Annotated in this window: 115 protein-coding genes and 1 tRNA gene (1 of these 116 only partly in view); 65 read left to right on the top strand and 51 right to left on the bottom strand. The window is 71.4% G+C overall.

Going from position 1 to position 109941, the window contains the following annotated elements; all coding sequences use genetic code 11:
• Positions 1-325: 325 nt before the first annotated feature.
• Together ACIQFU_RS30435 and ACIQFU_RS30440 are read right to left on the bottom strand one after the other, a co-directional pair.
• Positions 326-1072, bottom strand: a complete 747-nt coding sequence (locus ACIQFU_RS30435) for a DUF4157 domain-containing protein (RefSeq protein ID WP_402555750.1) — start codon at positions 1070-1072, stop codon at positions 326-328.
• Positions 1073-1203: 131 nt separating this feature from the next.
• Entirely contained in the window at positions 1204-4092 is a 2889-nt protein-coding gene (locus tag ACIQFU_RS30440; protein ID WP_402555751.1) for a hypothetical protein, read from the bottom strand.
• Between the two features lie 331 nt (positions 4093-4423).
• On the opposite strand from ACIQFU_RS30440, the gene ACIQFU_RS30445 reads away from it, so the two are divergent.
• Genes ACIQFU_RS30445 through ACIQFU_RS30460 form a run of 4 tightly spaced genes read left to right on the top strand, consistent with a single transcriptional unit; the run spans position 4424 to position 7217 of the window.
• Positions 4424-6028 carry a phage tail sheath subtilisin-like domain-containing protein gene (locus ACIQFU_RS30445; RefSeq protein WP_402555753.1) on the top strand — a complete coding sequence of 535 codons (1605 nt, stop codon included), beginning with the start codon at positions 4424-4426 and terminating at the stop codon, positions 6026-6028.
• Between the two features lie 51 nt (positions 6029-6079).
• Positions 6080-6529 carry a phage tail protein gene (locus ACIQFU_RS30450; RefSeq protein WP_007450914.1) on the top strand — a complete coding sequence of 150 codons (450 nt, stop codon included), beginning with the start codon at positions 6080-6082 and terminating at the stop codon, positions 6527-6529.
• Positions 6529-7062 (top strand): hypothetical protein, encoded by a 534-nt coding sequence (locus ACIQFU_RS30455; RefSeq protein WP_402555755.1) that lies wholly within the window; start codon positions 6529-6531, stop codon positions 7060-7062. Before ACIQFU_RS30450 ends, ACIQFU_RS30455 begins: the two co-directional genes overlap by 1 nt.
• Positions 7059-7217 carry a DUF6760 family protein gene (locus ACIQFU_RS30460; protein WP_007450918.1) on the top strand — a complete coding sequence of 53 codons (159 nt, stop codon included), beginning with the start codon at positions 7059-7061 and terminating at the stop codon, positions 7215-7217. Before ACIQFU_RS30455 ends, ACIQFU_RS30460 begins: the two co-directional genes overlap by 4 nt.
• A gap of 377 nt (positions 7218-7594) precedes the next feature.
• Here ACIQFU_RS30460 and ACIQFU_RS30465 read toward each other — a convergent pair whose 3' ends face one another.
• Entirely contained in the window at positions 7595-10348 is a 2754-nt protein-coding gene (locus ACIQFU_RS30465) for a hypothetical protein (RefSeq protein ID WP_402555756.1), read from the bottom strand.
• Here ACIQFU_RS30465 and ACIQFU_RS30470 point away from each other — a divergent pair.
• From ACIQFU_RS30470 to ACIQFU_RS30510, 9 genes are all read left to right on the top strand, one after another.
• Positions 10347-11177 carry a hypothetical protein gene (locus ACIQFU_RS30470; RefSeq protein ID WP_402555758.1) on the top strand — a complete coding sequence of 277 codons (831 nt, stop codon included), beginning with the start codon at positions 10347-10349 and terminating at the stop codon, positions 11175-11177. The two genes, ACIQFU_RS30465 and ACIQFU_RS30470, sit on opposite strands and share 2 nt — an antisense overlap.
• A 90-nt stretch (positions 11178-11267) precedes the next feature.
• Positions 11268-11690 (top strand): phage tail protein, encoded by a 423-nt coding sequence (locus ACIQFU_RS30475; protein WP_402555759.1) that lies wholly within the window; start codon positions 11268-11270, stop codon positions 11688-11690.
• Positions 11691-11718: 28 nt separating this feature from the next.
• A complete protein-coding gene (locus tag ACIQFU_RS30480; RefSeq protein WP_402555761.1) occupies positions 11719-12441 on the top strand; it encodes a LysM peptidoglycan-binding domain-containing protein in 723 nt (240 codons plus the stop codon).
• Positions 12441-14372 (top strand): VgrG-related protein, encoded by a 1932-nt coding sequence (locus ACIQFU_RS30485; RefSeq protein WP_402555762.1) that lies wholly within the window; start codon positions 12441-12443, stop codon positions 14370-14372. The genes ACIQFU_RS30480 and ACIQFU_RS30485 overlap by 1 nt, the downstream gene beginning before the upstream one ends.
• A 34-nt stretch (positions 14373-14406) precedes the next feature.
• Positions 14407-14859 carry a GPW/gp25 family protein gene (locus tag ACIQFU_RS30490; RefSeq protein ID WP_402555763.1) on the top strand — a complete coding sequence of 151 codons (453 nt, stop codon included), beginning with the start codon at positions 14407-14409 and terminating at the stop codon, positions 14857-14859.
• A complete protein-coding gene (locus ACIQFU_RS30495) occupies positions 14859-16817 on the top strand; it encodes a putative baseplate assembly protein (RefSeq protein WP_402555764.1) in 1959 nt (652 codons plus the stop codon). Before ACIQFU_RS30490 ends, ACIQFU_RS30495 begins: the two co-directional genes overlap by 1 nt.
• Before the next feature lie 59 nt (positions 16818-16876).
• Positions 16877-17386 carry a phage tail protein gene (locus ACIQFU_RS30500; protein WP_402555944.1) on the top strand — a complete coding sequence of 170 codons (510 nt, stop codon included), beginning with the start codon at positions 16877-16879 and terminating at the stop codon, positions 17384-17386.
• Positions 17383-18786: an NADase-type glycan-binding domain-containing protein gene (locus tag ACIQFU_RS30505; RefSeq protein WP_402555765.1), complete on the top strand. Its 1404-nt coding sequence runs from the start codon at positions 17383-17385 to the stop codon at positions 18784-18786. The genes ACIQFU_RS30500 and ACIQFU_RS30505 overlap by 4 nt, the downstream gene beginning before the upstream one ends.
• Positions 18787-18921: 135 nt before the next feature.
• Positions 18922-20544, top strand: coding sequence for an alpha/beta hydrolase (locus ACIQFU_RS30510; RefSeq protein WP_402555767.1), 1623 nt, complete (start codon positions 18922-18924; stop codon positions 20542-20544).
• A 64-nt stretch (positions 20545-20608) separates the two neighbouring features.
• On the opposite strand, the gene ACIQFU_RS30515 is transcribed toward ACIQFU_RS30510, so the two are convergent.
• Positions 20609-20682: transfer RNA gene (locus tag ACIQFU_RS30515), tRNA-Thr, on the bottom strand.
• Between the two features lie 219 nt (positions 20683-20901).
• On the opposite strand from ACIQFU_RS30515, the gene msiK reads away from it, so the two are divergent.
• The 3 genes from msiK to ACIQFU_RS30530 all read left to right on the top strand — a co-directional run bounded on the left by msiK (position 20902) and on the right by ACIQFU_RS30530 (position 23527).
• Entirely contained in the window at positions 20902-22038 is a 1137-nt protein-coding gene (gene msiK, locus ACIQFU_RS30520) for a diacetylchitobiose ABC transporter ATP-binding protein MsiK (protein ID WP_402555769.1), read from the top strand.
• A 252-nt stretch (positions 22039-22290) separates the two neighbouring features.
• Positions 22291-22746, top strand: a complete 456-nt coding sequence (locus ACIQFU_RS30525; RefSeq protein ID WP_402555946.1) for a hypothetical protein — start codon at positions 22291-22293, stop codon at positions 22744-22746.
• Positions 22747-22789: 43 nt separating this feature from the next.
• The gene (locus tag ACIQFU_RS30530) at positions 22790-23527 is read left to right on the top strand and encodes an NDP-sugar synthase (RefSeq protein ID WP_402555770.1); all 738 of its coding nucleotides are present in this window, start codon (positions 22790-22792) and stop codon (positions 23525-23527) included.
• An 88-nt stretch (positions 23528-23615) separates the two neighbouring features.
• On the opposite strand, the gene ACIQFU_RS30535 is transcribed toward ACIQFU_RS30530, so the two are convergent.
• The 6 genes from ACIQFU_RS30535 to ACIQFU_RS30560 all read right to left on the bottom strand — a co-directional run bounded on the left by ACIQFU_RS30535 (position 23616) and on the right by ACIQFU_RS30560 (position 30424).
• Positions 23616-25346 carry a DoxX family membrane protein gene (locus ACIQFU_RS30535; RefSeq protein ID WP_402555772.1) on the bottom strand — a complete coding sequence of 577 codons (1731 nt, stop codon included), beginning with the start codon at positions 25344-25346 and terminating at the stop codon, positions 23616-23618.
• A gap of 117 nt (positions 25347-25463) precedes the next feature.
• The gene (gene rlmB, locus ACIQFU_RS30540) at positions 25464-26405 is read right to left on the bottom strand and encodes a 23S rRNA (guanosine(2251)-2'-O)-methyltransferase RlmB (protein ID WP_402555774.1); all 942 of its coding nucleotides are present in this window, start codon (positions 26403-26405) and stop codon (positions 25464-25466) included.
• Positions 26406-26539: 134 nt separating this feature from the next.
• Positions 26540-27940 (bottom strand): cysteine--tRNA ligase, encoded by a 1401-nt coding sequence (gene cysS, locus ACIQFU_RS30545; RefSeq protein ID WP_402555775.1) that lies wholly within the window; start codon positions 27938-27940, stop codon positions 26540-26542.
• Positions 27941-28356: 416 nt separating this feature from the next.
• A complete protein-coding gene (ispF, locus tag ACIQFU_RS30550; RefSeq protein WP_402555777.1) occupies positions 28357-28860 on the bottom strand; it encodes a 2-C-methyl-D-erythritol 2,4-cyclodiphosphate synthase in 504 nt (167 codons plus the stop codon).
• Positions 28850-29626, bottom strand: coding sequence for a 2-C-methyl-D-erythritol 4-phosphate cytidylyltransferase (gene ispD, locus ACIQFU_RS30555; protein WP_402555779.1), 777 nt, complete (start codon positions 29624-29626; stop codon positions 28850-28852). The genes ispF and ispD overlap by 11 nt, the downstream gene beginning before the upstream one ends.
• A 315-nt stretch (positions 29627-29941) precedes the next feature.
• A complete protein-coding gene (locus ACIQFU_RS30560) occupies positions 29942-30424 on the bottom strand; it encodes a CarD family transcriptional regulator (RefSeq protein WP_003953493.1) in 483 nt (160 codons plus the stop codon).
• A gap of 633 nt (positions 30425-31057) precedes the next feature.
• Between ACIQFU_RS30560 and ACIQFU_RS30565 the strand changes: the two genes are divergently transcribed.
• Positions 31058-31771, top strand: coding sequence for a DUF461 domain-containing protein (locus ACIQFU_RS30565; RefSeq protein ID WP_402555781.1), 714 nt, complete (start codon positions 31058-31060; stop codon positions 31769-31771).
• Between the two features lie 119 nt (positions 31772-31890).
• Here ACIQFU_RS30565 and ACIQFU_RS30570 read toward each other — a convergent pair whose 3' ends face one another.
• Both ACIQFU_RS30570 and ACIQFU_RS30575 read right to left on the bottom strand, forming a co-directional pair.
• Positions 31891-32571: a response regulator transcription factor gene (locus tag ACIQFU_RS30570; RefSeq protein WP_003974745.1), complete on the bottom strand. Its 681-nt coding sequence runs from the start codon at positions 32569-32571 to the stop codon at positions 31891-31893.
• Positions 32568-33839, bottom strand: coding sequence for a sensor histidine kinase (locus ACIQFU_RS30575; protein ID WP_402555783.1), 1272 nt, complete (start codon positions 33837-33839; stop codon positions 32568-32570). The genes ACIQFU_RS30570 and ACIQFU_RS30575 overlap by 4 nt, the downstream gene beginning before the upstream one ends.
• Before the next feature lie 213 nt (positions 33840-34052).
• Between ACIQFU_RS30575 and phoU the strand changes: the two genes are divergently transcribed.
• The 5 genes from phoU to ACIQFU_RS30600 all read left to right on the top strand — a co-directional run bounded on the left by phoU (position 34053) and on the right by ACIQFU_RS30600 (position 37874).
• Entirely contained in the window at positions 34053-34742 is a 690-nt protein-coding gene (phoU, locus tag ACIQFU_RS30580) for a phosphate signaling complex protein PhoU (protein ID WP_402555785.1), read from the top strand.
• A gap of 177 nt (positions 34743-34919) precedes the next feature.
• On the top strand, positions 34920-35075 hold the full coding sequence (locus tag ACIQFU_RS30585; RefSeq protein WP_402555786.1) for a hypothetical protein: 156 nt from the start codon (positions 34920-34922) through the stop codon (positions 35073-35075).
• 163 nt (positions 35076-35238) lie between these two features.
• Positions 35239-35601 (top strand): SCO4225 family membrane protein, encoded by a 363-nt coding sequence (locus tag ACIQFU_RS30590; RefSeq protein WP_402555788.1) that lies wholly within the window; start codon positions 35239-35241, stop codon positions 35599-35601.
• Between the two features lie 65 nt (positions 35602-35666).
• Positions 35667-36932, top strand: a complete 1266-nt coding sequence (locus ACIQFU_RS30595) for a lanthionine synthetase LanC family protein (RefSeq protein WP_402555789.1) — start codon at positions 35667-35669, stop codon at positions 36930-36932.
• Positions 36933-37004: 72 nt separating this feature from the next.
• The gene (locus ACIQFU_RS30600; protein WP_402555790.1) at positions 37005-37874 is read left to right on the top strand and encodes a GyrI-like domain-containing protein; all 870 of its coding nucleotides are present in this window, start codon (positions 37005-37007) and stop codon (positions 37872-37874) included.
• A 17-nt stretch (positions 37875-37891) separates the two neighbouring features.
• Here the strand turns inward: ACIQFU_RS30600 and ACIQFU_RS30605 are convergent, their stop codons facing one another.
• Together ACIQFU_RS30605 and ACIQFU_RS30610 are read right to left on the bottom strand one after the other, a co-directional pair.
• Positions 37892-39646, bottom strand: a complete 1755-nt coding sequence (locus ACIQFU_RS30605) for a serine/threonine-protein kinase (RefSeq protein ID WP_402555792.1) — start codon at positions 39644-39646, stop codon at positions 37892-37894.
• A gap of 123 nt (positions 39647-39769) precedes the next feature.
• The gene (locus tag ACIQFU_RS30610) at positions 39770-40150 is read right to left on the bottom strand and encodes a VOC family protein (RefSeq protein ID WP_402555793.1); all 381 of its coding nucleotides are present in this window, start codon (positions 40148-40150) and stop codon (positions 39770-39772) included.
• A 246-nt stretch (positions 40151-40396) separates the two neighbouring features.
• Between ACIQFU_RS30610 and ACIQFU_RS30615 the strand changes: the two genes are divergently transcribed.
• The 4 genes from ACIQFU_RS30615 to ACIQFU_RS30630 all read left to right on the top strand — a co-directional run bounded on the left by ACIQFU_RS30615 (position 40397) and on the right by ACIQFU_RS30630 (position 42282).
• A complete protein-coding gene (locus ACIQFU_RS30615; protein ID WP_402555795.1) occupies positions 40397-40798 on the top strand; it encodes a signal peptidase I in 402 nt (133 codons plus the stop codon).
• A 100-nt stretch (positions 40799-40898) separates the two neighbouring features.
• On the top strand, positions 40899-41390 hold the full coding sequence (locus ACIQFU_RS30620; protein WP_402555796.1) for a hypothetical protein: 492 nt from the start codon (positions 40899-40901) through the stop codon (positions 41388-41390).
• On the top strand, positions 41387-41707 hold the full coding sequence (locus tag ACIQFU_RS30625; protein WP_402555798.1) for a transcriptional regulator: 321 nt from the start codon (positions 41387-41389) through the stop codon (positions 41705-41707). Before ACIQFU_RS30620 ends, ACIQFU_RS30625 begins: the two co-directional genes overlap by 4 nt.
• Positions 41708-41796: 89 nt before the next feature.
• Entirely contained in the window at positions 41797-42282 is a 486-nt protein-coding gene (locus ACIQFU_RS30630) for a hypothetical protein (protein WP_402555799.1), read from the top strand.
• Here ACIQFU_RS30630 and ACIQFU_RS30635 read toward each other — a convergent pair.
• Complete coding sequence (locus ACIQFU_RS30635; protein ID WP_402555801.1) at positions 42263-42463, bottom strand: hypothetical protein; 201 nt, start codon at positions 42461-42463, stop codon at positions 42263-42265. The two genes, ACIQFU_RS30630 and ACIQFU_RS30635, sit on opposite strands and share 20 nt — an antisense overlap.
• A 754-nt stretch (positions 42464-43217) precedes the next feature.
• Between ACIQFU_RS30635 and ACIQFU_RS30640 the strand changes: the two genes are divergently transcribed.
• Positions 43218-44696, top strand: coding sequence for an ATP-binding protein (locus tag ACIQFU_RS30640; RefSeq protein WP_402555802.1), 1479 nt, complete (start codon positions 43218-43220; stop codon positions 44694-44696).
• Positions 44697-44748: 52 nt separating this feature from the next.
• Here ACIQFU_RS30640 and ACIQFU_RS30645 read toward each other — a convergent pair whose 3' ends face one another.
• The gene (locus ACIQFU_RS30645) at positions 44749-45513 is read right to left on the bottom strand and encodes a dienelactone hydrolase family protein (RefSeq protein ID WP_402555804.1); all 765 of its coding nucleotides are present in this window, start codon (positions 45511-45513) and stop codon (positions 44749-44751) included.
• Between the two features lie 201 nt (positions 45514-45714).
• On the bottom strand, positions 45715-45906 hold the full coding sequence (locus tag ACIQFU_RS30650) for a DUF6381 family protein (protein ID WP_402555806.1): 192 nt from the start codon (positions 45904-45906) through the stop codon (positions 45715-45717).
• A 145-nt stretch (positions 45907-46051) separates the two neighbouring features.
• Here ACIQFU_RS30650 and ACIQFU_RS30655 point away from each other — a divergent pair, with 145 nt between their 5' ends.
• From ACIQFU_RS30655 to ACIQFU_RS30665, 3 genes are all read left to right on the top strand, one after another.
• On the top strand, positions 46052-46924 hold the full coding sequence (locus ACIQFU_RS30655) for an MOSC domain-containing protein (RefSeq protein ID WP_402555807.1): 873 nt from the start codon (positions 46052-46054) through the stop codon (positions 46922-46924).
• 67 nt (positions 46925-46991) lie between these two features.
• A complete protein-coding gene (locus tag ACIQFU_RS30660; RefSeq protein WP_402555809.1) occupies positions 46992-47123 on the top strand; it encodes a hypothetical protein in 132 nt (43 codons plus the stop codon).
• 672 nt (positions 47124-47795) lie between these two features.
• Positions 47796-48419 carry a DUF6000 family protein gene (locus tag ACIQFU_RS30665; RefSeq protein ID WP_402555811.1) on the top strand — a complete coding sequence of 208 codons (624 nt, stop codon included), beginning with the start codon at positions 47796-47798 and terminating at the stop codon, positions 48417-48419.
• A gap of 89 nt (positions 48420-48508) precedes the next feature.
• Here ACIQFU_RS30665 and ACIQFU_RS30670 read toward each other — a convergent pair whose 3' ends face one another.
• A complete protein-coding gene (locus ACIQFU_RS30670) occupies positions 48509-48958 on the bottom strand; it encodes a hypothetical protein (RefSeq protein ID WP_402555812.1) in 450 nt (149 codons plus the stop codon).
• Positions 48959-49467: 509 nt separating this feature from the next.
• Here ACIQFU_RS30670 and ACIQFU_RS30675 point away from each other — a divergent pair.
• Together ACIQFU_RS30675 and ACIQFU_RS30680 are read left to right on the top strand one after the other, a co-directional pair.
• Positions 49468-50106, top strand: a complete 639-nt coding sequence (locus ACIQFU_RS30675; protein WP_402555813.1) for a hypothetical protein — start codon at positions 49468-49470, stop codon at positions 50104-50106.
• 103 nt (positions 50107-50209) lie between these two features.
• The gene (locus ACIQFU_RS30680; RefSeq protein ID WP_402555815.1) at positions 50210-50707 is read left to right on the top strand and encodes a DUF5959 family protein; all 498 of its coding nucleotides are present in this window, start codon (positions 50210-50212) and stop codon (positions 50705-50707) included.
• Between the two features lie 258 nt (positions 50708-50965).
• Here ACIQFU_RS30680 and ACIQFU_RS30685 read toward each other — a convergent pair whose 3' ends face one another.
• The 4 genes from ACIQFU_RS30685 to ACIQFU_RS30700 all read right to left on the bottom strand — a co-directional run bounded on the left by ACIQFU_RS30685 (position 50966) and on the right by ACIQFU_RS30700 (position 54219).
• Positions 50966-51199 (bottom strand): YozE family protein, encoded by a 234-nt coding sequence (locus ACIQFU_RS30685; protein ID WP_391909139.1) that lies wholly within the window; start codon positions 51197-51199, stop codon positions 50966-50968.
• Positions 51200-51538: 339 nt separating this feature from the next.
• Positions 51539-51892 (bottom strand): plastocyanin, encoded by a 354-nt coding sequence (gene petE / locus ACIQFU_RS30690; protein WP_402555817.1) that lies wholly within the window; start codon positions 51890-51892, stop codon positions 51539-51541.
• 990 nt (positions 51893-52882) lie between these two features.
• Positions 52883-53443 (bottom strand): GNAT family N-acetyltransferase, encoded by a 561-nt coding sequence (locus ACIQFU_RS30695; protein WP_402555818.1) that lies wholly within the window; start codon positions 53441-53443, stop codon positions 52883-52885.
• On the bottom strand, positions 53440-54219 hold the full coding sequence (locus ACIQFU_RS30700) for a GntR family transcriptional regulator (RefSeq protein WP_356864779.1): 780 nt from the start codon (positions 54217-54219) through the stop codon (positions 53440-53442). The genes ACIQFU_RS30695 and ACIQFU_RS30700 overlap by 4 nt, the downstream gene beginning before the upstream one ends.
• A gap of 306 nt (positions 54220-54525) precedes the next feature.
• Between ACIQFU_RS30700 and ACIQFU_RS30705 the strand changes: the two genes are divergently transcribed.
• From ACIQFU_RS30705 to ACIQFU_RS30725, 5 genes are all read left to right on the top strand, one after another.
• A complete protein-coding gene (locus ACIQFU_RS30705; protein WP_402555820.1) occupies positions 54526-55557 on the top strand; it encodes a GntR family transcriptional regulator in 1032 nt (343 codons plus the stop codon).
• Positions 55558-55661: 104 nt separating this feature from the next.
• Complete coding sequence (locus tag ACIQFU_RS30710; protein ID WP_402555821.1) at positions 55662-56099, top strand: HNH endonuclease; 438 nt, start codon at positions 55662-55664, stop codon at positions 56097-56099.
• Between the two features lie 122 nt (positions 56100-56221).
• Positions 56222-57775, top strand: a complete 1554-nt coding sequence (locus ACIQFU_RS30715) for an ATP-binding protein (RefSeq protein WP_402555823.1) — start codon at positions 56222-56224, stop codon at positions 57773-57775.
• Between the two features lie 259 nt (positions 57776-58034).
• Positions 58035-58274, top strand: coding sequence for a helix-turn-helix transcriptional regulator (locus ACIQFU_RS30720; RefSeq protein WP_402555824.1), 240 nt, complete (start codon positions 58035-58037; stop codon positions 58272-58274).
• 592 nt (positions 58275-58866) lie between these two features.
• Complete coding sequence (locus tag ACIQFU_RS30725; RefSeq protein ID WP_402555825.1) at positions 58867-60102, top strand: tyrosine-type recombinase/integrase; 1236 nt, start codon at positions 58867-58869, stop codon at positions 60100-60102.
• A 78-nt stretch (positions 60103-60180) separates the two neighbouring features.
• On the opposite strand, the gene ACIQFU_RS30730 is transcribed toward ACIQFU_RS30725, so the two are convergent.
• Complete coding sequence (locus ACIQFU_RS30730; RefSeq protein WP_402555827.1) at positions 60181-60942, bottom strand: phosphoglyceromutase; 762 nt, start codon at positions 60940-60942, stop codon at positions 60181-60183.
• 152 nt (positions 60943-61094) lie between these two features.
• Here ACIQFU_RS30730 and ACIQFU_RS30735 point away from each other — a divergent pair, with 152 nt between their 5' ends.
• On the top strand, positions 61095-62369 hold the full coding sequence (locus ACIQFU_RS30735; protein ID WP_402555829.1) for an MDR family MFS transporter: 1275 nt from the start codon (positions 61095-61097) through the stop codon (positions 62367-62369).
• A 53-nt stretch (positions 62370-62422) separates the two neighbouring features.
• Here ACIQFU_RS30735 and ACIQFU_RS30740 read toward each other — a convergent pair whose 3' ends face one another.
• Complete coding sequence (locus ACIQFU_RS30740; protein WP_402555831.1) at positions 62423-62881, bottom strand: DUF2000 family protein; 459 nt, start codon at positions 62879-62881, stop codon at positions 62423-62425.
• 49 nt (positions 62882-62930) lie between these two features.
• Between ACIQFU_RS30740 and ACIQFU_RS30745 the strand changes: the two genes are divergently transcribed.
• Positions 62931-63767: an AraC family transcriptional regulator gene (locus ACIQFU_RS30745; RefSeq protein ID WP_402555833.1), complete on the top strand. Its 837-nt coding sequence runs from the start codon at positions 62931-62933 to the stop codon at positions 63765-63767.
• Between the two features lie 21 nt (positions 63768-63788).
• On the opposite strand, the gene ACIQFU_RS30750 is transcribed toward ACIQFU_RS30745, so the two are convergent.
• Together ACIQFU_RS30750 and mshA are read right to left on the bottom strand one after the other, a co-directional pair.
• Positions 63789-64337 carry a YbjN domain-containing protein gene (locus ACIQFU_RS30750; protein ID WP_402555834.1) on the bottom strand — a complete coding sequence of 183 codons (549 nt, stop codon included), beginning with the start codon at positions 64335-64337 and terminating at the stop codon, positions 63789-63791.
• Positions 64330-65703: a D-inositol-3-phosphate glycosyltransferase gene (gene mshA, locus ACIQFU_RS30755; protein WP_402555836.1), complete on the bottom strand. Its 1374-nt coding sequence runs from the start codon at positions 65701-65703 to the stop codon at positions 64330-64332. Before mshA ends, ACIQFU_RS30750 begins: the two co-directional genes overlap by 8 nt.
• A gap of 248 nt (positions 65704-65951) precedes the next feature.
• Between mshA and ACIQFU_RS30760 the strand changes: the two genes are divergently transcribed.
• The 3 genes from ACIQFU_RS30760 to ACIQFU_RS30770 all read left to right on the top strand — a co-directional run bounded on the left by ACIQFU_RS30760 (position 65952) and on the right by ACIQFU_RS30770 (position 69913).
• Entirely contained in the window at positions 65952-66767 is an 816-nt protein-coding gene (locus ACIQFU_RS30760) for a class I SAM-dependent methyltransferase (RefSeq protein ID WP_402555837.1), read from the top strand.
• Between the two features lie 236 nt (positions 66768-67003).
• A complete protein-coding gene (locus ACIQFU_RS30765; protein WP_402555839.1) occupies positions 67004-68161 on the top strand; it encodes an NlpC/P60 family protein in 1158 nt (385 codons plus the stop codon).
• A 270-nt stretch (positions 68162-68431) separates the two neighbouring features.
• Positions 68432-69913: a PP2C family protein-serine/threonine phosphatase gene (locus ACIQFU_RS30770; RefSeq protein WP_402555840.1), complete on the top strand. Its 1482-nt coding sequence runs from the start codon at positions 68432-68434 to the stop codon at positions 69911-69913.
• Between the two features lie 81 nt (positions 69914-69994).
• Here ACIQFU_RS30770 and ACIQFU_RS30775 read toward each other — a convergent pair whose 3' ends face one another.
• From ACIQFU_RS30775 to ACIQFU_RS30785, 3 genes are all read right to left on the bottom strand, one after another.
• Complete coding sequence (locus tag ACIQFU_RS30775) at positions 69995-70330, bottom strand: DUF2516 family protein (protein ID WP_381666681.1); 336 nt, start codon at positions 70328-70330, stop codon at positions 69995-69997.
• A gap of 113 nt (positions 70331-70443) precedes the next feature.
• Positions 70444-71085 (bottom strand): hypothetical protein, encoded by a 642-nt coding sequence (locus ACIQFU_RS30780; RefSeq protein WP_402555841.1) that lies wholly within the window; start codon positions 71083-71085, stop codon positions 70444-70446.
• Between the two features lie 22 nt (positions 71086-71107).
• A complete protein-coding gene (locus ACIQFU_RS30785) occupies positions 71108-71548 on the bottom strand; it encodes a helix-turn-helix domain-containing protein (protein WP_402555843.1) in 441 nt (146 codons plus the stop codon).
• Between the two features lie 263 nt (positions 71549-71811).
• Here ACIQFU_RS30785 and ACIQFU_RS30790 point away from each other — a divergent pair, with 263 nt between their 5' ends.
• The 3 genes from ACIQFU_RS30790 to ACIQFU_RS30800 are packed head-to-tail and all read left to right on the top strand — an operon-like array spanning position 71812 to position 75693.
• Positions 71812-72588: a TnsA-like heteromeric transposase endonuclease subunit gene (locus tag ACIQFU_RS30790; protein ID WP_402555845.1), complete on the top strand. Its 777-nt coding sequence runs from the start codon at positions 71812-71814 to the stop codon at positions 72586-72588.
• Positions 72554-74677, top strand: coding sequence for a Mu transposase C-terminal domain-containing protein (locus ACIQFU_RS30795; protein ID WP_402555846.1), 2124 nt, complete (start codon positions 72554-72556; stop codon positions 74675-74677). The genes ACIQFU_RS30790 and ACIQFU_RS30795 overlap by 35 nt, the downstream gene beginning before the upstream one ends.
• Positions 74668-75693: a TniB family NTP-binding protein gene (locus ACIQFU_RS30800; protein WP_402555848.1), complete on the top strand. Its 1026-nt coding sequence runs from the start codon at positions 74668-74670 to the stop codon at positions 75691-75693. The genes ACIQFU_RS30795 and ACIQFU_RS30800 overlap by 10 nt, the downstream gene beginning before the upstream one ends.
• A 716-nt stretch (positions 75694-76409) precedes the next feature.
• On the opposite strand, the gene ACIQFU_RS30805 is transcribed toward ACIQFU_RS30800, so the two are convergent.
• Positions 76410-76592 carry a hypothetical protein gene (locus ACIQFU_RS30805; protein WP_392086517.1) on the bottom strand — a complete coding sequence of 61 codons (183 nt, stop codon included), beginning with the start codon at positions 76590-76592 and terminating at the stop codon, positions 76410-76412.
• A gap of 183 nt (positions 76593-76775) precedes the next feature.
• A complete protein-coding gene (locus ACIQFU_RS30810; protein ID WP_402555850.1) occupies positions 76776-77357 on the bottom strand; it encodes a DUF4240 domain-containing protein in 582 nt (193 codons plus the stop codon).
• A gap of 57 nt (positions 77358-77414) precedes the next feature.
• On the opposite strand from ACIQFU_RS30810, the gene ACIQFU_RS30815 reads away from it, so the two are divergent.
• From ACIQFU_RS30815 to ACIQFU_RS30845, 7 genes are all read left to right on the top strand, one after another.
• Complete coding sequence (locus ACIQFU_RS30815; RefSeq protein ID WP_402555851.1) at positions 77415-77684, top strand: hypothetical protein; 270 nt, start codon at positions 77415-77417, stop codon at positions 77682-77684.
• Entirely contained in the window at positions 77681-78079 is a 399-nt protein-coding gene (locus ACIQFU_RS30820) for a hypothetical protein (protein ID WP_402555852.1), read from the top strand. Before ACIQFU_RS30815 ends, ACIQFU_RS30820 begins: the two co-directional genes overlap by 4 nt.
• Positions 78080-78112: 33 nt before the next feature.
• Positions 78113-78568 carry a DUF6228 family protein gene (locus ACIQFU_RS30825; RefSeq protein ID WP_402555853.1) on the top strand — a complete coding sequence of 152 codons (456 nt, stop codon included), beginning with the start codon at positions 78113-78115 and terminating at the stop codon, positions 78566-78568.
• Positions 78565-79038, top strand: a complete 474-nt coding sequence (locus ACIQFU_RS30830; protein ID WP_402555854.1) for a hypothetical protein — start codon at positions 78565-78567, stop codon at positions 79036-79038. Before ACIQFU_RS30825 ends, ACIQFU_RS30830 begins: the two co-directional genes overlap by 4 nt.
• Before the next feature lie 168 nt (positions 79039-79206).
• The gene (locus ACIQFU_RS30835; RefSeq protein WP_402555856.1) at positions 79207-80739 is read left to right on the top strand and encodes an AAA family ATPase; all 1533 of its coding nucleotides are present in this window, start codon (positions 79207-79209) and stop codon (positions 80737-80739) included.
• Entirely contained in the window at positions 80739-81623 is an 885-nt protein-coding gene (locus tag ACIQFU_RS30840) for an HNH endonuclease (protein WP_402555858.1), read from the top strand. Before ACIQFU_RS30835 ends, ACIQFU_RS30840 begins: the two co-directional genes overlap by 1 nt.
• 560 nt (positions 81624-82183) lie before the next feature.
• The gene (locus ACIQFU_RS30845; RefSeq protein ID WP_402555860.1) at positions 82184-82939 is read left to right on the top strand and encodes an HAD family hydrolase; all 756 of its coding nucleotides are present in this window, start codon (positions 82184-82186) and stop codon (positions 82937-82939) included.
• Between the two features lie 30 nt (positions 82940-82969).
• On the opposite strand, the gene ACIQFU_RS30850 is transcribed toward ACIQFU_RS30845, so the two are convergent.
• Entirely contained in the window at positions 82970-83737 is a 768-nt protein-coding gene (locus ACIQFU_RS30850; protein ID WP_402555861.1) for an HAD family hydrolase, read from the bottom strand.
• Positions 83734-84618, bottom strand: coding sequence for a GntR family transcriptional regulator (locus tag ACIQFU_RS30855; RefSeq protein WP_402555863.1), 885 nt, complete (start codon positions 84616-84618; stop codon positions 83734-83736). The genes ACIQFU_RS30850 and ACIQFU_RS30855 overlap by 4 nt, the downstream gene beginning before the upstream one ends.
• A 192-nt stretch (positions 84619-84810) precedes the next feature.
• Between ACIQFU_RS30855 and ACIQFU_RS30860 the strand changes: the two genes are divergently transcribed.
• Together ACIQFU_RS30860 and ACIQFU_RS30865 are read left to right on the top strand one after the other, a co-directional pair.
• The gene (locus ACIQFU_RS30860) at positions 84811-84999 is read left to right on the top strand and encodes a hypothetical protein (RefSeq protein ID WP_402555865.1); all 189 of its coding nucleotides are present in this window, start codon (positions 84811-84813) and stop codon (positions 84997-84999) included.
• 208 nt (positions 85000-85207) lie between these two features.
• Positions 85208-85393 carry a hypothetical protein gene (locus tag ACIQFU_RS30865; RefSeq protein ID WP_030403580.1) on the top strand — a complete coding sequence of 62 codons (186 nt, stop codon included), beginning with the start codon at positions 85208-85210 and terminating at the stop codon, positions 85391-85393.
• A 158-nt stretch (positions 85394-85551) separates the two neighbouring features.
• Here the strand turns inward: ACIQFU_RS30865 and ACIQFU_RS30870 are convergent, their stop codons facing one another.
• The 3 genes from ACIQFU_RS30870 to ACIQFU_RS30880 form a co-directional block, all read right to left on the bottom strand.
• Positions 85552-86808, bottom strand: a complete 1257-nt coding sequence (locus ACIQFU_RS30870; protein WP_402555867.1) for a GNAT family N-acetyltransferase — start codon at positions 86806-86808, stop codon at positions 85552-85554.
• A 60-nt stretch (positions 86809-86868) separates the two neighbouring features.
• The gene (locus tag ACIQFU_RS30875) at positions 86869-87942 is read right to left on the bottom strand and encodes an asparaginase (RefSeq protein ID WP_402555869.1); all 1074 of its coding nucleotides are present in this window, start codon (positions 87940-87942) and stop codon (positions 86869-86871) included.
• A gap of 88 nt (positions 87943-88030) precedes the next feature.
• Positions 88031-88687 carry an aerial mycelium formation protein gene (locus tag ACIQFU_RS30880; protein WP_402555871.1) on the bottom strand — a complete coding sequence of 219 codons (657 nt, stop codon included), beginning with the start codon at positions 88685-88687 and terminating at the stop codon, positions 88031-88033.
• Positions 88688-88866: 179 nt separating this feature from the next.
• Between ACIQFU_RS30880 and dtd the strand changes: the two genes are divergently transcribed.
• Positions 88867-89292, top strand: a complete 426-nt coding sequence (gene dtd / locus ACIQFU_RS30885; protein ID WP_402555873.1) for a D-aminoacyl-tRNA deacylase — start codon at positions 88867-88869, stop codon at positions 89290-89292.
• 5 nt (positions 89293-89297) lie between these two features.
• On the opposite strand, the gene ACIQFU_RS30890 is transcribed toward dtd, so the two are convergent.
• The 5 genes from ACIQFU_RS30890 to ACIQFU_RS30910 form a co-directional block, all read right to left on the bottom strand.
• A complete protein-coding gene (locus tag ACIQFU_RS30890; RefSeq protein WP_402555874.1) occupies positions 89298-90263 on the bottom strand; it encodes a YgfZ/GcvT domain-containing protein in 966 nt (321 codons plus the stop codon).
• 20 nt (positions 90264-90283) lie between these two features.
• Positions 90284-90721, bottom strand: a complete 438-nt coding sequence (locus ACIQFU_RS30895; protein ID WP_381666539.1) for a Fur family transcriptional regulator — start codon at positions 90719-90721, stop codon at positions 90284-90286.
• 16 nt (positions 90722-90737) lie between these two features.
• Positions 90738-91313, bottom strand: coding sequence for an FABP family protein (locus tag ACIQFU_RS30900; RefSeq protein WP_402555876.1), 576 nt, complete (start codon positions 91311-91313; stop codon positions 90738-90740).
• Between the two features lie 169 nt (positions 91314-91482).
• On the bottom strand, positions 91483-91773 hold the full coding sequence (locus ACIQFU_RS30905; RefSeq protein WP_402555877.1) for a DUF397 domain-containing protein: 291 nt from the start codon (positions 91771-91773) through the stop codon (positions 91483-91485).
• Positions 91755-92594 carry a helix-turn-helix domain-containing protein gene (locus ACIQFU_RS30910; RefSeq protein ID WP_402555878.1) on the bottom strand — a complete coding sequence of 280 codons (840 nt, stop codon included), beginning with the start codon at positions 92592-92594 and terminating at the stop codon, positions 91755-91757. The genes ACIQFU_RS30905 and ACIQFU_RS30910 overlap by 19 nt, the downstream gene beginning before the upstream one ends.
• A gap of 170 nt (positions 92595-92764) precedes the next feature.
• Here ACIQFU_RS30910 and ACIQFU_RS30915 point away from each other — a divergent pair, with 170 nt between their 5' ends.
• The 4 genes from ACIQFU_RS30915 to ACIQFU_RS30930 all read left to right on the top strand — a co-directional run bounded on the left by ACIQFU_RS30915 (position 92765) and on the right by ACIQFU_RS30930 (position 94579).
• Complete coding sequence (locus ACIQFU_RS30915) at positions 92765-93157, top strand: hypothetical protein (protein ID WP_402555879.1); 393 nt, start codon at positions 92765-92767, stop codon at positions 93155-93157.
• On the top strand, positions 93154-93408 hold the full coding sequence (locus ACIQFU_RS30920) for a hypothetical protein (RefSeq protein WP_402555881.1): 255 nt from the start codon (positions 93154-93156) through the stop codon (positions 93406-93408). Before ACIQFU_RS30915 ends, ACIQFU_RS30920 begins: the two co-directional genes overlap by 4 nt.
• Positions 93409-93436: 28 nt before the next feature.
• On the top strand, positions 93437-93799 hold the full coding sequence (locus ACIQFU_RS30925) for a DsrE family protein (RefSeq protein ID WP_003974797.1): 363 nt from the start codon (positions 93437-93439) through the stop codon (positions 93797-93799).
• Positions 93800-93907: 108 nt separating this feature from the next.
• Positions 93908-94579, top strand: a complete 672-nt coding sequence (locus ACIQFU_RS30930) for a TetR family transcriptional regulator (protein WP_402555883.1) — start codon at positions 93908-93910, stop codon at positions 94577-94579.
• Between the two features lie 37 nt (positions 94580-94616).
• On the opposite strand, the gene ACIQFU_RS30935 is transcribed toward ACIQFU_RS30930, so the two are convergent.
• From ACIQFU_RS30935 to ACIQFU_RS30965, 7 genes are all read right to left on the bottom strand, one after another.
• A complete protein-coding gene (locus ACIQFU_RS30935; protein WP_402555885.1) occupies positions 94617-94892 on the bottom strand; it encodes a DUF3099 domain-containing protein in 276 nt (91 codons plus the stop codon).
• Positions 94893-95013: 121 nt separating this feature from the next.
• Positions 95014-95301, bottom strand: coding sequence for a DUF1416 domain-containing protein (locus tag ACIQFU_RS30940; RefSeq protein WP_402555886.1), 288 nt, complete (start codon positions 95299-95301; stop codon positions 95014-95016).
• 54 nt (positions 95302-95355) lie between these two features.
• Positions 95356-96201 (bottom strand): sulfurtransferase, encoded by an 846-nt coding sequence (locus ACIQFU_RS30945; protein WP_402555888.1) that lies wholly within the window; start codon positions 96199-96201, stop codon positions 95356-95358.
• Between the two features lie 440 nt (positions 96202-96641).
• Positions 96642-97379 carry a DUF2993 domain-containing protein gene (locus tag ACIQFU_RS30950; RefSeq protein ID WP_402555890.1) on the bottom strand — a complete coding sequence of 246 codons (738 nt, stop codon included), beginning with the start codon at positions 97377-97379 and terminating at the stop codon, positions 96642-96644.
• A 139-nt stretch (positions 97380-97518) separates the two neighbouring features.
• Positions 97519-98709, bottom strand: a complete 1191-nt coding sequence (locus tag ACIQFU_RS30955) for a hypothetical protein (protein WP_402555891.1) — start codon at positions 98707-98709, stop codon at positions 97519-97521.
• 3 nt (positions 98710-98712) lie between these two features.
• A complete protein-coding gene (locus ACIQFU_RS30960; protein WP_402555893.1) occupies positions 98713-98967 on the bottom strand; it encodes a MoaD/ThiS family protein in 255 nt (84 codons plus the stop codon).
• A gap of 36 nt (positions 98968-99003) precedes the next feature.
• Complete coding sequence (locus ACIQFU_RS30965; RefSeq protein WP_402555895.1) at positions 99004-99864, bottom strand: alpha/beta hydrolase; 861 nt, start codon at positions 99862-99864, stop codon at positions 99004-99006.
• Between the two features lie 218 nt (positions 99865-100082).
• On the opposite strand from ACIQFU_RS30965, the gene ACIQFU_RS30970 reads away from it, so the two are divergent.
• The 5 genes from ACIQFU_RS30970 to ACIQFU_RS30990 all read left to right on the top strand — a co-directional run bounded on the left by ACIQFU_RS30970 (position 100083) and on the right by ACIQFU_RS30990 (position 105366).
• Positions 100083-100883 carry a response regulator transcription factor gene (locus ACIQFU_RS30970; RefSeq protein ID WP_402555896.1) on the top strand — a complete coding sequence of 267 codons (801 nt, stop codon included), beginning with the start codon at positions 100083-100085 and terminating at the stop codon, positions 100881-100883.
• 42 nt (positions 100884-100925) lie between these two features.
• Positions 100926-101948, top strand: a complete 1023-nt coding sequence (locus tag ACIQFU_RS30975; protein ID WP_402555897.1) for a LacI family DNA-binding transcriptional regulator — start codon at positions 100926-100928, stop codon at positions 101946-101948.
• A 112-nt stretch (positions 101949-102060) separates the two neighbouring features.
• Positions 102061-103089 (top strand): S1C family serine protease, encoded by a 1029-nt coding sequence (locus ACIQFU_RS30980; protein ID WP_402555899.1) that lies wholly within the window; start codon positions 102061-102063, stop codon positions 103087-103089.
• A gap of 91 nt (positions 103090-103180) precedes the next feature.
• Positions 103181-103921 carry a response regulator transcription factor gene (locus ACIQFU_RS30985; RefSeq protein WP_402555901.1) on the top strand — a complete coding sequence of 247 codons (741 nt, stop codon included), beginning with the start codon at positions 103181-103183 and terminating at the stop codon, positions 103919-103921.
• Complete coding sequence (locus tag ACIQFU_RS30990) at positions 103918-105366, top strand: sensor histidine kinase (RefSeq protein WP_402555903.1); 1449 nt, start codon at positions 103918-103920, stop codon at positions 105364-105366. The genes ACIQFU_RS30985 and ACIQFU_RS30990 overlap by 4 nt, the downstream gene beginning before the upstream one ends.
• A 24-nt stretch (positions 105367-105390) precedes the next feature.
• On the opposite strand, the gene ACIQFU_RS30995 is transcribed toward ACIQFU_RS30990, so the two are convergent.
• Positions 105391-106320, bottom strand: coding sequence for a hypothetical protein (locus ACIQFU_RS30995; protein ID WP_402555905.1), 930 nt, complete (start codon positions 106318-106320; stop codon positions 105391-105393).
• 233 nt (positions 106321-106553) lie between these two features.
• Positions 106554-108392 (bottom strand): bifunctional metallophosphatase/5'-nucleotidase, encoded by a 1839-nt coding sequence (locus tag ACIQFU_RS31000; protein ID WP_402555907.1) that lies wholly within the window; start codon positions 108390-108392, stop codon positions 106554-106556.
• 208 nt (positions 108393-108600) lie between these two features.
• Between ACIQFU_RS31000 and mshD the strand changes: the two genes are divergently transcribed.
• The gene (mshD, locus tag ACIQFU_RS31005) at positions 108601-109530 is read left to right on the top strand and encodes a mycothiol synthase (protein WP_402555908.1); all 930 of its coding nucleotides are present in this window, start codon (positions 108601-108603) and stop codon (positions 109528-109530) included.
• Between the two features lie 43 nt (positions 109531-109573).
• Here the strand turns inward: mshD and ACIQFU_RS31010 are convergent, their stop codons facing one another.
• Positions 109574-109941, bottom strand: partial view of an ABC transporter gene (locus ACIQFU_RS31010; protein ID WP_402555910.1) — the 3' portion only. 289 nt of this gene lie beyond the right edge of the window; only the last 368 of its 657 coding nucleotides appear in the window; the start codon falls outside the window, past its right edge; its stop codon occupies positions 109574-109576.

Below are 109941 nucleotides of genomic sequence, written 5' to 3' on the forward strand. Positions count from 1 at the left end.
GGCTCCACCGTCGTCCAGGGAGCCACCTCCCCCACCGGCTCGAACCGGTACTCGTCGACGACATCACCGGTATTGCGCACCCGCAGGCGCACACGGGTGCTGCTGCCGGGGTCGACGGTGGTGGACGCGGGCTCCAGGGAGGTCCAAAGGCTCACACGCAGACGCTACGCGGAGCCCGGTGGCGACGTCAGGAGTCGCAGGGGCAGAGGCGGTTGCCCTCGCACACGGCGTCGGGCCGCGAGGCGAACGGCTTCCGGCCGGAGCCGGTCGTTCCGCGCGCCGCCGCCCGACGTGCCGCCAGGCGCGGGAGGGACGACCGCCGCGCTCACTGCCCGCTTCCGACCCCGTCGCCCTCGTCCACGTCGTCCGCGACCGCTCGCTGGGCTACGAGGGACGGGGCGACGGTGTCCCCGGCCTTGAAAGCCGCTCCGTCGTTCACGGCCGCGACCTCGGAACTCTGCCCCGGATCCGTGACGGCGGGGCTCCCGCCGCTCCCGCTGCCCGTCTCCGTGATCCCTCTGCTGTTCTTGTCGAGGTGGCTGGCCTCGTGGGCGAGGATCTCCTCGTTGCCGATGGCGGACGGGCCGAGGAACACGTCCATGCCGATCGTCATGGCCTCGGCGCCCATGGCCGCCGTCGCGCGCTGGGCGATCGGGCCCGTGTACATGCGGGCACCGGCGAGGGCGGGGTTCTGGTAGAACGGCACCGCCTTGTCGAGGAAGCCCCCGGGGAGCGAGGAACTGGACGACTCCTTGGCCTCCTTGATGAGCTGGTGCTGCCCCTCCGGACTCCGGTCGTCGATCCCGTCGTGCCCGCAGCCGGCGCCGTGCTGGTGCTCGCCGGCGTCGAAGCGGCGCTGGACGGTGTGCCCGCAGCCGGGGCCGTGCTGGTGTGCGTCCCGGGCGACGACCCGCTGGACGGCGGCGTTCCCGGCGGAGCTCTGCAGCGCCAGGACCGTCGCCGGGGTCATCGCAGGGCCGCCCACTCCCGTGACGGGGGCGGGCGTGGCCCGGTGCGGAGCGCGGCCACCCCGGGCGGCCTGCTGGTCGGCGGCTTCCTCGTGCGCGCGCACCCTGCGCTCCCTTCGACACCGGACGTGTGACCCTCAGCCTTACCGGAGCATCCTCGCCGCCGACAGGTCCACGCGGGCAACGCCGGGGGCAACGGCCCCCGGGGCCGTCCTCCGGTCACGTCACGGGGTGCTCAGAGCGAGGCGAGCTGCTTGGCTATCGCCTCTTCCCAGTCCTTCTGCTGCCCGGGGTCGTTGAGCGACGCCAGCCAGACCTCCTCCGACTGGTTGTGCTTGTCGGGGCCGCACTTGAGGACCTTGAGGAACTCACGTGCCTCGTCCCGGATGTCGTTGGGAACGTCCTTGCCCACCGGAACGGCCGGTCCGGCGGCGACCGCGTAGATCTCCTGTGCCCTGAGCTGCCGCTTCCCCTGCTTGATGGAGTGCGTCACGGTGACCGCCTCCTTCCACGCCTCACGCCTGCTGCCCCGCCTGCTCGTGCCGTCCTTGGACATCCTCGGCGCCTCGGTCTCCTCGGTCTCCTTGGGCTCCTCGGTTCCCTCCTGGGCCAGCGTGGTGCGGGCGTACCGGTCCGGCTGCCGTACCGAGATGTAGCGCTTGTTGGCCTTCTTCACGCCCTTCTTGACGGCGAGGCCGCCCAGGAGCGCCGCGGTCGCACCGCCCGCGATCCCGGGGGCGATTCCGCCGGTGACCGCACCCGTGGCGGCCGCGATCGCCACGGCACCGGCCGCGATACGCGCGGCGTTGCCCGCCAGGTTGGCGAAGCGGTGCCCCAGTTTCCACTTCTTCTTGTGGACCACGTACTCCCGTGCGGCGGCCATGTGCTCCCGCACCTCTGTCCTGAGGTCCTCGACGCGGGTCCGCCGGTCCTCGACGGCGTCCAGGACCGCCGTGTCCGAGCCGTCCGCCGAGTCCCCGAGCCTGGACGACGCCTGGGCCAGGTCGTCGGTGGCCGTCCCCAGGTCGTCCAGTACGTCCTGGAGTTTTCGGTCGCGCTTCGCGGCCACGTCGCGATAGTGATCCTTCAGTTTCTTGCGCTGGGCGTGGGTGTTCTTGATGACCGCGGTGTCGCGGCCGACGTGAATCGCCGAGAAGGAGATGCCGAGGGCACCGCTGGCGTCTGCGAGCGCGGCCACCCCTGCCAGGTCTCCGGCGGCCTTCGTGCCGACGTTGGCGATCTTCACGACGTCGTTGGCGGCCATCTGGGAGCTGGTCGCCAGGCCGAGAGGCTTGCCCACGTAGTTCTTCCGGTGCCCGTGGGAGGCAGGGCCCGATTCGTGGCGCTTGCCGGCCGCGTCCTTGATCGCCGCGATGTCGTTCACGGTTCCGGTCGCGTCACTGATGAAGTTGATCGGGTTCTCGACACTCTGCTGGATCGCGTTGTCGTGCACCGTTCCGCTGTCCCCGTGCTTCGAGGCTTCCGCCGCGTGCGCCGCCGCGGGCGGCGCGCTGCCGCGGAGAACCGCGGTGTCGGGGAGGTCGGCCCACGGCTTGGTCTTGGCGGAGGCCTTCTTGACCCCGTGCCCGACGGCCCCGGCCGCGCGTGCGGCACCGTTGCGCGAGGACTGGGCGGCCGGTTCCCTCTCCTCGGCTGCCTTCTCCTCCGCCGCCTTCTCCTCCGCCGCCTTCTCCTCAGCGGCCTTCTTCTCGGCCTCCTTCGCCGCGGCCAGTTCCGACCTCGCCGTGGTTTCGGCCGTCCCGTCACGCAGTTGCCCCTGCGCCGCGGCCGCCGCCTGCTGCCGGGCGGCGGCCGCCTCCTGCCCAAGGCGTGTCACCTCGGCGAGGGCGGCGTCGTGCTCCGTCTGCTTCTCCCCCGCGGTCTTCGCGTACCCGGCCGCTTCGGTCCGGGCCTTCTTGGCCTCGCCCTGGGCGTCCTGCGCAGTCCTCTCGTGGCCGGCCGCCGCCTGCTCGGCGGTTTCGCGTGCCTCGGTCGCGGCCCTGGCCTCGCGGTCCAGCTTCTTCGCCAGTTCCGCGGATTCCCTCGCGTTCCCGTCGGCCTCGTCCCGGAGCCGGGTGGCCTCCTCCCGGCCTTCCTCCGCCTGCTTCTGCGAGGCACCGGCACCCTCGGCCTCCTCACTTCTCCGCTCTGCCGCTTCCCTGGCCTCCTTCACCTCCTTCAACGCCTCGGCCAGTTCGACGGTCCGCTCCCTCATGGCCGCCGCGAACTGCTCCTCGGACTCCGCCTCGACCTCGGCCTCGGCCGCCTGCTCGTGCGCCTTGTCCTCGACTTGCCCCGCCCTGCGCGCCGTTTCGTCGGCGTCCTTCAGCTTCGCCGCGGCTTCCTCCGCATGGCGCGAGAACCGACGCACCCTTTCCTCGGCTTCCGCCTGACTCCTCCGGGCGCTTTCGATCGTTGCCGAGAGTTCGGCCACCAAGTCCGCGGCGGCCTTCCGTTTCCGCTCGGCGGCCTCGGCCTCCTTCGCGAACACGTCGGCCTGCCTGCGCGCTTCTTCGGCCGCCGCGCTCTTCTCCTTCTCGGTCCTGCCGTGCCTCCCGGCCTCCTCGGCGGAGGTCCGCCGACTCTTCGCCGCCGCGTTCGCCCGGTCCGTGAAGCCTCGCGCCTTTTCGAGCGAAGCCTGCTCTCCCCGCTGCGCGGTCCCGACTTCCTCCTCGATCGCGTCCGCCCTGTCCCGGGCGGCCTTCTCCTTCTTGCGTGCCTCGATCGCCGTCCCGGACAGGTTCCGCACCTCGGCCACGGCGTCGGCCCGGGCCCGTGAGGTGTCCGAGACCTTCGTCTTGTGGTCCGCCACCTCGTCCACGGCCGCCTGCCGCCCGGTGGTCGCCTCCGCCACCCGACGCGTCTCCTCGACCGGCCGCTCGGCCTCCGTCACCGGTGTGATCCGCAGGTCGTCCGGCGTCGACGAGGTCGCCCGTTCCTGTGCCGGGGCCTTGGGGAGCTGCGCCGTACCGGTCGCGCGCTGGATCGCCGAGGCCACGGCCCGGTTGCCCGCGGCGGCCTGCAGCGAGGCCAGCGGAGGCTGCGGGCGCCCCTGGGGGCGGGGGCGCGCCGGAGCGGCCTCGTCCTGGCGGTGTGCCTGCGTGTGGTTCAAGCGGTCCGACACGGACGATCCCCTCCTGACACCCCGTCACCGTCCCCGCCTCACGCGGGGCAGCGCCCCGGTGCGGCGGGACGGCGCGCCCCGGAACGGGGCTTGATCGCAAGATGACATCCTGGCGAACTGACAGTCGACACAAGACGTTGAATCAGAAACGCCCGGCCTCCGCCAGGGGTCTTCGAGGGGAAGTACCGGCAAGCCGCAGGAGTCTGCCCCAACGGGCACGACCGGGGGCAGGGAAGCTGCCCCCGGCCCGGCACCCCGGGACGTTTCGGCGGCGGCCGCGCGCGCGTGAGGCTGAGGGGCGTCCTGTCTCGTACCCCGAGGAGAGCAGAGCATGCCGTCCTACCTGTCGCCCGGCGTCTACGTCGAGGAGGTGGCCAGCGGCTCGCGCCCGATCGAGGGAGTGGGCACGTCGGTGGCGGCCTTCGTCGGTCTCGCCCCGACCGGCCCGCTGAACGAGCCCACGCTGGTGACCAACTGGACGCAGTACGTCGCGGCCTTCGGTGACTTCACCGGCGGGTACTACCTCGCGCACTCCGTCTACGGGTTCTTCAACAACGGCGGATCCGCGGCCTACGTCGTCCGCGTCGGCGGTTCGGCCGAGGACGCCGGCGCCGACGGCGCCGTGAACGGCGCGGCCGCGCCCGCCGCCGTCACCGGCAGCACCGCCAAGGCGCTGCCCGCCGCCGAGCCCAAGCAGCTCGGCACGTTCGCCGTGACGGCCACCGCCGCCGGCCAGAGCGGCCCGCTGACCGTCGAGGTCGCCGACCCCGAGGGCGAGGGCCCCGCCGAGCGCTTCAAGCTGATCGTCAAGGACGGCGACAAGCCGGTCGAGACCTTCGACGTGAGCGCCAAGAAGGGCAACCGCTCCTACGTCGTCACCCAGATCAAGGAGCGCTCCAAGCTCATCACCGTGACGGAGGCCGCGCCGTCGGCGCAGCTGGTCCGCCCGGAGAACCAGACGCTGACGCTGCCCGCGCCGCCGTCCGCCGCGCCCGCCGTTCCGGCCGGCCAGGGCGAGAGCGCGCACCCCGGCCCCGCCCAGTACCTCGGCGACTCCTCGGACCGCACCGGCTTCGGCGGCCTGGAGGCGATCGACGAGATCTCCATGGTCGCGGTGCCCGACCTGATGGCCGCCTACCAGCGTGGCGCGATCGACCTGGAGGCCGTCAAGGCCGTCCAGCTCGGTCTCATAGCCCACTGCGAGCTGATGGGCGACCGCGTCGCCATCATCGACCCGCCGCCGAACCAGAACGCCCGCCAGATCCGCGTCTGGCGCCAGGAGACGGCCGGCTACGACTCCAAGTACGCGGCCCTGTACTACCCCTGGATCAAGTCCTTCGACCCGGCGACCGGCCAGTCCCGCCTGGTCCCGCCGAGCGGTCACGTCGCCGGCATCTGGGCCCGCAACGACTCCGAGCGCGGCGTGCACAAGGCCCCCGCCAACGAGGTCGTCCGCGGCGCCGTGGACCTGGAGCTGCAGATCACCCGGGGCGAGCAGGACCTGCTCAACCCGATCGGCGTCAACTGCATCCGCTCCTTCCCGGGCCGCGGCATCCGCGTCTGGGGTGCCCGCACCCTCTCCTCCGACCCGGCGTGGCGCTACCTGAACATCCGCAGGTACTTCAACTACCTGGAGGAGTCGATCCTGATCGGCACCCAGTGGGTGGTGTTCGAGCCGAACGACCACAACCTCTGGGCCCGCATCCGCCGCAACGTCTCCGCGTTCCTGGTCAACGAGTGGCGCAACGGCGCCCTCTTCGGCCAGAGCCCCGACCAGGCCTACTACGTCAAGTGCGACGAGGAGACCAACCCGCCGGAGTCCGTCGACCTCGGCCGGGTCGTCTGCGAGATCGGCATCGCGCCGGTCAAGCCCGCCGAGTTCGTCATCTTCCGGCTCGCCCAGTTCTCCAGCGGCGGCGGCGAACTGGACGAGTAGGCGGATCACGCCCCGCCCTTGTCCCACATCCTCTAGAAGGACAGCGAACTCATGTCTCTCCCCAAACCAGAAGACGTACTCGTCGCACCGAATTTCGGCATCCAGATCGACGGTGTGATGGTCGAGTACCTCAACTCGGTCTCCAACCTGCAGATCGAGCAGGACGTCATCAAGTACCAGCAGAACCAGGGCACGACCGGACGCAACAACGTCACCCTGATGCCGGGCGTGGCCAAGGACGGCTCGGTCCAGGTCGAACGCGGTATGAGCCAGTCGTCGGTGTTCACCCAGTGGATCAACGACTCCATGGCGGGCCGGATGGCCACCGCCCGCAAGAACGCCACGATCATCGTGATGGACTACGAGGACAACCCGGTCAAGCGCTGGAACCTGCGCAACGCCTGGTGCAGCAAGGTCGTGGCGGGCACCCTGAAGGCGGGTGACACCAACGCGCTCACCGAGACCATCACCATCGTGTTCGAAGAACTGGTCGTCGAGTAATGCGCCGTTCGACCGCCAAGGCACCCGCCGCGGCACCCCAGTCCGCGGCGGCGGGAGCGGACTTCCCCCGTTCGGCTCCCGCCACCGCGCCCACGGAGGCGTCGGCCGGTTCTCCGGCCGGCCCTCCCGCCGGGCCCCCCGTCGACACCGTCCCGAGGCAGCAGATGCAGACCGAGTTCCCCTTCGAGCTGCCGCGCGGGTACGTCGACGAGTCGGGCACGGTGCACCGGGACGGTGTGATGCGCCTGTCGACGGCACGGGACGAACTGATCCCGCTGCGCGACGTGCGGGTGCAGGAGAACCCGGCGTACCTGTCGGTGGTGCTGCTCGGCCGGGTCATCACCCGGCTGGGCACGCTGGCGATGGTGCACGACGGCGTCGTGGAGAACATGTTCGCCTCCGACCTGGCGTTCCTCCAGGACTTCTACCGCCAGATCAACGCGGAGGGGCACACCCGCGCGGCCGTCGAGTGCCCGCACTGCTCCGAGCCCTTCGAGGTGGAACTCGGCGGGAGCCGCCTGGGGGAATCGTGACGTACGCGACCGACCGGCTGCACGAGGAGATCGCGTACGTCGCCTACCACTTCCACTGGAGCCTGGAGGCGATCCTGGACCTGGAACACCAGGACCGCCGCCGGTACACGGACCAGATCGCGTCCCTCGTGACGCGAGGCACGGCGGAGGGCTGATCGGTGGGACTCCTGGACCGGCTGCGGGGCCGTCGCGACGGCGGCGGAGGAAACGGGAACGGGGGCGGGAGCGCGGCATCGGCGGCGGGCCCGTCCACGGAGACGGGTACGCCCGCGGACACCGGCCCGCGTCCGGATCCGGGCGCGGGCGGAAGCGCGGCAGCCGCGCCCACGCCCGTGGCCGTCGCCGCCTGGACGGGCCTGCCGCCGATCCAGCGCGCCACGGGCGCGGACCGTACGGGGGTGGCGGACGCCGCTTTCGGCGGCCGCCTTCCGACCTGGCAGGACCCGTCGTTCACGGGTGCGCCGTCCCCGGCGCTGCTCAACCCGGCGGCCGGTGACAGCCTGCTGTCCGGGGCCTTCGACGCGTCGGCCCGTCAGCCGTCGCCGACACCCCTGGCCCGCCCGGCCGGCACACCGCCCGTGCAGCGGATGCCGGTCGCGCCGCTGCGCGCGATACCAGCGAACGCACCGGCCGCGCCCACGGGTTCCGCCCCGAGGGCGCGCGGTGGTGCGCCGGGCTCGCCGGGTCCCATGCCTGCGGCGGGCCCGGCGGCGACCACGTCGTCGACCGCGCCCGCGGCAGCGCCGGTCCAGCGGGCGCTTTCCGCCGCGCCGGCGTCGTCCACGGCGCCCGCGGGCGCACCGGCCCAGGCCCCCCGCGGGGTCCGGGTGACCCCGGCGCCGCCCGCCGCCCCACGGCCGCGGCAGTCGCTGACCAAGGCCCCGTCCGGGTCGCCGGCCGTGCAGCGCCGGGCGTTGCCGGCGAGCCGCCGGACCACCGGATCGGCCCCGGCGTCCTCCGGCACGGCGTCCTCCGGCACGGCTTCCTCGGGCTCGGCGCCCTCGTCGGCGGACGCCGACCGAGCGGACCCGGGCTCGGCACCGGCCGGGGGCGCCTCCCCGGCGCAGGCTTCCGGCACCCCGATGCCCGCGTCCACCGGTGCGCCCGTCCAGCGGGCGGTGTCCGCGCCCGGGTCCACACCGGCCCCCGACGCGGCCGGCGACGCCGGGGCACCGGCTGCCCCGGTGCGGCGGCCCGGCGGCGGCCCGGCGCCCTCCGCACCGGCGAACAGCGGCTCCGCGTCCGGCACTCCGACGGTCCAGCGCACCGCCGTACGGCCGTCCAGCCCCGCGCCGGACACCCCGGCAGGACGCGGCACCCCCCGGCCCGGCGGCGGCAACCCGGCGACCACCGCACCGGGCGACAGCGGCTCCGCATCCGGCACACCGCCGGTCCAACGGGCCACCGCACGACCGCCCGGCGGCACCCCGACGCCCCCCGCACCGGGCAACAGCGGCTCCGCATCCGGCACACCGCCGGTCCAACGGGCCACCGCACGTCCGCCCGGCGACACCCCCTCGACACCCGCGACGGGCAACAGCGGCTCCGCATCCGGCACTCCGCCGGTCCAGCGCGCCGCCGTACGGCCGTCCAGCCCCACGCCGGCCGATGCTCCGGCACGACGCGGCACCCCGCAGCCCGGCAGCAACACCCCGGCAGCGACCGCACCGGGCAACGACACCGCCCCCGCCGCACCCCCCGTCCAACGGACCACCGCACGACCGACCGGCTCCCCCGCCCAGTCCGGCAGCGGCACCCCGGCAGCCGCACCGGCGGGCGGCGGCGCCGCAGCGGACGCCCCGGTACGTCGAAACCCCGCACCACGCGGCAGCGGCGACCCGGCGGCCACGACGCCGGACCATGACGCCGTGCCCGGCACGCCACCGGTCCAGCGCGCCGCCGCACAACCGGCCGACGGCAGCAACCCGCCGCCCCGCGCAGCGGCCGACAGCGGCACCGCGTCCGGAACTTCGCCGGTCCAGCGCGCCGCCGCCGAACCGGCCGGCCCCACGCCTACCGACGCCCCGGGCAGCGGTCCCGCGTCCGCCGCCCCGGCACGGCGGCCCGCCGTACGACCCGGCGGCAGCCCGGCGTCCGCCGCGGCGGGCAGCGGCGCCGTGCCCCCGACGCCGCCCGTGCAGCGTGCCGTACGCCGCACCGACGGCGGCACGACTCCCCCGGCGGGCAACGCCGCACCCGCCGGCCGACGAGCCGCCCCGCAGTCCGACCGCCCCGCCCCCTCCGGTGACCGCCGGTCCGGTTCGCCGGAGAGCGCGACGCCCGGCACCCCGGTGCAACGAGCCGTGCCGCGGCCCGAGTCGGCTCCCGGCAGCCCCGTGCGGCCGGTCGCGTCCGGGTCCGGCACCACGCCGGACGAGGCGCGGAGCGAGGCCCCGGTGCGCCGGACGGAGCCCCGGCCCGCCGCCGATCCCGCGTCCGGCACCGGCGCCCCGTCCACCGGCGGCGCAGCGGCACCCTCGCCGTCTCCCTCGGCAGCCGCCGGTCCACCGGTCCAGCGAGCCGTGTCACCGGCCGAGAGCCCCACCACCGAGACGCCGACCCGACGGGCCGGGGCCGGGGTCACCCCGGCCCCCGGGCCCGGCGGCGACACGGCGACGCCGTCCACCGCACGCCCCACCGGCACCGGCACCGGCGACGCCACCGGAGGCAGGCGCCCCTCTGCGACCGCACCCGGCGTCCCCGGTGTCCCCGCCACCCCCGCCGACCTGCCCCCCGTCCAGCGCCGGGCGTCGGCCACCCAGCCGTCGCGGCCCGTGCAGTCGTCCACGGCGCAGCCGGGCGGCGCTCCACGGCCGCCGGTCCAGCGGGCGCCGGAGCGGCGGACCGACGGCCCGGTCGCGCCCTCCGCCCCACCCACGGCACCGGCGGAGCCCTCCCCAGCGACCACCGCGCCCGCCTCGCCCACCACGGCCGGCACCCGTAACGCCCCCACCCCCGCCGTACCGCTGTCCCGGCCGGAGACCGGCCCGACGGCCGCCCCGTCGGCGCCCGTGCAGCGCAGCGCCACCGCGCGGCGTCCGGGGCTCGGCGCGCCCACCTCGTCCGGCCCGGTCGCCGCCGCCGCACGTCCGTCCGCGACGCCGGCACCGACGGCGGCACCGACGCAGACGCAGACACAGGGACCGGTGCCGGCACCGGCACCGGCGTCCACCGCAGCCCCGGCGAGGCCGGCCGAGTCGCCCGCGCGCCGTTCCCCGCTCGGCGCGCCCCTCTCCGCGTCCCCGGCCGACACCACGTCGCTCACCACCCGGCCGTCGGCGCCCATGCCCTCTACGGCCGAGGGCCGCACGCCCCCGCCCGTCCAGCGGGCCACCGCCCAGGCCGCCATGTCCGCGGCACCGCCCGTCCAGCGGGCCACCGCCGTCGCACCCGCGGCACCGCCCCTCACGACCACGGCCACCGCCGTGCCCGCGGCACCGCCCTTCGCGGCCCCGGCGACGCCCCCCGCGGCGCCGCCCTCCGCGCCTCCGCCGCTGCCCGGTGGCGGCGGGCCCACGCCCCCCGTCGTCCAGCGCGCGCCCGCCAGGGCCGTACCCCTGCGCAAGCCCGTGTCCCCGGGCGCCGACGGCACCGGAGCCCTGCTGCCGGTGGCCCCGCTCACCCCGCCCCGGCCGTCGGCCGCCCCGCCCGGGCTGCCCGTCGCCGCACAGGCGGCGCCCGCGCCGTCGCCCGCGGACGCCCCGCCGGACGCTCCCGCCCCGTCCAGCACCGCGTCGGGTGCCGCGTCCGGCGACGCGCCGCCGGTGCAGCGGTTCTTCCGCCGTTCCCAGCGCGCCGGACGCACCACCGCGGCCCTGGCCTCCCACACGGCCGCCACCGTGGTCGACAACCTGACCCGGCTGCACGGCCCGTCGTCCCGGCCCGGCCCGGACGGACCGCCGCCGCCGTACGAGGCGGGCGCGGGCGCACGGCCCCCCGGTGAGCCCCCGCCCGCCTACGCGGCGGTCCCCGAGGGCGGGTTCGACCCGCGGGAACTCACCGACTTCCAGCTCGACGAACTGGTGCACCGGATCATCGGCCGCGTCACCCGTCTCGTCCGCACCGAACTGCGTATGGACCGCGAACGGATCGGCAGACTGCGCGACCCGCGCTGACCGGGCCGTACCGGCTCCGCCGGACGCCCGGACCGCCCCGAGGGCGACGCCCGCCCGCCACCGTTCCCCGACAAGAAAGGTCGACCCCCGATGACCCGTGAGGACCCGGGCTCTTCCATCTGGTTCAGCCTCGCCATCGACGGCGAGAGCCTCGGCTACTTCAACGGGTGCGAGGGCCTGTCGACCCAGGTGGAGGTGGAACAGCGCCAGGAGGGCGGCAACAACGGCTTCGTCTGGCAACTGCCCACCCGCGTCACGTACTCCAACATCCGGCTGACCCGCCCCCTCACCAAGGACACGGCGAAGGTCGCCAAGTGGATCTCCTCGGTGCAGACCGGCATCAAGCGGCCCACCGCGCAGATCTCCGCGCTGCGCGCCGACGGGTCGCTGGTCGCCCGCTGGGGGCTGATCGACGTCCTGCCCGTCAGCTGGCAGGGCCCCAGCCTCGACCCCAACAGCGCGTCCGTGGCCAACGAGGTCCTGGAGATCGCCCACCACGGGTTCACGGACTGACGGCGCCGCAGAGCAGAGAGGAAGACCCATGGCCACCAGCAGCAAGGGCGCCGGCAAGAGCCTCGTACGCGCCAACCTCGCCATCCACGAGCCGCCCACCGGCGACTCCACCTCGCCCGGGGCGCTGATCAAGCGGTTCCCGTTCGAGTTCAACCCGGCGCAGCTGTCCATCAGTCAGCGCGCACAGTGGAAGGCGACCCCGACGGCAGCGGTACGCAAGGCCGCGAAGCCGCAGTTCATGGGCGCCGAGCCGCGGGAGATGACCCTGGAGATCTTCCTGGACTCCTCGATGAAGCCCGACGGCAACACCGTGATGAAGAAGGTCGACTCGTTGCTGATCTGCTGCGAGGTCACCGCCAAGAGCCTGGCCGCAGAGCAGCCCTCCCCGCCCTGGGTGATCTTCGAGTGGGGATCGTTCTCCACGGCCCGCTTCAGCGCCTACGTCGCGTCCGTCGAGACCCAGTACACGCTGTTCGGCACCACCGGCGTCCCCATCCGCGCCACCTGCCGGATGGCCCTGGTGGAGATTCCCGGCCCGACCCCGAACCAGAACCCGACCTCCGGCGCCCTCACCGCCCAGCGCGTGCACCGGGTCGTCGCGGGGGACTCGCTCCAGTCGCTGGCCTGGAGCGAGTACGGCAGCGCCAACGCCTGGCGGGTGATCGCCGAGGCCAACGGCATCGACGACCCGTCCCGCCTGCCGACCGGAACCGAACTCATCCTGCCGGCCACCGAGGAGGTGCCTCGCTGATGGTGCGTCCCTCCTTCTCCAGCATCGTCGAGGTGAAGATCGGCGGTGCGAAGCTGCCCGACACCATCGCCCCGATGCTCACCGACGGCTGGGTCGACCAGGGCGTCAACGTGCCGGCGGCCTTCCGCCTCACCTTCCGCGACCCCTACCACCGGCTGCTGGGCAAACTGAACGTGCAGTTCGGCACCAAGGTCGTCATCACGCCGATCGCGGACGGGCACGGCAAGGGCAACCCCCTGCTGACCGGTGAGGTCACCGGCCTGGAGACCGACTACGACGGCACCGGCAGCTTCACCGTCATCCGGGGCTACGACTACGGCCACCGGCTGATGCGCCAGCGCCGCGTGGCCGCGTACCGCAACCAGAAGGCCTCGGACATCGCCCGCAAGCTCGTGGCCATGGACGGCGTCTCCATCGGCCGCATCCAGGCGACCAAGGGCACCTACGGGTTCATCTCCCAGTCCAACGTCACCGACTGGGACTTCCTCGCGCGGCTCGCCGACGAGAACAAGATGATCATGTATCTGGACTCCCAGGGGAAGTTCCGGTTCGTCACGCCGAAGCCGTCGGCCGGCGCGCCCTCGCCGAACACCGACGGCGACAAGAGCACCTTCGTCCTCCAGGCCGGCCACGACATCCTGCGGCTGCGGGCCGCCGTCACCGCCGCCGACCAGATCGGCAAGGTCGAGTCGCGCGGCTGGAACGTCACCACCAAGAAGAAGATCACCGAGACCGCGCCGGCCACCACCGACCCCGGCATCAGCATCAAGTGGACACCCGGCACGGCCGCCGGCAAGTTCAAGCCCGGCAAGCTCGTCGAGACCGCCAACCCGTACGACAAGCAGGACGAGGTGCAGAACGCCGCGAAGGCCCTCGCCTCCGACGTCACCGCCTCCTTCGCCGAGCTGGAGGTCGCCGCCAACGGCCACCCCGACCTGCGGCCCGGCGTCCCCGTCGCCCTCGCCGACGTCGGCACGCCCTTCGAGGGCAAGTACACGGTCACCTCGGTGCGCCACCACTTCGGCGACGGCGTCGCCTACGAGTCCTGGATCACGGTCAGCGGACGCCAGTGGCGCTCCCTGTACGGGCTCGCCTCGGGCGGCAGCGGCGGCACGGACCCGGCGAGCGCCGCCCGGCTGCCCAGCGTCGCCAACGCCATCGTCACCGACGTGCAGGATCCCCTCAAGCAGGGCAGGGTCAAGCTGCAGTTCCCGTGGCTGGACGACACCTACGTCAGCGACTGGGCGCGCAGCGTCCAGATGGGCGGCGTGGCGGGCGGCGGCATCTTCCCCATGGACGTCGGCGACGAGGTGCTGGTCGCCTTCGACCGGGGGGCGCTGGACCACCCGTTCGTGATCGGCGGCCTCTACAACGGCCGGGACGTGCCGGCCAAGAGCGACGTGCCCCTGCACGACGGCCTGAAGAAGAAGGCCGTGCGGCACACCCTGTCCGACCGCCAGGGCAACCGGGTCGACCTGCTCAGCCAGCGCACCGGCGGGCGCAAGCAGGGCGTGCGGATCGCCAGCGGCAACGACAAGCTGACCATCAACCTCGACCGCACCAAGACCGAGATCACCGTCGACAGCAAGGGAGCGGTCAAAATCACCGGCAGCCGTTCGGTGTCGGTGGACGCGGGCACCGACCTCTCGCTCAGCGCCAAGCGCGCCCTCACCATCAAGAGCGGCGGCCCGCTCAGCATCCAGAGCAGCATGATCAACATGCGCAGCGGGGGCGTGATCGGAGTCAACGCGGGAGGCGCCCTGAACCTGGGGGCAGGCGGCGCCGCGACGCTGAGCGCCGGGGCCGCGACGACCATCTCCGGCACCGTCAACGTCCAGATCAACTCCGTCATGACGAGGGTCGTCGGCGCGACCTTCGAGGTCAAGACCCCCATCTTCAAGGTCATAAGTCCTCCCGTGCCGGGCCTGTGACGAAGCGTTTCCGAGGAAGGCAGGTTGCTCTCTGATGGCCGAACAGTTCGTCGGCTCCGGCTGGTCGTTCCCCCTGCGCATCGGACCCACCGGCGGGATCGCCCTCGTCAGCGGCGAGCAGGAGGTGGAGGAGGCCATGCGCCTCATCCTCGCCACCGCGCCCGGCGAGCGGCCGATGCGCCCCGAGTTCGGCTGCGCCATCCACGACCTCGTCTTCGCCCCCGTCAACGAGCAGACGGCCGGCCGCATCCAGCACGAGGTGTATGTCACCCTCGACCGCTGGGAACCACGCATCGAGGTCCACGACGTGGACGTCACCACCGGCGACGAACAGAACGTCCTCTTCATCGACGTCCGTTACTCGATCCGCGGCACCAACAACCCGCGCAGCCTCGTCTTCCCGTTCTACGTCATCCCCTCCCACGACGAGCCCGACCTCCCCGACGCTCCGGCCGGTCTCCCGGGCTCTCCCGAAAGCGACCGCTGATGCCCCTGCCCTCCCCCAACCTCGACGACCGCCGCTTCCAGCAGTTCGTCGACGACGCCAAGCGCTACATCCAGCAACGCGCCCCGGAGTGGACCGACCACAACGTCTCGGACCCCGGTGTCACGCTCGTCGAGACGATGGCCCACATGGCCGACCAGATCGTCTACCGGCTCAACCGGGTCCCCGACAAGAACCACCTCGCCTTCCTGGACCTGGTCGGCATCACACTCTTCCCGCCGTCGGCCGCGCGCACGGACGTCACCTTCTGGCTCTCCGCACCGCAGGAGGACACGATCCTCGTCCCGGTCGGCACCGAGGTCGCCACCCTGCGCACCGAACGCGACGAGGCCGTCGTGTTCGCCACCGAACGGGACCTGCACATCGTCCCGTGCACGATGGACCGCCTGGTGACGCAGGTCCGCGGCGAAGCCGTCAGCGACCGCACCACGGACCTGGACGAGAGCAAGGACGTGATGTGCTTCGCCGAGGCGCCCAACCCCGGCGACTGCATGCTCATCGGCCTCACCGCCGCCGTCCCCGACTGCGCGCTCGCCCTCGAACTCGACAGCCGCGTCGACGGCGTCGGTGTCGACCCGCGCCAGCCGCCGCTGGTCTGGGAGGCCTGGACCGAGGACGGCTGGCAGCCCTGCGAGGTCGACCGCGACGGCACCGGTGGTCTCAACCGCCCCGGCGACGTCGTGCTCCACGTACCCGGCGGGCACGTCCTGTCCCGCAACGGCGGCCACGAGGCCGGCTGGATCCGCTGCCGGGTCACCGAACCGCTGTCCGGCCAGCCCTTCTACACCACCTCGCCGACCATCCGTTCCACCGAGGCCTACACCATCGGCGGCACCACCGGATCGATCCACGCCGAGACCGTCCTCGACGAGCCCCTCGGCGAGTCCACCGGCCTGCCCGGCCAGCGGCTGAGGCTCGAACACGCCCCCGTCGTCGCCGGCGAACCGTCCGTCCTCCTCCAGACCGCCGCCGACGACGGCTGGCAGGACTGGCAGGTCGTGCCGCACTTCTCCGGCTCCCACCCCGACGACCACCACATCACCGTCGACGCCACCACCGGCGAGATCGCCTTCGGCCCCGCCGTCCGCGAGTCCGACGGCACCCTGCGCCAGTACGGCGCCGTCCCGCCCAAGGGCGCCGTCGTCCGCGCCCGCCGCTACCGCACCGGCGGGGGCAGGGCGGGCAACGTGGCCCGCGGCGCCGTACAGGTGCTGCGCACCTCCATCCCGTACGTCTCCGAGGTCGTCAACCGCGAGGCCGCCCTCGGCGGCGTCGACGGCGAGACCATCGAGGAGGCCAAGCTGCGGGCCCCCATCACCCTGCGCGCCCAGGAACGCGCCGTCACACTGCGCGACTACGAGGAACTCGCCCGCCGCGCCGCCCCCGAGACCGCCCGCATCACCTGCCTGGAGGGCGCGGAGAACGAGTACGGCGCCCACGCCGTCCGCGTCCTCGTCGTCCCCCAGGCCGTCCCCGACCCCGGCGGACGCCTGCGCTTCGAGCAACTCGTCCCCGGTGACGCCCTCCTGAACCGCATCACCCGCCACCTCGACGAACGCCGGCTGATCGGCACCCGTCTCGCCGTCGGCCCGCCCTACTACCAGGGCGTCACCGTCGTCGCCACCGTCCACGCCTTCCGCGACGTCGACGCCGACCGCGTACGCCGCCAGACCCACGACGCCCTCTACCGCCACCTCGACCCGCTCACCGGCGGCGCCGACGGCAAGGGCTGGCCCTTCGGACGCCCCGTGCAGACCGGTGAACTCTTCGCCGTGCTCCAGCGCGTCCCCGGCGTCGAACTCGTCGACGAGGTCGTCCTGCACCCCGCCGACCCGCTCACCGGCAAGCGCGGCGACCCCACCGACCGCATCGACCTCGACGCACCCGCCCTGGTCTTCTCCTACGACCACCGGGTCCGCGTGATCGGGGACAGCGCGTGAAGTCCGCCTCGCAACGCGGCTCCGTCGACGGACTCGGCTCGTCGCTGCCCATCGCGTCGATGCTGCCGGCCGTCTTCGCCGACGACGACCTCGCCCTGCGATTCGTCGGCGGACTCGACGACGTCCTCGCACCCATCCTGAACGTCCTGGACTGCCTGGACACCTACTTCGACCCCGCCCTCACCCCGGCGGACTTCGCACGCTGGCTCGGCACCTGGGTCGGCGCGGAGACCGACGGCACCGAGGCCGAACCCATGCTGCGCGCGGCCGTCGCCGCCGCCACCCGGCTGCACCGCGTACGCGGCACCCTGCAAGGCCTGTCCGAGACCGTCCGGCTCGCCTTCGGCGTGGCACCGGAGATCACCGAGAGCGGCGGCGCCGTGTGGAACGCCCGGCCGCTCGGCCCGTTCCCCGGCCGGCCCCGCCCGCAGTTGCACGTCGCCCTCCGGCTGCCCGACCCCAGACCCGTCGACGTCCACCGGCTGGACTCCCTCGTCGCCGCCGCCCGTCCCGCCCACATGCCCTACACGGTCGAAGTGACCGCCTCCGAAAGGACCCCGGAGAGATGACCACGCAGAACTGCGCCGAGTGCGGAACCCGCGCGGAACCGGGCCAGTCCTTCTGCGACGCGTGCGGCGCCGTACTCAGCTGGGAACAGGCCGGCGCCGCCCGCACCGCACAGCCCGCGGCCGCCACGGCCGACAAGAGCCCCGCCTCCGACGCCTTCGGCGGCGCGGGAGTGCCCCCCGCCCGCGCCGGCCGCCCGGCCACGGCCCCCGACGCGGACGGCACCGCCGAACCGGCCGCGGGGACCATCGGGGACAACCCGACGCTGCCCCAGCAACGCCGCACGTCAGGCTCCGCCGGCACCCCGGACACCGACGGCACGGCCGACGGCCCGCAGAACACACCGGACGACGCGGACCGTACGGCGGCCCCCACCGACCCGCCCGGCCGGCCGGGCACCACCGCCGGAGACGGCGAACCCGCCACCGACGACACGGCCCCCACCGCCCCGGTGCCCTCGGCAGCCGCCCCCGCCCCGAACGCCCTCAGCGACACCATGTCCGACCGGGCGCGCTCCCTCCTCGTCCCCGTCGCCGACCCCGAGGCCCCGGCCCCCGCGGCTCCCCCGGCCGTCGCCCCCGTCCTGCCCGGCCGTCCCGACGCGGACCGCCCCCAGGTCCGCGCCCCCGGCCACCAGCCGGACATCGCGGGCGGCCCGCCCTGCCCCTGGTGCTCCACCCCCAACCGCCCCGACCGCCACTACTGCGCCCGCTGCGCCATGCCCCTGGTCGCGAGCGGCGACCAGGCCGCCGTGCGCGCCCCCTGGTGGCGGCGGCTCTTCGGCGGACGGCGCCGGGAGACCCCGTGGGCCGGCGACCGCCCCCGCCTGCGCCGCGTCTTCGACCGCATCGGCACCTGGATCACCGTCGCCGTCGTGGCCACCATCGGCATCCTCGGCTTCGTCTACATCCCCGACGGCGTCCAGAACACCCGCGACCACTTCGCCAAGCGCGCCCCCGTCTCCCCCGACGGCATCAAGGCCTCGCACTCCTACACCGGCCACAAGCCCGAACTGCTCATCGACAAGCTCAGCAACACCTGGTGGGGTCCCGGCATCTCGCAGTCCGGCAAGGGCGAGTGGATCGAGGCCAGCTTCACCGAACCGACCCGCCTGCTGGACGTGATCATCACCCCCGGCGTCTCCTCCCGCGCCGACAAGCTGCAGGAATCCGCCATGCCGCACCGCATCAAGGCGACGATCACCATGAAGGACGGCTCGATCAAGACCCGCGACCTCACCCTCGACCAGGGCGCCGGCGGCCAGCGCCGCCCGTTCCGCGTCGGCGAGGTCACCAAGGTCCGCTTCACCATCGAGTCCGCCCACGCGGCGTCCGCCGACAAGCAGGTCGCCATCGCCGAGATCGAGTTCTTCGGCCCCTCCAGCGCCAACCGCAACTCCTGACCCCCGCCCGGGGCCCCGCCACCGCACGACGTCCCGAAACCGGCGGGGCCCCGCGCCCACCCGAAAGCAGCCACACCGCCACCCGAACGGACGCCACGCCATGCGTCCCCCGCCGGGCCGCCAGAGGCTGAGGCCATGCCCACAGCACGAGCGATATCCACCGCCGTCCTGCTGTCCACGGCCACCCTGCTCGCCTCGTCCCTGACGGCCTGCGCGCCCACGGACCAGGAGCGCGACCGGCAACGCGGCACCGGCGGCACCACCACCGACGCACAGGCCCTGACCAGCCTCCGCAAGCAGTCCCTCGACTGGAAACCCTGCCCCGCCCCCTCACCCCTCCAGGGCGGCGGCGAGGCACCCGCGGCACTCCCCGACGGCACCCGGTGGCAGTGCGCCGCCCTGCGCACGCCGTTGGACTGGAAGAACCCCTCCGGCGAGTCCATGGACCTCGCACTGATCCGGGCCCGCACCAGCGGCGCCCCGGACGAGCGGATCGGCTCCCTGCTCTTCAACTTCGGCGGCCCCGGCGGCTCCGGCGTCGCCACCCTCCCCGGCCTCGCCCCCGACTACGAGAAGCTCCGCACCCGCTACGACCTCGTCAGCTTCGACCCGCGCGGCGTCGGCGACAGCAGCGGCGTCCGCTGCCTCGACACCGGCCTCCCCGACGAGGACGAGATCGACCAGACCCCCGACGACGGCGACGACGAGACCAACGCCCTCGTCGAGTTCAACCGCGAGACGGCGGCCGCCTGCGAGAAGAACTCCGGCGACGTCCTCCCCTACGTCGGCACCACCCTGGCCGCCCAGGACATGGAGCTGACGCGACAGGTCCTCGGCGACGACAAACTCCACTACTTCGGCATCTCCTACGGCACCGAACTCGGCGGCGTCTACGCCCACTTGTTCCCCGGCCGCGTCGGCCGCGCCGTACTCGACGGCGTCGTCGACCCCACCCACGACACCATGGAGGAAGCCCTCGCCCAGGCCGGCGGCTTCCAGCTCGCCTTCGAGCACTTCGCCGCCTGGTGCGCCCGGCAGGGCTGCACGCTCGGCGACGACGCCGAGGACATCGTGGACCTCACCGTCGGCCTCGACGACACCCCGCTCCCCACTTCCGACGGCGGCGAACTCGACGGCGACGCCCTCATCGACGCCATCAGCGGTGCCCTCTACCGCCAGGACTACTGGCCCGCCCTCCGCGTCGGCCTGGAAGCGGCCGCCGACGACGACGGCGACGTCCTGCACGACCTCGCCGAAGCCCTCGGCCAGCGAGGCAGGGGCGGCGACCCGGACGCCGACGACGACAACCAGAGCAACGAGGACGACGCCTTCAGAGCCATCACCTGCGACGACTCCAGCAGCCGCTACACCGTCGCCGACGTGACCTCCCGCCTCCCCGACTTCCTCGAAGTCTCCCCGCTCTTCGGCCCCGGCCTCGCCTGGAGCGCCCTCACCTGCGACGGCTGGCCGGTCCCCGGAGCCGCCCGGCACCCCGAGGTCAGCGCCCCCGGCGCACCCCCCGTCCTCCTCGTCGGCAACACCGGCGACCCCGCCACCCCCTACGAAGGCGCCGCCCGCATGGCGGAACGCCTCGGCGAGAAGGTGGGCGTCGAGCTGACCTACGAGGGCGAGGGCCACGGCGCCTACGACAGCGGCAACACCTGCGTCCAGAACAACGTCAACGCGTACCTGCTCAACGGCAAGCTCCCGAACCCCGGCACGATCTGCAAGGCGGACCCACTCCCGGAGGGCAAGTAACCGGGCACCCACGTCGAACGCCCCCGCGATCCGGGATCGCGGGGGCGTCGTCGTACCCGTACGGAGCCCCCTGTCGGATTCGAACCGACGACCTTCGCTTTACAAGAGCGGCGCTCTGACCAGCTGAGCTAAGGAGGCGCGCGCGCGGCGGGCGCGCGCAGGCTGGTCCACTGTACACAGAGCCGGTGAACGATGTGATTCGAAAATTTCGGCGAAATTCACAGACTCCCGGCTACTGACAGATCAGGTGAACGCCGGGTACCGTCCTGCTCAGCTTCACCCGTGTGGACTACACCACCACCTTCCTACAACGGATCGTCCGGCACGTTCCTGCCGGTAGAAGGGGGCCCTTTCACCATGGCCACAGTTACGTTCGACAAGGCGACCCGTGTGTACCCGGGTTCCACCAAGCCCGCCGTCGACGGTCTCGACATCGACATCGCGGACGGCGAGTTCCTCGTCCTGGTCGGCCCGTCCGGTTGTGGCAAGTCCACCTCGCTCCGGATGCTCGCGGGGCTCGAGGACGTCAACGGCGGCGCCATCCGCATCGGTGACCGCGACGTGACGCACCTGCCGCCGAAGGACCGGGACATCGCCATGGTGTTCCAGAACTACGCGCTGTACCCGCACATGTCGGTCGCCGACAACATGGGCTTCGCGCTCAAGATCGCCGGCGTCAACAAGGCGGAGATCCGGCAGAAGGTCGAGGAGGCCGCGAAGATCCTCGACCTCACCGAGTACCTGGACCGCAAGCCGAAGGCGCTCTCCGGCGGTCAGCGCCAGCGTGTGGCGATGGGCCGCGCGATCGTGCGTGAGCCGCAGGTGTTCCTCATGGACGAGCCGCTGTCCAACCTGGACGCCAAGCTCCGCGTCTCCACCCGTACGCAGATCGCCTCGCTCCAGCGCCGTCTGGGCATCACCACCGTCTACGTCACCCACGACCAGGTCGAGGCCATGACGATGGGCGACCGCGTGGCGGTGCTCAAGGACGGTCTGCTCCAGCAGGTCGACACCCCGCGGAACATGTACGACAAGCCCGCGAACCTGTTCGTCGCCGGCTTCATCGGCTCCCCGGCCATGAACCTGGTCGAGGTCCCGATCACCGACGGCGGCGTGAAGTTCGGCAACAGCGTCGTCCCGGTCAACCGCGACGCTCTGAAGGCCGCCGCCGACAAGGGCGACCGCACGGTCACCGTCGGTGTGCGTCCGGAGCACTTCGACGTGGTGGAGCTGAACGGCGGCGCGGCCAAGACCCTGTCGAAGGACTCGGCGGACGCCCCGGCCGGTCTCGCGGTCTCGGTGAACGTCGTGGAGGAGACCGGCGCCGACGGCTACATCTACGGCACGGTCGAGGTCGGCGACGAGACGAAGGACCTCGTGGTCCGCGTCAGCAGCCGCGCGGTGCCGGAGAAGGGCGCGACCGTCCACGTCGTGCCGCGTCCGGGCGAGACCCACGTGTTCTCGTCGTCCACGGGCGAGCGCCTCACCGACTGAGTGCGCGGACGCGGGGAAACCTCCCGCTGAGAAACCACGCGACCGGGTGATTTCGCCCGCGTTGACGGAAAGAGCCCCGCGGCCTGCTGCGGGGCTCTTTCCGTTGTCGACAAATACCCCGGCGCAAGGGACGTTTCGACCCGTGTTCGTCAACCCCCTACCCCGTTCGCGCCCGCTCTTCATCCCCCGATGGGGTGACTAAATGTCGCCAAATCATTACCGGGCGCTACCCTCACTCGCGTGAAGCACTCCGTGAAGCACTCCACCACCCGACAGACGCGACGCGGCCGGGGCCCCGCCCGCCGGATCGGCCGCTCTCTCGCCTTCGTCCTGCCCGTCGTCCTGGTGCTCTCCGGGACTCTCGCGGTCACCCGCGTCGACTGGTCCGGGGATCCCTCGGACTCGGTGCTCGCCGCGTCGGAGGCCTCGTCCGCCAAGGCCTCCTCGGCTCGCGCCGCCCGCGCCCCGCACGAGGTGCTGCGGGACCGGCTGCTGACCGAACTGCAGGAGGAGGACCCGGGCGTCGCGCTCACCCACCTCCAGCAGGCGGTGAACGAGCGGCCGTCGCTGGCCGACCACTGCGCCACCATCGCCCGCGCGCTGGGCCGCGCCGCCGTGAAGGCGTACGGCCCGACGCGCGCCCAGTCGTACGCCCGCCCCGTCTGCGACACCGCCTTCGCCTCGGGCGTCCTGGCCGCGCACGGCTGAGCGCCCTTCGGGGGAGGTCCGGGGCGCCGCGTACAGTTCGGGCATGACCGATCCGAACGCCGCGTCCCGCCGCCCCGTTCAAGCCGTCGTCCTGGCCGGCGGGCAGGGTTCCCGGCTGCGCCCCTACACCGACGACCGGCCCAAGCCGATGGTCGAGATCCCGGGCACCGGGACTCCGATCATCGGCCATCAGCTCGCCTGGCTCGCCAAGGAGGGCGTCACCGACGTCGTGGTCTCCTGCGGTCATCTGGCCGAGGTGCTGCAGAAGTGGCTGAAGAGCGCCGACCTGCCGCTCTCCGTGACGACCGTCGTGGAGACCGAGCCGCTCGGCCGCGGCGGCGGCCTCAAGTACGCCGCCGCCCACCTCCCGCACCCCGACCGGCCCTGGTACGCCACCAACGGCGACATCTGGACCCGTTTCTCGCTGCGCGACATGGCCGACTTCCACGCCGAGCGGGACGCCGCCGCGACCCTCGCCCTGGCCCGCCCGCGGCTGCCGTGGGGCGCCGTGCAGACGGACGGCTTCGGCCACATCACCGACTTCATCGAGGCACCGCCGTCGACGTTCGAGATCAACGCGGGTGTCTACGTCTTCTCGCCCGAGTTCGCCGCGATGCTCCCGGAGCGCGGCGACCACGAGCGCACCACCTTCCCCCGGCTGGCCCGCGAACGCCGCCTGGCCGGCTTCCCGATCCCGCAGGGCTCCTACTGGCGCGCGATCGACACCGCGAAGGACCTGACGGAGGCGGCCAGGGAACTGGCGGCGCCGGGGGGCCGCTGAGGGCCCCCGCAAGGACGCAGTACGGCAGCAGGGCCCCGCACCGGACGTGCGGGGCCCTGCTGCCGTACTGCGCGGCGTGCCGCTGCCGCTAGCCCAGGAGGCCGCCCACCAGTCGGCCGCCCGGCTCTCCGGTGGACGACGAGTCGCCGCCGTCGTCGCCGCTCCCGGTGGAGCCGGTGGAGCCGCCGGTCGAGGTGCCGCCCGCGGTCGGTCCCGCCGTGGTGCTCGGCGCCCTGCCGGCCGGGGAGGACTGCCGGGGCGGGGCCTGGCCCGTGGTGCCCTGGGTCTGGCTCGGTGCGCCACCGCCGGTGGCGGTGCCGCCGCTGTCGCGGGTCGCTCCCGGGGTGGTCGCGGAGTCCTGGGATGAAGGGGTGGACGCGCCGCCGGTGGCGCCCTGGGTGGGGGAGGCGGAGGCCTCCGGGGACGAGGTCTTCGGCCCCCGCGTGCCGGGCTCCTGCGGGAGCGGCGAGCCGGGCAGTTCGTTGCGCGGGGCCTCGCCGGGCCCGGGGACGACCACACGGTCGGAGTCCCGCACGGCACCGCCGAGGACGGAGCCGACGAGGAGGGTGACACCGGCGACGAGGAAGGTGATGAGGGCGCCGCGGCGCAGTACGTAGCGGCGCAGGTCCCAGATGTCGGAGCGGGGGCCGAGCCGGCGCCAGGCGCTGCTCGCGAGCCTGCCGTCCACGGAGTAGACGGGTGCCCCGGCGATGATCAGCGGGGACCAGGCGGCGAGGTAGATGATGTCGGGCGCGTCGTAGACCGGGACGCTCTTCCAGCTGACGGTGACGAGGAGCGCGGCGGACAGGCCGGCGCCGATGACGGCGGCCACGCGCTGCCAGCAGCCGAGGACGGTCAGGACGCCCACCAGCACCTGGAGGAAGGCGATGACCAGCCCGGCGCCCACGGGGTGGTCCAGGGCGGACTGGCGCAGCGGCTCGGCGACGTCCCAGGGGTGCAGGGTGTTGAGCCACTTGACCATGGAGCCGCGTTCGCCGCCGTCGAAGTAGACGGGGTCGCAGAGCTTGCCCATGCCGGCGTAGATGGAGATGAAGCCGAGGAAGACCCGCAGGGGCAGCAGGACGACGCCGAGGTTCATGCGGCGGCCGGGGAAGTAGGCGTGCCGTGCCGGGTCGTCGGTGCGGCGCCGGCTGCGGGGCTCGCCGCGCTCGGTGTCGTCGTAGCCGTCGGAGCCGTAGCCGTCGGGTCCGTAGCCGGCGTCGCGGTGGCCGTCGGTTCCGGTCCCGAAGTCCTGGGGGCCGTAGGCGGCTTCGTCGTAGGCGGGCTCGTCGTAGGCGCTGCCGACGGTGCGCATCGCGGGCAGCAGCCGGGTGCCCTCGGGGACGGGGCCGCGCTGGGCGCCGACGAGGGGGGACTCGAGCGGCTCGGTGGCGGGGCCGCCGTCGTAGTTCAGGGGGCCGCCGTCGAGGTCGACGCGGGGGATGACCTGAGTGGCCCCGGCGTCGGCGACCGGGTCGTCGGCGTGGTGGCCGGCTCCCGCCCGCACGGCCTGGAGCAGCCGGTGCGCGCCGGTGTCGTCCGGGTCGGACCGCCCGCTCCACACGACGGCACGGCGGCGGCCCGCGGCCGGGGCGGCGGGCATGCGGGCGGTGTTCTGGGTGGCGCTCAGGTGCCGCGCGATCCGCGGGGACTGGGTCCGCCGCGCGGAGCCACCGAACTGCACGCGGAAACTCGCGTGGTTGACGATGACCTGGGCCGGATCGCTCGGCACCTTCACCATGCTCAGCGCGGGAGCGTCGTCGTATCCCGACGAGCGGTCCCCCGTGGGTGTGCGGGGTGTTCTGGTGTCCACACTCATCTAACCGAGTGATGTGTCGTTAGGACACTGCCTTGACCGCCCCGATCTGTCCGGACCGCGTCAAGCATGTCCGGACAGCCTCGAACGCCCCGTTTGGGCTATACGGCGAACACTTGTTCAGGAGCGCCGACGCGCCGCCTCGTACAACACGATTCCCGCCGCCACACCGGCGTTCAGCGACTCGGCGCCACCCGGCATCGGGATCCGGACCCGGAAGTCGCAGGTCTCGCCGACGAGTCGCGACAGGCCCTTGCCCTCGCTGCCGACGACGATGACCACGGGGCCGTCCAGGGCCTCCAGGTCGCCGAGTTCGGCCTCGCCGTCGGCGGCGAGGCCGACGACCGTGACGCCGGCCTTCTGGTACGACTCCAGGGCCCGGGTGAGGTTGGTGGCGCGGGCCACCGGCGTACGGGCGGCCGTGCCGGCGGACGTCTTCCACGCGCCCGCCGTCATGCCGGCCGCGCGCCGCTCGGGCACGACGACGCCGTGGCCGCCGAAGGCGGAGACGGAGCGGACGACGGCGCCGAGGTTGCGCGGGTCGGTCACGCCGTCGAGGGCGACGATCAGCGGGTCCGTGCCCTCGTCGTGGGCGGCGGCGACCAGGTCCTCGGGGTGCGCGTACTCGTACGGCGGCACCTGGAGCACCAGCCCCTGGTGGTTCAGCCCGTTGGTCATCCGGTCCAGCTCGGGACGCGGCGCCTCCATCAGGTTGATCCCGCCGCGGTCCGCGGCGAGCTGCAGCGCCTCGCGCACCCGCTCGTCGTTGTCGATGAACTGCTGGACGTAGAGCGTGGAGGCGGGTACGCCCTCGCGCAGCGCCTCGTAGACCGGGTTGCGGCCGACGACCAGCTCGGACGTGGACCGGCCGCCGCCGCGCCGCTGCTGCGGGCGTCCCGTGGCGCGGCGCGCCTTGGCGTTGGCGGCGCGCTGCTTGGCGTGTCCCTTGCGCATCTCGGCAGGGGGCGTCGGCCCCTTGCCTTCCAGGCCCCGGCGTCGCTTGCCGCCACTGCCGACCTGCGCGCCCTTCTTGCCGGACATGCGGCGGTTGTTCGCGGCCATGAGTACCTGTCTCGCTCTCTTCGACTTCGCGTCTCTACGGGTCTCTGCGGGGGTGTGCGTGGTGCGTGCGTCTTGTGCAGTGTGCCGCCCGGAGGGCCGGGCGGCACAATCGATCTACGAGTGCGGGACTCGGGTCAGCGCGAGCCGAGGCTCCAGCGGGGCCCCTGGGGGCTGTCCTCGATGACCAGTCCGGACTGCCCGAGCCGGTCGCGGATGGCGTCGGCCGTGGCCCAGTCCTTCCGCGACCGCGCACCCTCGCGCTGGTCGAGCACGAGCCGTACGAGGCTGTCGACGACGTGCCGCAGGTCCTCGCCCTGCTCCTGTTCCCCGGCCCACTGGGCGTCCAGCGGGTCGAGGCCGAGCACGCCGAGCATGGCCCGCACCTCGGCGAGCCGCGCCACGGCGGCGTCCTTGTCGTCGGCGGCCAGCGCGCTGTTGCCCTGCCGGACGGTGGTGTGCACGATCGCGAGCGCCTGCGGGACGCCCAGGTCGTCGTCCATCGCCTCGGCGAAGGCGGGCGGCACCTCGGCGGCGGGCTCGACGGTCCGGCCGGCCAGCTCGGTGACGCGCTGCACGAAGCCCTCGATCCGCGCGTACGCCGACTCGGCCTCGCGCAGGGACTCCTCGCTGTACTCGATGGTGGAGCGGTAGTGCGGGGTGCCGAGGTAGTACCGCAGCACGACCGGCCGCCACTTCTTGACCATCTCGCTGACCAGCACGCTGTTGCCGAGCGACTTCGACATCTTCTCGCCGCTCATGGTGACCCAGGCGTTGTGCACCCAGTAGCGGGCGAAGGCGTCGCCGAAGCCCTTGGCCTGGGCGATCTCGTTCTCGTGGTGCGGGAAGATCAGGTCGATCCCGCCCCCGTGGACGTCGAACTCCTCGCCCAGGTACTTGTGCGCCATGGCGGAGCACTCCAGGTGCCAGCCGGGCCGCCCCCGCCCCCACGGCGTCTCCCAGCTCGGCTCCCCGGGCTTGGCCGCCTTCCACATGGCGAAGTCCCGCGGGTCCCGCTTGCCGGTCTCGCCGTCCTCGGAGGGCTGGCGCAGCTCGTCGAGGTCCTGGTTGGACAGGGACAGGTAGCCGGGCAGGGACCGTACGTCGAAGTAGACGTTGCCGTCGGCCTCGTAGGCGTGTCCGCGCTCGATGAGCCCGCGCATCATCTCGACCATCTCGGTGATGTGCCCGGTGGCGCGGGGCTCGTACGTCGGCGGCAGGCAGCCGAGGGCGGCGTAGGCGTCGTTGAACGCCCGCTCGTTCTCGTACCCGATGGACCACCAGGGGCGGTTCTGCTCGGCCGCCTTCCGGATGATCTTGTCGTCGATGTCGGTGACGTTCCGGATGAACGTGACGTCGTAGCCGCGGTACGCGAACCAGCGGCGCATGATGTCGAAGTTCAGCCCGGACCGGACGTGCCCGATGTGCGGGGCGGCCTGCACGGTGGCACCACACAGGTAGATCGAGACGCAGCCCGGCGTGAGGGGGGCGAAGTCACGGATCTGCCGGGCGCTGGTGTCGTACAGCCGAATAGTCACGAGTCCAGGGTAGTAGGCGCCGGGCAGTGCCAAGGGCACACATACACCGTTGTTGCCAGACCGATCCCCACCAAAGCCCCGCCCCCGAGCCAACCCACCGACCCGCCCGCCCCGCTTCTTGCTCCCCCGAGCCAACCCACCGGCCCGCCCGGCCCGCCCCTCGTCCCCCCGAGCCGACACACCGGGGCGTCCGGCCCGCGTCTTGTCCCCCCGAGCCGACACACCGGCGGGTCCGGCCCGCGTCTCGCCCCCCGAGCCGACACGCCGGGGCGTCCGGCCCGCTTCTTGCCCCACCGAGTCGGGTGGTGGGTGGGCATAGGCCGGGGTCCAGGGGCGGAGCCCCTGGCGGGGCGCGGGGCGGAGCCCCCCACGGCAGGGCAACGCGGGGCGCCACCCCCCGCGCTCAAGCCAACCGCTCAAGCCACCCGCACAACCAACGCCGTGGCCACCGCCATCAACCCCTCCCCCCGCCCGGGAAACCCCAGCCCGTCCGTCGTCGCCCCCGACACGGACACCGGCGCCCCCACCGCCGCGGAAAGCACCCCCTCCGCCTCCCCCCGCCGCTTACCGATCTTCGGCCGACCCCCGACCACCTGCACCGCGACGTTCCCGACCCGGAACCCCGCCTCCCGCACGATCCGCGCCGCCTCCGTCAGCAGCGCCACCCCCGACGCCCCGGACCACTCCGGCCGCCCGGTCCCGAAGTGCTGCCCGAGATCCCCGAGCCCCGCCGCCGAGAACAACGCGTTGCACGCCGCGTGCGCGACGACGTCCGCGTCGGAGTGCCCGGCGAGCCCGGCCCCCTCGCCCTCCCACTTCAGCCCGGCGCACCACAGCTCACGCCCGTCCTCGAAGGCATGGATGTCCGTACCGATCCCGACCTGCGGCAGCAGCAGCCGCTCACCCGCCTCAGAACCCATCGTTCAGCCTCCTGCGCGCCAGTACCGCCTCCGCGAGCACCAGATCGAGTGGACGCGTCACCTTGAACGCCTCCTCGTGCCCCGGCACCACCACCACCGCGAGCCCCAGCTGCTCCACCATGCTCGCGTCGTCGGTGACGTCGTCGGTCACCGCCCCGTGGGCCCGCACCAGCGTCGCGCGGTCGAAACCCTGCGGCGTCTGCACCGCCCGCAGCCGCGCCCGCTCCGGCGTGGCCACCACCGGCTCCGGATCGCCCGGCACCGCGGCGGGCTCCACCTGCTTGACGGTGTCGGCGAGCGGCACCGCCGGCACCACGGCGGGCGCACCCTCCCGTACGGCGTCGATCACGGCGTCCACCGTGTCCACCGGCACCAGCGGCCGGGCCGCGTCGTGCACCAGGACGATCCCGTACTCGGACGGCAACACGTCCAGGCCGAGCCGTACGGACTCCTGCCGCGTGTCGCCGCCGGGCACCACGAGGAAGTCCGTCCGGTCGGGCAGCGTGTGCGCGTCCAGGAGGCTCTTGACCTCGCCCGCGCCGTCGGGCGGTGCGACGACCACGACGAGCGAGACCATGCGGGAGGCGGCCATCGCCCGGACCGCGTGGATCAGCATGGGCGTGCCGCCCAGCGCGCGCAGGGCCTTGGGGGCGCCCGGGCCGAGCCGTACACCCCGGCCCGCGGCCGGAATCACGACGGCGGTCGGTGTGTTGGCACGGGTGTGGGGGGCCTGCCGGGTGGGCGAGGGACGCGATTCGTCAGACATCGGTTCCTGTCAGGTTTGTGTGCTCGACCTAGTTGGGTATGGCCTCACCGTGCCGGGCGCGACGCCTTGACCGGACCCTTCCGTGACCCTGGTCGAGCCAGCAGCCCGGGCCCGGCACGCCAGGACCCGGGGAAACCTCCCGGGACGAGCGTACGAGGATCATGGCCATCCGGACGTCCGGATGCCGGAAACCGTGTCCGGGTACGAACATGCCGCAGCGCCCGGCGACAGCAAGGATGTCATCGGGCACCGCGGCATTTCAGTGCGCTGAACCGAGTGGCTGACGGTCTGCGCCTCGCCTCGGATCCAGTCGGATCAGGAGGCGAGCACCTCGTCGAGCAGGGCCTCCGCCTTGTCCTCGTTGGTGTTCTCCGCGAGAGCCAGCTCGCTCACCAGGATCTGGCGGGCCTTGGCGAGCATGCGCTTCTCACCTGCGGAGAGTCCGCGCTCGCGCTCACGGCGCCACAGATCGCGTACGACTTCCGCGACCTTGATGACGTCGCCGGAGGCGAGCTTCTCCAGGTTTGCCTTGTAACGACGCGACCAGTTCGTGGGCTCCTCGGCGTACGGCGCGCGCAGCACCTCGAAGACCCGGTCCAGCCCGTCCTGACCGACCACATCACGCACGCCGACGAACTCCGCATTGTCCGCTGGCACACGTACCGTCAGATCGCCCTGAGCGACCTTCAGCACCAAGTAGGTCTTGTCCACGCCTTTGATCTGGCGAGTTTCGATAGCCTCGATCAGCGCGGCCCCGTGATGGGGATAGACCACGGTGTCGCCAACCTTGAACGTCATGTGACAGGTACCCCTTCCGTGGCTATCCAGGGTAACACGGAAACGGCGTCTACTGAATGGCGTTTTCGCAGGTCAGGGCATATCTCGGGGCTTGACAACAGCAACAGGAACGTGCTGCACCGGGCGAGCGGAAGAAAGTATTCGCAGGTCGGAGCGGCTCTCCGGGCCGGGCGAAACACGCACGTCACACACTCCCGGAGCCCCCGCCACACGCCCGAAGATCCCGATATGTCCGGTTCCACGCGTGCGACTTCCGCTACTCCGTTCGGAGGCCGTGGCGGGGTTCCGGACGAATCCGGAATTGATCACGAGGCGCCCCCGGCCGGCGGCCGGTGATCAATTTCCCGGCCGCCCGCGCATTCCTTCACGGAAATTTCGCGCACCGATCCGCGACCGGTATGGCGGAGGGCTTCATAGCTGAATGTCGGACGAGTACGCGCCGCAAAACGACGCACGGAACGATCCCCGACCGCGCCCGCGCCCTACCGCCTGCCGGGCGAAGCCGGGTGGCTTCGGGGAGGGTCGGGTGCGGCGGCCCGAGAACGGCTCGGTAGCCTAAGGCCGCTGACAGCCACTTAGGGCGGCTTTATCCGTTGCCGCCACCACGCTCGAGTCCAAGGAGTTGCCGCCGCCGTGAGCAGCAGCCTTCGACGCGGTGCCCTCGCCGCCGCCGCCATCGCGTTCTCGATCGCCTCGCTCGCCGCGTGCGGTGCCGGTCACAACGCCCAGACGCTGGAGATCAAGCCGGACCACGCCGCGACGTCCGTCGGCGACATCGAGGTCCAGAACGCGGTCGTCATCACGCAGCCCGATCTGGAGTCGACCGGCCCGGCCGTGGTCGCCGTCACCCTGTTCAACAACGGCACGACGGACCAGACCCTCGAGTCCGTCGCCGTCCCCGGCACCGGCAAGTCCGCCGAGCTGAAGCCCGCCAAGGGCGAGAAGGGCGACCTGACCGTCCCGGCCGGCGGCTCCCTGATCCTCGGCGGCAAGGACAACGCCGCCGCCGTCCTGCCCAGCAGCCGCGAGGCGCTCCAGGACGGCAACGCGCAGAAGATCACCTTCACCTTCAGCAAGACCGGCGAGGTGAGCCTGCGCGCGCTCGTCGTCCCGGCCGAGAGCTACTTCTCCGGATGGGGCCCGAGCGACGTCCCGTCGGCCCCGGGCGCCTCGGCGCAGCCCTCCGGCGAAGCCTCCGCCGACACCTCGGGCGAGCCGTCCGACGGCGAGTCCTCGGGCGCCCCGGCGGACGGCGCTTCCGCCTCCGGCGAGGCGAACGGGTCCGGCACCTCCCAGGAGGACGGCACCGGCACGGGCACGGAGACGGGCACCGAAGCCGGCCACTGAGCCCCGTACGGCACGTACGCACGTACGCCGAAGGGCGGGACCTCTCCACGAGGCCCCGCCCTTCTCCGTGTCCGGCGCCGGCCGCACGCGCCGGCGAGCCGATGGGCCGATGGGCCGGCCTACGGCTCGAACTTGTAGCCCAGCCCGCGGACCGTCACCAGGTACCGCGGCGCGCCCGGGTCGGGCTCGATCTTGGCGCGCAGCCGCTTGACGTGGACGTCGAGGGTCTTGGTGTCACCGACGTAGTCGGCGCCCCAGACCCGGTCGATCAGCTGCATGCGGGTCAGCACGCGGCCGGCGTTGCGCAGCAGCATCTCCAGCAGGTCGAACTCCTTGAGCGGCAGGTCGACCTTGGTGCCGCCGACCGTCACCACGTGCCGGTCCACGTCCATGCGGACGGGCCCGGCCTCCAGGGCGGCCGGTGCGACCTCCTCCGGTTCGCCGCGCCTGCGCAGTACGGCACGGATGCGGGCGACCAGCTCGCGGGAGGAGAAGGGCTTGGTGACGTAGTCGTCGGCCCCTATCTCAAGGCCGACGACCTTGTCGATCTCGCTGTCCTTGGCGGTCACCATGATCACGGGAACGTTCGAGCGGCCGCGCAGCTGGCGGCAGACCTCGGTGCCCGGCAGGCCGGGCAGCATCAGGTCGAGGAGCACGAGGTCGGCGCCGTTGCGCTCGAACTCGTCGAGTCCGTCGGGGCCGGTGGTCGCGATGGCGACCTCGAAGCCCTCCTTGCGGAGCATGTACGACAGGGCGTCGGAGAAGGACTCCTCGTCCTCGACGACGAGCACACGGGTCACGGAAGGACCTCCGGGGCGGGAAACGTTTCGTACGGGGATGTATGGGGGGATGAAGACGACCGCTCGGTCTCGTCGCTGAGCCCGGAGCGGTCGGACCGCTGCTGCGCGCGGTCGCGGGCGAGGCCCGCCTCCGGCAGTCGCAGGGTGAAGGTGGAGCCCTGGCCTTCGGCGCTCCACACCGTGACCTCCCCGCCGTGCGAGGCGACCACGTGCTTGACGATCGCGAGACCCAGGCCGGTGCCTCCGGTGGCCCGGGAGCGGGCCGGGTCGACGCGGTAGAAGCGCTCGAAGACGCGCTCCTTGTCCTTCTCCGAGATGCCGATGCCCTGGTCGGTCACGGCGATCTCGATCAGGTCGCCGCCGGTGGCGGCGACGCGGCGGGCGGCTATGCCGACACGGGTGCGGGCCGGCGAGTAGTTGACGGCGTTCTCGACGAGATTGCCGAGGGCGGCGGCGAGCTGGCCGCGGTTGCCGCGTACGTGCAGATCCGCCGTTCCTCCGGCGGCCATGGTGATCTGCTTGGTGCCGGCCGCGTGCCGGCAGCGGTCGATGGCCTCGGCGACCAGCTCGTCCACCCGGACTGGCTCGGCGTCGTCGAGGGGGTCGTCGTTCTGGACCCGGGAGAGGTCGATGAGCTCCTGCACCAGGTTCGTCAGCCGGGTCGCCTCGATCTGCATTCGCCCGGCGAACCGCTCCACGGCCTCCGGGTCGTCCGCGGCGTCCATGACGGCCTCGGACAGCAGCGACAGCGCGCCCACCGGTGTCTTCAGCTCGTGGCTCACATTGGCGACGAAGTCGCGCCGTACGGCCTCGATGCGACGGGCCTCGGTGAGGTCCTCGACCAGCAGCAGCACCAGCCGCGACCCGAGGGGCGCGACGCGCGCCGAGACGGCCAGTGCCTCCCCGCGCCCGTTGCCCCGCCGCGGCAGGTCCAGCTCGACCTGCCGTATCTCCCCGTCGCGCCGGGTGTCCCTGGCCATCTGCAGCATCGGCTCGACGGCGAGCTTGCCGCCCCGGACCAGGCCGAGGGCGTAAGCCGCCGAGCTGGCCTTGACCACCGCGTCGGCCTCGTCGAGGACGACGGCGGAGGAGCGCAGTACGGACAGGACGGTGTCGACGCCGGGCGGCAGCACGGGGTCGGTGTGGAGCGAGGTGCGGGTGGGGCGCTTCTGCTCACGCTCGCTCCAGCGGAACGCCAGCACGGCGATGACGCCGGTGAGTACTCCGGCGATCGCCGCCAGTGCGGCGACCGCCGCGTTCACGTCCATGTCTCCAGGTTAGGCACGGCGAACCGTCCCGCCCCAGCCATCGGGGTGCGACCTCGAACACTCGTCGCCCAGAGTTCACCTTGGAGCCAGGGACGGTTCATTTGGGGTGCCGGAAACGGACGCGTACAGGACGGAACGTGTAAGCGTGGGGGCACGGCGAGGCCGCGAGGGCGTCTTCGAGCCCCTTAAACGGACGTACGAGAGGGAATCCTGATGCGGGACGCGTACCACGAGGAACTTGATTCGATCGGTGACGGTCTGGTGGAGATGGCCCGGCTGGTCGGGTCGGCCATCGGACGCGCCACGACCGCGATCCTCGACTCCGACCTGAAGCTGGCCGAGGCCGTCATCGAGGCCGACCAGAAGGTCGACGACCTCCAGCACGAGCTGGAGGCGCGGGCGATAACCCTGCTGGCCCGGCAGCAGCCGGTGGCGACGGACCTGCGCATCGTCGTCACCTCGCTGCGGATGTCGGCCGACCTGGAGCGTTCGGGCGACCTGGCCCAGCACGTGGCCAAGCTGGCCCGGCTGCGCTACCCGGAGCGCGCGGTGCCGCACGACCTGCACGCGACCATCCTGGAGATGGGCCAGCTCGCGCAGCGCCTGATGGCGAAGGCCGCCGAGGTGATCATCACCAAGGACGTCGACCTGGCCCTCCAGCTGGAGCAGGACGACGACGCGATGGACCTCCTGCACCGCACCCTCTTCCAGCACCTGATGGACGACCGCTGGAAGCACGGCATCGAGACGGCGGTCGACGTCACCCTCCTGGGCCGCTACTACGAGCGCTACGCCGACCACGCCGTCGCGGTCGCCAAGCGGGTGGTCTACCTGGTCACCGGCGAGCACGCGGACGACCGCCAGTCGGACATCCAGCCGGCGACGCAGGTCGAGGGAGCCTGAACGCACCCGCGCGTCAAGGGCGCACTGGGGTGAACGCGCGCCCCAGTGCGCCGTTGATGCGACGGCAGTTCGGGGCGTGCAATGGACGCGGAGACCCGGAGACCCGGAGACCCGGAGATCCAGGTACCCGGAGATCCAGCGTCCCCGGGCCCCAGGCACCCGCTTCCAGGAGGAACCATGGCCGATTCCCCCAGCACGAAGCCCGACCCCGCACAGGAACGCCCCACCGAGCAGCCCGCCGAGATCCGCAGCCTCCCGCTGGTCGCCGCCTGCGGCTGCGGCTCGGGCTGCGGCTGCGGCTGCCAGTCGGGCAGCCCCTGCCAGTGCGGCTGACGCGGCAGCGGTACGGCGGCGGCCGGCACCCCGGGCGCCGCACGACTGCCGTACGACGGACTTACCACTTGAGTACGGGTACTCAGGCCCCCGGACCCGCTCTCGCCCGACCCTGGAAACAGGAAGCCGGACGAAGACGACGACCACGGGGAGCCCGATCCCGATGACGAAGAGCACGATCACCACCCGGATGCGCACCCTGACCCGCCTGACCGTCGCCAACCGCGCCTCGGCGGCCTATCTGGCCCTGGTGGGCGGCGCGATGGCGGTCGCCGCGGCGGAGCCCCTGTTCGGGGCCGGCCCCGACGCGTCCCTCATCTGGGTCTGGCCGGCCCTGTTCACCTTCCCGGCCTTCGGTTTCGTGGCCTGGCTCGGCGAGGCGGGCTGGGGCGGCGACGCCCCGGCGTGGTTCTTCGTCGGCGGCATCGTCCTCTCGGCGCTCGTCCAGTCGCTGGCCCTGGGCGCGGTGTGGCGGACGCTGCGCGGGCGCCGGGGCAACCGCCGGCACCTGACGACGGCGAGCTGACTCCGGCCCCCGGGGCACCCGGTCTGGACCTGGCCCGGGGCGCACCACGGTGCGAGAGTGACCGCATGACGGCACCAGGAGCCACGGTCGTGGCGGTCGACGAGGTCGAGGGCATCGCGGTGGACGGGCTGCGGTGGCTGACGAGGACGGCACGGGAGACCCCCGAGGGCGGCCTCGCCTGGCCGGCCGCACCGTCGGACGACGCCGTCGAACCGATGCTCTACAACGGCACGGCCGGCAACATCCCCACGCTCCTGGAGGCGTGGCGCCACTTCGGCGACGACGCGTACGCCGACACCGCCCTGCGCGCGGCCCGCGCCCTCGCGGGGCCGGTCGACGACATGGACGACGACTCGCTGTACTTCGGCCGCACCGGCCTGGCCCTGGTCCTGCGCGCCGTCCACACCGCGCTGGACGACAGTGCCTCGGGCGAGGCCGCCGACCGTGCCCTGCGCCTGGTCCGCTCCCGCTTCGACGGCACCCGCTGGGGCGAGCTCTTCGAGCTGATGGGCGGTAACGCGGGCATCGGCCTGGGCGCCCTGCTGGCCGGCGACCCCGACCTGGCCGTCCTGGCCGTGGAGCCGTACCTGCGCACGGCGGAGCGGACGGCCAACGGCGTCCACTGGCCCCACCGCACCGGCGTCACCTCCCGCCTGCACCACGTCTCGCACGGCACCCTCGGCATCGCCCTGGCCCTGGCCCGCGTCGGCGGCGCCACCGGCCGCGGCGACCTGCTCGACCTGGCGCTGTCCGCCACGGCCGACGTCGTGGCCCGCGACACGGCGGGCCCCGAGGGCTTCCTGGCCCCGCACTCCACCCCGCAGTTCCACCCCGAGGTGATCGAGCCCTTCAGCTACGGCTGGTGCCACGGCCCGGCCGGCGACGCCCAGCTCTTCCGCACCCTGCGCGACGTCACGTCCGACCCCGCCTGGACGGCCCTGGCCGACCGCTGCTGGCACACGGTCATTTACTCCGGCCTCCCCCGGCGGCTGCGCCCCGGCTTCTGGGACAACAACGGCCGCTGCTGCGGCACGGCGGGCGTCCTGGCCCTGGCCTGCGACCGGATCGCCGAGCGGCGGGACGCGTACGGCTTCGCCGAGGTCCTGGTCGCCGACCTGGCCGCCCGCGCGACCCGGGACCGCGAGGGCGCCCGCTGGTCGAACTTCGACTTCCGGTCCGCCCCGGGCGACCTCGAACCGCAGCCCGGCTGGGCCATGGGCACCGCGGGCATCGTCCGCGAACTGCTCCGCTACGTACGCCTGGCCCGCGGGGACGCCCCCGGGTACGCCTTCACGTGGCCGGACCAGCCCCCGGTGTCGCCGCCCGCCTGACCGAAGCGAACCGCGGCGATCGGGCTCCGCCGGTGTGCCCCCTGCCACGGTGGACGCCGAAGGGAGGCCCACGTGATCTCGGCACTCAACGACCTGACCGACCTGGTCGAGGACCGCCTCGGCGCGGAACCGGACGTACCCGCGCTGGCCGCGGCACTCGGCACCACGGAGTACCACCTGCGCCGGATGTTCTCGTCGCTGGCGGGCATGCCGCTGTCGGAGTACGTCCGCCGGCGCCGCATGACGGTGGCCGCCGCCGATGTCGTACGGGGCGAGGACGACCTGCTGGGCATCGCCGTCCGGTACGGATACGGCTCCACGGAGGCGTTCGGACGCGCGTTCCGGTCGGTGCACGGCGCCGCCCCGCGCGACGTACGCCGCGACGGAGGCCCCCTTCGGACACAGCCGCAGCTCAGGTTCCGCCTGACCGTCGAAGGGAGCACCCCGATGGACACCCGTTTCACCGACCGCCCCGCGTTCCGCCTGCTCGGCCACGCGACCCGCGTCCCGCTCATCCACGAGGGGGTCAACCCGCACATCCAGGAGCACGTCGCCGCGCTGCCCCCGGAGGCCCACGTCCGCCTGAGGTCCCTGGGCGACACGGACCCGGCGGGCCTGCTCCAGGTCTGCGACGACGTGGCCCAGGACAGCGCGGAGGGCACCGAACTGACCTACCTCCACGGCGTGGCCGTCTCCGCCGGCACCCCGGCCCCCGACGACCTCGACGCCATCGAGGTCCCGGCCGGCACCTGGGCGGTCTTCCGCAGCTCGGGCCCCTTCCCGGACGCCCTCCAGACCACCTGGGCGGCCACCGCATCCGAGTGGTTTCCCTCCAACCCCTGGCGCCTGCGCCCCGGCCCGTCGATCGTCACCGTCCTGGACCGCGCGGAGGACTTCACGACGGCGACGACGGAACTGTGGCTGCCGGTGGAACCGGCCTGAGCCGGCCCCGCCCGTTCTCAGCCGCTCACCGGAGGGCGCTTCCACGCGCTGACGTACCCCTTGAAGGTCGGCAGCCCCGTCCCGCCCTCCCCGGGGACGATGTCGGTGATCTCCGCCTCCGCCACGCTGTCGTTGCTGGTGATGGAGCACAGGATGGTGCCGACCTTGACCTGCCGGCCCAGGCGCAGTTCGGCGGCGGGCAGCGGGTGGGACAGGACGGCCGTCTGCTGCTCCTCCGTGCAGACGGTCCTCCGTTCCCCGACGACGACGAGGATGCTGCCCAGCCAGCCGTCGGAGTTGTACACGAGCTCCGCCGGTCCCGGGAGCGCGGCGCGTTCCATGTACGTGGCCCGGGGAATGTCGAGGTCGAGGTGGTTGGCCTGGTCGTTCCGGGAGGGCGGGGCGAAGGTGAAGGGCTTGTTGGCGAAGAGCAGCCGGTAGCCCTCGGGGGCGTAGGGCACCTGGCGCTGTCCGCCGCTCCCGGCCGGCTGCTGCGACGGCGTACCGGCGCCGGTGCCGGTGCCGGTCGGCCCCCCGGGGTTCGGCTTCCCGGACGCCTGCTTCCCGTCGTTCCTCGTCTGCCACACCACGGCGGCGGTGACGGTCAGGGCCACGGCCGTGAAGGCGGCGACACCGGCGGTCAGCGCCCGTGGGTGCCGCCGTCCGGGCGGCGACGGACGGCGACGGACGAGCACCGTGGGCATGGGGGGCGGCGGCCCGAACCCGGCGGCCGGCGGTACGGCCGGGACCAGTGATGCCGATGATGCCGGTGGTGCCGGTGGTGCCGGTGGTGCCGCTGAAGGGGGGCCAGAGACGGACGCGCTGCCTCCGACGGCGGTGACCGCCTCCTCCATCCCGGCAACGACGGAGGCGACCGGTCCGGGCAGCCACTCGTCGAAATCGGCCAGGGAGCGCCCCGCCGCCTCCTCGCACAGAGCCGCCAGAGAGGCCGCGTCGGGCCGCTCGTCCGGCGCCGCGGCCAGCGCGGCCCGCAGGATGTGCCGCAGGGGCTCCGGATAGTCGTCGAGCACGGGCGGATGGCTGCCCGTACCGGCGATCAGCGCGGCGACGGCCACGTCACCGGCGTCGCCGTAGGGATGACGCCCGGTCGCCGCGACCGCGGCCAGCAGGCCGAGGGAGAACACGTCGCTCGGCGGCCCCGGCCGCGCCCCGCGCGCGTGCTCCGGCGACATGTAGCGCAGCGTCCCCACGAGGCCCCCTGCGGTGGTGAGCCGGGTGGCGGCGACGGAGCGCGCGATGCCGAAGTCGATCAGCCAGGGACCCTCCGTGCCGAGCAGGACGTTGCTGGGCTTGACATCCCGGTGCACGTACCCGGCGGTGTGCACGGCGTGCAGGGCCCGCGCCACACACCCCGTCATCTGGAGGGCGGCCGCCATCGGGAGCGGGCCGTGGGCGTCGAGCACGTCGGACAGGGCCGGGCCCGACTGGTAGGCGGACGCGATCCACGGCTGCTCGGCCTCGGTGTCGAAGTCGAGGACGGGGACCAGGTGGTACCCGGCGACCTTCCGCGCCGCCCTCGCCTCCTGCTCGAACCGGAGCCGGTACTGCGGGTCCTCGGCGTACTCCCGGCGGATGACCTTGAGCGCGACAGGCCGGTTCCCCCGGGTGCGCGACAGGTAGACCGTGCCCATGCCGCCCTCGCCGATGCGGGCGTGCACGGGATAGCCGCTGATCTCCACCGGATCACCGGGTCTGAGCCCCTGGAGTCCCCCCGTACTCCCCGTGCCGCCCGTGCCACCGGTCGACCGCATGCCGTCCCCCTGAGCGCCGTGACCACGAAGTGGGCCACAACGTAGCAAGCGCCCGGTCCGGCCACATGAGTACGGGAACTCATTCCGCCGGGAACCGGACGCCAGGGACGGCGCGGGGCCCGGTCAGAGCGGGTTGAGCCGGGCCCTGAGCAGGCAGAACTCGTTGCCCTCGGGGTCGGCGAGCACGTGCCACTGCTCCTCGCCGGTCTGCCCGATGTCAGCGGGCCGCGCCCCGAGCGCAAGCAGGCGCTCCAACTCGGCGTCCTGGTCCCGGTCGGTGGCGTTGACGTCGATGTGCAGCCGGGACTTCCCGGGCTCCGGCTCGTCCCGGCGGCTGAGGATGATCGTCGGCTGCGGCCCGCCGAACCCTTCCCGCGGCCCGATCTCGAAGTACTCGTTGTCCTCACGGTCGAGCACGACGAAGTCGAGCACCTCGCACCAGAACCGCGCCAGCGCCTCGGGGTCGCGGCAACCGAGCACGAGTTCACTGATCCGGCATGCCATGAACGCAACCTGCTCTCACGTGGGAAACACCGGCACGAACGCGCTGGCGACCGTACCCGGCGAGCGGGTCGCGTGCGAAGGATTTTCGCCGCGACACGGACACGCCCCGCTCGTGCCCATCGGCGCAACTCGGTGATCGCCGTCTCATCGGGTCCGCAGGCGGCGAACTACGTGTCGTCGCTCCGGTCAGCACCCGGCAAGCTCGGAGAGCGAGGAAGGCGGCGCCGGCTGCTAGCTTCCGGAGCCATGACGGACAGCGTGTACGTGGGCAACGCGGGCAAGGACGCGGCACTGGACCGGGGGTGGCTGCTGGGGCACTTCAAGGACGCCTCCGACCCCCGGCACAGCGAGGACGTGGAGATCAAGTGGGGCGTCCACCCGAAGGGCGACGAGCGCGCCCACTGGGTCACCGGCGAGGAGCGCACCGCCCTGCAGGTTCTCGTCAGCGGCCGCTTCCGCGTCGAACTCCCCGGCCGCAGCGTCGTACTGGCCCAGCAGGGCGACTACGTCGTGTGGGGCAGGGGCGTCGACCACTCCTGGTACGCGGAGGAGGAGTCCGTGGTGCTGACGGTGCGGTGGCCGTCCGTGCCCGGGTACGCGGTCACCGCCGACGAGGGCACCTCCGGGACGTCGCCCGCCGGAGACTGAGGCCGTCCCCGCGCCTCTCTCCGGCCGGTCACCCCCTCCACTTGCCACACCGGAAAACCGAGACTTTCCACGCCGGAAATAGACTGCTACTGTTTCCATCATGGAAACAAACGAGGCACCCCTCACGCCGGAGCAGGCCCGCGCCGCCCTGGCCGACACCGACCGCGTCCGGGCATCGGCGGCGGCACTGACGGCCACACCATGGCCGACCTGGTTCTTCATCACGCTGACGCTCTACACCGCCGTGCTTCCGATCATCCTCGCGGGCATCATCACCGACCGGGACTGGCTGCTGCCGCGCCCCGCCTGGATGGCCACCATGCTGGCGATCACCGCGCTCTACGCGGCGCTCCTCGCCGTCGCGACGAAGTCGTGGCGCGACAAGACCGGTGTGGCCCTCCGGCTGGACGTACTGCCGAAGCGCGCGACCGTGCCGCTCGTGGTGGGCCTTCCACTCCTCCTGGTCGGGGGCCCGTTCGCCTTCAGCGCCACGGACCAACCGGCGTGGCTGATCGCGTCCTCCCTGCTCGGCGCGGCCGCCTCCGCCGGCTTCCACCTCACCTTCGTCCGCCTGCACCGGAGGACCGCGTGAACGCCGAGGGCGGCGACCCGCTGGAAGGCTTCGACACGACCATCCACGCCCCGCACCGCCTGCGCATCTGCGCCCTCCTCGAGATCGCGGGAGAGGCGGAGTTCGCCCTGATTCAAAAGCAACTCGGCCTATCGGCCTCGGCATTGAGCAAGCACGTCACCGTACTGATGGACGCCGGCTACGTCGAGCAGCGCAAGGCCGTCCGCGAAACCCGCCAACGAGTCTGGCTCCGCCTGACCCGGCAGGGCCGGACGGCGTACCAGGGACACCTGACGGCCCTCCGCGCGATCACGCAACCACCGGACCAGGCTCCCTGACCGGCGTGATCGCGACGCCAGAAGGACCCGGAATACGACGGCCCCCTGCCGCACATCCGGCTGTCGGCGCCGCGTGACACTGTGCCGCCATGACGACAACGACAGAGCTGACCCTCTTCGCCGATTACTTCCAGATACACGTGTGCGACGCGGATGGGCACGGCGATCTGAGCGAGTCGTGGACACAGCAGGCTGTTGCCGATCACCTGGCGGTGGCGCAGGACGCGCTGGGCATCGGCACGACGGTCAACGTCAACGTGTTCGTCACCGTCGCCCTCCTGTCCCAGGAGCCGAGCGACGACAGTCCGGCATTCGATCACGTGGTTGAGGCCGGGCTCGATGTGCCGTCGGGGCGCCTGATGGTCCTGGGCTGCACGGACTACGGCCCCGATGCGGCCACATTCGACGTGGCGTCAGGCTGGAACCGCGTCCGTGTGTCCCAGAGCAACCTGGCCCAGGCCGTCCAGGCCGACGTCGACTCGGACCAGAGCCCCGAGACCACGGAGAAGGTCCGCATCCAGGTGTGGGCCGCCCCGGAGTCCCCGGCAGCGGTCATCAAGCGATGGTCTCGCTGACCGGGCGCGTGCGACGCCGGTAGTTGTGCACGGTGACGACAGCCAACAGTGGCCCCCACACCACGATCGGCACGTAACAGAACGTCATCACCCACTCCCCCCACCGCGTGATCGCCATGTCGGCGTGCAGCGTCGTCCACACGAAGAGCACCCCGTAGACCGTGCAGGCGAGGACGCCCAACGCCGCGGGGATCGTGGCGGCGAGTACGGGGACCCGCCGTCCGCGGAGGCCCGGGACCCACCGCGGCCACACCTGTACTCGGAGTCGGCGAGCCCCAGCGGAACACCGATCACCACAGCGAAACGCCACGGCGCCGGCAGCAGGGACGTCCACAGGGCCGCCTCCGCTGCGCGCCGTGCCCACAGAGGGACGGGTGCGGTCATCAAGGGACGTGCAGGGGTGGACGGCAGCACGCTGGTGACCACGAGGACGACTCCGTTTTCGGGGACCGATTGCGACCTCTTGGAGACTGGCACCCACTCTGGCCCTGCCACATTGGACCCCAGGACGGCCGTGCGTGCTCCCGTCGGCGCATGCGCCCGCGGAAGGGTCCGCAACGAAGCCAGAGATACTCATTCTCCGGTCGGAGCGGCATGACGATCTCCGACCCGACGTCCCCCGGTGCACCCGCCACCGGACGCAGCGCCGTGAACGGCCCCCACCCACCCGCCCGTTGTCAGTGCCGGCCTTTAGGCTTTCGAGCGCGCGGTCGGCTTCCGGGGGTTCCAGCTCTGTGAGGAATGGTTGCATCCCCGGCCTGTCTGGGGGCGGCCCGGAGAATCGTCCGGGACCCAACCGACGGTCGGGCTTCGTCGATGGCCAGCGGATGACCTGCCAGAGCCGACCGCGCGCCTCTTTGTCCGGGAGCTCGTCTGGCAGCACTTTATAGGAGTACAGTTTATAAAAACGTACCCCTACTAGATGGGACGGTCGCGTGGAAAAGCCCCTCGACATGTTCGACCGCGACCACGAGTGGGCGGCTCTTACCCGATTCGTAACCGACGCTCACCCGGGCGCGACCCTGGGGGTCGTCTCCGGAAGGAGGCGCCAAGGCAAGACATTCCTGCTCGAGGCGGTCTGCGAAGCGGCAGGCGGTTTCTACTTCGGCGCGACAGAGGCTACCGACGCCGAGTCCCTGCGCCGACTGAGCACCGCCCTCACCGCACACGACCGTCCCGCCAGCCCGTACCACTTCGCCGACTGGCACGAGGCGGTGGACGCCCTGCTCGCTCTGGGCAGAGAACGACCAGTGCCGGTCGTGATCGACGAATTCCCCTACCTGGCCAAGGCCAACCCGGAACTGCCGTCGATCATTCAGAACGCGCTCCGGCCACTGCGGGAACAGCGCGTCGGCTCCCGCGCCCGATTGCTGCTCTGCGGCTCGGCACTGTCGTTCATGGGCCGCCTGCTGTCCGGAAGCGCTCCACTGCGCGGCCGGGCAGGCCTGGAACTCGTGGTTCGTTCCCTCGACCACCGGCAGGCGGCGCGGTTCTGGGGGATCGACGATCCACGACTGGCCCTGCAGGTGCACGCTGTCGTGGGCGGCACCCCCGCATATCGCCGGGAATTCGCGCGCGGCGACAGCCCGTCCGGGCCGGACGACTTCGACGACTGGGTCATCCGCACCGTACTGAACCCGGAGACCCCACTCTTCCGTGAGGCCCGTTACCTGCTCGCCGAGGAACCCGACCTGCGCGACACCGCGCTCTACCTCTCGGTGCTCGGTGCGGTGGCAGAGGGCAACACCACGCGCGGCGGCATGGCCGGCTACCTGGAACGCAAGGCCACCGACATCGCCCACCCGATCAATGTCCTGGAGGACTCCGGCCTGCTCCGGCGCGAAGCCGACGCCTTCCGCACCAACCGCTCCACGTATCGCATCTCCGAGCCCCTGATCGCCTTCTACCACGCGGTGATGCGACCGGTCTGGCCGCAGCTGGAGCGCCCCGGAAGCGCCGCCCGGGTCTGGCAGGCCAGCCGCCGCCGCTTCGTGGCCAACGTCCTCGGTCCCCACTTCGAACAGGTCTGCCGTGAGTGGACACTGCACCACGCCGACCCCGACCGTCTCGGCGGCCTTCCCGCCCACGTCGGCCAGGGCGTCGTGAGCGATCCGTCGGCGCGCACGTCCCACGAGGTCGACGTCGCCGTCGTCGGAGTCGCCGACGGGGCCAAGGCCCCACTCCTGGCGATCGGCGAGGTCAAGTGGAACGACACGATGGGCATCGCCCACATCGACCGGCTGCGTCACATCCGGGCCATCATCGCCCGAACCTCTCGCTACGACACCAGCCACACCCAGCTCCTCTGCTTCAGCGGCGCCGGCTTCAACGCCAAGGCCCGTCACGCCGCCGCCACCTCACCGGACGTACGTCTGATCGACCTGCACACGCTGTATGCCATGACAGGGCCCTGAGGCTCCCGGCCGAAGAGTCGAACCGAGCCTGTCAGCACCGACCGCGCACCCGTCAACGACGCGAGCGACCGAGATCCCCACCACGACCCAGGGTGCGGCCGAGAAGCGGCAGCAGGCGGTCCCAGTGGAGCCGCAGCGCGGCGGCGTCGAAGGAGTCGGTGTCGGACATGGTGAAGCCGTGGACGGTGCCGGGGTAGATCTCCGATGTGTAGCCGACACCCGCCGTGTCCAAGGCCTGGCCGAGCTCGCCGAGGCCCTCGGGCGTCAAGTCGCTCTCGGCGTGGCCGAAGTGGACCTCGGCGGTGAGCTTGGCGAGGCTGTCGGGTCCGTCGGCTCCCACGGGAGCGTGGAATGCGGCGAGGGCGGCCACCTGGCCCGGGTGGGCCACTGCGGTGCGCGTCGCCAGGAGGCCGCCGATGCAATAGCCGGTCACCGCGACCGGTCCAGGACCGACCTCGGGCTGAGCGGTGAGGAAGGTGAGGTAGGCGTCGGCGTCACGCAGCACCCGCTCCGCGGTGTGCGCCTCGATCAAGGGCATCAGCTGGGCGAACACCGCACCCCGGGCCTCTTCTCCGATGTACTCGGGAAGCTCGATGACCGGCGCCGGGCCGTGCCGGTAGAAGAAGTTGGGCACGAGCACGTAGTACCCGTGCCCGGCCAGTTCGCGGGCCATCTCCCGCAGCGCGGGCCGGATCCCGAAGCCGTCCGCGTACATCAGCACCCCCGGGTGCCGCTCCCCACCGCCGGGGAAGGCGGCGAACGCGTCGGCCTGTCCGTCCGCGGTAGGGATCTGCAGCGACTTGGACCTGGTGGGCATGAACTCTCCTGTCGTGGTTGATGTGTCGAGCTTGTGATCAACACGAAGGAGGCGGAGACCTCGCGGCAGCGCGGGTTCTTCGGTCGGGCAGCGGGCCCGCATCGGCCCGTACGGCACTCAGAAGAGCACCGGGTCACCAATCCGTGTGTGGCGCGAGGCCGTCCCGGTAGTCATGACTCCACACCGTAGCCCACGGCTTCCTCACTCCGAGGGATAGATGTCCCCGGCCCGCATCATGCTTTCCTGTTCACTCTGGCTCTGCAGCCTTTGGGCCTTCTCCTTGAGCCTCTTCCGCTCGTCCGGGTCGTCGGCGCGTTCCGCGGCGGCGTTCAGTTCCTGGGCCTTGTCGCGCATCTGCTGGAGTCGGGCGCGAGCTTCTCCGCCTGCACTCATGTGATCCGTCCTCGCATCGTGAGCGGCAGTTGCGCATACCAGCGAATCACACGCAGATACGCTCCGCATCTGGAGCATTACCCGTGCTGCTGTCGTCCGGCAACGACGTACGTTCTAGTGTGGTCGCGGACCAAGGGGGCGACGCATGACCAACGTCGTGGATCTGATCTGCTATCCCGTCAAGGGATGTGCGGGCACGTCGATGAGCGACGCGCTCCTGACGCCGGCGGGCCTCGCCCACGACCGCAGCTTCATGGTCATCAGTGAGGACGGAACCTTCCGCACACAACGCCGGCATCCCCGCCTCGCCCTGATCCTGCCTGCCGTCAGCACCGACGGCACTCGCCTCACGCTTGCCGCGGCCGACGGTGGGGACGGCACGGGCCGCTTCGGCACGCTGTGCCTCGACGTGACGACCTCCGCACCGCGCCGCGACGTCGATCTGTTCGGCACCGCTTACCAGGGGATCGACCAGGGTGACGAAGCCTCCGCCTGGCTGTCGGAGTTCCTCGGCACCCCCAGCCGCCTGGTCCGCGTACCGCCGGAGCACAACCGGATCACCGAAGGCCTGACCTCCGGCCCGTCCGGCTACGCCGACAGCAGCGCGGTGCACCTCCTGTCCCGCGCCTCCCTCGCCCTCCTCAACCAGCGGCTGGCCGAACGCGGCGCCCCGGCCCTGCCGATGAGCCGCTTCCGCCCGAACATCGTCGTCGACAGCGACTGGGCCGCCCTGCCGCACGCCGAGGACCGCGCACGCCGCATCTCCGTCGGCGGTGCCGAGTTGGGCTATGCCAAGCTCGCGGTGCGCTGTGCCGTCACTCTGGTCGACCAGGAGGCCGGAGCAAGGCGGGGCCCGGAGCCACTGCGCACCCTCGCGACCTACCGGCGCGCGGCAAGCGGCGGCGTGGTGTTCGGCGCCAAGTTCTCCGTGATCACGCCGGGAAAGCTGTCGGTCGGCGACGAGGCGGTCGTCCAGGAGTGGGGCAACGCCGAACCGCAGAAACTCCCGCCGACGTGACCTCCGAGGCGGTTCGCCGGTCAAACCCTGGTGCCCGGTGCACCGCCCAACGGCTTCCATCACGGTCATGACCGATGGCACCACAGTCGACGTCGCCGACGAGCAAATCGTCAGCACCCAAATCATCCTGGGTATCAAGATCCTCCGTGACCACCTGAACTGCGGCCGCGTCGAGTACGGGACCGGCTTCTACTCGTGAGGCCGAGCCTGCCGCCAACACCGCCTGATTTCTCGAAAGCCGCGACGACGCCCCGTACGGCGGGAGTTCCTGGAGTCGTTTCCCCTCGCCTGTGGCCTCGTCCAGGAACAGAGGGGCTGTGAGCCAACGGCAGATGAGAGAACGCCGCTTCAGGAGTCCGGTCTGACCGCCTGCCCACCCGTGCTGCGCGGGGCGGCCGTGGCCGTGTGAGACCGCGCCCCGCCGCGCCGCCGCTGTCCGCTGTCGTTGATGTCGGCCAGGGATGTCACCTCACACCCGGCTGGGGTTACTTGCGCCGCTTGCGTGCCTTCGCCTTGCGTTCGGCTTCCTTGCGCTTCTCGACGGCGTACGACGACCACTCGCCACGGTGCAGGTTGCATCGCGACGCACCGGCCATCGCCAACCGCCGGCACCGAGTGCCCTTCTCCGTAAGCGCTCCACACCTGGACTGCGTACGAGCCATGTCTGCCACCCCCGGTCTCGACCGTCGTCCGGACCCATGCAGGATTGCCGGGCACATGTCCTCTGTGGAAGGCGCACTGCTCCACGCAGTGGTGCACGGTGGCCCAAGGGGGTTGCCAGGGGGCGCACGCATGCCAACTGCGGTGATGGTCCCCGGGCTCTCGGACCGGACTGCTGGTCTGAGAGCTTCGTCAGTACGACGATGCCGGCATGCGCCGCACGGATGAAGAGCAAGAGCAGCACAGGCTGATCCGCCGCTATGTCACGCCCGGCCGTCGGTATCTCAAGCTCGGCGGCGCCCTCCTCGGGATGAGTGAGCGCGACCGGGACACGTTCCTGCGGAAGCTGGGCAGGGCTGCGGGCGAGATCAGTCCTCGTGAACTGGGTGCGCTGCTCGACCGAGGATGGCGCGAGTGCACGGCGGCGGCCTGGCTCATCGCCGTTGGCGGCAGAACCGAGTTCCGGGAACGCCTCGGCGGACTCCTGCTCGCCAGCCAAGGGCCCTTCGTGGGCCAGGCGTACTGCGTCTCCCTGGCCTCCTTCGGCACCTCTGCCGACGCCGACATCCTGAAGGCCTACCTCGACCGCTATCTGCCTCGTCCCGACCTTCACTACGACCAGACAGCCGCCCTCGGTGCGCTCTTGCGGCTCGACGCCAAGCTCGGTGCTGACCACGCGGCCCGGTTCCTCACCCCTGGCGGGCTCTGGCAGCAGTGGGTCGACGGGCCGCCCAGCAAGGACCGCGAGGCTCCTGACGCCTACCGGGCATTCATCGGGCGGCTCTGCGCCTGCGTGGACGTAGCGGCGAAGCACTGCCCCGACAGGCTGACATGAGGCCCCTGCCGAGCAGGCCCACCGCCATCGCTCAGCGCGCGGCGCCCTCGACTCGGGAAGCCACGGCTCGCATCACCGCTGTTCCCCACTCAGGCGCCCGAGTTCTCAGCGACACAGACGTACGTGGGGGGCCGCGCGCCGTCCTCGTTCGGGAAGTCCAGGACGCCCGGGTAGGTGATCCTGGTGCCCGAGTAGGACCCCTCACAGGATTGGGGGCTGTCCGAGAAGACCGAAGTGCCGTCCGCCTGGATCGCCTGTCCATCCGAGCCGACCAGATAGGCGCCACACCGGTATCCGGCCGCGTTCATCAGAAGGGTGGCGTCCCTTCCCGCGCCGTCGCTGCTGCCCGTCCAGGCGAGACAGTAGGTGGACCCGGGGTCGCCACCGGTGGCGGGCTGCGAGATGACGTGAATGGCCTGGAGAGGCGCGGGACCACCGCACAGTCCCTCGATGTCTTCGACGTACCAGGGTGCCCCGGCTGCACAGACATCGGCCTTCGGCTCGCAGCCGGCCGGACCGGCAGGGGTCTTGTAGGTCACCGGGACGCACGACGGCGTCGCAGCCGCTGAGCGGGACGGTGCCGCACTCGACGGCGAAGCCTGCGCCGCCGGTACCGGGGAGGTGTCGCCGGGTCCGCGGCCGGTCTCTGGGGTGCTGCGTGTTGCGCCCGGGAGCGCCTTCCCGTCCCTGGTGCCCGAGCCCGTCTGCTGATGCAGCACCAGGGCCAGGCACACCCCGGCAAGGGCTGCGACGGCTCCCCCGGCGATCGTCGCCTTCCAAGGGAACCTCGCCGGTCGAGGGGGTGCGGCGTCGCGGACGACTGGGATGTTCTCCAGCGTGTCCCCATTGTGGAAGGCAAGCACTTCGTCCGGGCGCGGTGGCCTCTCAGGCGGCGGTGGTGTGCTCACGGTCCCCCCTGCTTGCTACGCGTGACGGCCACCGTAAGCCATCCGTGCGTCACGCGGGGCCGTGTGCGGCGGTGTCGGCGCCGGGTGTACATCGTGGTGGTGGCCTGGGACTCTGGGGCGGGTATGAGGAGTTGATGACGATGCCGGAACACCCTCGATCGCCGTACAGGGGGGACACGAAGCGGGCGGCGCGGATCGCCGAAGAGCAGAAGTACGGCGCCCACCACGCCTCGTACCGCGTGAACCGCGCCCACGACCAGGACATGGCCGTCGGCGTGATGATGCTGCCGGTCGTCGCAGCCGTGTTCCTCACGATGGCGTGGACGGCGACCCCGTGGCACGGCACCTACTCCGACCACTGGGACAGGCTCACCGTCACGGGCGTGCTCGTCTCCGGCGTCTCCGGGCTGGTGTGCCTCGTGCTGACCGTCTGGCTGGCGGTGCCGCTGATCATCGGCCGGTTCCGGGCCAGGGGCGCGTGGGTGCACGTCTACGAGCACGGCGCCATCGCGGAACGCGAGCAGGGCAGCCTCTACGCGTGGCCGCACAAGAACGCGACCGCGCGGTTCGTCTCCTGGGACGAGCCCTGGGACTCGGGTACGCGACGGCGCCCGCAGCTCTGGGTCACGTTCCTCGTGGACGGGGAGACGATCTGCTTCGACGGCCGCACCGGCGAGGATCGTGCGGCCCTGTCCGAACTCACCGTGGCACTCCGCACCGGCGAGGTACCCGAGGAGATAGGGGTCCTGCGGGCCATGGACGCGCCGGTGCCGTTCTAGGCACTGTCCCGGACCCGGGTCCGCGGCGTCTGCGCCCCGAACCGTGAGATCCGCGGACGGTCTGGCAGCATGCTCGGACCTGGTCGCTTCGGGGAGGGAATCCATGGACCCGGCGGATGACGCCATCAATCTGATCCACCTGGCCGACGGGCCCGACACCGGCGGCGGACACAGTGTCTCCGTCCGCATCCTGGGCCGTTGGCAACCCGGAATCCTGACCGGCCACGACTTCCTCGACTGCGAGATCGCCGTCAAGGCGGAATCCGTCAACGGCACCTTCTCGGTGACCCTTCTCCCCGAGGACCTGGAGGACTGGGAGGACACCTTGGCCACCCTGGAGTCCGGCCGGTTTGCCGCGTGGCTCACGTCCGGGCGGACTCCTTCGATGAAGTTCCAGCCCGACGAGAGCGGCGGGCTCCGGGTGTCCGTGCACGACGGTCCGGCGTCAGGAGTCACCGTCACCCTCCCGTTGTTCGCGCCGCCCTCGACGTGGGTCGTCGAACAGCGCGACCTGCTCACCCGAGCCCGCGCGGCCTACCCCCGCGAGGTCGTCGAGACATCCCCCGGCGCCTACGAGTGGCGGCGCGCTCGCACCCCCTGACGGCCCGACCAGGCACCGGACGGCCCGAGAGCGCCCGGCTCCACCAAAAGGCCCCCGCCCTGCCAGGAAACGGCAGGGCGGGGGCTCGCTGGTGTCGGGCTACTTCTTCTTGCCCTGGGTTTCGACCGCCCTCAGTTTGGCCCTGATCAGTGAGGGCTGCACCGCAACTGACCTGCGGCCAGACGGTTGTTAGTGGTCGTCGTCTGTCGTTGCTGGTTGACCTCGGAGGTTCCAGACAGGTTCCGGCTTCCTGGCTGCTCAGGTATCTGCTTGAGCAGCCCGGTACGCCTCGTATTGAGACCAGGCACGTTCGAGCGTCTCGATGGCCGCGTCGATGGCGCCGCGCTCTTCGAGGTAGTCAAGCTGGCCCTGCCTTCCCTTGTGTGAGGGCCAGTCGGGGTCATTGGAGACGTCGCGCGCCAGATCTCCAATGGCAGTGCGGTGATCGGCGTGGGTCTTCAACCATGCAGTGAAGGTCTTGGGCTTGGGCATAGCAGCATCCTTCCGCCGCCGTGTCTGGGCTAACCCGCCCGCTTGTCGCTTGTCGCTTGTCTTGTCGCTTGTCGGCTCGCAGGTCAGAGCGTCAGGCGTGCCCAGTATGTTGCTCTGAGGGCCTGCCGATCGCACGACAAGCGACAAGCGACAAGCGGGCGTGGCTTTGTTCACGAAAACGGACAGCAGATGTTCACGACTTCGGGAGGCACTCGGGTAGACCAGGCATCGAACAAACCCTGACCGCGAGAGCCGAGGGTTTGGCGTTTGCTGTTCGCCTGAAGGCGAAGGACCCGCCGACCGCGTACCGATCAGGCGGGCCCTTCTGCACGAGGAGGTTCAGGTCTCCTCGGTACGGGCCTCAATGATGAGCTTGCCTGCCTCGCCGGCACCGCGGTGGGGCGTGCAGTGGAAGTGGTACTCACCTGCTGGTGCGTCCGCAGGGATCCGTGTGGTGTGCGTCTGGCCCGGGTTCACCAGCAGCGGAGTGCGGCTGAGCATGGAAGCCAGTGCCTTGTCCTGGCCGGGCACATGCGTGGGGTCGAAGACGACGTTGTGCGGGCCCAGCTTGTTGATGACCCACTCGATGGTGTCTCCGGGAGCAGCCGTGATGGTCTTCGGATCGAACGCCAGGAGACCCCTGTCGGTACCGATCTTGACAGTATGCATCCGAGTACCGGCTTCACTGGTCATGCTGGCTCCTTCTGTCCACGATGAGCAGCGTCGCGTGCTCGGGAGGAGCATGCCCTGAAGGAGAAGCCCTCATGATCACCAAGGCGGGTGACAGGAATACGAGGCGTTCGAATAGCTACGCCTTCTTTTGCCTCCCGAAGTCGTGAACATCTGCTGTCCGTTTTCGTGAACAAAGCCACGGGCGTCACGCATCCCCAAGGGTGGCGCCGGAAGCCGTGAGCGACCCGTGGAGCGGATGGCCCCCTGTTCCGGCGGTTCAACACCCCCGACGGGCGCTGAGCCGCTAGAGGCCCCGTAGCGACGCTCCGTGAGGGAAGTTTCCGTCTTCGCGCGCGCACGCGTAGGAGCCTGCGTCGGAAACCGGGAAACCCGGAAACCGCTACTCAACGTGACCGGTGAGCCGGGCGCTTGGGAGAGAAGGGCAAGAAGGAGCGGCCTACGGCCGCGAGTCTCTCGGCTCGCTCCGCTCGCGCGCCGGCCGTCGTGGGAAGTGGGCCTGGTACGCGGCTGCGGCACCTACGACCCGAGGACGGCAATTCAGGGCGGGCGGCATCCACCCCCGCCCCTGGATTGCCGTCCTGAGGGTCTCCCCAGGACAGGGCAGCCCCGCCCCCTGCTGAAGAGCCTCCTTCTCTCCTAGAGAGTTGAGGAAAATAGCGTCCGCAGCGTCCGCCGGGCCTTTCTCGCACCATCTGACCTGCGCTGTTGCTGCGGACGCTAAGCAGTTTGCATAGCGTCCACCAGCGTCCGCAGCGTCCGGCCGCGTTCCGCCACTAAGAGCGCCCTTCCGCAGGTCAGAGCGCCTCTTAGTAGACGGCGGGTTGCGGACGCTGCGGACGCCATCTCTCGGACCGGAGGGCGAGCACAGACAAGAAGAGCACCGGGCGCCCTGCTGCTCTTCTTGTTTGGGCGTGCGCCTGGCACGGCGGCGGATGCGTCAGGGCGCGAGCGTAGCGAGCTGCCAGAGAATGCGCGGCCTACGGCCGCTCGTCATTGGTCGCTCGAACGGTGAGTGAGCGTGCGATCGTCGAAGCCGTGCTGAACGCGGCGGGCAGAGCGCTGGGCGATCCAGCCGGATACCTCGTCGGGATCAGACGTAGTGCGCAGGTGCTCGAAGCCCTGCTGCACGTAGTACTTGTGCAGTTGGGTGTTTGTCGTCCAGGCATCCAGACGCAGCCAACGCGCGCCCTGACGCGCTGCGCGGTCGCCTGCCCAGTCAAGGATTCGGCCCCCTAGATCCTGCCCGGCGTAGCGGCGATCGACGGTGAGTTTGTGCACGTACAGCGCAGGTTCTGCACGTTCCTCAGGGGTCCACAGATCCCAGAGTTCGGGGTCCGTTTTGTGGTCAAGCGTCACCGTGGCTGCTGGCTCAGCTCCCTCAGCCGCTCTGATGAGGAAAACCTCCCCTGCCTGCACACTTGCCGCTATGTGGTCTGCCGGGAAGGGTGTTGACCACTGATCGGTACCGAGGGCGGCCAGCCACTTGGCGGCATCCGAACGAAACCGGAGCAGGTAAGGAAGATCGGCGAGTCTGGCCGGTTCGATGATCACTCGCTGTCCTTCGGCGGCTTGGTTCGTTCGTACACCACGACGTGACGGTCACCAGGAAGGATGCAGGTAGTTACCTGGACCGGACGTCCGTCACGGTCGTGCCCGGTCGTGATCAGTTCAGCGATCGGCGTGCCTGCGGAGAGCCTGAGCCGTTCCACCTCGGCTGGCTTGGGCATCCGCACGTAAAGCTCGTCCAGCGCCTGCACCAGCTCAGCGCCAAGCTCGGCCAGCACCTGATTAGTTCCGCGCTCGACACTGCCCTCGGTCATCCACTCTGAGCCTTCAACTAGCTTCAGGGGGACGTACGAGTCATCGGTGGCGAACGGCTCATCGTTGTCGACGTAGCTGGTACGTCGGCGCACTGCGGCCAACTCCCCTTCATCGAGCTGGAGGCGCCGGCGGATTGCTTCGTCAGGAACCACGGTGGTGACCTCGATGGTCTGACCGCCGTCTCTGCCCTCCGAGGCCAAGAGGTTCTTGAAGATGTCGACCGTCGGAGGCTTGCGACGGAACTCGCTCTGCGGCCGGTAGACGAGCGGCTGCCACGTACGGACGAACACGCCGGCGCCCTGACGCCCCTCGACTACTCCGTCAGCTTTGAGCTGGGAGATCACTCGGGCGATTGCCTGCCCGCTGATGTCGTAGTGCTCGGACAGCATGCGTGTGCTCGGCAACTTGCTGCCCGGAGGGAACTCACCCGCGTCGATACGAAGCCGCAGGTCTGAGGCGATCTCGTGGACCCTCGGTGCGGTGTCAGAGCGGCGCTGATTTGGCATGACCTCAGCTTAGCCGAACTTCTCATGAGAAGAACCGGCGACTTCTCATGAGAAGTGGTTGACGGGCGCCGACGCGGGTGCCTATGGTCAGTGCATCACTTCTCATGAGAAGTGAGTGCGAGACTCCTATGCCCCTGCTCAGGGGCACCGCCATGCCCAAAAGGGCGTGGAAAAACAGCAGGGAGCGGCGCCCTCTACCGCCAAGCAGACGCGCCGCCCCCTGACCCTCGAAGGGGCTCATCCATCATGCCTGGAACCATCACGGAACGGACGGCCGGTCGACGCAAAACGCGTGTGGGCGAGATCGTGCCGTTAACGGCAGAGCAGTCGGAGCGGCTCGGTTCGCTGTACGAGGAGTACGGGGCCCGGCTGGTGCGTTACGCGTACTCGCAGCTCAGGAAGTGGGACCACCTCGGCTCGGACGTGTGGACGCTCGCTGAGGACATCACCCAGGGGACGTGGGTGCAGGTGGCTCGCGAGGGCGCCCGTGGCCTGCTGGGAGAAGCGCAGGTGGAGAACATGGGCGGCCTGCTGTTCTACCGGGTCCGGCAGGAGATCAGCCGCCACTTCCGGCTCTACTCCACCGGCGAGACGGCCGTGGACTTCGAAGACCCGGTGACGTGCAACTGGCTGTGCCCGATGATGCCGAGCGGCTGCGCGCTGGTCGAACTGCCCGCCTACCTGGCCACCATGGTCACGGAACTGCCGGAGCAGGAGCGCGAGGCCCTGCTGCTGATGCTGGACGGTCTGGACCCGCGCACCATGGCCGAGCACCTCGGCTGTGGCGACACGGCGGCCCTGCTGCGGGCGCGGGCAGCCGTTCTGCGCCTCCAGATCGACAACCCGGAGCTCTCGCGGGAGCCGGTCGCTGTGGAGTCGCTGGCCGCGTGGGAGCGCCGGGCGCTCGCGGAGCTGAGCCCGGCACGGCGTGAGGCACTGCTGCGGCTGGAATCTTCGGAGCGCCAAGCGCTGCTGCTCAAGCAGCAGGGGCTGAGCAAGCGGGAGATCAGCGAGCGACTCGGCCTGTCCCACGACACGGTGGCCGTGATCACCCGCTGCGTGTCAACGCCCCGGACCGCAGGCAAGCCCAGGGCCACCGGTCGACGGGCGAACTCGAAGTTCACTCAGGTCGCCGACGAGCTGCGGGAGGACATTAAGGCCATGCGGCCCGGTGATCGCCTGCCGCGCCGAAAGGACCTGATGGAGCGCTTCGGGGTCGGTAGCCGCACGATCGACAACGCGTGGGCCATGCTGCGCGGTGAGGGCCTGATCGAGGCGAACGGCCTGTACGGCTACACCGTGGCCCGCTCCCAGGACGACATGGAGCAGGCGGCATGAGGCGCGGACGCCCGCTCAACTCCTCGCGGCGGCGCATGCGTAAAGAACAGCTCGCGCGTCGGCACGGGCAGCGCTGTGCCTACTGCCGCCGCCCGTTCGCAGACTTGAGTGAGGCCACCCTCGATCACGTCGCGCCGCACTCGCTGTGGCAGTCCTGGTCGGTCACCTCGCTGATGCTGGCCTGCGTCGACTGCAACAAGGCCAAGGCCGACCGGCTGCCGCTCTCGCTCGCGCTGGTGCTGCTGCGGTGGGTCGACCCGACCCGACCGGTCGTCCGCCCGGTCGATCTGCCGCTGCTGGCACGACTCGCGCACGCGCAGGAGACGGCGTTCACCAGCGTGACGGCACGCGTCGCATCCGGCGTCACGCCCCGACGGAGGGCCGTAGGAGCGGCCGAGTCGACCGGCGCACGGTCGACCCCCCATCTGCACGAATCGAGCCCGCACCGCCCCGTGCAGCGGGCTGTACGGCCCGACTGTCTGCACGCGCCCCGGCCGGTGCGTGCGTGTGCGGGCCCGACTGGAGAGGCGGTGTCCGCGTGAACGAGGTGAACACTCAGATGAACGGATCGACCCGACCCATGAACGGCCGGGCGAGGTCCGTGAACGAATCGACCCGATCCGTGAACAGGTCCACCGACGGCGTGAACACCATCGGTGGGACCGTGAACACCCGTCGGCCTGCTGCTCCCGGAGGGGGTGGTGAGGGCGGCAAGCAGCCGCCGGCCGCCGCGCGGATCGTGGCCATGGCGCGCGAGGCGTATCGGTTTGTGATGTCCACCGACGGCCGCCCGTATGCGGTCGCCCTGGACGGGGCGAACGTCGCCGTGCCGCTGCGGGGCAAGGCGGGCCTGAGGCAGCGTCTGGCTCGAAGGTTCGCGGATGCCTACCCCGGGGAGGTGGCCTCACAGTCCGCGCTCGCGGACGCCATGACCGTGCTCGAAGGCATCGCCGAGGACCACGACCCCGTGCCGGTCAACCTGCGCGTAGGGCGGGCCCCGGACGGCGCGATCGTGGTCGACCTCGGCAGCGCCGACGGCCGCGCGGTCGTCGTCTCCGGTCTCGGCTGGCAGGTCGTGGACCGCTCCCCGGTCCTCTTCCGCCGCTCCGGTGCCATGGCCCCGATGCCCGTGCCGGTGCTGGACGGAGACGGCCTGGCCAAGCTCCACGCGCTGCTGAACATGGACGAATCCGCGTTCCACCAGCTCGTCGCGTGGCTGGTCGCCGCGTGGATTCCCGACATCCCGCACCCGGCCATCGTGTGCAAGGGCGAGCAGGGCACGGGTAAGTCCAAGGCCGCCCAGATGTTCATCAACCTGGTGGACCCGTCCCCGGCCGCCAAGCGCAGCCAGCCGCGGGACGAAAAGGCGTGGTCCCGCCAGGCGTTCAGCTCATGGGCGCTGTGCCTGGACAACGTGAGCACGATCCCGCCGTGGCTGTCGGACACCCTGTGCAAGGCGGTGACCGGTGACGGCGTGGTCGACCGCGCCCTCTACACCGACGATGACGTGGTGGTCCTCACCTTCAAGCGGGTGCTCGCCATGACCACGATCGACGCGGGAGCTCTCGCCGGGGACCTGGCCGAACGCGTGCTGCTGCTGGACTTGCAGCTCATCGACTCCCACCACCGCCGTTCCGAGGAAGAGCTGGACGCCACCTTCGAGGCGGTCCGTCCGGCCGTGCTCGGGGCCCTGTTCGATGTGCTGGCCTGCGCGCTCGCCGTGCTCCCGTCGGTGCGGCTGGAGTCCATGCCGCGCATGGCCGACTTCGCCCGCGTGCTCGCGGCCGTCGACCAGACGCAGGGCTGGCGCACGCTGGCTGACTACCTCGCCACCTCGGCGAACGTCGCCACGGACGCGCTGGAAGGCGACCCGTTCGCCATGGCCATCGCCGCCCTGGTCGACCAGGCAGGCACCTGGCAGGGCACGGCCGCCCAGTTGCTCGAAGCGCTGCCCGTGCCGGGCCTGGTCCGGCCGCCGACCTGGCCCAAGGACGCCACCCGCGCCGGCGGACGCGTGAAGCGGCTCGCTCCGCTGCTGCGGTCCATCGGCATCACGGTCGACGACACGCAACGTAGCCGAGACCGGCACCGGCACAAGCTGCTGATCCTCTCCCGCGCACCCGACGACGACCCGTCAGCGTCCGCATCCGACCAAGGCTCTCTGTGGCCGGAGGTGGCCCCCACGGGGCGGGGCAGAACCCTGCCTGACCAGACCTGACGTAGCCGGAACACCGCCGGGCCGGGCCGCACACCAGCGGCCCGGACACGTCCAAGACTGCGGACGCTACAGCCGTCCAGCGTCCGCAGCGTCCGCAGCGTCCGCTCTAGCGTCCACACCCCGCACCCGCTCCGAACTGCCGTAATACAGCCGTGCGGACGCTAGGACGCTGCGGACGCTGAAATACACGAACTCTCTAGGACGGCGACCGGCACCACTCCCACGCACCGCCCGACGGACACGAGGAGTCACCACCGCCATGGCCACCACCGAGCCGAACGACCCCCGCGCCGCCCTGCGCGGCGGCCTCCCGGACCGCTACCTCACCCCCGAAGACCTGGTCACCATGTTCAGCCTCCCCAGCGTCGAAACCGTCTACCAGTGGCGCCGCAAGCGCATCGGACCGGCAGGCTTCCGCGTCGGCAAGCACCTGCGCTACGACCCGGCCGCCGTCCAAGCGTGGGTGACCGAACAGGCCGCCCTCGAAGACGCCGCCTGACCCCTCACCCGGCAGGGAGGCACCGCCCACCCGGCCGGGGAGGCGGGGAAAACTCCCCAACCACCTCCCCGGCCCGAACTCCCCCCACTGAACAGCGCAGAGACCGCTTGGGGGAGGCGGGGAGGCACGGCCGGAGCACCACGAAAAACAGCCCCTGGAAGCATCCCGGAGACCTCGCCGCTACCTCCCCAACCGGCCCCGCCAACCGCCGGGAGCCGCAGGGAGGCACCGCCCGCCGGCCGAGGGAGGCAGGGAGAACTCCCTGACTGCCTCCCTGCCCCGCCTCCCTCTACCTGACCAGCACAGACACCCCCTCAGGGAGGCAGGGAGGCAGGGAGGCACGCCCCCGGCGCCCCTGAAAACCCCCGCAGGAAGCCACCCCGAACACCCTGCCTCTGCCTCCCTGAGACCCCCGCCCGGCTGCTACCGGTAGCAGCCACACCCGCTACCGGTAGCAGCCCCGCTAGCAGCCCAAACCCCCAGTGATCAGGCCCGTAGCAAGTAGCGGGCTTGACCCAGCACACCTCGAAACCGGCCGGACGGGCGCCATCGGCCCCGCCGGGCCCTGCTACCGAGAAGGGACACAGCCCCCATGGCTGGCCACATCTTCGACCGCTGGATCAAGACCACCACCGACGCCGACGGCAAGGCTGTCCGCGTCAAGACCGACCGTTACGGCACTGGGATGCGCTACCAAGCCCGCTACCTCACGCCCGACGGCAAGCGAAAGAACAAGTCCTTCCCCGACGGACAGAAGCGCCTCGCGGAGCAATGGCTGAGCGCCATGCAGGCGGACGTGGCCCGCGGCGACTTCATCGACCCGAACGCGTCCCGTACGACGTTTCAGGAGTTCGCGGAGAAGTGGCTTGCGAGCCAGAGCGGTGACCCCAACACCCGCGCGTCCATGGAGTCTCAGCTCAAGCTGCACGCCTTCCCCCGCATCGGATCGCGTCAGCTCGGGTCGTTCCAGCCGAGCCACATCCGCGAGTTCGTGACGCAGCTCGAAGAAACCGGCATGTCCGGCTCGTACGCCCGCGTCATTTTCTCCAACGTCCGCGCCGTGCTCTCTGCCGCCGTGGAGGACGGATGCCTGCGCCGGAACCCCTGCAACTCGCACACGGTCACCCCGCCGGCCATCGGTGCCCGCCGTGTCGTCCCCTGGGAACCTGAGCGCGTCTTTGCCATGCGTGCCGCCATGGTCGAGCGATTCCGGCCCATGGTCGACGTAGGTGCAGGGTGCGGCCTGCGGCAAGGCGAGATCCTCGGCCTGTCCGTCGATGACATCGACTTCGACAACGGCACCGTGCACGTGGTGCAGCAGCTCAAGCTGAGCCTGAGCAAGGCCGTGTTCGCGCCCCCGAAGGGCGGCAAGCTCCGTGACGTTCCGCTGCCCGACCCCGTGGCAGAGGCGCTACAGGAGCACATCAAGCGGTTCCCGCCTGTAGAGATCAGGCTCCCCTGGATGCGAGCGAACGGCCAGCCGGTGACGCGGCGGCTCATCTTCACAGGCCCCAACGGCGGGCACGTCTGGCGCACGTCGCTGAACGAAGACCACTGGAAGCCCGCGCTCGCCAAGGCCGGTGTCATCCCCAAGGCCAAGAGCCGCGAGCACGCCGCCGCGCGCGAACACGGCATGCACGCCCTCCGGCACTTCTACGCGTCCGTGCTCTTGGACGCAGGGGAGAGCATCAAGGCGCTTGCCGAGTACCTCGGGCACTCCGATCCGGGGCTGACGCTCAAGGTCTACGCGCACCTCATGCCGAGCAGTCGGGACCGAGCCCGGAAGGCACTCGGCAAGGCACTCCGGCCCCAAGATCACACGGACTGAGGTTCCAGGGAGGTTCCAGGGCACGAAAATGCCTCCCATCCGCGCCGTTTGCGCAGGTGGGAGGCATGATCACCAACTCTACTTCTTCTTGCCCTGGTTCTTCACGGCCTCGATCGCCGCCGCGGCCGCGCCCGGGTCCAGGTACGTGCCGCCCGGGTTCAGCGGCTTGAACTCGGCGTCGAGTTCGTACGTCAGCGGGATGCCCGTCGGGATGTTCAGGCCCGCGATGTCGGCGTCGGAGATGCCGTCGAGGTGCTTGACGAGGGCGCGCAGGGAGTTGCCGTGGGCGGCGACCAGGACCGTGCGGCCGGTCAGGAGGTCGGGGACGATGCTGTCGAACCAGTACGGCAGCATGCGGCCGACGACGTCCTTGAGGCACTCCGTCTGCGGGCGCAGCTCCGGCGGGAGCATCGCGTAGCGGGCGTCGTTGAACTGGGAGTACTCGGCGTCGCGGTCCAGCGGGGGCGGCGGGGTGTCGTAGGAGCGGCGCCACAGCATGAACTGCTCCTCGCCGAACTCCGCGAGGGTCTGCGCCTTGTCCTTGCCCTGGAGGGCGCCGTAGTGGCGCTCGTTGAGGCGCCAGTGGCGGTGGACCGGGATCCAGTGGCGGTCGGCGGCCTCCAGCGCGAGCTGGGCCGTGCGGATCGCGCGCTTCTGGACGGACGTGTGGACCACGTCGGGCAGCAGGCCGGCGTCCTTGAGCAGCTCGCCGCCGCGCGTCGCCTCCTTCTCGCCCTTCGGGGTGAGGTTGACGTCCACCCAGCCGGTGAACAGGTTCTTCTCGTTCCACTCGCTCTCGCCGTGGCGGAGGAGGATCAGCTTGTACGGTGCGTCGGCCATGCTCCCGAGCGTAATCCAAGGCTCCGATCCCCCGCGCGTGCGCCCGGTGGGCGGACGGTTGACGGGAAGTGTTAATTGGATGGCTTCCCCGAGAGAGCCGTTTGTAAGTTGTGCTCACCGGATCAGCCGCTTACAGCCACCTCGGGGGACCCATGTCAGTCGCCGGACTCAGGCGTGCCGCACGCGAGACCGTCTCCGGGCTCCCCCGCGAGTTCTGGTGGCTGTGGACCAGCACCCTGGTCAACCGGCTCGGTGCCTTCGTCGCCACCTTCATGGCGCTGTACCTGACCATCGACCGCGGCTACTCCGCCTCGTACGCCGGTCTGGTCGCCGCCCTGCACGGGCTCGGCGGGGTCGTGTCCTCGCTGGGTGCCGGGGTGATGACCGACCGGATGGGGCGGCGGCCGACGCTGCTCGTCGCGCAGACCTCCACCGCGCTGTCGGTCGCGCTGCTCGGCTTCATGCGCGACCCGGTGGCCATCGCCGCCGTCGCCTTCCTGGTCGGCATGGCGAGCAACGCCTCCCGGCCGGCGGTGCAGGCGATGATGGCGGACATCGTGCGGCCCGAGGACCGGGTCCGGGCGTTCTCGCTCAACTACTGGGCGATCAACCTCGGCTTCGCGGTCTCCTCCATGGCGGCCGGGTTCATCGCCGAGGTCAGCTACCTCGCCGGGTTCATGATCGAGGCCGGGATGACGCTCGTCTGCGCCGTGCTCGTCTTCGTGAAGCTGCCCGAGTCCCGGCCGCAGCGGGCGGGGACCGCCGCCGCAGGCGACAAGGACGCGGCCGTGTCCCTGCGGACCGTGCTGCGCGACGGGCGGTACATGAGCGTCGTCGGGCTGTCGTTCCTGGTCGCCCTGATCTTTCAGCAGGCCTACGTCGGGCTGCCCGTCGCCATGGGCGAGGCCGGGTTCACGCCCGCGGACTTCGGGGTCGCGATCGCCGTCAACGGCGTCCTGATCGTCGTCCTGCAGATCCCCGTCACGCGGTTCATCGTGCACCGCGATCCGCGGCTGCTGCTCATCGCCTCCTCCCTGCTGGCCGGGTACGGCTTCGGGCTCACCGCCTTCGCCGGGTCGGTCGCGGTCTTCGCCCTCACCGTGTGCGTGTGGACGCTGGCCGAGATCGTCAACGCGCCGACCCAGACCGGGCTCGTCGTCCGGCTGTCGCCCGTGCACGGGCGCGGGCGGTACCAGGGGATGTACACCATGTCCTGGGCGGTCGCCGCCCTCGTCGCCCCGCTGATGTCCGGGTTCGTCATCGACCACTGGGGCGCCGAGTGGCTGTGGGGCGTCTGCGCCGTCGTCGGGACGGTGGCGGCGGCCGGGTACTGGGGGCTCATGCGGGGCCTGCCGGAGCACGGGACACCGGTGCCCCGGGAAACGTCCGTCGCCCCCGCACCCCGGGTCGACACCGGCGCCGTCTGATCTCGACCGGCCCCGCCCGATCCCGACCGGCCCCGCCCGATCCCGCCGCCCGCTCACGCGTGCATCCGCGCCCCCTTCAGCACCTTGTCCACCGCGTTCTTCGGGCCGTACACCGCGAGGCCCACCAGGTCCAGGTCCGCCGTCGCGACGGACCGTACCGCCGCCCGGTTGTCGCGGTCGTTGCCCGTGGTGAAGAGGTCGGACGTGAAGAGGGCGCGGGGCAGGGCGCGCGACAGCACGCGCGCGTGGGCCGTCGTCAGGGTCTCCTTCGTGCCCTCGAAGACCAGGACCGGCTGGCGGAACATCGGCAGGTAGCCGACCGCGTCGGCGTCCTCGTACGGCTCCCCGACGACCTCGGGGAACTGGCTGCCCAGGCCGCTGACCAGGAAGGCCGTGACGTTGAGGCGCTGCCAGGTCGCCAGGTCCTCGCGCAGCAGTACGGCGATCTTGGTGTCGAAGCGGACGGGGGTCTCGGGGCCGGCGGTCTGCGGGGCTGCGTCGTGCGTGCTCATACGGTGAGACTGCCGACCCGCGCCCCGCCCGGTCTTGTACGTTTTTTGCATGGCCCGCCAGCGCAACGACCAGCGGAGGGACCGGCGCGGCGACCAGCGGAACGTCACCGCGTGGCGTCCCCGCGTCCCGGGCGTCGTCGAGGTCTTCCACGCGCACTACACCGAGTACGCCTACCCGATGCACGTCCACGACGCCTGGACGCTGCTCATCGTCGACGACGGCGCCGTACGGTACGACCTGGACCGGCACGAGCACGGCACCCCGCACGACACGGTGTCGCTGCTGCCGCCGCACGTGCCGCACAACGGCTCCCCGGCGACCCCGGACGGCTTCCGCAAGCGCGTCCTGTACCTGGACGCCTCCCGGCTGGGCGACGAGCTGATCGGCCCGGCCGTGGACGCCCCCGACCTGCGTGATCCGGTGCTGCGGCGGCGGGTCGGGCAGCTGCACGCCGCGCTCGCCCGGCCCGGGGACGAGCTGGAGGCGGAGAGCCGGCTGACGCTGGTCGGCGAGCGGCTGCGCATCCATCTGCGCCCCAGGGCAGGCACGGGCCTCGCCGGCCGCCGGGATCCCGTGCTCGCCCGGCGGCTGCGGGAGCTGCTCGACGAGCGGGTCGTGGCGGGGATCGGGCTCGACGAGGCGGCCGCGCTCGTGCCCGCCCATCCGGCGCATCTCGTACGGGCGTTCAGCGGGGCGTACGGCATCGCGCCGCACCAGTACCTGATGTCCCGCCGGGTCGACCGGGCCCGGCGGCTGCTGCTGGCCGGGCGGTCCCCGGCGGACGTGGCGGGCGCCACCGGGTTCTACGACCAGGCCCATCTGACCCGGCACTTCAAGCGGTTGGTGGGGGTCACGCCGGGGCGCTACCGCGCGAGCGGGCGGTGACCTGCGACCACCCCGGCCGGCTCAGTCCCCGGCGTTCTCCGCCTCGCCCTCCGCGGGATTCTCCCCGGCGTTCTCCGCGCGCTCGATCAGGTGCCGGAAGGCGTCCAGGTTCCGCGTCGACTCGCCGCGCGAGGTCCGCCACTCGTACTCCTTGCGGATGGCGGAGGCGAAGCCCAGCTCCAGCAGGGTGTTGAAGGCGCCGTCGGCGGCTTCGAGGACCTGCCCGAGGAGGCGGTCGATCTCGTCGGGGGTGACGGCGGCCAGGGGGAGCTTCGCGGTGACGTAGACGTCGCCGAGGCGGTCGACGGCGTAACCGACGCCGTAGAGCTTGAGGTTGCGTTCCAGCAGCCAGCGGTGGACGGCCGGTTCGTTCTCGTCGGGGTGGCGGATGACGAAGGCGTTGAGGGAGAGGGAGTGCCGGCCGAGGAGGAGGGAGACCGTAGTGGACAGCTTGCGGGTGCCGGGGAGCTTGACGACGTAGTTGCCGGGTTCCGGGCTCTCCCACTCCAGGTCGGCGTCCTTCAGTGCCGCCTCGACGACCTGTGCTGCCTTGTCCGGTGCCTCAGCCATGGTGCGAGCGTACGCGACGGCGGTGCGACTGGATCGCGGCCGTGTAGACGTCGGCGGTCGCGGCGGCGGCGCTGTCCCAGCCGAAGGACTGGGCGTGCCGGGCGGCGGCGTCGCCCATGCGGGGCGTCAGCTCGGGGTTGTCGGCGAAGTCGCGCAGCACGCGCGCGTACGCGGCGGGATCGTGCCCGTCGACGAGGCGGCCGGTGTGCCCGTCGCGCACCGCGACCGGGAGCCCGCCCACCGCCGCGGCCAGCACCGGCGTACCGGCGGCCTGGGCCTCTATGGCGACCAGTCCGAAGGACTCGCTGTAGGACGGCATGACCAGCACCGACGCGGCCCGGAACCAGTCGGCGAGCTGTTCCTGTCCGACCGGCGGCCGGAAGCGCACGACGTCGGCGATGCCGAGCCGAGCGGCGAGTTTCTGCAGGCCCTCCGGCTTGGCGAGGCCGCTGCCGCTGGGGCCGCCGACGACGGGGACGACGATGCGCGAGCGCAGCTCGGGACACTCGTCGAGGAGTACGGCGACCGCGCGGAGCAGGATGTCCGGCGCCTTCAGGGGCTGTATGCGGCCGGCGAAGAGCGGGATCAGGGCGTCCTGGGGCAGGCCGAGGCGGGCGCGGGCGGCGGCGCGGGCGTTGCCGTGCTGGCCCGGACCGGGTACGCGGCCCTTCGGGAAGGGGCGGAACCGGTCGAGGTTCACGCCGGGGTGGACGACGGCGACCTTGCCGGGGTCGGCGCAGTAGTGGCGGACGAGTTCGCCGGCCTCCTCCGCCGTGTTGGCGATCAGGCGGTCGGAGGCGGCGACGATCTGGGTCTCGCCGATGACGCGGGCGGCCGGCTCGGGGGTGTCGCCGTCGGCCAGGTTGGCGTTCTTGACCTTGGCCATGGTGTGCATGGCGTGCACGAGCGGGGCGCCCCAGCGCTGGGCGGCGAGCCAGCCGACGTGGCCGGAGAGCCAGTAGTGGGAGTGCACGAGGTCGTAGTGGCCGGGGCGATGACCGGCCCAGGCCTGCATCACGCCGTGGGTGAAGGCGCAGAGCTGGGCGGGCAGCTCCTCCTTGGCCAGCCCCTCGTACGGGCCCGCGTCGACGTGCCGGACGAGGACGCCGGGCGCCAGTTCGACGCAGGGCGGGAGGGCGGCGGTGGTCGCCCGCGTGAAGATCTCGACCTCGATGTTGATGGCGGCGAGACGCTGGGCCAGCTCCACGATGTAGACGTTCATGCCGCCGGCGTCGCCGGTGCCGGGCTGGTGGAGCGGTGAGGTGTGCACGGAGAGCATGGCGACGCGGCGGGGCCTTCGGTTCAGCCTCAGCCGCGGGGAGGCCGCCGGTGAGCGACGCCCGAGCCTGCTGACGTACTGGCTCACGAGCCGTTCCTCCTCGCTGCGGGCATGCCGGTCGGAGGACCTGTGGTGCCCTCCAAGGGGTGGGAACACCGGACGGACGGTGCTCCATTCCGGTTTTCCGGCCTTTGCCGAATCATTACCGCCTATCGCTCAACCGTTCGAGGGCCGGTCCGGTCCCCCACGCAGGGCCGGGAGCCCTGCCCCGAGGTGTGCGGGTACCACCATCCCGTGGACGAATGCCGGACGGCCGGCCGCATACCCTCGTAGACATGCCACGCCGCGCCACCGCCACCCGCCCCGTGGGCACGGTCACGCGCGGGACGACCAACCCCAACCGGCTGCGCCGCATGGACCGCTGGATCGCGGCCGCGCACGGCGCCGAACTGCGCCGCGCGGCCGGCCCCGTCGCCGTCGACCTCGGCTACGGCGCGGCCCCCTGGACGGCCGTCGAGCTGCTGCTGCGCCTGCGCACGGTCGCGCCGCACGCGCGCGTGGTGGGCGTCGAGATCGACCCGGCCCGGGTGGCGGCGGCCCAGCCGTACGCGCGCGCGGGGCTCGACTTCCGGCACGGCGGCTTCGAGGTCCCGGTTTCCGGGCCGCCCCTGCTGATCCGCGCGGCGAACGTGCTGCGCCAGTACGACGAGGGCGAGGTCGCCGCCGTCTGGCAGCGGCTGTGCGCGCGGCTCGCACCGGCGTCGGAGCACTCGCGCGGGGGGCTGCTGGTCGAGGGCACCTGTGACGAGATCGGGCGCCGGCACGTGTGGGTGGCCCTGGGCCCCGAGGGGCCGCGCACGGTCACCTTCGCCACCCGGCTCGGCTCCCTGGCCACCCCCTCCGACCTGGCCGAACGGCTGCCGAAGGCGCTGATCCACCGCAATGTCCCCGGTGAGCCCGTGCACGCCTTCCTGCGCGACTTCGACCGGGCCTGGGCCGCCGCCGCGCCCTACGCCTCCTACGGCGCCCGGCAGCGCTGGATGCGCGCCGTGCGGGACCTCACGGCCGACTGGCCGGTGACGGACGGGCCGGTGCGGTGGCGGCAGGGCGAAGTGACGTTGCGGTGGGAGGCGTTGGCGCCCCGCGCGTGAACCGGCGGTACGGCCCGGAGGGGGCAGGGGGGCCGGCCGGGAACGATCTCCGTGCGGCGTTCGTCCCACACCTCGGGAGACAACCGAGCGGCCACCGAGCGGCCACCGAGCGGGCACCGAGCGGGCACCGAGGGAAAGCGGGAGGAAAGCACGGCCTCTGTCGCTTTTCGCGCCGGCATGGCACGATCCCCCGAGCGGGCTATGTTACTGACGGTTAATCAGGTTGGGGGCGAGGTATGCGTACGGGGAAGCGTGGCTTGACGACCGCTGCCGTGGCCGTGGTCTGCGCGGTCACCGTGCTGGCGGCACCGGGCACGGCGTTCGCGGACCCGGGCCCCTCGCCCTCGTCCTCACCCTCGTCGTCACCGTCGCCGAGCGCCCCCGACGCCTCCGCCACCCCGGCCGCTCCGGCCGCCACGCCCGGCAAGGGCAAGGACCTGGAAGCCGTACGCAAGAAGCTCGACAAGCTCTACCGCGCGGCGGCCTCGGCCACCGAGGAGTACAACGCGGCGGAGGAGAAGGCCGAGAAGCAGAACGCCGAGATCGTCGAGCTGGCCAAGAAGATCGTCAAGGGCCAGGAGAAGCTGGACGGGCTGAAGGACCGCGCGGGCGCCGCGGCCCGCTCCCAGTACCGCACCGGCGGTCTGCCCGACGGGGCCAAGCTCGTCCTGAGCGACGACCCCGAGGACTTCCTCGACGGCACCGGCCGGGTGATCCAGGGCCAGCGCGCCACCAAGGGCCTGCTCGGCGAGCTGACCCGCGCCCAGGAGGACCTGGAGACCTACGCGGCGGACGCCTCCGCCCGCTTCAAGGAGCTGGAGGCGAACCGGAAGGCCAAGGCCAAGGCCCAGAAGAAGATCGAGAAGCAGATCGCGGCGGCCGAGAAGCTGGAGTCGGAGCTGGAGAAGGAGGAGAAGGAGCGCCTCGCCCGGCTGGAGAAGGAGGCGCAGGCCAAGGCCCAGACCGCCTGGCTCGGCTCCGGCATCCTCGACGACCTCGACACCGACGCGACCGAAAGGGGCCGCAAGGCGGTCGAGTACGCCACCGCCCAGATCGGGAAGCCGTACCAGTGGGGCGCCGAGGGCCCGAAGTCCTACGACTGCTCCGGACTGACCTCGCAGGCCTGGGTGTCGGCGGGGCAGGCGATCCCGCGCACCTCGCAGCAGCAGTGGAAGCAGCTGGAGCACGTCGACGTCGAGGACATGCGCCCCGGCGACCTGATCATCTACTTCGACGACGCCAGCCACGTCGGCATGTACGTCGGCGACGGCTCCGTCGTGCACGCCCCGCGCCCGGGGCGCTCGATCACCCTCGCGGGGGCGGGCTCCATGCCGATCCTCGGGGTGGTCCGCCCGGACACCGCCCCGGAGCAGCCGTCCGCACCCAAGGAGTGACGCGGGCCACGCACCGCGCGCCGGACGCGTGAGCCGGGCAACGTGACCCAGTCCACGCCCGGCGCCCCGCCCGCGTGACGTTCGTCATTCCCGGCACCGGGCCGACCTGTCCAACTGCGGGGGATAACGCGGCATATGACAGTGGCCGATGGCCGCCCGACGTGTTCTGGACCATTCCGCAGCGGCGCCGTCACCCGCTATGGTCCCCGTCGGTGGGTCGAGGTCCCTCGCCCCGCCATGCCCTCGGGGGGAGGGAAGGAAACCAAGACGATGCCCGTACCCGTACCGCGGCAGAGGGCGATCCCGGCCGTGGAGTGTGGTCAGGCGCCCGCCGCGTCCCCGGACAGCGGCCCTTCCACGGAACAGGCCCCGCCCGGGACCCGCCCGGCCGAGAACCCCGGCACACAGCGAGAGAACATCCGAGAGAACCCCACGGAGAAGCGCGAGAAGCCCACGGACACCAGCACCGGCACCAGCACCCCCGGCACGGACACCGGCACCGCCCGCACGCAGAGCGGCCGGGCCGAGAACGCGGCCCCCACGAACCTGACGGTGCTGCTGATCGAGGACGACCCGGCCGGCTCGCCGATCGTGCCCGACCTGCTCGACCAGGCCGGCAAGCCGATCCGCGTCCGCACCGCGCGCAACCTCACCGAGGCCGGGCGGCTGCTGACCGACGACGTCCACTGCATCCTGCTGGACCTCGCCCTGTCGGCCCCCGCCCCGGCCCGCGCCGGCGGCGAGGGCACCGGCGACGGCGAGAGCACCGGCGAGGACGCCGACGAGCTGGCCGTCCTCCGGCACGTCCTGGAGCTCGCGCCCCGGCACGCCGTGCTGGCGCTCACCTCCTCCAGCGACGCCGAGCGCGGCGCCGAGGCCGTGGCGGTCGGCGCGCAGGACTACCTGTTCCGCGACGAGCTGGACGGGCGCCTGCTGAGCCGGGCGATCCGCTACGCCGTCGAGCGCAAGCGGTCCGACTCGGCGGAGCGGCGGCTGGCCGAGGGCCGGCTGCGGGCGCAGGAGAACCGCCGGCTGGAGCGCGGCCTGCTGCCGACCCCGCTGCTGGCCGGCTCCCCGCTGCGCTTCGCCGCCCGCTACCGTCCGGGCCGCTCCCGCGCGCTGCTCGGCGGCGACTTCTACGACGTCGTACGCACCCCGGACGGCACCGTGCACGCCATGATCGGCGACGTCTGCGGGCACGGCCCGGACGAGGCGGCGCTCGGCGTGGAGCTGCGGATCGCCTGGCGGGCGCTGACCCTGGCCGGGCTCTGCGGCGACGAACTGCTCGGCACGCTGCAGCAGGTGCTGGAACACGAGCGCTCGGACGACGAGATCTTCGCGACCCTGTGCGCCGTGGACATATCGCCCGACGGCCGCCGCGCCGGCCTGTGCCTGGCCGGACACCCGGCCCCGCTGATCGCCGCGCCGGGTGTGCCCGCGCGCCTGCTGCCGTACGACAACAACGGCCCGGCGCTGGGGCTGCTGCCGGGTGCCCGCTGGCCGCGGATGCAGGTGGAGCTGGGCGCCGAGTGGAGCCTGATGCTCTACACCGACGGCCTGATCGAGGGCCACGTCGGCGAGGGCCGGGAGCGGCTCGGCCAGGACGGCATGGTGGAGATGGTGCGCCGCCAGCGCGCCGAGGGCCTGCGGGGCGAGGAGCTGCTGCGCGCGGCCGTCAACGAGGTCCGCGAACTCAACGGCGGCGAGCTGGCCGACGACGTGGCCGTGGTCCTGCTGGACCGGACGGCCTGAGCCGCCCGGTCCGGTGACCCGCGCGGGGACGCCGGCCGGCGTCCGCGGTCGTACGGGGTCGACGTCCGCCGTCGTACGGGGTCAGCGTCCGCCGTTGTACGGGCCGTACGGACCGTCGCTGCTGGAGCCGCGGCGGCTGCTGCGGCCGCCGCCGGACATGCCGCGCAGGGCGGGCCGTACGTCGACCATGTACACGATCGTCGCGATGAGACCGATGATCGGCAGGAACGACAGGATGTTGAAGATCAGGTTCACCACGAAGGCGAGCCCGAGGATGATCAGCCAGAACGGCTTGGTCTTCTTGTCGGCCGCGCGGTAGGCGTCCTCGCGGCGCGTGGCGGCGTCGATCAAAGCGAAGCCGCTGAAAAGGATCAGGGCGATGCTCAGCAGCCACATGAAGCCTGCGAACCCCTGCATCAGCACAACGTCCACCACCAGAATCGGATCGTCATTACGCGGTCACCGTACCCGCACAACGGGCCGGACACCCCAAGGGTGCCCGGCCCGCTCCCCACTCGTGACGCCCCGCCCTACTTGGCGGGCGGCGTCGTCTTCCTGGCGGTGGTGCTCTTCTTCGCCGGCGCCTTGCGCGGGGCGGGGGCCTTCTTGGCCGCGGCGGACTTGTCCTCGGCGACCCGGACCGGCTCGGACTTGGCCGTCGCGGGCTTGGCGGCGGCGGGCTTGGCCGGGGCGGGCTTCGCCGGCTCGACGGCCACGGCGAAGTCCTCCACGTCCTCGGCGAGGTCCTCGATGCCGTCGGCGGCCTGGCCGCGCCAGGTGCGCACCGCGTGCTCGCCGCGCTCGGCGACCTTCTCGTAGGTCTCCCGGGCCTTGACGGCGTACTCGGCGGCGACGCCGACGGAACGCAGCGCGAGGTCCTGGGCCGTCTCGCCGAGCTTCTTGAAGTCGGCGTCGAGGTTGCCGAAGAGCTCGTTGGCCTTGGCCTGGAGGCTGCCCTGGGTCTCCTTGACGCGGGCCGTCGCCTTCTCCTGGACGGCCTTCGGGTCGGTGTTGCGTACGGCGTCGATCCGCGCCGGGGCCTCCGCGCGCAGCTGCTCCACCAGCACCGGCACCTTCTTGGCCTGCTGGAAGGCGAGATCGGCGGTGCCCGCGGCGAAGTAGAGCGGGGTGGGGTCGCTGAAGGTCTTGCGCAGGTCGTCGGTGATGGCCATGGTGATGGTCCTCCGGAATTGCTTACGTTTGAGGGTTTTTTACTGATTCAGCCCCGTCGACAGCGGCATCGGCGCCGGCGTCCGCATCGGCCTCGGCATCATCCGCGTCCGCCCCGAAGCCGTTCTCCTTGCGGAAGGACTCGTAGACCTGGAGCAGCACCTGCTTCTGCCGCTCGTTCAGCGAGGGGTCGGCGAGGATGACCGCACGCGTCTCCACGTCGTCCCGGTCCCGCTCGGCGTCGAGGATCCCCGCACGGACGTACAGCGTCTCGGCGGAGATCCGCAGCGCCTTGGCGACCTGCTGGAGCACCTCCGCGCTCGGCTTGCGCAGCCCGCGCTCGATCTGGCTCAGGTACGGGTTGGACACGCCCGCGGCGTCGGCGAGCTGCCGCAACGACAGCTGCGCGTTGCGCCGCTGCTCGCGTAGGTACTCACCGAGATTGCCGACGTTGAGCGATGCCATGCCTCCACCATGCAGCACCCCGCTAACTATTGCAAGCAACATGCTTGCAACAGTGTCGGGCCCCGGGACCTCAGAACGTGAGCCTGAGCACGATGTGACGTGTCTCGCTGAAGGTGACCCAGTCTCGGTCTATCTGAACCATCTGATCGCGTGTCGCAGTCAACCTTGACTATCTGCCGATCTGTCTCGCTCTTTCTGACCCACCGCTGCATCCGGCTGTCTACGGTCGTTGCACCTGGTCAGCGCCGAGTCGGGGGTGCCTGGTGGAGCCGGAGGACTTCTGGTTGGAGTACGTCGATGCGCGAGGCGAGTCGCTCGGCGGGGCGCTTGAAGTGATGTGGCCTGTCCGGTTCGAGGCGGCCGGACAGGTGCGCGCGTTCCCGTCGTATAGGGGGCAGCGCAATTTCTCGGGCTGGTACTGGGCAGCGACCTGCGCCGAGCTGGTGGGCTACGAGTCGTGGGTAGAGCTCGGGCACCTGATGCGACTCGACGCCGAACCAGACGTGGTGGCAGTGGCCTCACAGCCGTTCCGGCTGTCCTGGCGGTACGGCGGACGGGGCCGGCGAATCAAGCACACACCGGACTACTTCATACGCCGCCGGGAGGGCACTGCCGTCGTGCTGGACGTGCGTCCTGACGAGCGGATCGAGCCCGGGGACGCGGCGAAGTTCACAGCGACGGCAGAGGCCTGCGCCCGGGTCGGCTGGGGCTACGAACGGGTCGGGGTTCTCGATCCGGTGTTGGCGGCGAATCTGCGGTGGCTGTCGGGCTACCGGCATCCCAGGGTTCGGCAGGAGCCGGTGGCAAGCGCTCTGCTGGCAGCGTTCAGCGAGCCACTGGGGCTGCTGGCCGGGGCTCGCGCGGTCGGGGATCCGCTCGCGGTGCTGCCAGTGCTCTACCACCTGCTCTGGCGCAGCGAGCTGACAGCGGAGACGCGGGCGGAGCGCTTGTCAGCAGCGTCGCTGGTGCGGCCGGCGCCCGCAGCCGTGGGGGAGGTGGGCTGGGATGCCGACGCGTCCACGGCTGCTGTCGCTGGGTGACAGGGTCCGCTTCGACGGGCGGGAGCACACCGTGGCCGCCCTGCACGGCACATCGGTCCGCCTGGTCGACGACGCCCAGGCGGCGAGCGTCGTGCTGCTGGGGCACCTGCTGGCCTCGGAGGGCTTCGCCGTGCTCAGCACCGGTCCTGCGCGCCCGCCGTTGCCGGAGGAGGGCGTGCTGGATGGGCTGCCGGAAGAAGTGGTGGAGCGGGCCCGGTGGTGGCAGCGGCATCTGACCGAGCTGATGACGGGCCGCGTGGATGGTGATCCTCACACGCCCGTGAGGGCCGAGTACGACCCGGAGGTGCGCTCCGTGCGTCAGCGGGAGCTGGCCAAGCTCGCCGAACTGCGGCAGGGCGGCGAGGAGGTGGCGTTGAGCACGCTGCGCCGGATGCGGTCTCGCTTCGAGCGTGAGGGGGTAGCGGGCTTGGTGGACGGGCGGCAGCGCAAGTCGGCCACCGGCACGGGCCGGGCCGATCCGCGAGTGGTGGCCGCGATCGAGAAGGTCGTGAGCAGCCGGACCAATGAGGCGACGGTGTCCGCGCTGGTGCTGCGGCACCAGGTCGAGCGTCTCTTGGCGGATGAGCACGGCGCCGGAGAGGTCCCGATGCCCTCCAGGGCGACGTTCTACCGGCTGCTGGAGGCGGTTTCGACGGGGCGGCACCTGTTGGGCTCGGCTCGCACACGCCGGTCGGTGGGCAAGCAGCCGAAGCGGATGTTCGGGCAGCTGACCGCAGCCCGGCCGGGTGAGGTGGTGGAGATCGACTCCACGCCGCTGGACGTGATGGTCGTCCACGATGACGGGACGGTGGACCGCTGCGAGCTGACCGGGCTGGTGGATCTGGCGACCAGGACGCTGGCGGCGGTGGTGCTGCGGCCATCGACGAAGGCGGTGGACGCCGCGCTGCTGCTGGCCCGGGCGATGACACCGGAGCCGATGCGGCCCGGCTGGTCGGATGCGTTGCGCATGTCGCGGTCGGTTCTGCCCTATGCCTCGCTGTTGCCGCTGGACGAGCGGCTGGCCAAGGCCGCCGCGAAGCCGGTGCTCGTTCCGGAGACGGTGGTCAGCGACCGCGGCAAGGCGTTCATCTCGGACAACTTCCGCAATGCCTGCCGGCACCTGGGGATCTCGTTCCAGCCCGCACACCCGGACACCCCGACCGACAAGCCGCACATCGAGCGGACGCTGGGGTCGGTGGCGACGATGTTCGCCCAGTACGTGACCGGCTACACCGGCCGCAGTGCGGAGATGCGGGGCAAGGACCCGGCCGCGCAGGCGGCCTGGTCCATCCACGAGCTCCAGGAACTCCTTCAGGAATGGGTCGTCGCCGTCTGGCAGGTCAGGCCGCACGACGGGCTTCGGGACCCGCTGATGCCGGACCGTCCGCTGAGCCCGAACGAGAAGTACGCCGCGTTGGTCTCGGCGGCCGGATACGTGCCGGTCGCGCTCAGTCCGGAGGAGTACATCCAGCTCATGCCGCGCGAGTGGCGTGTCATCGGTCCTGGCGGGGTGCGGATCAACAACCGCACTTATGACGCCCGTGAGCTGGGCCCCTGCCGGCGCCAGCCCTCCGGGGCCGGTCCGGACGGCCGGCTCTGGGAGGTCCACTACGACCCCTACGACATCTCCTGCGTCTGGGTGCGCAACCACCGCGGCGAAGGATGGATCACCGCGACCTGGCGCCACCTGCGGACTTGCCCGATCCCGATGGGTGAACTGGTCTTCGACCGGGCCCACCAGGTGCTGGCCGAACGCGCTGGCCGTCGGCCGCACGAGGAGGAAGTCGCGCTCGTTGCTGCTGAGTTGCTGGACCGCGCGGCCGACGGTCCCGAGGGCGGGGCCGGGAGGCCCGCCCGCCGCGGCAACGGCGGGCGCCGAGCGGCCGAGCGGCGCGACCGCAAGGTCGCCGCCCGCACCAGGGCGACCAGCACCCCGGCCTGGCCCCGCCCCGAGCCACCAACGGCCAGCCCGACGCCCCGGCTCGAACCGGACCCGGATCCCAAAGCCGCCGAGGAGATGGAGGAGGTGGCGAAGGTGGTGCCGCTGGGCATCTTCGACGCCCGTGAGGAGGCGAAACGATGGTGGTGAACACACCCGACGAGCCCAAACAGTCGGCGGACGACGAACGGATCGAACCGCCCACCTCCCTGAGTGGCTGGCGCCGCTTCGTCGAAAAGGACCCCGCGACCTTCGACCTCGCTCCTCTCAAACTCTGGGAGTCCATGGACGACGAAGCGCGCGCCAACTACGACGAGGCTCGCATCGACTACCACTCCGAACTCCAGGTCGTGCGCACTTCTACCGTCAAAGAAGTTGCCCACCAAGGGCGCCTTTTGACCTTGCTGAACCGGCGCGAGCACGGCGCCCGCCGTGGCCTGATCATCTCCGGGGAGCGCACCACCGGGAAGACCACAGCGCTGCGGCAACTCGGCCGCCTGCACGAGCTTCGCATCCGGCAGCGTTACGGAGACAGCCGGCGCATCCCGGTGGTCTATGTGACGGCCCCACCCAAGGGTTCGGCCCGCAAGCTCGCGCTGGAGTTCGCCCGATTCCTTAAACTTCCGACCATTTCACCCAGGCACAACACCGCCGACATCACCAGTTCCGTCTGCCAAGTACTGACGGAAGCCCGCACCGATCTCGTCTTGGTCGACGAGATCCACCTGATGAACCTCGCCACCATCGCGGGTGAGGAGTTGTCCGACCACCTGAAGTACTTCACCGAGCACCTGCCCGCCACGTTTGTCTACGCAGGCATCGACGTCGAGCATTCCGGGCTATTCACCGGAATCCGGGGTGGCCAGATCGCCGGCCGCTGCACACTCCTGCACACCGCCCCCTTCCCACCAGGAGCGGAGTGGGAAGGGCTTGTAGCGACCATGGAGGACACCCTCCGGCTGCATCACCACACTCCCGGCACCCTGGCCAAGCTGCACGTCTACCTCCACCAACGCACCGGCGGCATGATCGGCAGCCTCTCTCACCTGATCCGGGCCGCCGCCATCTCGGCAATCCTCGACGGCAGTGAGCGGATCACCCGTCGCCAGCTGCACACCATTCACGTCGACCACGCCAGCGAGACCGCCTACCGGACATCGGCATGACCCACTCCGCGGACCTCTACGGCCCAGTCTGGCCGCTCCCCTTGGCCACCACCCCCTTCCCGAACGAGACCCTGCGGTCCTACATTGCACGGCTCGCCCTGCTCAATAGGCTTCCGCCCGAACGCGTACTCCGCCGCTTCTACGCAGCAGAATCGCCCATGGACGACGTGAGACTCCTGGCCATACGCAGCGGGCAGACTCCTCATCTGCTGATGCGGCATTTGCCCGAGGTAGCTACTCCAGGCTCGTGGCCCCACGAGCAGCACGAAGGTCTAGCCCGCAGCTGGGCCTGCCATGCCTGCGTCGCGGCCCGCACCGGACGAGACGACTGGAAAGTCGAAATCTGGGTCATCAGTGGGCACCATCACCTCTGCGTAAAACACCGCCGTTGGACGCGCACTCATCACGGGCACTACATGGCCAACTTCGCCGGCGCTGTCGATGGGCAGTTCAACCTCAACCGGGCCCCTGAGATCATCCACGCGCAGCGGAGACTCCATCGACTCTTTCGACAGCGGACACCCCGACGGGTTCTCGCTGCCTACCTGGAATGCGTCGAATTCTGGCGCGAGCTAGCCAAACACGGATATGCCGTCAACAGGACAGAACGCCTTCTCGACCTCATCGCTCCCGACGAGCCCATCGCTCATCGAAGTTACGCAAAGCGCGAAGCCGCTCTCCTGCCAGATCTCGTCGAAGTCCTGGGGCTCTACACATCACCGGTCTGGCGTCACCGAGCTCTCGGCAATTCCCGCGATGTTCAGCTCTTCCACCAAGAGTTCGAGCGTCGGTTGCCCCCAGAACGACAGCTGAGAACGACCGCCATCCCGTGGTTCAGGAGCGAAGCCACGCTTGTCGCGGAGAGAATCAACGAACGGACGGACGAACAGGAACGTCAACTGTTACGGGTCGCATCGGCGGCACCAAGCACCCCAGAGTGGTGGCCTCCGCTCATCATGCGCAGACTCCTGCGCCGCACCCCGTCTTGCGGACGCTGAACAGTTGGAAGCCCTTACGGCCCCAGTCATCCGGGCTCTGGAACTTGATGCGGCGGTCTGCGCCTCGCTCGCGCCACCGGGTCACTATCGCAGGGGAAACATCGCGCGCAGTCTCGGCAGCTTGCGTGCTGCCTCATCCTCGCACCGAACGTCCCACTGCTCACCGAGCGGTCCGGAGTTGTCACCTCCATCACCCTGCTCGGCGTCAACGGCTTCGTAGAAGGCTTCGCCGCACTCGTCGTCCACACCAGCCAGGATCCCGTACGCCTCCATGGCGACGTAGTCGAGCGACTCCCACCCGGGCCAGTCGTCGTTCCATACCTCCCGCGGACGACCCACCAGGGCCTGGACCTCCGGAGTGGCCGCCAGGACATCGGGATCAGCCACCGCCTGAGTGAAGGCTTCCCGGCCGAGTCCCACCATCCAGAGGCCGAAGTAACAGAATCCGTCATCTGAACACCAGCCGCCGAAGATCTGGTCCGCAGCTGCCCACAGATCCCACGTGAACGCTTCGTGTGTCACCTCGTCCAAGCGCACCTGGAACTGCACGACCTCTGCCAGCGACCTCTGCGACAGTGCGCCACGCAGCCACGCGAGCCGTTCGTCCGGCCCCTGTGCCTGCCGTCGGCACTCCTCGATGAGCTCCCAGAAGGAATCGATATCCACGGCGGCACTGTGCCAGGCACCTCTGACAACGCACAGTCCACGGACTATGTTCGAGCGGTGGAAAACCCGGAGATCATCATCAAACTCACCCCGGACGAGGCGCTGGTCCTGTCGGACTGGCTGGAGCGAGTGCAGATGACGGACCTCGTCCGTCTCGTCGACGATGCCGCGGTCTGGGCACCCCTTCACCGCATCGCCGGAACGCTCGATAAGTCGCTACCAGGAATCTTTTCAGCGGACTACGCCGAACGCCTGGAAGCGGCCCGCCGCAGGCTTGGTCCAGCCCTGGACGATGCCTCCGGAGACCACGAGGCGGCGGGCCCATGAAATCCCTCTCGGAAATGACCGAGCGCGAGTACTTCGCCAGCGTCGGCCGACGTCCCGGCATGTTCGTCGGCAGAACCTCCTTCCACATGCTGACCGCGTTCCTGACCGGCTACGACCAGCACGCTCTCCGGCACGATGGGCACGGGCTCACCGGCTGGCACGACTGGCTCATCGCCCGTCGCGGACGCGACTGCAACCACGCCTGGCCCGGCCAGGTCCTTCACATCGCCCTCCCGAACGGCTGGGACGACATCTGGAACCTTCCGCCTGAGGACGAGCAGCACGCGATCAAGGTCCTATTCGAGCTCCTCGACGAGTTCGCCGCCGAGTGCGAAGCAGCCCGAGGCACACGATTCCCTGAGAGGCATAGCCCTGAAAGGGGAGAATCCCGATGACGTCGAACGCGACGCTGGCCTAGCGTTCCGCCCATGACCTCCCCGGACGACGACATCGACGACAAGCCCAGTGTGACCATCCGCTGCCAGAACAACGCGTCCGTCAGCGTGACGTTCTGCGACCGGTTCAGCTTCGACGCAGACTCCGTGCACTATGCCGTCGAACTGCGCGCTCCCGGGTTGACCGCTCGCGTCGACGAGGTCGTCGCCTGGATCTGGGACAGCGACCTCACCGCGTTTCTGGAAGAGCTCGCCACCGACTACCAGGGATGGGACGGCGAAAGGAGCTGGCATACCAACGACCGCGACCTGACGGCGTCGGCGGCCTTCCGATCCGGCGGCTACGTCGGGCTGACCTGGGCCTTGCGGCCGTGGACGCAGGCCGCAGGCGGCTGGGGTGCCTCGGTGACCACCTGGCTGGAGGCCGGCGAGCAGATGGCTTCCCTCGCCGCCGATGTCCGGGCCTTCCTCGCCGAGGAGCACCAGTGACATCCGACATGCGCATCACCTGGACGCTTGCGGGATCCGGCTGGGCCGACTGCACCCTTGAAGGTCGCCAGGCGAAAGTCGAGCTCACCGCGTCCTACATCACGAGTGCGCCCGAGGAGCTCCTGACTGCGGTGGCCCGGCTCGTCGCCGGCGAGACAGAGACCCGTGCCCAGTTCGAGGCCGAGCCGACTGCCTACCGGTGGATCTTCTACCGCGAAGGCGAGGACACCTGGATCCGCGTGCTGGAACTGCGCGACGGCAGCGATCACGACAACAGGGGAACCGAGACCTGGTCCAGCCAGCTCGGCATCGACCAGCTCGCCCGCACCGTGATCCGCTGCTTCGACGAGGTCGCGCAGACTTATGGCGAGAGCGGCTATCGAGGCAAGTGGGGCGAACACTTCCCACGAACCGAGCTCGAAGCCCTCAGACGTCTCTGGCACGCCCACCACCGCAGCGAAAACACATAGCCGCGCCAGCCCGTAGCAAAGCAACGGCGGCCCTACTCCAGACTCCAACGGCGCACTCCAGCCGGGCCGCTGAGTTCGCGACGTCCGCCCCCGCACACCCGGGCGCGCCGCCGCCTAAGATCGCACATCAGGACGGAGCACAGTAAGCGGGGAAGGGCCAGGAAAACCGTGCGATTCGGCGTGATTTACGACAACCATCGCTTGGCCGAAGGTGGCGCCATGGCGGAGGATCTTTTCGATGCGCTCCTCGTCCACGACACCTGGGACGACGACGGGTACCGCACCATGTTCACGTTGCGTGTTCTTACGAGGGAGGGCTGGGTCGAAGTCGGCACCGTGAAGATCGGCCATGTGGCGACGGACGGCGAGGATTTCGGCAACTACCTGCTCCCGGAGCGCTTCAGCCGCCTGGACAGCTCGCGCTATTTCTCGGTGGGCCAGGATGAAAGCTATTACTACACGCTGAGCGAGATACCCGGCGCCGTCCGGGAGGAAGTACTCACCGCGCTCCGGGACATCGCCTACGACGAGGACTCATTCCGCCTCGCGCGGAACCAGAATGTGACCCGTACTTCGCTACTGCGCTTCGTCAAAATGTCGACCGTGCACGGCCAGCTGCGACGCATCGCACGCGGTGGAGCGCGCCGGGTAAGTTTCGATATCGCCTACGAGCCGCCGCTGCCACCGGCAATGGCTCCTGTAAGGTTTGAATTCAAGGTCGAACCAGGCTCTCGGCCGGCCAGCAATGTGCACGCCCTGACCGGACGGAACGGCGTGGGGAAGTCATATGTACTTTCCCACTTGGCCCGCGCCGTCGCTGCTGTCGAGCCACAGACACTGGAGCTCGGGCGGATCACCGAGTATGGCCGCGAGGGCCGCTCCTTCAACAACTTGGTGGCCGTCTCTTTCAGTGCCTTTGACGACTTCCCGCTCGTCGAAGGCGACGAAATGTTCATCGCTTCCTATGTGGGCCTGCGTGTTCAGGGTTCACGATCCCCCAGGTTCAAGACCCCTGGCGGGCTCAGGAAAGACTTTGCGCAGGCAATGAAGGCATGTCTGACGCGCGAGCGCAGCCCACAATGGATCAAGGCATTGCGCACCCTCGACTATCCCGGGAGCGGACTCCTGGAGGAGGGATGGCTGGAGAACTTCGAGAACACCGCCAGCCTGAACAGCCGCGAGAATAAAGCCCGGCAGCTCTTCCGCCACCTCAGCGCCGGCCACCGACTCGTTCTGCTCACCATGTCCCGGCTCATCGAGCACGTGAGTGAGCGGACCCTCGTCATCATCGATGAGCCGGAAACCCACCTCCATCCGCCCCTGCTGTCCGCGTTCATGCGTGCGCTGTCCGATCTCCTCGCCGAGCGCAACGGGCTGGCCATCGTCGCCACACACTCTCCGGTTGTACTCCAAGAGATTCCTGCCCACTGCGTCTGGAAGCTCTGGCGCTACGGCGGGCAGCTCGGAGCCGCGCAGCCCCGCATCGAGACGTACGGCGAGAACGTCGGCGTGCTGACTCACGAGGTCTTCGGTCTGGAACTCACCGAGGCCGGCTTTCTGCACGAACTACGGCGTCTGGTCGACGTCGGCTACTCCTACGACGCTGTCCTGGAACACTTCAGCGGACGGCTGGGCAGCGAGGCGCAATTGGTGCTCAGCGCCTTGCTCGGCCAGCGCGACGACGTGGAGGGACACGGCTGATGCAGCACATAGACCCTCCGACTTTCAACGCACGCGACGTCTACACCACCTGCATCGCCAACGCCCGCCCAAATAACCGAAAACGGCTGGAATCGTTCACCGACGCGGTGGCCGATGCAGCAAGCGCGTACGAGGCAGCCGCTCAGGGCCAGGCTCTTCACACCCTCACCGGCCTCGCCGCCACGCCTGGCACCCGTCGCGACCGCAAGGCACTGGAGGGGGTCTACACCGACCGGTTGGCCAAGGACCGCGCTCCGGGCCGCCGCATCTACGAGGCGCTCAAAGGTACGACCGACCAAGAAGGCCGTCGACGGGACAACCGGTGTCCACTGTGTGGGGAGGGCCTGGTAACCACACTCGATCACCACCTACCCAAGAACACGTACCCGCTGCTCAGCGTGGTACCGGTTAACCTCATCCCGGCTTGCCGCGACTGCAACACCGGCAAGCGCGCGACAGTCCCCATCAATGCGGGTGACCAGACCCTGCACCCCTACTTCGACGACTTCTCCCACCACCCCTGGCTTCGAGCTCGTCTCAGGAGGCCACGCGGCAATGAGCAGCCGTCGATGAAGTTCTTCGTTTCCCCCCACCCTGATTGGAGCGACACACTCACAGAACGCCTCCAGAAACACCTGAAGGTGTTCGACCTGGACTACCGGTACAGCCTTCTGGTGAGTAGCCACATCGCATCCACCAACCACGACCTCACGATGATGCCCACTAACTCCGTCGCCCCCTGGCTTGAGCACAAGGCCGAAGGCTGGCGCTACCGGGGTAACCCCAACACGATGGGCTATGCCCTGTTCAAGGCCCTGGCGGCCGACAAGTGGTATGTCAACGGCGGCTGGCGCGGCTCAAGCCCGGAGACAAACCTCGGCTAATCGGCCCGACAGCCATTCTCCGAGGGTGCAACAGCTCGCTGGGGCTGGACGTGACGCCGCAGTCAGTCCGCCGCGGGACCGACTGATGGCGTGGTCATCGGGTTCGCCGACCGGACCCCCTTTTACGGACCCCGGCTACGTGCAGAGGTCGGCGGCTTGTCGTCGGTCCTCTCCCGTGTCGTGATTTTGGGCGCACCACAGGCTGCACGAATCAGCTCGACGGCAGGACGACTGGGTTCGATGTCAACGGACAGCTGCTCAGGTCGAGTGAGACAGGCCATCCACCGACGTCTCACTCAACCTGAGCCACCCCAGGCCACCGCCTCGCGATGGCCCACTTCTACTGAGACGGGACAAGTACCCCGTCAACGGGCCCTCGACCCCACTCCGGTCGCCGCTGATCCCGACGGCCCGCAGGCGGGCGGGGGACCCCTGGGACAGTGTCATTCTCTGTGCTCCGCTCAACCTGGAGGAGTCGGTGCGGTGACAGGGTGCGCCACCCTACTCCGAAGTTACGTGTCGTGATGGCCCGTTCGCGCCCCGTGCGGGAGACTGCCGCGATGACCGACACAGACCTCGCCCGGGGAACCTTCGCGGACCCGGCCGTTCTGCTGCGCGCGTTCGGGTCCGCCCGCGCGGTGCTGTTCGACTTCGACGGTCCCGTCTGCGACCTGTTCGCGGGCGCGACCACGACGGACGTGGCGGAGCAGGTCAAACGGACGGCCCGGCGGTACTGGGGGCCGCTCGACCCCTCGGTCGAGAAGTGCGACGACTCCCACGGCGTCCTCGGCCCGCTCAGGGAAATGTACGAACGGTCCGTTCCCAGGCCCAGCAGCCTCCCGCTGGAACTCGCCGAGGCCGCCGTCACCGGCCTGGAGCGGCGGGCCGTACGCACCGCGGTCCCCACCGCGCACCTGTACGCCCTGGTGGACCTGCTGCTCGGCCAGGGCAAGCGTCTGGCCGTCGTCAGCAACAACGCGGAGGGGCCGATCCGGGAGTACCTCGGGGGTCGCGGACTCGGCTCGAAGTTCGACGGGGTCTTCGGCCGGTCGCCCCATGACGCACGGCTCATGAAGCCGCACCCGGACTGCGTGCACCGGGCCCTGCGCCACCTGGGCGTGCCCGCCTCGGACTGCCTGCTCGTCGGTGACCAGCTCACCGACCTGGGTGCCGCCCGGTCGGCCGGGACCGGCTTCCTCGGACTCACCGGGCACGCGGAACGCGCGCTGCGGATGGCGCGGGGCGGCGCGGACGCGGTGGTCTCCTCCTACCTCCCGGTCCTCCGGGCCGCCGACGGGTCGTCGGTCTGCGGGTAGCGGGTATCGGGTGGCGGTGGCCGGTGGCGCCTACTCCCGCGTCGCGCGCTCCTCGCGTACCACCCGCAGTACCGCTTCGAGGGAGTGGACGAGTACGTCCTCGCCCGCGGACCGCAGTTGCTCCTCCTTGCGGCCGTTCCTCGCGTACCCGAGGAAGGGGACACCGGCCCGCCTCGCCGCCGCCGCGTCGGCGGGGGAGTCGCCGAGCATCAGGGCCTGCCCGGGGGCGGCGCCCACGGCGTCGAGGGCGCGGTTGAGATGGTGCGGGTCGGGCTTGAGCAGGTGCGGGTCCCGGGTGCGGCCGTAGATGTGCGGGGCGAAGCAGTCCAGCAGGCCCCGGGTCGCCAGGTACCGGCTCACCACGCGGGGCGAGTTGTTGGTCGTGATCGCGAGACCGGTGCCGAGCGCGGTCCAGGTACGGATCAGGGGGTCGGCGTACGGGGTCGGCCGTGCGGTGGGTACGGCGCGCAGTTCCTCGCGGGTCAGCCGTTCCTCGAACTCGGCGACGAGGTCGCTCCGGCGGTGCCTGCGGTTGACGGCGCCCAGCAGGACCATCGGGTCCGGGTGGCTCTGCTCCTCCCGGGTCAGCAGGTCCTTGAACCCCGTCCCCTCCAGCCAGGCCACCAGTTCACCCGCCACCCGGGCGGCCGGGTGGCCCGCGAACAGTCTGCAGACGGGGCCGTCGAAGTCCCACAGGACGAGGCGGGCACCGAGGACCAGCTCCCGCACGCGCTCGGGCACCCCGGCGCGCCCGCCCCGCTCGCCCACCGGTTCCGCCCGTTCCGTGCGGGACGTCACGGGCTGAGCTCCATGGGCCTGGAGATGGTCCCCCACAGGCCGTCGAACCACTTCTGCGACTCCTCGACGAAGGCCCTGTCACCGCGGCCGATCTGCTTCCGGAAGGGGAACAGCAGCGAATGGGAGCCGAGCGCGTCGTACATCTGCAGCGTCCGGCCCTCGTACTCCTCCTCGCGCTGGTCCACCAGGTAGTAGCCGAAGAGCGCCTCCTTGCCGTTGAGCAGGTAGAGCTTCAACGGCGGGGTGAACGGCAGCGTGCGGAAGTCCACCCGTACGTCGACGCGCCGGCTGATCTTCCGCACGGCGAGCAGGTTGAGTTCGAGCACCCTGGCCTGGGCGTCGCGCATCCCGAGCCAGCGTCGGTGGACCGGATCGTTCTCCTCGTCGGCGACCAGAACGGGGAAGGCCAGCTTGATGTCCGGCGCCGGGAGCAGCACCCGGAACTCGATCGACTCCGGTTCGACGGCACCTTCCTGGAGCAGGCGGAGCGGCTCGCTGAGCGCGGACACCAACGTCTCCGAGGTGTGACACAGGACGTCGACCCGCACCTGCGGCTCCGAGAACGCCTCCGTCAGCCGGGGCCCCAGGGCCCACATCGTCTTCTGCGGCTCGTCGTCCCGGACGGGGGCGGGCTCGGCGATGCGGGGCGGGCTGCCCTTGCTGACGTTGGTGAGCAGCTTGTCGTCCTGGAGCGCGCGCAGCGCCTGGCGCACGGTGCCCCGCTCCACGCCGAACTCCTCGGCCAGCTCGGCCTGCGTCGGCAGGCGGTCGCCCGCCTTGAGGTCTCCCTCATTGATCCGCTTGCGCAGGGCATCGGCGATCTCCTGCGACGAGAGCCTTCTGCTGCCGTTCACGGACACGTTCTCCTGAGTCACGACCAAACGCTACAACTTTGCCCTACCTACTGGGAGTTGTTTGAAACTCGTTTATAGGTAGCAGCCAAGTGGGAACAACATAACTGAAGTTGGCTGCCAACATCACCCAGTTGGCGGAAGTCAATCTTCCTGATCCGCTCACTGCACCCGCTCGTCCGCGAACTTCCGGCCGCCCGAACGTCTTGAAGGGGGGAGACCATGGCCGTCCTCGCCCTCGTCTCCGCGGTCTGCGTCGTCACCTTCGAGCAGATCGTCCAGTGGCGCTACGGCGGCACCGGCATCGTCGGCCTGCTCCTGCTCGCCATTGGACTCAGAGCCGGGCGGCCCTCTGTCAGCTGCGCCGGCGCGGTGCTGCTCGCCCTCATGGTCGCGGATCCCGCGCTGTGACCTTGGCCGGTTCCCGTCGCATCGGGGCGAAGCCGGTGCAGGCCGTGCGGGCCGTACGCCACAACTTCACGCCATCCTGCCGCAGTTCGCGAGCGGGTGGTTACAAGCTTCTTCCAAGTGGAGATAACCAGAGATAAGTTGGTAGCCAACTTGAGCAACGTGGTCAGTCCTCAAGGGGGTTGGCCACCACGGTGACTGGGGGTCCACCATGCCGCTCATCGCCATCGTCGTCGCCGCTCTGGCCATCGGGTTCGAGCAGCTCGTGCAATGGAAGTACGGGCCGATGGGCATCATCGCGTTCGTCGCGCTGTCCGTCGGCATCAAGGCGAAGAACACCATGATCGGCGGTGTGGGCGCGGTGATCCTCGTGATGCTGCTCGCCCAGTCCGGCTGAACCGACGTACTGACCGGCCGGGCCCCCTTCCGGAGGGGAGCCGGGAGCCCGGCCGGTCAGTGGGCACCACGCACAACAACCACAACCACAACCGAAGAGCAGGAACAGCACGCGCTACGGATGCGCACGTCCACCGTCACCGGCGGAAGGGAGCCACCTCAGAACATGTCCGGGCACCAAGGCCGCCTGGACGTACGCAGCAGGGCGTCGGCCACACGGGCGGCGCCCGCTCGTTCTTCCCGCACCCGGCCGAGCGCGGCCAGCCGTACGGCCGACGCGTCGCCGAGCCAGAGCGCCGCCAGGTCGGCCACGTCCAGCACGAGGTGGGCGCTCTCGGTGGCCGGCGCGCAGGACGCCCCGTCCGGCCCCGCCTCCAGCCGCCACCGTCCGCCGGTCAGCCCGGCCCGGTCCACGACTTCGAGCACCACCGCTCCCCGCCCGTCGTAGCTCCGCGCCTCGAGCGCCTCGGCGACGTCCAGGATCCGCACCCACAGCCAGTCGGCCTGCGTGGTGATGCGGGCCGCGCGCGGGTCCGGCAGAAGGTGCGGGAGCAGGTCGTCGGGGGAGCGCCAGCCGCTCTTCACCGTCTGCACCCAGTCGACCGAGCACAGGTAGTGCCACAGCGCGCGCTCGGCCGCCGGGGTGACGCCGATCAGCCACTCGACGGTCGCCGTGTTCAGCGGCTGCTTGGCGTCGCCCCAGTGGTCGTCGGTCCGGTACGAGGCCAGGCCCTCGACCTCGCCGTCCGCCGAGCGGTACAGGGCGTAGCAGGGCTCCACCCAGGGCGTGCCGTTCATGTTCACGAGGCCGGTCCGGGACTGCCACCACAGCTCGGTGCGGCCGACCGCGCCCGGCTGGGCCCGGCGCAGCCGCTCGTGCAGCTCCGGTCCGAGCTTGCGCACGTCCTCGCCGTCCACGAGGTCGATCCGGCCGCCGTCCTCCGGGGCCGCCCAGCGCCGGTCGAGGCCGGCGCGGGGCACGTCGACCGCCCACTCGGTCATGGTGGTGGCGGGGCCGAAGCCGTACCGGCCGTAGATCGGGTACTCCGCCGCGATCAGCGTCGCGACGACGTCCCCGCGCTCCTTCGCCGCGGACAGGTCCTGCGCCATCATCCGGGTGAGCAGGCCGCGGCGGCGGTGGGTCGCGGTGACGGTGACGTTGGATATCGCGTCGGCGCGGACCGTGCCGCCCCCGACGGCGGTCAGCTCCTGGTCGAAGGACCGGAAGGTCGCCACGCACCTCTCGCCGTCGAAGGCGCCGAGCGACCGGCCGGGCACGAACTGCCGGCGCCGGGCCTCCACCTGTTCGGCGGCCACGGCGGGCGGCTGCAGGAACCCCGTGTTCAGCGCCCGGTTCCAGTCGGGGAACTCGGCCTCGGTGACGGGACGTACGTCGATCTCGGTGCGGTGGCTCATGGCCTCACGGTAGGTCGGCGTCCCCGCCCGCGTCGCGCGGATTACCGGGGGCCGGGGGCGTCAGAAGGCCGCCCGGATCTCCCCCACCTCCCGGCCGCCGCCGAGCAGCGGCGCGCGGCCGATGCGGTCGACCACCGGGCCGTCCACGCCCAGCAGGGTCAGGGCGCGGGCCAGGACCGGGCCGAGCGCCCGCCCCGCGCCGTCCTCGATCTTGAAGGCGAGGGCGCGGCCGTCCGGCAGGGCCACCGCCTGGACGGCCTCGGCGCCCATCTTGGAGAGGGTGCCGGGCACCTCGCGCATCAGCCAGGTGTCGGCGCGGCGGCTGCCGGCCACGTACTCGGGGTGGGCGCGCATCGCGTCGGCGACCCGGCGTTCGGCCGTACCGGGTCCGGCGGCGACGAAGGACCGGAAGGCGCGGGCCAGGCCGACCAGGCTGACCGCCATCAGCGGCGCGCCGCAGCCGTCCGTGCCGACGGCGGCCACCGGTTCGCCCGCCGCGTCCTCCACCACCTTGTGGATGATCCGCTGGAGCGGGTGCTCCGGGTCGAGGTAGGTCTCCAGCGGCCAGCCGCGCTGCGCGCAGACCGCCAGCATCGCGGTGTGCTTGCCGGAGCAGTTCATGGTGACGCGGTCGGGCGCGGCGCCCGAGGCGAGGTACGTGTCCCGCTCCTCGGCGTCCAGCGGCAGGTCGGGCGGGCACTGGAGCAGCGCCGGGTCCAGGCCGTACTCGTCCAGCATCTTGCGGACCAGGTCCCGGTGAAACGGTTCTCCGGAGTGGCTCGCGGCGGCCAGCGCCAGCCGCTCCCCCGCGAGGTCGAGACCGGCCCGCAGGACACCGGCCGCCTGCATCGGCTTGTTGGAGGAGCGCGGGAAGACCGGCGCCGTCACCTCCCCCAGGGCCAGTTCCACCGCCCCGTCGGCGCCCAGGACGACCAGGCTGCCCCGGTGCCGCCCCTCGACGAAGCCGGACCTGACGACCTCGGCGAGGACGGGCGGCACGACGGGCGAGAGCGCGGACGTGGGCGCGGACCGGTCCGTCTGCGACGGCTGGTCCGCACGTGACGACTGGTCCGCACGCGGCGGCTGGTTCTCACGCGACGGTTGCGACGGCTGCGGCGGCTGGGGCGCGGGCATCGGCGGTGGCCTTCCGGAACGGGCGACCCCCCGCGGCGACGGCCCGGGATCACCGGGCCCGGGGGCGGCGCGGATGGCCGCCCCCGTGTCACACGAGCAGGTCGTCGACTTGTGCTTCCCCTTCACGGTACCGGCGGGCGATCTCCGCGCTGCAGTCGTCCGCCGTGCGCTGGAGGCGCTGCCGGTTCCGGGAGACCTGCTGCTCGTAGCGCACGAGCCGCCCCATCCCGGCGGTCAGCTCGACGTCGGTGCGGGCCGCCAGGTCGGACAGCTCCACCTCGCCCAGCATCTCCGCGGCCAGCCGCCGGCACTCCTCACTGCGCGGAGTGGCCAGCGTCACGTGGCGGGCGGAGGAGCGCTGCCGCGCCGGTGCGTCGGCGAGGATCTCCGACAGCCGCTCGACCACGGACCCCGTCGCCGCGGTGGTGACCACGGACGACGACGGCGTCGACCCGCGCTCCGCCAGCTCCGCGCGCAGGATGTCGATACGGCCCTGCAGCAGCCGCCGTACGTAGCTGAGGTCGGCCTCCTCGCGCTGGGCGTCGCGGCGCAGCGCGCGCACGTCCGGCAGGCTCAGCGAGGCCAGGTCCCGCTCCGGCGGATCCGCGGGCAGCTCCGGGCTGTCGGTGCGCTGCACGGGCGCCCGGGGCGCCTCCAGGCCGCCCGCTCCGCCCGGACCATCGGGACCACCCGGACATGTCAACGCGGCAGTCCCGAACGACCGCCCCGTACTCGGTGTGCTCATGTGCCTCAACCGTCCCCTCGCCCGGCGTCTGGGAGCATCGTGCCACCCCACGTGGCCGCTATGTGACCGAGTGCCCACGATCGGCCCCGATCGGCCCCAGATGGGGGGTTACGGCGCGATACGAAACTCCGTGCGGGCCCGCCCGTCCACACCCTGGGGACGCACGGCATCATGACGGCATGCGTGCAGTGGTGCAGAGGGTGGACGGCGCGAGCGTCGTCGTGGACGGCGAGACCGTGGGCGCGATCGACGGCGAGGGCCTGTGCGTCCTGGTCGGGGTCACCCACGAGGACACCGGGGAGAAGGCGGCGCAGCTGGCCCGCAAGCTCTGGTCGGTGCGGATCCTGCACGACGAGAAGTCGTGCAGCGACCTCGACGCCCCGCTCCTGGTCATCAGCCAGTTCACCCTGTACGGCGACGCCCGTAAGGGCCGCCGGCCCACCTGGAACGCCGCCGCGCCCGGCGACGTCGCCGAGCCGCTGGTCGACGAGGTGGTCGCGCAGCTGCGCGCGCTGGGCGCGACCGTGGCGACGGGCCGCTTCGGCGCGCGGATGCGGGTGTCCCTGACGAACGACGGCCCGTTCACGGTCCTCGTGGAGGTCTGAGGCCCCTACGGCTCGACGACCGTCTCCTGCGCCGCCGCCGTGTCCTCGGCCGTCAGCCGGGCGTCCACCGGGACGTTCCGCTTGACCAGGGCGAGGGCGACCGGGCCCAGCTCGTGGTGGCGTACGGAGGTGGTGACGAAGCCGATCTTCCGGCCGTCGGGGCCGTCGTCCGCGAGGCGGATCTCCGCCCCGTTCGGCGGCAGGTGGACCTCGCTGCCGTCCAGGTGCAGGAAGACCAGCCGGCGCGGCGGCTTGCCGAGGTTCTGCACCCGGGCGACGGTCTCCTGGCCGCGGTAGCAGCCCTTCTGGAGGTGTACGGCGGTGCCGATCCAGCCCAGCTCGTGCGGGATGGTCCGGTGGTCGGTCTCGAACCCGAGCCGGGGACGGTGCTGCTCGACCCGCAGCGCCTCGTGGGCGAGGATCCCGGCCGCGGGCCCGGCCTCGGCGGCGAACGCCTCCAGCTCTTCCCTGGGCAGGAAGAGATCACGCCCGTACGGCGTCTCGCGGACGGCGGCGGAGTCGGGGGCCCGGGCGATCGACCCGGCCGGCAGGTGCACGACCGCGGTGTCGGCGGTGCGGTCGGCGACCTCGACCCGGTAGAAGAACTTCATCGACTCCAGGTAGGCGATCAGCGCCTCCTGGGTGCCGGGCTCCACGTGGGCCCAGACGGTCGTGCCGTCGTCGACGAGGTACAGGGCGTGCTCGATGTGGCCGTTCGCCGAAAGGATCAGCGCCTCGGTGGCCTGGCCGGCCGGCAGGTCGCTGACGTGCTGGGTGAGCAGCAGGTGCAGCCAGCTCAGCCGGTCCTCGCCCGTGACGGTGACGACACCGCGGTGGGAGAGGTCGACGAAGCCGGTGCCGTCGGCGAGGGCACGCTGCTCACGGAACAGGTCGCCGTAGTGGGCGGCGACGCCTTCGTCCACGCCCTCGGCGGGAACGGCGCCGGGCAGGGACAGCAGGGGGCTCTTCATACGCCCAGCCTACGACTCGCTTACGACTCGGTAGTTGAAGCCTTCAGCGAACAGCTCTCGCACCGGCCGAAGATCGCGAAGTGCTTCATGTCGGTGTCGAAGCCGAACTGCTCGCGCAGCTTGGCCGTGAAGTCGGCGGCCACCGACAGGTCGGCCTCGATCACGTTGGTGCAGTCCCGGCAGACCAGGTGGATGTGGTGGTGCCGGTCGGCCAGGTGGTAGGTGGGCGCCCCGTGCCCGAGGTGGGCGTGGCTGACCAGGCCCAGCTCCTCCAGCAGCTCCAGCGTGCGGTACACCGTGGAGATGTTGATCCCCGACGCCGTCTTGCGCACCTGGCCGAGGATGTCGTCGGGGGTCGCGTGTTCGAGGGTGTCCACGGCTTCGAGCACCAGCTGCCGCTGGGGTGTCAGCCGGTAACCACGCTGCCTGAGGTCGCTCTTCCAGTCAGTGCTCACCACACCCACGAGTCTAGGACTACTTGAAGAAAGCGATCCCGTCGTCCGGCATGTCGTCCGGCAGGGCCTTGGCCCAGCGCTCGACGTCCTCCGGGGTGACGACCTTCTTCAGGTGCGCCGACATGTACGGGCGCAGCTCGACCTCGGGGGTCTGCTTCTCGCCGACCCACATCAGGTCGCTCTTCACGTAGCCGTACAGCCGCTTGCCGCCGGTGTAGGGCTGAGAAGCCGCCGTGCGGGCCACGGCGTCCGTGACCAGGTCGATCTGGGGCTTCTGGTCGGCCAGCTCGCCGTACCAGATCTCGATGACGCCGTCGTCGCGGGTCATCGTCACCTCGACCTTGCGGCCCGCGTCGATGCGCCAGAAGCCGTGCTCGGACTCCAGCGGGCGGACCTTGTTGCCGTCGTTGTCCAGCACCCAGGTGTGCGACTCGTACTCCAGGAAGTCGCGGCCGTCGTGGGTGAAGGAGACCTCCTGGCCGAAGTTGCACTTCTCGGCACCGGGGAAGTCGTGCACGCCCGCGCCGGCCCAGTCACCGAGCAGGAAGGCGAGGGGGACGAGGTCCTTGTGCAGGTCGGACGGGATCTCGATCATGAGCGGTACTTCCTGGCGTCGGTGATCAGCGCTGGCCCTGGTACAGCTTCTTCACGGTCAGACCGGCGAAGGCGAGAACGCCGACGCAGACCAGGACCAGCAGGGCTTCGAAGAAGATCTCCACGGGGTGCTCCTTGAGCGGGGGGCATACGACAGGGCCGCCCCCAGCTTACGCGGCCCACCTCGGCTCTTCTCGCCGGACTCCGCCCACGAAGGCGGCCCACGCGGGCGCGGCGAACAGGAGCGCGCCGCGAGCGGGGTCCTTGCTGTCGCGCACGGGGACGAGGGGGAGGCCGGGGGCGACCTCGACGCACTCGCCGCCGCTCGCGTTGCTGTAGCTGCTCCTGCGCCAGTCGGCGGCGCGGAGGAGGTCGTCGGAGACCTCGACGCAGTTGCCGCCGTCCTGGTTGCTGTAGCTGCTCTTGCGCCAGGTGATCGTGCTCAGGTCGATGGCTCGCATGGCGCTTCCTCCAGCCTCCGCTCGATGAACTCCCGCGACTCGCCCGGAGACAGGGCCGCATCGCGCACCCGATCGTATCGGAGCTGGAGCTGGTCGACCGCCGTTGTTTCCTGGACCAGTTCGCCCGAGTAGCCGGTCTCGACCCAGGCGACGATCCGCCCCGCGCCGTGCAGAAGCATGGTGTCGGTGTTGGTCAGTGCGTGCAGCCCCGCCGTCCAGGGGACCACCTGGACGCTGATGTTGGGGCGTTCCCCCATCGCGACGAGATGGCGCAATTGCGCGTGCCACTCAGCGGTGCTGCGCAGTGAACTGTGCAGCACCGTCTCCGAGAGGATGGCCCGGAACTGCGGCCCGCCCGCGGTCAGCAGCGGTTCACGGCGGCCCATGCGCGCCGCCACCTGCCGGTCCAGCTCCACGCCCGTCAGTCCGCCCTGGCTGAGCAGCTCCGCCGCGTACTCCGGCGTCTGGAGCAAGCCCGGCACGATGCTCGGCGAGTACTGCCACATACTCACCGCCTCGGCCTCCAGGACCATGTACCGGCGGTACCGCTCCTTGAACTGCGTCGGGTCCGCCACCGCCAGCTCCCACAGCGTGAGCAGCATTCCGCCCGTGCCGTAGTACTGGTCCAGCGCCTCCACGATCTCCGGACCGCCCAGCGTGTGGCCGTTCTCCATCTTTCCGAACTGGGACGCGTCCCAGCCCACCGCCTCCGCCATGCCCCGCAGGGACACCCCCCGCCCGTTCCGGAGCAGCCGCAGCTCCTCCGCGAACCGTGCCCTCGGTTCCTGACTGCGACCCGTGATCGCCCTCCGCTGCGGCACCGCGCCCCTCCCGGCTGTGGAATTTGTGGAATTTGGAGCGCCCGTTGTGGCACTAGCGGCCGTTCCGGGCTTGGCGACCCCCGCCGTGGGTCATGCTCTTACTGCCCACCACTACGCAGAGTAGGGCAACTGTCGCATTCCGTACAGACGTTGACGTAAGGAGCGGACCCTTGAGAACAGAACCGGCCACCTACGAGCCCGGCACCGTGCTCTACGACACCGCCGCCGCCAAGGTCGGTGAGTACCGGGGCCGCAGCGGGGCGCGCGTGATGCTCCGGCCCCTCGGCGGCGGCCGGGAGTGGGAGGCGGAGCCGGCGGCGCTGCGCCCGGCGACCGACCGGGAGCGCCTCGCGGCGAACCTGCGGGCCGCGAACGACCGCACCCTCACCGCGCCCCCGGCCCCCGGCGGGTTGGAGCGGCCACCTCTGCCGGTGCCGGACTGCGAGGCGTGCGCCTGGCTGGCCGGCCGGCGGGAGGCCGCCCGCACGGCGTTCGACCACAGCGCGGTGACGGACGCGAACGTCCTGCTGCGCGAGCACCAGCGCAAGGAGCACCAGGGATGACGTACGACGGCGGGCTGCCCTACGAGGAGTGCAGGCGGGCGCAGCGGCTCGCCCCGCGGCGGGACCGTGCTCCCCTCTCCCCCGGTTTCGCGATGCCGCCGTTCCACCCGGACCACCCGCCGAGGCCCGTGCCGCCGAGGCGTGCGTCCCGGCCCCGGCGGTACGTCCGGCTGGACGGCGCCACCGTCAGCGGCCTGCTGACCGTCCTGTGCGTCGCGACGCTGCTGGTGACGATCACCTTCGCGGTGTGACGCCGCCCGCGCGGGCTACGCTTCCGGCATGGCGAAGAAGCTCGTGATCAAGGTGACCGCGGGGGCCGATGCCCCCGAGCGGTGTTCGCAGGCGTTCACCGTGGCGGCGGTGGCCGTGGCCAGCGGCGTCGACGTGTCGCTGTGGCTGACCGGTGAGTCCGCGTGGTTCGCGGTGCCGGGGCGCGCGGCCGAGTTCGAGTTGCCGCACGCCGCGCCGTTGCCCGACCTGCTGGACTCGCTGCTCGCGGGCGGCCGGGTGACGCTGTGCACCCAGTGTGCGGCCCGGCGGGACCTCACCGAGAAGGACGTCATCGAGGGCGTGCGGATCGCGGGCGCGCAGGTCTTCGTGCAGGAGGCACTGGCCGACGACACGCAGGCACTCGTCTACTGACGCCTGCCGGCGGCGCACTCGATTCCGCTTCACGGCGCGGCCGAGTGACACGTTTTGTCACTCCGTCGCGGCATGCCGTCGGTGCGTCGCGGGTCGTATTCTTCTGGGGTGAGCACCGAGCCGCCCCCGTCTCCCTCCCCGTCGCTGACCGAGCGCCGCAAGGCCGCAACCCAGCTCGACATCGCGCACGCGGCGGCCGAACTCTTCGTCTCCCGGGGCCCGGACGCCACGACGGCGGAGGAGATCGCCCGGCGCGCCGGGATCGCGCTGCGCACCTTCTACCGCTACTTCCGCTCCAAGCAGGACGCGGTCGGTCCCCTGCTGACGGACGGCGCCGACCGCTGGCGCGGGCTGCTGGAGAGCACGGCGCCGGGGACGCCGCTCGGCCCGGCGCTGCGGGCCGCGGCGGAACGGGCGCTGGCGGTGCCCGACGCGCAGGCCGCCGAGGCGCTGCTGCGCACCCGCGGGCTGCTGCGGGCCGCCGGGGACGACCCGGCGCTGCGGGCCGTCTGGTACCGCGTGAACCAGGAGTCGGAGGAGCGGCTCGTCCCGGTGATCGCGAGCCTGGTGGGCCCGGCGGAGGGGGGCGCCGACGCGCAGGTTGACGAGGACGCCGGTCGGCTGGAGGTGCGGCTGGTGGCCGCCGCCGCCACCGACGCCATCCGGATCGCGATGGAGACCTGGGCCGGCACGGAGGCGGGGGCCGAGGGGCCCGGCTCGCCGGCCGATCTGGCGACGCGCTGCCTGGAGCGCCTCCTCGGGGGCCTGGACCGCGCGTAGCCGCCGAATGCGGGGGGGGCTGCCCGGGAGGCGGCAGCTAGGGGCGGTCCTGGCGGCGGGGCGGCTTCTTGCCGTCCAGTTCGTCCCACCACTCGTCGGACTGGGCGTCGCCCGACGGGTCGTCCCACCAGCGGTCGTCGGGACCGCGCCGGTTGGCGACCATCGCGGCCACCGGCGGGATGACCATGGCCACCACGCACAGGCCGACGGCCGCCGGGACGGACCAGATGCGCACGACCCCCCAGGCCAGGACGAAGAGGACGATGCAGATCCCCATCATGGCGAAGTAGACGTGCCGCCGCCTCGCGTACATACCTCCAGCGTAGGCCCGGCATCCCCGAAATGCCCCGACATGCCGGAGGGCCGCACTCCAGGTGTCCAACCCGGTGGGTGCGGCCCCTCGGCCGTCGCGCGGTGCGCGCCGTTGCCTGCCGTCAGACGGCGATCGCGACCTCCGCGAGGCCGCCGTCCTGGGCCACGACCGTGCGGTCGGCGGTGCCGCCCGGGACGAGCGCGCGCAGGGTCCAGGTGCCCTCGGCCGCGTAGAAGCGGAACTGGCCCGTCGCGGAGGTCGGGACCTCCGCCGTGAACTCGCCCGTGGCGTCCAGCAGACGGACGTAGCCCGTCACCGGCTCGCCGTCGCGGGTCACCTGACCCTGGATGGTGGTCTCACCGGGCTTGATCGTCGAGGCGTCGGGGCCGCCGGCCTTCGCTCCGCACATGTCGTTACTCCTGAGGTGTTGGGAAAGGTCGGTCGGATGCCGTACCGGTCGTGCCTACTTCGCGGCGCCGAGCTCGATCGGCACGCCGACGAGGGAGCCGTACTCGGTCCAGGAGCCGTCGTAGTTCTTGACGTTCTCCACGCCCAGCAGCTCGTGCAGGACGAACCAGGTCAGGGCCGAGCGCTCACCGATGCGGCAGTAGGCGATGGTGTCCTTCGCCAGGTCGACCTGCTCGTTGGTGTAGAGCTGCTTCAGCTCGTCGTCCGACTTGAAGGTGCCGTCGTCGTTGGCGTTCTTCGACCACGGGATGTTGCGGGCGGACGGGACGTGGCCCGGACGCTGCGACTGCTCCTGCGGCAGGTGGGCCGGGGCGAGCAGCTTGCCGGAGAACTCGTCGGGCGAACGGACGTCGACCAGGTTCTGCGCGCCGATCGCCTGCACCACGTCGTCGCGGAAGGCGCGGATCGCGGTGTTCTGCGGCTTGGCCTTGTAGTCGGTGGCGGCGCGCTGGGGCACCTCGTCGCCGGCGACCAGCTCGCGGGCGTCCAGCTCCCACTTCTTGCGGCCGCCGTCGAGGAGCTTGACGGCGTCGTGGCCGTACAGCTTGAAGTACCAGTACGCGTAGGACGCGAACCAGTTGTTGTTGCCGCCGTAGAGGACCACGGTGTGGTCGTTGGAGATGCCCTTCTCCGACAGGAGCTTCTCGAAGCCCTCCTGGTCGACGAAGTCGCGGCGGACCGGGTCCTGGAGGTCCTGGGTCCAGTCGATCCGGATCGCGTTCTTGATGTGGTTCTTCTCGTAGGCGGACGTGTCCTCGTCCACCTCGACGATCGCGATGGTCGGGTCGTCCAGGTGGTCCTGCAGCCAGTCGGCGTCGACCAGGACGTCGCTGCGGCTCATGTTTTCTCCTCCGGGGCAGTTGCGGCGGGGCGTGCGGTGAGAGGGGGTGCGCGCTCGGGCCGGGCGGCGGCGTGGCGCGCGGGTGCCCGGGGCAGGCCGGGCGGGGGGGGGACGAGGGGGACATGGACGGCGTCGTCGCCGTCCGCCTCAGAAGGTGCGACAGAGCATGGCGGCAACGCGGCACAGGTCCACTGCCCGCCGCTTCGTGAGGTCCGCCTGACGCTTCATAGGTCCCGATCGTAGGGATTGAGGGCGGTCCATGTCACCGACGTGTCGCATAATGAGACACGATCGTCCGAGATGTGGGATGCGTGTCGGGTGCGAGGGGTCGCGGGAGTCGCCCGGACCGGGGACCGGCGTCCTCGCATCTGCGGTACGGACGGCGTCGTCTCGCCTGTCGGACACGGGCGTCGCCGGTCCGTACGGCACCGGCCTTCGTCCTACCCGGCCAGCTTGACGTTCGAACCCTTCACCGTGATCTCGACGCCGTCCTTCGCCGCTTCGACCTTGTCCAGCTCGATGCCGCCCGGCAGCTCGTCGATGGTCTGCTGGAAGTCGGTGATGGCCCGGATCCGGGACTCGGCGAGCTGCCTGCCGGCGATCTCCGGCAGTCCGTCGGCGACGACCTCGACGTCGTCGTCCTTGACCTTGACCGAGCTGAGCACCTGGAGCGGCTCGGGCACCTCGACACCGAGGACCGTGGCCTGCAGCGACACCTTGATCTTTCCGTTGCCGCCGTCGGAGAGGCCGACGACCTTGGCCGAGATGCCGGGGGCGATGTCCGTGGGCTGGGACTTGGTGGCCTTCATCAGCTCGTCGTAGCCGACGGTCGCGGTGCCCGTGGCGGAGGCGGCGGTGGCGGAGCTGTAGTCGCCGGAGAACTCGACGCCCTTCATGTGCGCGCGCAGCTCGGCGATGCGGATCTTCTCCTCGCCGTTGCCCGTGGACGCTTCGTAGTCGTCGATGCCGACCTCGACGTCGTCCAGTTCGCCGCCGGCGAGCTGGGTGAGGAAGGGGAAGCCGTTGATGGCGACGTCCGGCGTCGAGGACAGGTTCTCGGTGCTGCGCAGCTTGTCCGCCGCCTCGTCCTCGGCGAAGTTGACGGCGACACGGTCGGCGATCACGAAGAGGCCGCCGAGGATCACGACGACGATCAACAGTATTCGCAGTGCGCGCATGCGGTGTTTCCCCAACCCTGGACGCTCGACGGCGGATCCGACGGCCGACGGCCGTCCAGCGCGAGCGTAACGCGGGCCGGCGGCACCCCCCGGGTTTTGTCGAACACCTGTGACAGGGGGTGCCGTACCGGCGCCGGACTCAGGCCAGGGCCCGGCCCAGGACGTACACGGCCGGGGCCGCCGCCGCGAGGGGCAGGGCCACGCCCGCCGTGAAGTGGACGAAGCGGGAGGGGTAGTCGTAGGCCGCGACCCGCAGGCCGATCAGCGCGCAGACCGCCGCGCCCGCACCCAGCAGCGCCCCCGGCGCCCCGAAGTCCGTCACCGAGCCGGCCGCGATCCCCGCCCCGGCCGCCGCGAGCAGCGCGACGACCACGGACGCCGGGGCCGGCAGCGGCAGGGCGCGCGCCACGGCGGCCACGGCCACCGCGATCCCGCCGACCACGACCGCGTCCGCGTCGGCCGCGAGGTACCCGCCCGCGACGACCGCGAGGGCCGCCGCGGCGATGGTCGCCATCAGGCCGTACATCCGCTCGTCCGGGTCGGCGTGCGAGCGGAGCTGGAGGACGAGGGAGAGCAGCACCCACACCCCGAGCGTGCCGAGGATCGCCGCCGGGGAGCGGTCCGACACCAGCAGCGCCGCGTCGGCGGCGAGCGCGCCCAGGAAGCCCAGCGCGATGCCCTGCCGGGCGGGCCACATGCCGTTCAGCCGGAACCAGCCCGCCGCGGTGACCGCCTGGAGGACGACGAGCGGGACGAGGAGGGCGTACGTGCCGAGCGCCGCCGCGCCGGACAGCAGCAGCCCGAGGAGCGCGGTGAGACCGGCCGGCTGCATGCCGGGGTCGATGATCGGCGAACGCCCCTCGGCCCGCGCCCGCTGCGCGTCGGTGATTCGCGTGTTCCCGGCGACGGTCGCCGGACCGTAGCCGGGCTCACCGGAGGCGGGGGCGGAGGGGTCCGGGGCGGGAGCGGCGGCGGCGGGCGCCGGCGGCGCGGCGGGCTCGAAGGGCTGCTGCGGCTGCGGCTGGGGCTGGGGTGCGTACGGCGGCTGGTACGCCTGCCCCTGCGCCGGATACGGCTGCGGCTGCGCGGTGTGCGGCGGCAGGTACGCCGTCTCCTCGGCGGAGACCGGCGGCTGCACCTGCGTCTCCCAGGTCTGCCCCTGCCACTGCTGCGTGTACTGGCCGGCGTTCGGGTCCGGTTGCTGCTCCCCGTATCCCTGCTGCTCCCCGTATCCCTGGTACGACTGGTACGGCTGCTGCCCGGGCCACGCCTGCGCGTCGTATCCCTCGTACGGCTGCTGCCCGTACGGCTGATGCGGCTGGTCGGTCATCGCTCACCCTCCTGCGAACGGCGGGAGCACCTCGACCGTGCCGCCCTCGGCCAGCCGTACCGTCTCATGCCCGCGGGTGCCCACGGGGTCGCCGTCGACGAGGAACGAGCAGCGCAGCAGTACGCGGGTGAGTTCGCCCGGGTGCCGCTCCCGCACCGCGCCGAGCGCGTCCGCGAGCGTCGCCGCGTCGCAGGGCTCCTCGGCCACCCCCGCCGCGGCCTTCGCGGCGGCCCAGTAGCGCACCGTGACCTTTGCCATCTCGTTCCTTCGTCGTCGGCGATGAACAACGCCAGGCTAGCCCGCCGCCGCCACCGCCCAGTCGCCGATGCGGTGCAGCAGCACCTCGTCCGAGGCGTTCTCGGCGTGGCCCATGCCGGGTTCCAGCCAGAGTTCGCCGTGTTCACCGGCCGCGTCGGCCAGCATCCGGGGGTGGTCAAGGGGGAAGTAGCCGTCCCGGTCGCCGTGCACGACCAGCAGTGGCGTCGGCGCGATCCGCGTCACCGCCTCCACCGGCGACAGCGGCACCGGGTCCCAGTCGCGGTGGTGGATGCGGGTACGCAGGCCGTAGCGGCCCACCAGGCGCCCGGCGGGGCGCATCACCAGCCAGTGCAGCCGGCGCATGGGCGCCGTGCCCCGGTAGTACCAGCGGGCGGGGGAGCTGACCGACACGACGGCGTCCGTGCCCGCCCCGGCGTCGCCGGCGTACAGCGCGGCGTGGCGCAGGACCACCGAGCCGCCCATGGAGAAGCCGACGGTCACCACGCGCGCGTGCCCGAAGCCGCGCGCCCACTCGACCGCCGCCGCCAGGTCCAGCACCTCGCGGTCGCCGACGGTGGACCGCCCCCCGGACGCTCCGTGGCCCCGGAAGGAGAACGTGACCACGGCACCGTGCCGCGCGAAGGCCGCCGCGATCCGCCGTACGTGCGGCCGGTCGGCGTCGCCGGTGAAGCCGTGCGCGACGACGAACACCAGGTCAGAGGGGTCGCGCCCGGCCGGTCCCGGCTCGTACACGGCGTCGACGGGGACACCGTCGGCCGTACGGAGGAAGGTGCGCGCGGGTGTGCGGCGCGGCGCTCCCCGGGGCGTCTCGGGATGCGGACGATTGGCTGGACCACGGGTGGAACCCGCCACACGACCCGGCGGTCGGTTGCTCATGTCGGCTATTCTGCTGGGCAGAGGACTCGGGCAACGTAGCCCCCGGGTCCTTTTGTGCTTTCGGGAGCGATGCCGGGCGGGCGCCCGGCGTTCACCTCCCGGACGCCACCAGTACGAAGCAGTGCCACAGACGTCCTCGCAGGGACCCAGGAGGAACCAGACGTTATGGGCGAGCGAACCGGGCACGACCACAAACCGTCCCAGGCAGGTGGGGCGCGATGAGTTCTCTGCTGCTCCTGACCAACGCCCTCCAGCCGTCGACGGAGGTGCTCCCCGCCCTCGGCCTGCTGCTGCACAACGTGCGCGTCGCCCCCGCCGAGGGACCGGCCCTCGTCGACACCCCCGGCGCCGACGTCATCCTCGTCGACGGCCGCCGCGACCTCCCCCAGATCCGCAGCCTGTGCCAGTTGCTGCGCTCCACCGGCCTCAGCTGTCCCCTGGTCCTCATCGTCACCGAGGGCGGTCTGGCCGCCGTCACCGCCGACTGGGGCATCGACGACGTGCTCCTCGACACCGCCGGTCCGGCGGAGGTCGAGGCACGGCTGCGGCTGGCCACCGGCCGCCAGCAGCTCGGCGGCGACGACTCCCCCATGGAGATCCGCAACGGCGACCTGTCGGTGGACGAGGCGACGTACTCCGCGAAGCTCAAGGGCCGGGTCCTGGACCTGACCTTCAAGGAGTTCGAGCTGCTCAAGTACCTCGCCCAGCACCCGGGCCGCGTGTTCACCCGCGCCCAGCTGCTCCAGGAGGTGTGGGGCTACGACTACTTCGGCGGCACCCGCACGGTCGACGTGCACGTACGGCGGCTGCGCGCCAAGCTCGGCCCCGAGCACGAGTCGCTGATCGGCACCGTCCGCAACGTCGGCTACCGCTTCGTGACGCCGGAGAAGCCCGAGAAGGGCGAGAAGAGCGAGAAGTCCGCGAAGAACGCCACGAACGAGAAGAACGCGAAGAACGCGAAGAACGCGGAGCCCGAGGAGTCCGGGAAGACGGCGGACGCGAGGTCATCCAAGGTGTGATACGCCCTGCCCGGAGCGGGTCCATCCGCGTAGACTCCGCGCGTGGCCAAGGTGACTCGGGATGATGTGGCGCGGCTGGCGGGGACTTCCACCGCCGTCGTCAGCTATGTCATCAACAACGGACCCCGGCCGGTCGCCCCGGCCACGCGCGAGCGTGTCCTCGCCGCGATCAAGGAACTGGGGTACCGGCCGGACCGGGTCGCCCAGGCCATGGCATCGCGGCGCACGGACCTCATAGGCCTGATCGTGCCGGACGCCCGCCAGCCGTTCTTCGCGGAGATGGCGCACGCGGTCGAGTGGGCCGCCTCCGAGCGCGGGAAGATGGTGCTCGTCGGCAATTCCGACTACGTCGGCGAGCGCGAGGTGCACTACCTGCGCGCGTTCCTGGGCATGCGGGTCTCCGGCCTGATCCTGGTCAGCCACGCGCTGAACGACAACGCGGCCGCCGAGATCGACGCCTGGGACGCCCGGGTGGTCCTGCTGCACGAGCGCCCGGAGGCCATCGACGACGTCGCCGTCGTCACCGACGACCTGGGCGGCGCCCAGCTCGCCGTACGCCACCTCCTTGAGCACGGGTACGAGTACGTCGCCTGCATGGGCGGCACCGCCGAGACCCCGTCCGTCGGCGACCCGGTCTCCGACCACGTCGAGGGCTGGAAGCGCGCGATGAAGGAGGCCGGGCTCTCCACCGAGGGCCGGCTCTTCGAGGCGCCGTACAACCGCTACGACGCGTACCGCGTGGGCCTTGAGCTGCTCTCCGGGCCGCAGCGTCCGCCCGCGATCTTCTGCTCCACCGACGACCAGGCGATCGGCCTGCTGCGCGCGGCCCGCGAGCTGCGCATCGACGTCCCCGGCGAGCTGGCGGTCGCGGGCTTCGACGACATCAAGGAGGCGGACCTCTCCGATCCGCCCCTGACGACGGTCGCCTCGGACCGGTCCGCGATGGCGCGGGCCGCCGTGGACCTCGTCCTGGACGACGGTCTGCGGGTGGCGGGCTCCCGGCGCGAGCGGCTGAAGGTGTTCCCGTCGCAGCTGGTGGTGCGCCAGTCCTGCGGCTGCGCGTAGGCACCGCCCCGACGCCTCGCCCCGACGCCTTTATATCGGGCATACGAGGTTCTGCCGGGCTTCTCAGGCAGCACTCAGGCCGCTCTCATCCACGGGCGGGAAGCTCATGAACATGACCGAGAGCCTCCGCCACAACGGCGAGTACGAGCACGCGAACCCGTACCAGGGACCCCACCAGCACGCCTCCTCTCCCGTCAACCCGGAGTGGCCGCCCCCGCCCGCGCAGCCGCCCGCGCAGCCCGAGCAGCCCGAGCAGCCGCACGGGAGGCGCCCGGCCCGGCGGCGCGGCCCCGCCGCCCTCCTGGTGGCCGTGGCGATCGTCGCGGCGGCGGTCGGCGGCGGCACCGCGTTCGGCATCCAGGAGCTGACCGGCAGCGACACCGTCGCCTCCAGCTCCACCAGCACCAACGTGGTGGCCTCCAGCCAGAAGGGCACGGTCTCGGGGGTCGCGAAGGCGGTCAGCCCGAGCATCGTCGAGATCAGCGCCACCTCGAACGCCGGCTCCTCCACCGGTTCCGGCGTGATCATCACCGGCGACGGCGAGATCATCACCAACAACCACGTCGTGTCCGGCGCCTCCTCCGTCAAGGTGACGACCAACGACGGCAAGCAGTACACCGCCGAGGTCGTCGGCACCGACAGCAAGAAGGACCTCGCGCTGATCAAGCTGGAGAACGCCTCCGGCCTGACGGCCGCCACCCTCGGCGACTCCGACGGCGTCGGCGTCGGCGACCAGGTCGTCGCGATCGGCTCCCCCGAGGGCCTGACCGGCACCGTGACCAGCGGCATCGTCTCCGCCCTCGACCGGGACGTGACCGTCTCGACGGACGAGGGCCAGCAGCAACAGCAGCAGCGGCAAGGCGGTCAGTGGCCGTTCGAGTTCGGCGGGCAGCAGTTCAACGGCGACACCGGCTCCTCCACGACGACGTACAAGGCGATCCAGACCGACGCCTCCCTCAACCCGGGCAACTCCGGCGGCGCGCTGATCGACATGAACGGCAACATCATCGGCATCAACTCCGCGATGTACTCGGCGACCGAGTCCTCCGCGAGCGCGGGCAGCGTGGGCCTCGGCTTCGCCATCCCGGTCAACACGGTCAAGGCCGACCTGCCCGGCCTGCGGGCGGGTGCGAGCGACTGAGGGGTACGTAGACGTGCGACGCTGAAAGCGTCCGTCGGCAGACCCGCGTCCTGCCGCGCCCGATCCCTACCGCACCCGAGGACCCGAGCCCATGAGCCCCGCAGACGGCGACCGCGACCGTGAGACCCAGCGCATCCTGATCGTCGACGACGAGCCGGCGGTCCGCGAGGCCCTCCAGCGCAGCCTCGCCTTCGAGGGGTACGGCACCGAGGTCGCCGTCGACGGCGCCGACGCGCTGGAGAAGGCCGCCGCGTACCGCCCCGACCTCGTCGTCCTGGACATCCAGATGCCCCGCATGGACGGCCTGACCGCCGCCCGCCGCATCCGCGGCGCGGGCGACCTCACCCCGATCCTGATGCTGACGGCCCGCGACACCGTCGGCGACCGCGTGACCGGCCTGGACGCGGGAGCGGACGACTACCTGGTCAAGCCGTTCGAGCTGGACGAGCTGTTCGCCCGCATCCGCGCACTGCTGCGCCGCAGCTCCTACGCGGCCGCTGTGGAGGCCACCGCCGCCGACGACGACACCCTCGCCTTCGCCGACCTGACCATGGACCTGGCGACGCGCGAGGTCACGCGGGCCGGGCGACCGGTGGAGCTGACCCGCACGGAGTTCACCCTGCTGGAGATGTTCATGGCGCACCCGCGCCAGGTCCTCACCCGGGAGCAGATCCTGAAGGCCGTCTGGGGCTTCGACTTCGAGCCGTCGTCGAACTCCCTCGACGTGTACGTCATGTACCTGCGCCGCAAGACCGAGGCGGGCGGCGAGCCGCGCCTCGTGCACACCGTCCGCGGCGTCGGCTACGTCCTGCGGCAGGGCGGCGCGGAGTGAGAGGCCTCGCCCGCCGGGTCCGGTCCCTGCCCATCCGGGCGAGGCTTTCGCTGCTGGTGGCGGCGGCGGTGGCGTTCGCGGTGGCGGCGGCGGCCGTCGCCTGCTGGTTCGTGGTCAAGAGCGTGCTGGTCAGCTCGCTGGACGAGGCCCTGAAGGCCAACCGGATGGACCGGGACCAGGTGAGCCAGTACGTCAACCTGCGCACCGGGCTGTGCGCCCACGACCCGCTCACGCACGAACAGAACCCCTACGGCTCCTCCGTGCAGCTGGTGGCCCGGCAGAACTCGAGCTGCCTCATCATCGGCACGGAGGAGGTGCCGCTCACGGACGCCGACCGCGCCGTGGCCGAGGGCTCGTCCACCGACGCCCTGCACGACGCCACCGGCTCGGACGGCACCCAGTACCGCGTCTTCACCTACACCGTGCCGGGCCTGTCCGGGGTGGCCGTATCCGCCGCCCGCCCACTGAGCGAGGTGAACAGCTCCCTCAGCAACCTCGCGCTCGTCCTCGTCTTCGTCGCGGGCGCGGGGGTCGTCGGCGCGGGCGTCGCCGGCCTGTGGGTGGCCCGGACGGCCCTGCGCCCCGTCGACGAACTCACCGAGGCCGTCGAACACGTCGCCCGCACCGAGGACCTCACCGTCCGCATCCCCGTCGCGGACGACAGCGACGACGAGATCGCCCGCCTCTCGCGCTCCTTCAACAGCATGACCTCGTCCCTGGCCAGCTCACGCGACCTGCAACAGCAGCTCATCGCCGACGCCGGGCACGAACTGCGCACCCCCCTCACCTCCCTGCGCACCAACATCGAGCTGCTCACCCGCAGCGAGGAGACGGGCCGTCCGATCCCGGAGGCCGACCGCAGAGCACTGCTCGCCTCGGTGAAGGCGCAGATGACGGAACTGGCGGCGCTCATCGGCGACCTCCAGGAGCTCTCCCGCCCCGACACCGGCCAGCACGAGGGCCGCACCCGCATCCTGGCCTGGCACGACGTCGTCGAGTCCGCCCTGCGCCGCGCCCGGCTGCGCGGCCCGGAGCTGACGATCGAGGCGGACGTGCACCCCTGGTACGTACGGGCGGAGCCGGCCGCGCTGGAACGGGCGGTGGTCAACATCCTGGACAACGCGGTGAAGTTCAGCCCGCACGGCGGCACGATCGAGGTGCGCCTCGCCGACGGCGTCCTCAGCGTCCGCGACCACGGCCCCGGCATCCCCGCCGACGAACTCCCCCACGTCTTCGACCGCTTCTGGCGCTCACCGGGAGCCCGCGCGCTGCCCGGCTCGGGCCTGGGCCTGTCCATCGTGGCGCGGACGGTGCAGCAGGCGGGCGGGGCCGTGAGCCTGACTCCGGCCGAGGACGGTGGCGGCGGCACGGTGGCGTGCGTGCGCCTGCCGGGGGCACCGATGCCCCCGCCGGAGACGGGCGGGGCCGAAGGGGGCCGGGGTTAGCCGAGCGGCCGGCACCTCACGGCCTCACGTCTGGGGAGGGCCCGCCGGTGCGGCCCCGACGGCCTTCAGACTGTCCGACTTCTCCGGAACGGGCGGCTTGAGGCCCGAGACGTACTTGAGGGGGACGCCCGTGATGAAGACGTACTCACCTCGCGACTCGAGCGCCAGCACCGACGCCTGGCTCGGATCGTCCTTGTCCGCCCACAGGGTCGGGGTGAGCATGCCCGGCTCCTTCTCGCCCGCCACCAGCTTCAACGGCACGTTGAGGGTGTAGTGGTGCCCGCCCTTCTGTGCCTCACTGCCCGTGGCCACGTAGGGCAGGTCGTCCTGCTTCGCGGCGGTCTCGGCCTTCCAGTGCTGGAACCAGTCGCGTCGTTGCGCCGCGTTCTTCGCCTGCCACGCGGTCGCGAGCGACCTCGCGTGCTCGACCGTCACCGGACCCCAGCCGAAGAACCCGCCCGCCGCCTCGACCTCCTCCTTGCTGCGGCTGTCGCCCCGGTGCAGGGTGACCACCGTGTCGGCGGCGGCGCGACGGGAAGGGGCACTGTCGGTGAGGTTCTTCTTGATGCCCTTCTCGACCTCGTCCCGGGGGTACTTGGCCGGGAACGTCATGCTCAGCAGATCCTGAACCGAGGTGGGCGCCAGGGGAGTGCCCTTCCTGGCGTTGAATTTGGCGACGACGGCCTCGACGTCCGCCGCGTCGACGTTGTAGCTCGGCAGGAGCTGCCTGAGCTGTTCGACCGTCATGTCCTCCATGACGTTGCCCACCGTCCGCTGGACCGGCGTACGCGAGTGGGACACCGCGTGGGCCATGGCCTGGTTGCCGGCGGAGCTCTGCATCGCGTGCGCCAGCTGCGCCACGGTGGACTTCTGCGAGGACTTCGCCCCGGGGCGGGACAGCGGCACCTTCGCGGCCGAGGGGTCTAGGCGGTCGGTCTGGTCCTGCGCGCGCATTCGGGCTCCCGTTTCGGTGTCGCGACTCGTCATCGGGGTCGACGAGAGTCGAGGAGGGTCTGGGCATCCTCGTCGCCCCCTCATTCTTGCAAGACCCCTGTGGCCGCCGACGAGTTCCGGCCCCATTGTGACGAGCCCGGCACACCGCGGCGGCTGAGCCGTACGGTGTGCCGGGCCACTGGTGCGCCAGGCTCTTGCTGCGCCAGGCTCTTGGTGCGCCGGCCGCGGCCGGGCTACTGCACGACCGTGATCCGGTCGGCGGCCGGCGGTGCGATCGGGTCGGTGGCCGAGGAGTTGGCCGTCAGGTACTGCTCGAAGGCCGCCAGGTCGTCCGCGCCGACCAGTTCGTCCGTGCCCTCGCCCAGCGTGGTGAAGCCGTCGCCGCCGCCCGCGAGGAAGCTGTTGGACGCGACGCGGTAGGTGGCGTTCTCGTCGACGGGCGAACCGTTCAGGCGGATGGAGTCCGTGACGACGCGGTCCGCGCCCGACTTGGTCAGGTCCAGGGTGTAGGTGAGGCCGGAGGAGACCTGGAGGATCTTCGGGGCCGCCTCGTTCGGACCGCTCACCTGCTCCTTGAGGACCTGGATCAGCTGCGCGCCCGTGTAGTCCTTGAGGTTCACCGTGTTGGCGAAGGGCTGGACCGTGAAGCCCTCGGCGTACGTGACGACGCCGTCGCCCTCGGCGCCGGAGGCCGCGTAGGTGATCGGGGCGCGGATGCCGCCCGGGTTCATCAGGGCCAGGTCGGTCTCCGGGTCCTGAGCCTTGCCGTAGGCGAACTGCGCGTCGGCGATCAGGTCGCCCAGCGGGGACTCGGTGCCGTCGCGGTTGACGTCGGCGGAGACGTAGCCGATGGCGCGGTTGCCGATCGGCGCGGCCAGGGTGCTCCACCGGTCGATCAGCCGGGTCATGTCGGGCGCCTTCGGCACGTCGCGCGTGACCACGTGGTTCGCCGACTTCACCGATGTACGGGCGATGTCACCCGTGCGGCGGTCGTAGGTCAGCGTGGTGTCCGTGTAGAGGCGGCCGAAGGACGAGGCCGAGGTGACCATGCGCGGGTTGCCCGCCGGGTCGGGGATCGTGCAGACGTACGCGTTGTGGGTGTGGCCGGTGACCAGCGCGTCGACCTGCGGGGTGATGTTCTTGGCGATGTCGACGATCGGCCCGGAGACGCCGTCGCCCGCGCCCGGGGAGTCGCAGTCGTAGTTGTAGTCGGCCGAGGCCGGGAAGCCGCCCTCGTGGATGAGGGCGACGATCGACTTCACGCCCTGGCGCTGGAGCTCCTTGGCGTACTTGTTGATCGTCTCGACCTCGTCCTTGAACTTCAGGCCCTTGACGCCCTCCGCCGAGACGATGTCCGGGGTGCCCTCCAGGGTCACGCCGATGAAGCCGACCTTGACACCCTTCTGCTTCCACACCCAGTAAGGCTTCAGGATGGGCTTGTTCGTCTTCTCGTCGAGGACGTTGGCCGCGAGGTAGGGGTAGTCGGCGCCCTTGAACCTCTTGTCCGTGTAGCAGCCCTCGGTGGGGTGGCAGCCGCCGTTCTGGAGACGGGCCAGCTCCCTGGCGCCCTCGTCGAACTCGTGGTTGCCGACGCTGGTCACGTCCAGGTCGAGCTTGTTCAGCGCCTCGACGGTCGGCTCGTCGTGGAAGAGCCCGGACAGCAGCGGGGAGGCGCCGACCATGTCGCCGCCGGCCGCGGTGATGGAGTAGCGGTTGCCCTTGCGGGCCTCGCGCAGGTGGGTGGCCAGGTACTCGATGCCGCCCGCGTCGACCGTCTTCGTCGTGCCGTCCGGCTGGGCCTCGGTGACGCGGCCCGAGGAGCCGGCGGGCGGCTCCAGGTTGCCGTGCAGGTCGTTGAAGGAGAGGAGCTGGACATCCTGGTAGCGGCCCTGGCCATGACCATGTCCGTGACCGTGACCGCCGTGGCCGCGGCCTCCCCCGGACGCGCTCGCCGACGCCGGCAGCGCCGCCGCGGCGAGCGCCCCGGCGGTGACGACGGTGGCGGCCGCGACCAGGAGACGGCTCGTACGGCGTCTGCGACGCGGCTGGTGCGACTGTGCTGTGGCTGGCATGCGCCCCCCTGTGGGTGTGCGTGGCGCGAGCCGCTGAGGAGACGGCTCGTCGGCGCAGCAGCCTAGGGTCAACGCGCGTAGCGCGACAGGGGCTTCCGGGTTACGGCCTGGTTTAACTTCGGGTTCACCCACACCTCTGTCCTCGTCACCGTCCCCCTCCTCGCCTGCCGCCGCCCCATCGCCCCGGGCGCCCTTTACCCTCGTACGCATGACCAGCGACGACACCGTGCGGCCCGGCCGCCCCCGCTCGATCGAGACCCTCGCCGAACTCACGCCGGAGCAGACCGACGCCGTCCTCGCCCTGCTCACCGAGGCGGCCCGGAACGACGGGCAGCACGCCGTGTCCGAGCAGGGCCGGCTGCAACTGCGCGGCCCCGCGCGGGAGGGCGTCGCGCATCTCCTGCTCACCGTCGACGGAAGCGAACTCGTCGGCTACGCCCAGCTGGAGGGCACCGACCCGGTCGAGCCGCCGGCCGCCGAGCTGGTCGTCCACCCCTCGCACCGGGGCCAGGGGCACGGCCGGGCCCTGGGCTCCGCCCTGCTCGCCGCGTCCGGCAAGCGGCTGCGGGTCTGGGCGCACGGCGGGCACTCCGCCGCCCGGCACCTCGCGCAGGTGCTCGGGCTCTCCCTCTTCCGGGAACTGCGGCAGATGCGGCGCCCGTTGGCCGGCCTGGACCTGCCGGACCCGGTGCTGCCGGAGGGCGTGAGCGTGCGCGCCTTCGTGCCGGGGCAGGACGACGCGGCCTGGCTCGCCGTGAACGCGGCCGCCTTCGCCCACCATCCCGAGCAGGGCTCGCTCACCCAGCGGGACCTCGACGACCGCGAGGCCGAGCCGTGGTTCGACCCGGCGGGGTTCTTCCTCGCCGAGCGGGACGGCGAGCTGATCGGCTTCCACTGGACCAAGGAGCACGCCGAGGAGGGGCTCGGCGAGGTGTACGTCCTCGGCATCCGCCCCGACGCCCAGGGCGGCGGCCTGGGCAAGGCCCTCACCACGATCGGCCTGCGGCACCTGGAGGGGCGGGGCCTGCCCACGGCGATGCTGTACGTCGACGCCGACAACAAGGCGGCGGTGTCCGTCTACGAGCGCCTCGGTTTCACCACCCACGAGACGGACCTGATGTACCGCACGGAGACGTGAGCCGCCGGGACCACTCCAGTGGGACGAACCGGTGAACCGTCCGTCACCGGGCGGCCCTGCGCCCCGACGGCTCCGCCCCGCACGCCGCCCCCACCACGGCCACCGCCACCGCCAGCACCGCCCACCGGTCGTGCCCGACGGACCAGCGCGGGTCGCCCGCCTGGACGAACAGCGCCCAGCCCTCCGGCGCGAGCAGCGGCGCGAGCACGGCCGTGAGCAGCAGGGTCGCGGCGACGTACGGCCCCGGACGCGCCTCGTCCGTCAGCCGTACGGCCAGGGCGGCGAGGGCCAGAGCGAGCGCGCCCACCGCCAGCGCCTCCAGGGTGACCCCGCCGGCCGGGGGCCGGGACGCCGAGGGGGTCAGGAGCAGTACGGCCGTCCACCACAGCGCGGCGAGCGGCGCGACCAGGG

The sequence above is a fragment of the Streptomyces sp. NPDC093065 genome (assembly GCF_044754585.1).
In the GTDB taxonomy this organism is placed as follows: Bacteria; Actinomycetota; Actinomycetes; order Streptomycetales; family Streptomycetaceae; genus Streptomyces.

Excerpts from the sequence above, each read along its gene's own strand:
- ACIQFU_RS30445 (WP_402555753.1), top strand. The coding sequence starts at position 4,424 with ATGCCGTCCTACCTGTCGCCCGGCGTCTACGTCGAGGAGGTGGCCAGC.
- ACIQFU_RS30450 (WP_007450914.1), top strand. The coding sequence starts at position 6,080 with ATGTCTCTCCCCAAACCAGAAGACGTACTCGTCGCACCGAATTTCGGC.
- ACIQFU_RS30455 (WP_402555755.1), top strand. The coding sequence starts at position 6,529 with ATGCGCCGTTCGACCGCCAAGGCACCCGCCGCGGCACCCCAGTCCGCG.
- ACIQFU_RS30470 (WP_402555758.1), top strand. The coding sequence starts at position 10,347 with ATGCCCTCTACGGCCGAGGGCCGCACGCCCCCGCCCGTCCAGCGGGCC.
- ACIQFU_RS30465 (WP_402555756.1), bottom strand. The coding sequence starts at position 10,348 with ATGGGCGCCGACGGCCGGGTGGTGAGCGACGTGGTGTCGGCCGGGGAC.
- ACIQFU_RS30475 (WP_402555759.1), top strand. The coding sequence starts at position 11,268 with ATGACCCGTGAGGACCCGGGCTCTTCCATCTGGTTCAGCCTCGCCATC.
- ACIQFU_RS30480 (WP_402555761.1), top strand. The coding sequence starts at position 11,719 with ATGGCCACCAGCAGCAAGGGCGCCGGCAAGAGCCTCGTACGCGCCAAC.
- ACIQFU_RS30485 (WP_402555762.1), top strand. The coding sequence starts at position 12,441 with ATGGTGCGTCCCTCCTTCTCCAGCATCGTCGAGGTGAAGATCGGCGGT.
- ACIQFU_RS30490 (WP_402555763.1), top strand. The coding sequence starts at position 14,407 with ATGGCCGAACAGTTCGTCGGCTCCGGCTGGTCGTTCCCCCTGCGCATC.
- ACIQFU_RS30495 (WP_402555764.1), top strand. The coding sequence starts at position 14,859 with ATGCCCCTGCCCTCCCCCAACCTCGACGACCGCCGCTTCCAGCAGTTC.
- ACIQFU_RS30500 (WP_402555944.1), top strand. The coding sequence starts at position 16,877 with ATGCTGCCGGCCGTCTTCGCCGACGACGACCTCGCCCTGCGATTCGTC.
- ACIQFU_RS30505 (WP_402555765.1), top strand. The coding sequence starts at position 17,383 with ATGACCACGCAGAACTGCGCCGAGTGCGGAACCCGCGCGGAACCGGGC.
- ACIQFU_RS30510 (WP_402555767.1), top strand. The coding sequence starts at position 18,922 with ATGCCCACAGCACGAGCGATATCCACCGCCGTCCTGCTGTCCACGGCC.
- msiK (WP_402555769.1), top strand. The coding sequence starts at position 20,902 with ATGGCCACAGTTACGTTCGACAAGGCGACCCGTGTGTACCCGGGTTCC.
- ACIQFU_RS30530 (WP_402555770.1), top strand. The coding sequence starts at position 22,790 with ATGACCGATCCGAACGCCGCGTCCCGCCGCCCCGTTCAAGCCGTCGTC.
- ACIQFU_RS30535 (WP_402555772.1), bottom strand. The coding sequence starts at position 25,346 with ATGAGTGTGGACACCAGAACACCCCGCACACCCACGGGGGACCGCTCG.
- rlmB (WP_402555774.1), bottom strand. The coding sequence starts at position 26,405 with ATGGCCGCGAACAACCGCCGCATGTCCGGCAAGAAGGGCGCGCAGGTC.
- ispF (WP_402555777.1), bottom strand. The coding sequence starts at position 28,860 with ATGGGTTCTGAGGCGGGTGAGCGGCTGCTGCTGCCGCAGGTCGGGATC.
- ispD (WP_402555779.1), bottom strand. The coding sequence starts at position 29,626 with ATGTCTGACGAATCGCGTCCCTCGCCCACCCGGCAGGCCCCCCACACC.
- ACIQFU_RS30560 (WP_003953493.1), bottom strand. The coding sequence starts at position 30,424 with ATGACGTTCAAGGTTGGCGACACCGTGGTCTATCCCCATCACGGGGCC.
- ACIQFU_RS30575 (WP_402555783.1), bottom strand. The coding sequence starts at position 33,839 with ATGGACGTGAACGCGGCGGTCGCCGCACTGGCGGCGATCGCCGGAGTA.
- phoU (WP_402555785.1), top strand. The coding sequence starts at position 34,053 with ATGCGGGACGCGTACCACGAGGAACTTGATTCGATCGGTGACGGTCTG.
- ACIQFU_RS30585 (WP_402555786.1), top strand. The coding sequence starts at position 34,920 with ATGGCCGATTCCCCCAGCACGAAGCCCGACCCCGCACAGGAACGCCCC.
- ACIQFU_RS30590 (WP_402555788.1), top strand. The coding sequence starts at position 35,239 with ATGACGAAGAGCACGATCACCACCCGGATGCGCACCCTGACCCGCCTG.
- ACIQFU_RS30595 (WP_402555789.1), top strand. The coding sequence starts at position 35,667 with ATGACGGCACCAGGAGCCACGGTCGTGGCGGTCGACGAGGTCGAGGGC.
- ACIQFU_RS30605 (WP_402555792.1), bottom strand. The coding sequence starts at position 39,646 with ATGCGGTCGACCGGTGGCACGGGCGGCACGGGGAGTACGGGGGGACTC.
- ACIQFU_RS30610 (WP_402555793.1), bottom strand. The coding sequence starts at position 40,150 with ATGGCATGCCGGATCAGTGAACTCGTGCTCGGTTGCCGCGACCCCGAG.
- ACIQFU_RS30615 (WP_402555795.1), top strand. The coding sequence starts at position 40,397 with ATGACGGACAGCGTGTACGTGGGCAACGCGGGCAAGGACGCGGCACTG.
- ACIQFU_RS30620 (WP_402555796.1), top strand. The coding sequence starts at position 40,899 with ATGGAAACAAACGAGGCACCCCTCACGCCGGAGCAGGCCCGCGCCGCC.
- ACIQFU_RS30630 (WP_402555799.1), top strand. The coding sequence starts at position 41,797 with ATGACGACAACGACAGAGCTGACCCTCTTCGCCGATTACTTCCAGATA.
- ACIQFU_RS30645 (WP_402555804.1), bottom strand. The coding sequence starts at position 45,513 with ATGCCCACCAGGTCCAAGTCGCTGCAGATCCCTACCGCGGACGGACAG.
- ACIQFU_RS30650 (WP_402555806.1), bottom strand. The coding sequence starts at position 45,906 with ATGAGTGCAGGCGGAGAAGCTCGCGCCCGACTCCAGCAGATGCGCGAC.
- ACIQFU_RS30655 (WP_402555807.1), top strand. The coding sequence starts at position 46,052 with ATGACCAACGTCGTGGATCTGATCTGCTATCCCGTCAAGGGATGTGCG.
- ACIQFU_RS30660 (WP_402555809.1), top strand. The coding sequence starts at position 46,992 with ATGACCGATGGCACCACAGTCGACGTCGCCGACGAGCAAATCGTCAGC.
- ACIQFU_RS30665 (WP_402555811.1), top strand. The coding sequence starts at position 47,796 with ATGCGCCGCACGGATGAAGAGCAAGAGCAGCACAGGCTGATCCGCCGC.
- ACIQFU_RS30675 (WP_402555813.1), top strand. The coding sequence starts at position 49,468 with ATGCCGGAACACCCTCGATCGCCGTACAGGGGGGACACGAAGCGGGCG.
- ACIQFU_RS30680 (WP_402555815.1), top strand. The coding sequence starts at position 50,210 with ATGGACCCGGCGGATGACGCCATCAATCTGATCCACCTGGCCGACGGG.
- ACIQFU_RS30685 (WP_391909139.1), bottom strand. The coding sequence starts at position 51,199 with ATGCCCAAGCCCAAGACCTTCACTGCATGGTTGAAGACCCACGCCGAT.
- petE (WP_402555817.1), bottom strand. The coding sequence starts at position 51,892 with ATGACCAGTGAAGCCGGTACTCGGATGCATACTGTCAAGATCGGTACC.
- ACIQFU_RS30700 (WP_356864779.1), bottom strand. The coding sequence starts at position 54,219 with ATGCCAAATCAGCGCCGCTCTGACACCGCACCGAGGGTCCACGAGATC.
- ACIQFU_RS30720 (WP_402555824.1), top strand. The coding sequence starts at position 58,035 with ATGGCCACCACCGAGCCGAACGACCCCCGCGCCGCCCTGCGCGGCGGC.
- ACIQFU_RS30725 (WP_402555825.1), top strand. The coding sequence starts at position 58,867 with ATGGCTGGCCACATCTTCGACCGCTGGATCAAGACCACCACCGACGCC.
- ACIQFU_RS30730 (WP_402555827.1), bottom strand. The coding sequence starts at position 60,942 with ATGGCCGACGCACCGTACAAGCTGATCCTCCTCCGCCACGGCGAGAGC.
- ACIQFU_RS30735 (WP_402555829.1), top strand. The coding sequence starts at position 61,095 with ATGTCAGTCGCCGGACTCAGGCGTGCCGCACGCGAGACCGTCTCCGGG.
- ACIQFU_RS30740 (WP_402555831.1), bottom strand. The coding sequence starts at position 62,881 with ATGAGCACGCACGACGCAGCCCCGCAGACCGCCGGCCCCGAGACCCCC.
- ACIQFU_RS30745 (WP_402555833.1), top strand. The coding sequence starts at position 62,931 with ATGGCCCGCCAGCGCAACGACCAGCGGAGGGACCGGCGCGGCGACCAG.
- ACIQFU_RS30750 (WP_402555834.1), bottom strand. The coding sequence starts at position 64,337 with ATGGCTGAGGCACCGGACAAGGCAGCACAGGTCGTCGAGGCGGCACTG.
- ACIQFU_RS30760 (WP_402555837.1), top strand. The coding sequence starts at position 65,952 with ATGCCACGCCGCGCCACCGCCACCCGCCCCGTGGGCACGGTCACGCGC.
- ACIQFU_RS30765 (WP_402555839.1), top strand. The coding sequence starts at position 67,004 with ATGCGTACGGGGAAGCGTGGCTTGACGACCGCTGCCGTGGCCGTGGTC.
- ACIQFU_RS30770 (WP_402555840.1), top strand. The coding sequence starts at position 68,432 with ATGCCCGTACCCGTACCGCGGCAGAGGGCGATCCCGGCCGTGGAGTGT.
- ACIQFU_RS30775 (WP_381666681.1), bottom strand. The coding sequence starts at position 70,330 with ATGCAGGGGTTCGCAGGCTTCATGTGGCTGCTGAGCATCGCCCTGATC.
- ACIQFU_RS30780 (WP_402555841.1), bottom strand. The coding sequence starts at position 71,085 with ATGGCCATCACCGACGACCTGCGCAAGACCTTCAGCGACCCCACCCCG.
- ACIQFU_RS30785 (WP_402555843.1), bottom strand. The coding sequence starts at position 71,548 with ATGGCATCGCTCAACGTCGGCAATCTCGGTGAGTACCTACGCGAGCAG.
- ACIQFU_RS30795 (WP_402555846.1), top strand. The coding sequence starts at position 72,554 with ATGCCGACGCGTCCACGGCTGCTGTCGCTGGGTGACAGGGTCCGCTTC.
- ACIQFU_RS30800 (WP_402555848.1), top strand. The coding sequence starts at position 74,668 with ATGGTGGTGAACACACCCGACGAGCCCAAACAGTCGGCGGACGACGAA.
- ACIQFU_RS30820 (WP_402555852.1), top strand. The coding sequence starts at position 77,681 with ATGAAATCCCTCTCGGAAATGACCGAGCGCGAGTACTTCGCCAGCGTC.
- ACIQFU_RS30825 (WP_402555853.1), top strand. The coding sequence starts at position 78,113 with ATGACCTCCCCGGACGACGACATCGACGACAAGCCCAGTGTGACCATC.
- ACIQFU_RS30840 (WP_402555858.1), top strand. The coding sequence starts at position 80,739 with ATGCAGCACATAGACCCTCCGACTTTCAACGCACGCGACGTCTACACC.
- ACIQFU_RS30845 (WP_402555860.1), top strand. The coding sequence starts at position 82,184 with ATGACCGACACAGACCTCGCCCGGGGAACCTTCGCGGACCCGGCCGTT.
- ACIQFU_RS30860 (WP_402555865.1), top strand. The coding sequence starts at position 84,811 with ATGGCCGTCCTCGCCCTCGTCTCCGCGGTCTGCGTCGTCACCTTCGAG.
- ACIQFU_RS30865 (WP_030403580.1), top strand. The coding sequence starts at position 85,208 with ATGCCGCTCATCGCCATCGTCGTCGCCGCTCTGGCCATCGGGTTCGAG.
- ACIQFU_RS30870 (WP_402555867.1), bottom strand. The coding sequence starts at position 86,808 with ATGAGCCACCGCACCGAGATCGACGTACGTCCCGTCACCGAGGCCGAG.
- ACIQFU_RS30875 (WP_402555869.1), bottom strand. The coding sequence starts at position 87,942 with ATGCCCGCGCCCCAGCCGCCGCAGCCGTCGCAACCGTCGCGTGAGAAC.
- ACIQFU_RS30880 (WP_402555871.1), bottom strand. The coding sequence starts at position 88,687 with ATGAGCACACCGAGTACGGGGCGGTCGTTCGGGACTGCCGCGTTGACA.
- dtd (WP_402555873.1), top strand. The coding sequence starts at position 88,867 with ATGCGTGCAGTGGTGCAGAGGGTGGACGGCGCGAGCGTCGTCGTGGAC.
- ACIQFU_RS30890 (WP_402555874.1), bottom strand. The coding sequence starts at position 90,263 with ATGAAGAGCCCCCTGCTGTCCCTGCCCGGCGCCGTTCCCGCCGAGGGC.
- ACIQFU_RS30900 (WP_402555876.1), bottom strand. The coding sequence starts at position 91,313 with ATGATCGAGATCCCGTCCGACCTGCACAAGGACCTCGTCCCCCTCGCC.
- ACIQFU_RS30905 (WP_402555877.1), bottom strand. The coding sequence starts at position 91,773 with ATGCGAGCCATCGACCTGAGCACGATCACCTGGCGCAAGAGCAGCTAC.
- ACIQFU_RS30920 (WP_402555881.1), top strand. The coding sequence starts at position 93,154 with ATGACGTACGACGGCGGGCTGCCCTACGAGGAGTGCAGGCGGGCGCAG.
- ACIQFU_RS30925 (WP_003974797.1), top strand. The coding sequence starts at position 93,437 with ATGGCGAAGAAGCTCGTGATCAAGGTGACCGCGGGGGCCGATGCCCCC.
- ACIQFU_RS30935 (WP_402555885.1), bottom strand. The coding sequence starts at position 94,892 with ATGTACGCGAGGCGGCGGCACGTCTACTTCGCCATGATGGGGATCTGC.
- ACIQFU_RS30940 (WP_402555886.1), bottom strand. The coding sequence starts at position 95,301 with ATGTGCGGAGCGAAGGCCGGCGGCCCCGACGCCTCGACGATCAAGCCC.
- ACIQFU_RS30945 (WP_402555888.1), bottom strand. The coding sequence starts at position 96,201 with ATGAGCCGCAGCGACGTCCTGGTCGACGCCGACTGGCTGCAGGACCAC.
- ACIQFU_RS30950 (WP_402555890.1), bottom strand. The coding sequence starts at position 97,379 with ATGCGCGCACTGCGAATACTGTTGATCGTCGTCGTGATCCTCGGCGGC.
- ACIQFU_RS30955 (WP_402555891.1), bottom strand. The coding sequence starts at position 98,709 with ATGACCGACCAGCCGCATCAGCCGTACGGGCAGCAGCCGTACGAGGGA.
- ACIQFU_RS30960 (WP_402555893.1), bottom strand. The coding sequence starts at position 98,967 with ATGGCAAAGGTCACGGTGCGCTACTGGGCCGCCGCGAAGGCCGCGGCG.
- ACIQFU_RS30965 (WP_402555895.1), bottom strand. The coding sequence starts at position 99,864 with ATGAGCAACCGACCGCCGGGTCGTGTGGCGGGTTCCACCCGTGGTCCA.
- ACIQFU_RS30970 (WP_402555896.1), top strand. The coding sequence starts at position 100,083 with ATGAGTTCTCTGCTGCTCCTGACCAACGCCCTCCAGCCGTCGACGGAG.
- ACIQFU_RS30980 (WP_402555899.1), top strand. The coding sequence starts at position 102,061 with ATGACCGAGAGCCTCCGCCACAACGGCGAGTACGAGCACGCGAACCCG.
- ACIQFU_RS30985 (WP_402555901.1), top strand. The coding sequence starts at position 103,181 with ATGAGCCCCGCAGACGGCGACCGCGACCGTGAGACCCAGCGCATCCTG.
- ACIQFU_RS30995 (WP_402555905.1), bottom strand. The coding sequence starts at position 106,320 with ATGCGCGCGCAGGACCAGACCGACCGCCTAGACCCCTCGGCCGCGAAG.
- ACIQFU_RS31000 (WP_402555907.1), bottom strand. The coding sequence starts at position 108,392 with ATGCCAGCCACAGCACAGTCGCACCAGCCGCGTCGCAGACGCCGTACG.
- mshD (WP_402555908.1), top strand. The coding sequence starts at position 108,601 with ATGACCAGCGACGACACCGTGCGGCCCGGCCGCCCCCGCTCGATCGAG.